Source organism: Rhodococcoides fascians A44A, assembly GCF_000760735.1.
In the GTDB taxonomy this organism is placed as follows: Bacteria; Actinomycetota; Actinomycetes; order Mycobacteriales; family Mycobacteriaceae; genus Rhodococcoides; species Rhodococcoides fascians_E.
Genome location: NZ_JMEX01000008.1, coordinates 228855 through 344197, shown reverse-complemented (window position 1 = coordinate 344197; position 115343 = coordinate 228855). Strand labels below are relative to the sequence as shown.

General features: G+C 65.0%; 101 protein-coding genes (1 of these 101 only partly in view). 62 read left to right on the top strand and 39 right to left on the bottom strand.

Annotation, left to right across the window (positions count from 1 at the left end; all coding sequences use genetic code 11):
- Positions 1–1735, bottom strand: the 5' portion of a protein-coding gene (locus tag BH95_RS13760) for a CocE/NonD family hydrolase (RefSeq protein ID WP_037144887.1). 233 nt of this gene lie to the left of the window's left edge; 1735 of the gene's 1968 nt are visible here — the first part of the coding sequence; it begins with the start codon at positions 1733–1735; the stop codon falls past the left edge of the window.
- A 413-nt stretch (positions 1736–2148) separates the two neighbouring features.
- Between BH95_RS13760 and rplJ the strand changes: the two genes are divergently transcribed.
- The 14 genes from rplJ (at position 2149) to BH95_RS13690 (ending at position 18198) form a co-directional block, all read left to right on the top strand.
- Positions 2149–2733 carry a 50S ribosomal protein L10 gene (rplJ, locus tag BH95_RS13755; protein ID WP_019666427.1) on the top strand — a complete coding sequence of 195 codons (585 nt, stop codon included), beginning with the start codon at positions 2149–2151 and terminating at the stop codon, positions 2731–2733.
- Between the two features lie 78 nt (positions 2734–2811).
- Positions 2812–3201 (top strand): 50S ribosomal protein L7/L12, encoded by a 390-nt coding sequence (rplL, locus tag BH95_RS13750; protein WP_019666426.1) that lies wholly within the window; start codon positions 2812–2814, stop codon positions 3199–3201.
- A gap of 316 nt (positions 3202–3517) precedes the next feature.
- Positions 3518–4711 (top strand): ABC transporter ATP-binding protein, encoded by a 1194-nt coding sequence (locus BH95_RS13745; RefSeq protein ID WP_230594279.1) that lies wholly within the window; start codon positions 3518–3520, stop codon positions 4709–4711.
- Positions 4712–4716: 5 nt separating this feature from the next.
- Entirely contained in the window at positions 4717–5511 is a 795-nt protein-coding gene (locus tag BH95_RS13740; RefSeq protein WP_019666424.1) for an MlaE family ABC transporter permease, read from the top strand.
- 6 nt (positions 5512–5517) lie between these two features.
- The gene (locus BH95_RS13735) at positions 5518–6378 is read left to right on the top strand and encodes an MlaE family ABC transporter permease (RefSeq protein ID WP_019666423.1); all 861 of its coding nucleotides are present in this window, start codon (positions 5518–5520) and stop codon (positions 6376–6378) included.
- Complete coding sequence (locus BH95_RS13730) at positions 6375–7724, top strand: MCE family protein (RefSeq protein ID WP_037182743.1); 1350 nt, start codon at positions 6375–6377, stop codon at positions 7722–7724. Before BH95_RS13735 ends, BH95_RS13730 begins: the two co-directional genes overlap by 4 nt.
- Positions 7721–8788: an MCE family protein gene (locus BH95_RS13725; protein ID WP_019665551.1), complete on the top strand. Its 1068-nt coding sequence runs from the start codon at positions 7721–7723 to the stop codon at positions 8786–8788. The genes BH95_RS13730 and BH95_RS13725 overlap by 4 nt, the downstream gene beginning before the upstream one ends.
- Positions 8785–9777 (top strand): MCE family protein, encoded by a 993-nt coding sequence (locus BH95_RS13720; RefSeq protein WP_019665550.1) that lies wholly within the window; start codon positions 8785–8787, stop codon positions 9775–9777. Before BH95_RS13725 ends, BH95_RS13720 begins: the two co-directional genes overlap by 4 nt.
- Positions 9777–11072, top strand: a complete 1296-nt coding sequence (locus BH95_RS13715) for an MCE family protein (RefSeq protein WP_019665549.1) — start codon at positions 9777–9779, stop codon at positions 11070–11072. Before BH95_RS13720 ends, BH95_RS13715 begins: the two co-directional genes overlap by 1 nt.
- A gap of 8 nt (positions 11073–11080) precedes the next feature.
- Positions 11081–12370 carry an MCE family protein gene (locus tag BH95_RS13710; protein ID WP_170947485.1) on the top strand — a complete coding sequence of 430 codons (1290 nt, stop codon included), beginning with the start codon at positions 11081–11083 and terminating at the stop codon, positions 12368–12370.
- Complete coding sequence (locus BH95_RS13705) at positions 12367–13614, top strand: MCE family protein (protein ID WP_019665547.1); 1248 nt, start codon at positions 12367–12369, stop codon at positions 13612–13614. The genes BH95_RS13710 and BH95_RS13705 overlap by 4 nt, the downstream gene beginning before the upstream one ends.
- 128 nt (positions 13615–13742) lie before the next feature.
- Positions 13743–14489: a hypothetical protein gene (locus BH95_RS13700; RefSeq protein WP_033188629.1), complete on the top strand. Its 747-nt coding sequence runs from the start codon at positions 13743–13745 to the stop codon at positions 14487–14489.
- Positions 14490–14541: 52 nt separating this feature from the next.
- Positions 14542–15387 (top strand): hypothetical protein, encoded by an 846-nt coding sequence (locus tag BH95_RS13695; RefSeq protein WP_037161946.1) that lies wholly within the window; start codon positions 14542–14544, stop codon positions 15385–15387.
- Positions 15388–15618: 231 nt separating this feature from the next.
- Complete coding sequence (locus tag BH95_RS13690) at positions 15619–18198, top strand: aminotransferase class III-fold pyridoxal phosphate-dependent enzyme (protein ID WP_037161943.1); 2580 nt, start codon at positions 15619–15621, stop codon at positions 18196–18198.
- Positions 18199–18298: 100 nt separating this feature from the next.
- Here BH95_RS13690 and BH95_RS13685 read toward each other — a convergent pair whose 3' ends face one another.
- Both BH95_RS13685 and BH95_RS13680 read right to left on the bottom strand, forming a co-directional pair.
- Positions 18299–18925, bottom strand: coding sequence for an N-acetyltransferase (locus tag BH95_RS13685; RefSeq protein WP_037161940.1), 627 nt, complete (start codon positions 18923–18925; stop codon positions 18299–18301).
- Entirely contained in the window at positions 18915–21017 is a 2103-nt protein-coding gene (locus BH95_RS13680) for an MMPL family transporter (protein WP_037182740.1), read from the bottom strand. Before BH95_RS13680 ends, BH95_RS13685 begins: the two co-directional genes overlap by 11 nt.
- Before the next feature lie 356 nt (positions 21018–21373).
- Between BH95_RS13680 and BH95_RS13675 the strand changes: the two genes are divergently transcribed.
- Positions 21374–22360: a 3-oxoacyl-ACP synthase III family protein gene (locus tag BH95_RS13675; protein WP_244164957.1), complete on the top strand. Its 987-nt coding sequence runs from the start codon at positions 21374–21376 to the stop codon at positions 22358–22360.
- Between the two features lie 10 nt (positions 22361–22370).
- Here the strand turns inward: BH95_RS13675 and BH95_RS13670 are convergent, their stop codons facing one another.
- A complete protein-coding gene (locus BH95_RS13670) occupies positions 22371–23726 on the bottom strand; it encodes an aminotransferase class I/II-fold pyridoxal phosphate-dependent enzyme (protein ID WP_037182735.1) in 1356 nt (451 codons plus the stop codon).
- Position 23727: 1 nt separating this feature from the next.
- On the bottom strand, positions 23728–30228 hold the full coding sequence (locus BH95_RS13665) for a type I polyketide synthase (protein WP_037182732.1): 6501 nt from the start codon (positions 30226–30228) through the stop codon (positions 23728–23730).
- A 1068-nt stretch (positions 30229–31296) separates the two neighbouring features.
- Here BH95_RS13665 and rpoB point away from each other — a divergent pair.
- Both rpoB and BH95_RS13655 read left to right on the top strand, forming a co-directional pair.
- On the top strand, positions 31297–34803 hold the full coding sequence (gene rpoB, locus BH95_RS13660) for a DNA-directed RNA polymerase subunit beta (RefSeq protein WP_019665536.1): 3507 nt from the start codon (positions 31297–31299) through the stop codon (positions 34801–34803).
- A 116-nt stretch (positions 34804–34919) separates the two neighbouring features.
- Complete coding sequence (locus BH95_RS13655) at positions 34920–38876, top strand: DNA-directed RNA polymerase subunit beta' (protein WP_019665535.1); 3957 nt, start codon at positions 34920–34922, stop codon at positions 38874–38876.
- A gap of 64 nt (positions 38877–38940) precedes the next feature.
- On the opposite strand, the gene BH95_RS13650 is transcribed toward BH95_RS13655, so the two are convergent.
- Positions 38941–39357: a VOC family protein gene (locus tag BH95_RS13650; protein WP_037159436.1), complete on the bottom strand. Its 417-nt coding sequence runs from the start codon at positions 39355–39357 to the stop codon at positions 38941–38943.
- A gap of 101 nt (positions 39358–39458) precedes the next feature.
- Here BH95_RS13650 and BH95_RS13645 point away from each other — a divergent pair, with 101 nt between their 5' ends.
- Positions 39459–41066: an alkaline phosphatase D family protein gene (locus tag BH95_RS13645; protein WP_037182730.1), complete on the top strand. Its 1608-nt coding sequence runs from the start codon at positions 39459–39461 to the stop codon at positions 41064–41066.
- 23 nt (positions 41067–41089) lie between these two features.
- Here the strand turns inward: BH95_RS13645 and BH95_RS13640 are convergent, their stop codons facing one another.
- Together BH95_RS13640 and BH95_RS13635 are read right to left on the bottom strand one after the other, a co-directional pair.
- A complete protein-coding gene (locus BH95_RS13640) occupies positions 41090–42712 on the bottom strand; it encodes a GMC oxidoreductase (RefSeq protein ID WP_037182728.1) in 1623 nt (540 codons plus the stop codon).
- Between the two features lie 130 nt (positions 42713–42842).
- Positions 42843–43208 (bottom strand): VOC family protein, encoded by a 366-nt coding sequence (locus tag BH95_RS13635; RefSeq protein WP_026347865.1) that lies wholly within the window; start codon positions 43206–43208, stop codon positions 42843–42845.
- 98 nt (positions 43209–43306) lie between these two features.
- Between BH95_RS13635 and BH95_RS13630 the strand changes: the two genes are divergently transcribed.
- Both BH95_RS13630 and BH95_RS13625 read left to right on the top strand, forming a co-directional pair.
- Positions 43307–44275 carry an MsnO8 family LLM class oxidoreductase gene (locus BH95_RS13630; protein ID WP_244165150.1) on the top strand — a complete coding sequence of 323 codons (969 nt, stop codon included), beginning with the start codon at positions 43307–43309 and terminating at the stop codon, positions 44273–44275.
- Between the two features lie 100 nt (positions 44276–44375).
- Complete coding sequence (locus tag BH95_RS13625) at positions 44376–44579, top strand: hypothetical protein (RefSeq protein ID WP_037105667.1); 204 nt, start codon at positions 44376–44378, stop codon at positions 44577–44579.
- A 6-nt stretch (positions 44580–44585) separates the two neighbouring features.
- Here the strand turns inward: BH95_RS13625 and BH95_RS13620 are convergent, their stop codons facing one another.
- Entirely contained in the window at positions 44586–45077 is a 492-nt protein-coding gene (locus BH95_RS13620) for a SixA phosphatase family protein (RefSeq protein WP_037141067.1), read from the bottom strand.
- Positions 45078–45175: 98 nt separating this feature from the next.
- Here BH95_RS13620 and BH95_RS13615 point away from each other — a divergent pair, with 98 nt between their 5' ends.
- The 7 genes from BH95_RS13615 (at position 45176) to BH95_RS13585 (ending at position 52519) form a co-directional block, all read left to right on the top strand.
- Positions 45176–46873 (top strand): hypothetical protein, encoded by a 1698-nt coding sequence (locus tag BH95_RS13615; RefSeq protein ID WP_208601172.1) that lies wholly within the window; start codon positions 45176–45178, stop codon positions 46871–46873.
- A gap of 142 nt (positions 46874–47015) precedes the next feature.
- Positions 47016–47546 (top strand): biotin transporter BioY, encoded by a 531-nt coding sequence (locus tag BH95_RS13610; protein WP_019665527.1) that lies wholly within the window; start codon positions 47016–47018, stop codon positions 47544–47546.
- Positions 47543–48691 carry an AMP-binding protein gene (locus BH95_RS13605; protein WP_037182723.1) on the top strand — a complete coding sequence of 383 codons (1149 nt, stop codon included), beginning with the start codon at positions 47543–47545 and terminating at the stop codon, positions 48689–48691. Before BH95_RS13610 ends, BH95_RS13605 begins: the two co-directional genes overlap by 4 nt.
- On the top strand, positions 48688–49821 hold the full coding sequence (locus BH95_RS13600) for a thiolase family protein (RefSeq protein WP_037182722.1): 1134 nt from the start codon (positions 48688–48690) through the stop codon (positions 49819–49821). Before BH95_RS13605 ends, BH95_RS13600 begins: the two co-directional genes overlap by 4 nt.
- Positions 49818–50498, top strand: coding sequence for an energy-coupling factor ABC transporter ATP-binding protein (locus BH95_RS13595; RefSeq protein WP_019665524.1), 681 nt, complete (start codon positions 49818–49820; stop codon positions 50496–50498). The genes BH95_RS13600 and BH95_RS13595 overlap by 4 nt, the downstream gene beginning before the upstream one ends.
- On the top strand, positions 50495–51094 hold the full coding sequence (locus BH95_RS13590; protein ID WP_037141077.1) for an energy-coupling factor transporter transmembrane component T family protein: 600 nt from the start codon (positions 50495–50497) through the stop codon (positions 51092–51094). The genes BH95_RS13595 and BH95_RS13590 overlap by 4 nt, the downstream gene beginning before the upstream one ends.
- 15 nt (positions 51095–51109) lie before the next feature.
- The gene (locus BH95_RS13585) at positions 51110–52519 is read left to right on the top strand and encodes an AMP-binding protein (RefSeq protein ID WP_037182719.1); all 1410 of its coding nucleotides are present in this window, start codon (positions 51110–51112) and stop codon (positions 52517–52519) included.
- On the opposite strand, the gene BH95_RS13580 is transcribed toward BH95_RS13585, so the two are convergent.
- Both BH95_RS13580 and BH95_RS13575 read right to left on the bottom strand, forming a co-directional pair.
- Complete coding sequence (locus BH95_RS13580; RefSeq protein WP_019665521.1) at positions 52432–53226, bottom strand: acyl-[acyl-carrier-protein] thioesterase; 795 nt, start codon at positions 53224–53226, stop codon at positions 52432–52434. The genes BH95_RS13585 and BH95_RS13580 overlap by 88 nt on opposite strands.
- 28 nt (positions 53227–53254) lie before the next feature.
- Complete coding sequence (locus tag BH95_RS13575) at positions 53255–54688, bottom strand: C40 family peptidase (protein ID WP_019665520.1); 1434 nt, start codon at positions 54686–54688, stop codon at positions 53255–53257.
- Between the two features lie 208 nt (positions 54689–54896).
- Between BH95_RS13575 and BH95_RS13570 the strand changes: the two genes are divergently transcribed.
- Positions 54897–55292, top strand: coding sequence for a RidA family protein (locus tag BH95_RS13570; protein WP_037182717.1), 396 nt, complete (start codon positions 54897–54899; stop codon positions 55290–55292).
- On the opposite strand, the gene BH95_RS13565 is transcribed toward BH95_RS13570, so the two are convergent.
- Genes BH95_RS13565 through aroQ form a run of 3 tightly spaced genes read right to left on the bottom strand, consistent with a single transcriptional unit; the run spans position 55289 to position 57092 of the window.
- A complete protein-coding gene (locus tag BH95_RS13565) occupies positions 55289–55858 on the bottom strand; it encodes a vitamin K epoxide reductase family protein (RefSeq protein WP_019665518.1) in 570 nt (189 codons plus the stop codon). The two genes, BH95_RS13570 and BH95_RS13565, sit on opposite strands and share 4 nt — an antisense overlap.
- Positions 55859–55862: 4 nt before the next feature.
- Positions 55863–56600 carry a DsbA family protein gene (locus BH95_RS13560; protein WP_037182714.1) on the bottom strand — a complete coding sequence of 246 codons (738 nt, stop codon included), beginning with the start codon at positions 56598–56600 and terminating at the stop codon, positions 55863–55865.
- A 57-nt stretch (positions 56601–56657) separates the two neighbouring features.
- Complete coding sequence (gene aroQ / locus BH95_RS13555; RefSeq protein ID WP_208601203.1) at positions 56658–57092, bottom strand: type II 3-dehydroquinate dehydratase; 435 nt, start codon at positions 57090–57092, stop codon at positions 56658–56660.
- A gap of 67 nt (positions 57093–57159) precedes the next feature.
- Between aroQ and BH95_RS13550 the strand changes: the two genes are divergently transcribed.
- Positions 57160–58446 (top strand): MFS transporter, encoded by a 1287-nt coding sequence (locus tag BH95_RS13550; RefSeq protein WP_019665515.1) that lies wholly within the window; start codon positions 57160–57162, stop codon positions 58444–58446.
- A gap of 46 nt (positions 58447–58492) precedes the next feature.
- Here BH95_RS13550 and BH95_RS13545 read toward each other — a convergent pair whose 3' ends face one another.
- Both BH95_RS13545 and BH95_RS13540 read right to left on the bottom strand, forming a co-directional pair.
- Positions 58493–60079, bottom strand: a complete 1587-nt coding sequence (locus BH95_RS13545) for an adenylate/guanylate cyclase domain-containing protein (RefSeq protein ID WP_037159413.1) — start codon at positions 60077–60079, stop codon at positions 58493–58495.
- Positions 60076–60474, bottom strand: a complete 399-nt coding sequence (locus BH95_RS13540) for a helix-turn-helix transcriptional regulator (RefSeq protein WP_230594049.1) — start codon at positions 60472–60474, stop codon at positions 60076–60078. The genes BH95_RS13545 and BH95_RS13540 overlap by 4 nt, the downstream gene beginning before the upstream one ends.
- Before the next feature lie 64 nt (positions 60475–60538).
- Between BH95_RS13540 and BH95_RS13535 the strand changes: the two genes are divergently transcribed.
- Positions 60539–60934: a hypothetical protein gene (locus BH95_RS13535; RefSeq protein ID WP_037141088.1), complete on the top strand. Its 396-nt coding sequence runs from the start codon at positions 60539–60541 to the stop codon at positions 60932–60934.
- Between the two features lie 92 nt (positions 60935–61026).
- Positions 61027–63087: an ArnT family glycosyltransferase gene (locus BH95_RS13530; protein WP_371828323.1), complete on the top strand. Its 2061-nt coding sequence runs from the start codon at positions 61027–61029 to the stop codon at positions 63085–63087.
- Positions 63088–63130: 43 nt separating this feature from the next.
- Here the strand turns inward: BH95_RS13530 and BH95_RS13525 are convergent, their stop codons facing one another.
- Positions 63131–64855 (bottom strand): HNH endonuclease signature motif containing protein, encoded by a 1725-nt coding sequence (locus BH95_RS13525; protein ID WP_037182709.1) that lies wholly within the window; start codon positions 64853–64855, stop codon positions 63131–63133.
- A gap of 291 nt (positions 64856–65146) precedes the next feature.
- Complete coding sequence (locus BH95_RS13520) at positions 65147–65800, bottom strand: MerR family transcriptional regulator (RefSeq protein WP_037182706.1); 654 nt, start codon at positions 65798–65800, stop codon at positions 65147–65149.
- Positions 65801–65884: 84 nt separating this feature from the next.
- Between BH95_RS13520 and BH95_RS13515 the strand changes: the two genes are divergently transcribed.
- Positions 65885–66364, top strand: a complete 480-nt coding sequence (locus BH95_RS13515; RefSeq protein ID WP_037182703.1) for a DUF4188 domain-containing protein — start codon at positions 65885–65887, stop codon at positions 66362–66364.
- Positions 66365–66384: 20 nt separating this feature from the next.
- On the opposite strand, the gene BH95_RS13510 is transcribed toward BH95_RS13515, so the two are convergent.
- Together BH95_RS13510 and BH95_RS13505 are read right to left on the bottom strand one after the other, a co-directional pair.
- Complete coding sequence (locus tag BH95_RS13510) at positions 66385–67062, bottom strand: haloacid dehalogenase type II (protein ID WP_037182699.1); 678 nt, start codon at positions 67060–67062, stop codon at positions 66385–66387.
- 38 nt (positions 67063–67100) lie between these two features.
- On the bottom strand, positions 67101–67505 hold the full coding sequence (locus tag BH95_RS13505) for a VOC family protein (protein WP_019665506.1): 405 nt from the start codon (positions 67503–67505) through the stop codon (positions 67101–67103).
- Between the two features lie 61 nt (positions 67506–67566).
- Between BH95_RS13505 and BH95_RS13500 the strand changes: the two genes are divergently transcribed.
- Positions 67567–68025 carry a MarR family winged helix-turn-helix transcriptional regulator gene (locus BH95_RS13500; protein WP_019665505.1) on the top strand — a complete coding sequence of 153 codons (459 nt, stop codon included), beginning with the start codon at positions 67567–67569 and terminating at the stop codon, positions 68023–68025.
- A 1-nt stretch (position 68026) separates the two neighbouring features.
- On the opposite strand, the gene BH95_RS13495 is transcribed toward BH95_RS13500, so the two are convergent.
- Positions 68027–69082 (bottom strand): endonuclease/exonuclease/phosphatase family protein, encoded by a 1056-nt coding sequence (locus BH95_RS13495; RefSeq protein ID WP_037182696.1) that lies wholly within the window; start codon positions 69080–69082, stop codon positions 68027–68029.
- A 92-nt stretch (positions 69083–69174) separates the two neighbouring features.
- Here BH95_RS13495 and BH95_RS13490 point away from each other — a divergent pair, with 92 nt between their 5' ends.
- From BH95_RS13490 to tuf, 15 genes are all read left to right on the top strand, one after another.
- Positions 69175–69972, top strand: coding sequence for a TIGR03084 family metal-binding protein (locus BH95_RS13490; protein ID WP_019665503.1), 798 nt, complete (start codon positions 69175–69177; stop codon positions 69970–69972).
- Positions 69969–71669 carry an acyclic terpene utilization AtuA family protein gene (locus BH95_RS13485; RefSeq protein WP_037182693.1) on the top strand — a complete coding sequence of 567 codons (1701 nt, stop codon included), beginning with the start codon at positions 69969–69971 and terminating at the stop codon, positions 71667–71669. The genes BH95_RS13490 and BH95_RS13485 overlap by 4 nt, the downstream gene beginning before the upstream one ends.
- Positions 71666–72814: an acyl-CoA dehydrogenase family protein gene (locus BH95_RS13480; RefSeq protein WP_019665501.1), complete on the top strand. Its 1149-nt coding sequence runs from the start codon at positions 71666–71668 to the stop codon at positions 72812–72814. The genes BH95_RS13485 and BH95_RS13480 overlap by 4 nt, the downstream gene beginning before the upstream one ends.
- Positions 72811–74409 carry an acyl-CoA carboxylase subunit beta gene (locus BH95_RS13475; RefSeq protein WP_037182691.1) on the top strand — a complete coding sequence of 533 codons (1599 nt, stop codon included), beginning with the start codon at positions 72811–72813 and terminating at the stop codon, positions 74407–74409. The genes BH95_RS13480 and BH95_RS13475 overlap by 4 nt, the downstream gene beginning before the upstream one ends.
- 7 nt (positions 74410–74416) lie before the next feature.
- Positions 74417–76408 carry an acetyl/propionyl/methylcrotonyl-CoA carboxylase subunit alpha gene (locus BH95_RS13470; protein WP_037182688.1) on the top strand — a complete coding sequence of 664 codons (1992 nt, stop codon included), beginning with the start codon at positions 74417–74419 and terminating at the stop codon, positions 76406–76408.
- A gap of 51 nt (positions 76409–76459) precedes the next feature.
- Entirely contained in the window at positions 76460–77620 is a 1161-nt protein-coding gene (locus tag BH95_RS13465; RefSeq protein ID WP_037159389.1) for an acyl-CoA dehydrogenase family protein, read from the top strand.
- Positions 77620–78387: an enoyl-CoA hydratase family protein gene (locus tag BH95_RS13460; protein ID WP_019665497.1), complete on the top strand. Its 768-nt coding sequence runs from the start codon at positions 77620–77622 to the stop codon at positions 78385–78387. Before BH95_RS13465 ends, BH95_RS13460 begins: the two co-directional genes overlap by 1 nt.
- Positions 78388–78422: 35 nt before the next feature.
- The gene (locus tag BH95_RS13455; RefSeq protein ID WP_026347861.1) at positions 78423–79046 is read left to right on the top strand and encodes a TetR/AcrR family transcriptional regulator; all 624 of its coding nucleotides are present in this window, start codon (positions 78423–78425) and stop codon (positions 79044–79046) included.
- A gap of 111 nt (positions 79047–79157) precedes the next feature.
- Positions 79158–80546, top strand: coding sequence for a guanine deaminase (locus BH95_RS13450; RefSeq protein ID WP_037159442.1), 1389 nt, complete (start codon positions 79158–79160; stop codon positions 80544–80546).
- Between the two features lie 35 nt (positions 80547–80581).
- Positions 80582–81094 (top strand): DUF3558 domain-containing protein, encoded by a 513-nt coding sequence (locus BH95_RS13445; RefSeq protein ID WP_037159383.1) that lies wholly within the window; start codon positions 80582–80584, stop codon positions 81092–81094.
- Complete coding sequence (locus BH95_RS13440; RefSeq protein ID WP_037159380.1) at positions 81091–81609, top strand: DUF3558 domain-containing protein; 519 nt, start codon at positions 81091–81093, stop codon at positions 81607–81609. Before BH95_RS13445 ends, BH95_RS13440 begins: the two co-directional genes overlap by 4 nt.
- A 301-nt stretch (positions 81610–81910) precedes the next feature.
- Positions 81911–82285 carry a 30S ribosomal protein S12 gene (rpsL, locus tag BH95_RS13435; RefSeq protein ID WP_008714048.1) on the top strand — a complete coding sequence of 125 codons (375 nt, stop codon included), beginning with the start codon at positions 81911–81913 and terminating at the stop codon, positions 82283–82285.
- Positions 82285–82755 carry a 30S ribosomal protein S7 gene (gene rpsG / locus BH95_RS13430; protein ID WP_003941856.1) on the top strand — a complete coding sequence of 157 codons (471 nt, stop codon included), beginning with the start codon at positions 82285–82287 and terminating at the stop codon, positions 82753–82755. Before rpsL ends, rpsG begins: the two co-directional genes overlap by 1 nt.
- A 135-nt stretch (positions 82756–82890) precedes the next feature.
- Positions 82891–85002: an elongation factor G gene (gene fusA, locus BH95_RS13425; protein ID WP_019665492.1), complete on the top strand. Its 2112-nt coding sequence runs from the start codon at positions 82891–82893 to the stop codon at positions 85000–85002.
- A 123-nt stretch (positions 85003–85125) separates the two neighbouring features.
- Positions 85126–86316, top strand: coding sequence for an elongation factor Tu (gene tuf / locus BH95_RS13420; protein ID WP_019665491.1), 1191 nt, complete (start codon positions 85126–85128; stop codon positions 86314–86316).
- A gap of 171 nt (positions 86317–86487) precedes the next feature.
- Here the strand turns inward: tuf and BH95_RS13415 are convergent, their stop codons facing one another.
- The 5 genes from BH95_RS13415 to BH95_RS13395 are packed head-to-tail and all read right to left on the bottom strand — an operon-like array spanning position 86488 to position 88930.
- Complete coding sequence (locus BH95_RS13415) at positions 86488–87027, bottom strand: hypothetical protein (protein WP_020112653.1); 540 nt, start codon at positions 87025–87027, stop codon at positions 86488–86490.
- A complete protein-coding gene (locus BH95_RS13410; RefSeq protein ID WP_230594047.1) occupies positions 87024–87947 on the bottom strand; it encodes a DUF6286 domain-containing Asp23/Gls24 family envelope stress response protein in 924 nt (307 codons plus the stop codon). The genes BH95_RS13415 and BH95_RS13410 overlap by 4 nt, the downstream gene beginning before the upstream one ends.
- Before the next feature lie 43 nt (positions 87948–87990).
- Positions 87991–88170, bottom strand: coding sequence for a hypothetical protein (locus BH95_RS13405; protein WP_019665488.1), 180 nt, complete (start codon positions 88168–88170; stop codon positions 87991–87993).
- On the bottom strand, positions 88167–88490 hold the full coding sequence (locus tag BH95_RS13400) for a hypothetical protein (RefSeq protein WP_037182687.1): 324 nt from the start codon (positions 88488–88490) through the stop codon (positions 88167–88169). Before BH95_RS13400 ends, BH95_RS13405 begins: the two co-directional genes overlap by 4 nt.
- Positions 88487–88930, bottom strand: a complete 444-nt coding sequence (locus BH95_RS13395; RefSeq protein ID WP_019665486.1) for an Asp23/Gls24 family envelope stress response protein — start codon at positions 88928–88930, stop codon at positions 88487–88489. The genes BH95_RS13400 and BH95_RS13395 overlap by 4 nt, the downstream gene beginning before the upstream one ends.
- A 75-nt stretch (positions 88931–89005) precedes the next feature.
- Between BH95_RS13395 and BH95_RS13390 the strand changes: the two genes are divergently transcribed.
- Both BH95_RS13390 and ilvA read left to right on the top strand, forming a co-directional pair.
- Positions 89006–90154 carry an NAD(P)/FAD-dependent oxidoreductase gene (locus tag BH95_RS13390; protein ID WP_037182684.1) on the top strand — a complete coding sequence of 383 codons (1149 nt, stop codon included), beginning with the start codon at positions 89006–89008 and terminating at the stop codon, positions 90152–90154.
- Positions 90155–90213: 59 nt separating this feature from the next.
- A complete protein-coding gene (gene ilvA / locus BH95_RS13385) occupies positions 90214–91371 on the top strand; it encodes a threonine ammonia-lyase (RefSeq protein ID WP_244165149.1) in 1158 nt (385 codons plus the stop codon).
- A 26-nt stretch (positions 91372–91397) separates the two neighbouring features.
- Here ilvA and BH95_RS13380 read toward each other — a convergent pair whose 3' ends face one another.
- Positions 91398–91772: a VOC family protein gene (locus BH95_RS13380; protein WP_019665483.1), complete on the bottom strand. Its 375-nt coding sequence runs from the start codon at positions 91770–91772 to the stop codon at positions 91398–91400.
- Between the two features lie 185 nt (positions 91773–91957).
- On the opposite strand from BH95_RS13380, the gene BH95_RS13375 reads away from it, so the two are divergent.
- Both BH95_RS13375 and BH95_RS13370 read left to right on the top strand, forming a co-directional pair.
- Entirely contained in the window at positions 91958–92926 is a 969-nt protein-coding gene (locus tag BH95_RS13375; RefSeq protein ID WP_026347857.1) for an ATP-binding cassette domain-containing protein, read from the top strand.
- Positions 92923–93714: an ABC transporter permease gene (locus BH95_RS13370; RefSeq protein ID WP_019665481.1), complete on the top strand. Its 792-nt coding sequence runs from the start codon at positions 92923–92925 to the stop codon at positions 93712–93714. The genes BH95_RS13375 and BH95_RS13370 overlap by 4 nt, the downstream gene beginning before the upstream one ends.
- 60 nt (positions 93715–93774) lie before the next feature.
- On the opposite strand, the gene greA is transcribed toward BH95_RS13370, so the two are convergent.
- Together greA and BH95_RS13360 are read right to left on the bottom strand one after the other, a co-directional pair.
- Positions 93775–94269 carry a transcription elongation factor GreA gene (gene greA, locus BH95_RS13365; protein ID WP_026347856.1) on the bottom strand — a complete coding sequence of 165 codons (495 nt, stop codon included), beginning with the start codon at positions 94267–94269 and terminating at the stop codon, positions 93775–93777.
- Positions 94270–94533: 264 nt separating this feature from the next.
- Entirely contained in the window at positions 94534–94959 is a 426-nt protein-coding gene (locus BH95_RS13360; protein ID WP_020112648.1) for a DUF4307 domain-containing protein, read from the bottom strand.
- 124 nt (positions 94960–95083) lie between these two features.
- On the opposite strand from BH95_RS13360, the gene mca reads away from it, so the two are divergent.
- The 3 genes from mca to BH95_RS13345 are packed head-to-tail and all read left to right on the top strand — an operon-like array spanning position 95084 to position 98222.
- Positions 95084–95962 (top strand): mycothiol conjugate amidase Mca, encoded by an 879-nt coding sequence (gene mca / locus BH95_RS13355; protein WP_026347855.1) that lies wholly within the window; start codon positions 95084–95086, stop codon positions 95960–95962.
- On the top strand, positions 95959–96210 hold the full coding sequence (locus BH95_RS13350) for a hypothetical protein (protein ID WP_019665477.1): 252 nt from the start codon (positions 95959–95961) through the stop codon (positions 96208–96210). Before mca ends, BH95_RS13350 begins: the two co-directional genes overlap by 4 nt.
- A gap of 2 nt (positions 96211–96212) precedes the next feature.
- Complete coding sequence (locus tag BH95_RS13345) at positions 96213–98222, top strand: thioredoxin domain-containing protein (RefSeq protein WP_037159369.1); 2010 nt, start codon at positions 96213–96215, stop codon at positions 98220–98222.
- Here the strand turns inward: BH95_RS13345 and trhA are convergent.
- Positions 98219–98884: a PAQR family membrane homeostasis protein TrhA gene (gene trhA, locus BH95_RS13340; RefSeq protein ID WP_019665475.1), complete on the bottom strand. Its 666-nt coding sequence runs from the start codon at positions 98882–98884 to the stop codon at positions 98219–98221. The genes BH95_RS13345 and trhA overlap by 4 nt on opposite strands.
- Before the next feature lie 200 nt (positions 98885–99084).
- Here trhA and BH95_RS13335 point away from each other — a divergent pair, with 200 nt between their 5' ends.
- Positions 99085–99867: an isoprenyl transferase gene (locus tag BH95_RS13335; protein WP_019665474.1), complete on the top strand. Its 783-nt coding sequence runs from the start codon at positions 99085–99087 to the stop codon at positions 99865–99867.
- Positions 99868–99936: 69 nt separating this feature from the next.
- Here the strand turns inward: BH95_RS13335 and coaA are convergent, their stop codons facing one another.
- Positions 99937–100860, bottom strand: coding sequence for a type I pantothenate kinase (coaA, locus tag BH95_RS13330; protein ID WP_026347854.1), 924 nt, complete (start codon positions 100858–100860; stop codon positions 99937–99939).
- Positions 100861–101017: 157 nt separating this feature from the next.
- Between coaA and BH95_RS13325 the strand changes: the two genes are divergently transcribed.
- The 3 genes from BH95_RS13325 (at position 101018) to BH95_RS13315 (ending at position 105334) form a co-directional block, all read left to right on the top strand.
- Complete coding sequence (locus tag BH95_RS13325; RefSeq protein WP_037159439.1) at positions 101018–102214, top strand: hypothetical protein; 1197 nt, start codon at positions 101018–101020, stop codon at positions 102212–102214.
- A 58-nt stretch (positions 102215–102272) separates the two neighbouring features.
- Complete coding sequence (glyA, locus tag BH95_RS13320) at positions 102273–103556, top strand: serine hydroxymethyltransferase (protein ID WP_019665471.1); 1284 nt, start codon at positions 102273–102275, stop codon at positions 103554–103556.
- A gap of 452 nt (positions 103557–104008) precedes the next feature.
- Positions 104009–105334, top strand: coding sequence for a PhoH family protein (locus BH95_RS13315; protein ID WP_176458398.1), 1326 nt, complete (start codon positions 104009–104011; stop codon positions 105332–105334).
- 37 nt (positions 105335–105371) lie between these two features.
- Here BH95_RS13315 and BH95_RS13310 read toward each other — a convergent pair whose 3' ends face one another.
- Positions 105372–105740 carry a limonene-1,2-epoxide hydrolase family protein gene (locus BH95_RS13310; RefSeq protein ID WP_037105791.1) on the bottom strand — a complete coding sequence of 123 codons (369 nt, stop codon included), beginning with the start codon at positions 105738–105740 and terminating at the stop codon, positions 105372–105374.
- A 135-nt stretch (positions 105741–105875) separates the two neighbouring features.
- On the opposite strand from BH95_RS13310, the gene BH95_RS13305 reads away from it, so the two are divergent.
- Positions 105876–106733, top strand: a complete 858-nt coding sequence (locus tag BH95_RS13305) for an acyl-ACP desaturase (RefSeq protein ID WP_037159366.1) — start codon at positions 105876–105878, stop codon at positions 106731–106733.
- A gap of 84 nt (positions 106734–106817) precedes the next feature.
- Here the strand turns inward: BH95_RS13305 and BH95_RS13300 are convergent, their stop codons facing one another.
- Positions 106818–108221, bottom strand: coding sequence for a class II fumarate hydratase (locus BH95_RS13300; protein ID WP_019665467.1), 1404 nt, complete (start codon positions 108219–108221; stop codon positions 106818–106820).
- A gap of 80 nt (positions 108222–108301) precedes the next feature.
- The gene (gene glpX / locus BH95_RS13295; protein WP_026347852.1) at positions 108302–109342 is read right to left on the bottom strand and encodes a class II fructose-bisphosphatase; all 1041 of its coding nucleotides are present in this window, start codon (positions 109340–109342) and stop codon (positions 108302–108304) included.
- A gap of 157 nt (positions 109343–109499) precedes the next feature.
- Here glpX and BH95_RS13290 point away from each other — a divergent pair, with 157 nt between their 5' ends.
- Complete coding sequence (locus tag BH95_RS13290; RefSeq protein ID WP_020112642.1) at positions 109500–110069, top strand: DUF4245 domain-containing protein; 570 nt, start codon at positions 109500–109502, stop codon at positions 110067–110069.
- On the opposite strand, the gene BH95_RS13285 is transcribed toward BH95_RS13290, so the two are convergent.
- Genes BH95_RS13285 through BH95_RS13275 form a run of 3 tightly spaced genes read right to left on the bottom strand, consistent with a single transcriptional unit; the run spans position 110066 to position 112096 of the window.
- Positions 110066–110287 carry an exodeoxyribonuclease VII small subunit gene (locus BH95_RS13285; RefSeq protein ID WP_019665464.1) on the bottom strand — a complete coding sequence of 74 codons (222 nt, stop codon included), beginning with the start codon at positions 110285–110287 and terminating at the stop codon, positions 110066–110068. The genes BH95_RS13290 and BH95_RS13285 overlap by 4 nt on opposite strands.
- A 10-nt stretch (positions 110288–110297) precedes the next feature.
- Positions 110298–111518: an exodeoxyribonuclease VII large subunit gene (gene xseA, locus BH95_RS13280; protein WP_037182679.1), complete on the bottom strand. Its 1221-nt coding sequence runs from the start codon at positions 111516–111518 to the stop codon at positions 110298–110300.
- On the bottom strand, positions 111515–112096 hold the full coding sequence (locus BH95_RS13275) for a lipid droplet-associated protein (RefSeq protein WP_037182677.1): 582 nt from the start codon (positions 112094–112096) through the stop codon (positions 111515–111517). The genes xseA and BH95_RS13275 overlap by 4 nt, the downstream gene beginning before the upstream one ends.
- Before the next feature lie 91 nt (positions 112097–112187).
- Here BH95_RS13275 and BH95_RS13270 point away from each other — a divergent pair, with 91 nt between their 5' ends.
- On the top strand, positions 112188–113198 hold the full coding sequence (locus tag BH95_RS13270; RefSeq protein ID WP_019665461.1) for a 4-hydroxy-3-methylbut-2-enyl diphosphate reductase: 1011 nt from the start codon (positions 112188–112190) through the stop codon (positions 113196–113198).
- A 31-nt stretch (positions 113199–113229) separates the two neighbouring features.
- On the opposite strand, the gene BH95_RS13265 is transcribed toward BH95_RS13270, so the two are convergent.
- Together BH95_RS13265 and BH95_RS13260 are read right to left on the bottom strand one after the other, a co-directional pair.
- Positions 113230–114216: a DUF6542 domain-containing protein gene (locus tag BH95_RS13265; RefSeq protein WP_176460159.1), complete on the bottom strand. Its 987-nt coding sequence runs from the start codon at positions 114214–114216 to the stop codon at positions 113230–113232.
- 20 nt (positions 114217–114236) lie between these two features.
- Positions 114237–115343, bottom strand: a 1107-nt coding sequence (locus BH95_RS13260; RefSeq protein ID WP_099052216.1) for a DNA recombination protein RmuC, incomplete at its 5' end; no start/stop codon positions are given.

Here is a 115343-nt window from a genome sequence, read left to right as displayed (position 1 = left end):
GCATCGAGGCTTCGGTCAATGGGTGGTGCGGGCGGGTGTAGTCACCGTTGGGGGCGAACAAGGACTTCTCGTCGTCGACGGCTCGGCGCGATGCGAGCAGGGCCCCGTTGGTCACGACGGTGGACGTGCCGTCGGGTGCGACGTCGCACACCATGATGGCCCAGAGTGCTTCTCGTGCACGGCATACGACGCGCAGATGCAGATTCATCGGTCCCGAGATCACCGTGTCGACCGAGGCCGGCATCGTCGTGAAACTGACCGCGGCGCCCTCGGCGAATCGATTGTCGTAGGTGAAGCCACCGCCGAGGACGGCGGTGACTCCGGCGAGCACCTGCGTCGTGTCCCGTGAGACGACGGCTCGAAGCGAGGGGCGGACGGTGAATGTTCCACTGCTGCCGTCGGATCGGCCGCCGAGTGTGCCGTCGGCTGCTGCGTGCCGCGCCGTTCCCGACGTGGCGGCGGACAGGTACAGCCGTTGCGGTACGGCGTGGGGTGCGGGGAAGCGGCCGTGGGCCGTCCACGATCCGCCCTGGCTGCGGAGCGTGACGGGCCCGAATCGCTCGATACCGTTGTCCTCGTCGCGTAGCCAGCGGTCGAACCATGCTCGTTCCAGCACGTCCAGCCGTGGCGGAAAACCCGGTCGGCCGAAGCCGATTCCGGGGTTGCCGTGGTAGCCGTCTCCGACGAGGAGTTGTTTCCGGCCGCGTTCGAGGGCCAGGCGGTTGTAGATGTCGGGTGCGGATCCACCGAAGATGTCGTGCCAGCATCCGTACACGAACGTGGGGACGTCGATCTCTTCGATGTCCGCGTCGATGTTGTCGTAGTACGGGTCGTCGTAGATCCGGGTGTCGCCACCGGTCAGGAAACCTTTGGCAAGGTCGAACATGTGGGTCGCGGGGGATGCCGCTCGGTCGCGAAGCCACGTCAGGGCGTCGACGCCGCGGAGCGTCGGAAACCATTTGAGCGCGTTCACCGCCGTCAGCCACAACGGGATGAACAGTGACGGTGCACCTCCCGTCGCGAAGATCTCCCGAACGATGTCGACGGAGCCCTCCACGGCGAACACTGCGTGCAGGCCGTCGGGCCGCTTGGATGCTGCTTGCAGTGCGTTGATGGCGGAGTAGGAGATACCGGTCATGCCGACGCGGCCGTTGCACCAGGGCTGGGAGGTGATCCAGTCGATGATCTCGACGGAATCGAGCTGCTCGCGATCCCCGAGGATGTCCCACGTGCCGTTCGACGAGCCGGTACCACGTGCGTCGACGATGACCTGGACGTAGCCGCTTCGAATCAGATGCCGGTTGACCGACAGCAGATCGGCGGCACCGCCGTCGACGATGCGCGTGATCTCGGTGATTCCGTCGAACGCGGTGTTGCTCAGGTCGAATCGACGCGACGCACCGCGAATGGCACGTCCCAGGACTGGCGCCCCGAGGAGTGTGTCGATGCCGGTGATCAACCGCTTGTTGTACGGGGTGATGTTGAGGACCGCGGGCAGTGCGGTCTCCACGGCCCGACCCGCCGCGTCGGCCGGACGCATGACATCCGCGCGTAGCACCGTCCCGTCGCTCATAGTGACCGGGACGTTCCGTGCGCGTGCGATCCGCGGGTACAACGGTGGTGATTCGACGAGGCTGCGCCAGGCGGCAGCTGCGTCGCCGCCGCTCGGGTCCCGCTCCGGGCTCGATCCGGCGGAGTCCGGTAGGAGCAGTGGGCGTGGCTGCGCTGCCGTCATGTTCTCGATTCAACAGCCCCGAGTACCGTCTTGTCCTGCGTGCGCCGATTGTTGTTCACGATGACAGCGTCGCCGGTGCGTCGTCACAGCAGCGCGTTTTGGACTTTGCGGCGCAGCGCTGTAGTCTGGTCGACGGCTCTGAATCGGATTTCGGTTCGGATCCGCCCAAACAAGTTCTACCCAAGACCGTTGGTCACCGCCTTCTCGGGGGATTTCTTTCACGAGATTGCGGTTGAAGGTCCGAGACACTCGGACGGCCCACGCAGGAGAACGAGGTAAGGGACCTGTTCGACGGTTCGGATCACTCCACGCCGCCATCATGTCTACGCCCCGTGTGCCTCCTGCACCGGGGCGTTCGTCGTTTCTGCAGGACCTCTCGCGATCGACATAACTTCCACGAGAGGAGGCGAAGTATGGCAAAGCCCGAAAAGGTCTCAGCGGTTTCCGAGATCACCGAGCAGTTCAAGGGTTCGACGGCTGCCGTCGTCACGGAATACCGTGGCCTGTCGGTATCCGGATTGACCCAGCTGCGGCGTGCGCTCGGCGACAGTGCCACCTACTCCGTCGCCAAGAACACCCTGGTCAAGCGCGCTGCTGCCGAAGCCGGCATCACCGGGCTGGACGAGTTGTTCGTCGGACCGACCGCCATTGCGTTCATCAAGGGCGAGCCGGTCGACGCTGCGAAGGCCATCAAGGCCTTCGCGAAGGACAACAAGGCCTTGGTCGTCAAGGGCGGCTACATGGACGGCGCGACGCTGTCCGTGGACGAGATCAACAAGATCGCGGACCTCGAGTCCCGCGAAATCTTGCTTGCAAAGCTCGCAGGTGCCATGAAGGGCAACCTGTCGAAGGCTGCAGGACTGTTCAATGCACCTGCTTCGCAGGTTGCACGTCTGGCTCAGGCATTGGCAGACAAGAAGGCCACCGAAGGTTCTGCAGCTCCCGCAGCTGCTGCAGCCGAGGCACCGGCAGAAGCAGAAGCTCCCGCCGAAAGCTGATCCGCACTCACAGCGACAGCTACACAACCAACCTGTGTCGCGGATCAGCGACTCGGTACTAAAGGAAGGACCGCCACCATGGCGAAGCTCAGCACCGAAGAATTGCTCGACCAGTTCAAGGAGCTCACCCTCCTCGAGCTCAGCGAGTTCGTGAAGGCATTCGAGGAGACCTTCGAGGTCACCGCAGCCGCTCCCGTCGCCGTCGCCGCTGCTGGCGCACCGGCTGCCGGTGGCGCTGACGCTGCCGAGGAGCAGGACGAGTTCGACGTCGTCCTCGAGTCGGCCGGCGACAAGAAGATCCAGGTCATCAAGGTCGTCCGTGAGGTCGTCTCCGGCCTCGGCCTGAAGGAAGCCAAGGACCTCGTCGAGAGCGCTCCGAAGGCAATCCTGGAGAAGGTCGCCAAGGATGCAGCCGAGGCTGCCAAGGAGAAGCTGGAAGCAGCCGGCGCGAAGATCTCCGTCAAGTAATTCTGGCGTAGCTCGTACACACGAAGGGCCATCCCCACTCGGGGGTGGCCCTTCGTCGTGTCGTGTTCGGGTCTGTTACCTATGTCTTCGCCTCGGTTCTGTTCGTTCTCACAACGCTGTGCCGTTGGGTTTCATCACAAATCGGGCGAGTCGCACGCGTGTCGTGGTGAGATGAGCCACACTGATGCAAGGACCGCAGCCCGACTCGGGGAAGTTATTACTGGGCAGTAAGCTCCGGTGTCGGTGTGGACACTCGTGTGCGATAGAGTGACCCAACCCACATCCGGGTCGATGTGAACGAACTGTGGAGGTCAGCGTGGGAGTCGAGGTTTCGGTCGAGGGATTGACCAAGTCTTTCGGTGTCCAGAAGATTTGGCAGGACGTCACTTTGACGTTGCCGTCGGGCGAGGTCAGTGCATTGCTGGGACCGTCGGGAACCGGTAAGTCGGTGTTCCTGAAGTCGCTGATCGGTCTCCTTCGCCCCGAGCAGGGCAAGATTTTCATCGACGGGACCGACATTCTGCAGTGCAGTTCGCGGGAGCTGTACGAGATCCGCAAGCTGTTCGGAGTGCTGTTCCAGGACGGTGCTCTGTTCGGGTCGATGAACTTGTACGACAACGTGGCGTTCCCGCTGCGTGAGCACACCAAGAAGTCCGAGTCCGACATCCGCAAGATCGTCATGGAGAAGCTCGAACTGACGGGCCTGATCGGCGCGGAGGACAAGCTGCCCGGCGAGATCTCCGGAGGTATGCGCAAGCGCGCCGGCTTGGCCCGTGCGTTGGTGTTGGACCCGGAGATCATCCTGGTCGACGAGCCGGACTCGGGGTTGGATCCGGTACGTACGACCTACATTTCGCAGACGTTGATCGACATCAACGCCGAGATCGATGCGACCATTCTGATCGTGTCGCACAACATCAACCTGGCTCGGACGGTGCCGGACAACATCGGGATGCTGTTCCGCCGTCAGTTGGTCATGTTCGGTCCGCGTGAGGTGCTGCTGACCTCCGACGAACCTGTGGTCAAGCAGTTCCTGAACGGCACGATGATCGGGCCGATCGGTATGTCGGAGGAGAAGGACGAGGCGCAGATGGCGCACGAGCAAGCTCTCGTCGACGCCGGGCATCATGCTGGTGGTGTCGACGACGTGGAAGGTATCGTGCCGCAGATGAAAGCGACTCCCGGTACGCCGGTTCGGCAGGCAGTCGGTCGCCGTCAGGAGCGGGTGCGTCAGATCATGCACACCCTTCCGCAGAGCGCTCAGGTCGCCATTCAGGAAAGCCTCGACACCACGGACCCCGGCAGCCAGACACCCGCGTACGCGGGCAGCCAGACGTACGAGAACGACGGCCACACCGGTTACGACAACGCCGGCTACGACAACGCCGCGTACGACAACTCCGGCTACGACCAATCCGGTTACGACCAATCCGGGTACGACAATTCAGGCTATGACACTTCAGGACGTAGCGATCAGGGCCACGGTCCTGCGCAGGGGCGGGGACAATAAGCACCATGGGGGGATCGAAGAAGTCCGCTCTTGCTCCGGCGGGCGCAGCACTCGCGCAAGCCGGAAACATCGTAGAACTACTGGTCGACGTCGTTCGGAACACGTTCCGGCGGCCCTTCCAGTTTCGCGAGTTCATCGAACAGGCCTGGTTCATCGCCAGCGTCACGATTCTGCCGACGGCGCTCGTCGCCATTCCGTTCGGCGCGGTCGTCTCGCTGCAGACGGGTTCTCTGATCAAGCAGCTCGGCGCCGAGTCGTTCACCGGCGCGGCGAGCGTGCTGGCGGTGATCCAGCAGGGAAGCCCGATCGTGACAGCGCTGCTGATCGCCGGTGCTGCCGGGTCGGCTGTGACCGCCGACCTCGGTTCGCGAACCATTCGTGAAGAGATCGATGCGATGCGAGTACTCGGAATCGACCCGATTCATCGTCTGGTCGTACCGCGCGTGCTCGCCATGATCCTCGTCGCGCTGCTCTTGAACGGATTGGTGTCCGTCGTCGGCATCGCGGGCGGCTACTTCTTCAACGTCGTGCTGCAGGGCGGTACCCCCGGCGCTTACCTCGCCTCGTTCTCGGCGCTCGCGCAGCTGCCGGATCTGTATGTGGCCGAACTGAAAGCAGCGATCTTCGGGCTGATCGCAGGCATCATCGCCTCCTACAAGGGACTCAATCCCAACCCCGGCCCCAAGGGCGTCGGCGAGGCAGTGAACCAGACGGTGGTCATCACCTTCCTGCTGCTGTTCTTCGCCAACCTCATTCTCACCCTGGTGTACCTCCAGGTCGTGCCGGCGAAGGGAAGCTGACGCGCAATGACCATCGCCAAAGGTCGCGGCGACCGTACTCTCATGCGCGCGAAGCGCATCGCCGGTGCTCCGCTCACCGTGTTGGACAACGCGGGCGAGCAGATGTCGTTCTACGTACGTGCCATCGGATGGATTCCGCGCACGCTCGTTCACTACAAGAAGGAAGTTCTGCGACTTCTCGCCGAGGTCACCTTCGGCTCGGGAGCCCTCGCGGTCATCGGCGGCACCATCGGCGTCATCGTCATGATGTCCGGTGCCACCGGTGTGGTCGTGGGTCTGCAGGGATACGCCGCACTCGAGCAGCTCGGAAGCTCGGTCCTCACCGGCTTCCTCTCCGCGTACGTCAATACTCGTGAAATCGCGCCTGTCGTCGCAGGTCTCGCCCTGTCCGCGACGGTCGGGGCCGGATTCACGGCACAGCTCGGCGCGATGAGAATCTCCGAGGAGATCGACGCGCTCGAAGTGATGGCGGTGCCCAGCGTTCCGTTCCTCGTCACCACACGCATGATCGCCGGATTCGTCGCCGTCATCCCGCTCTACATCGTGGGACTCCTGGCGTCGTACATCGCATCACGCGGAATCAGCACGATATTCAACGGGCAGTCGGGTGGGTCGTACGACCACTACTTCAATCTGTTCCTACCGCCCGAGGATGTTCTCTATTCGTTCCTCAAGGTGTTGATCTTCGCCTTCGTGCTGATCATGATCCACTGCTACTACGGATTCCATGCATCGGGCGGACCTGCAGGCGTCGGCGTAGCCGTGGGCCGCGCCGTGCGAACGGCCATCGTGACGGTGGCGGTACTGGACTTCTTCCTCAGCCTCGCAATCTGGGGAACCACGACGACAGTGAGGGTTGCAGGATGATCGACTCGCCGTCGCGGCTGAAGCGACTTCTGCTCGGCCTCGCGTTCTTTCTGGTGTTGATCCTCTTCCTCGGATGGTCGGTCACCTCGTACAACAAGACCTTCAAGAAAGTCGTCAGTATCGACCTGGTGACCGATTCGGTGGGTAATGCGTTGCCCAGCAACGCGGATGTGAAGGTTCGCGGTTTGATCGTCGGTGAAGTGCGGTCGGCGTCGTCGGTCGACGGTGTGGTGACGGCGAAGTTGGCGATCGATCCGGACAAGGCCGATCTGATTCCGTCGAACGCGACGGCGCGGTTGTTGCCCAAGACGTTGTTCGGTGAGCGGTACGTGGCGTTGCAGATTCCCGAGAACGACACGGCGTCGCCGATCACCGACGGGACCGTGCTCAGGCAGGACACCAGTGGCAGTGCCATCGAGGTCGGTCAGTTGTTGGACAACTTGCTGCCGTTGCTCGAAGCGATTCCGCCGCAGGATCTGGCGAGCACGTTGGGTGCGTTGGCGCAGGGTCTGAGTGGTCGTGGTCAGGAGTTGGGGTTGACGATCGATCGGTTGGACACGATCTTCAAGGGTCTGAACACCGAGTTGCCGAACATTCAGGAGGATCTGCGTGGGTTGGCGGATTTCTCGCAGACGTATGCCGATGCGGGTCCGCAGTTGATCGATGCGCTCGACAATCTGTCGGTCACGGGGAACACGTTGGTCGAGCAGCGTCCGGCGGTGGATACGTTGATCTCGTCGTTGACGGCGACGAGTGCGTCGACGGCGGATTTTCTGCAGGCCAACGCGGACAATCTGATTCGGATCTCGGCTGATTCGCGTGAGGCGCTGGAGTTGTTGGCGCAGTATTCGCCGTCGTTCGGGTGCACGTTCGCCAATTTCGTGCCGGTGGTGCAACGAGCGCAGGACGTCATCGGCGTCGGCGACGAGTACCGAGGCATCAACGTCTCGGCTGCGTTCGTCAACCCGAAGGGCCGCTACCTTCCCAACCAGGACGAGCCGCGTCTGTTCGACGATCGCGGACCGCGCTGCTACACCCCGGCGGACACTGCTGCCGGTGAGTTCTTCCCGCAGTACCCGGGCGGATCGGCGAACGACGGTTCCTACCAGGTGCCGTCGAGGAACCCCGGACCGCAGGATGTTCCGGAACTGCCTGCGCCGCAGTACTCGCCGCTGCCGGGCATCGTCGAGCAGACGCCGGTGTCCTACGCGGGCTCGGATTTCGAACGTGACACGCTCGCCGTGATCTACGGCGGGGCAACGGGAACCGCTCCGGAGGACGTTCCTTCCTGGGTGACTTCGGCGGGGGCGCCGGCATTGAGGGGTGTGGAGGTGACCATCAAATGAGGGGGCTACTCGCACCGCTCGTCAAACTGATCGTGTTCGCTGTCGTCACGATTCTGGCAACAGGCACGCTGGCGTTCTCGATCGCGAACATCTCCGGGGGCGGAGGACAGACGTTCAGCGCGATCTTCAGTGACGTCGCATCGCTCAACAAGGGCGACGAGGTACGCATCGCCGGTGTGCGCGTCGGTGACGTCAAGAACATCGAGATCGTCAACGAGCGCGAGGCCAAGGTCGAGTTCTCGGTCGACGGCCGGGATTACCTGCCTGCCTCGGCGACGGCCAACCTCCGTTACCGAAACCTCGTCGGGCAGCGGTACATCGCGATCGAACAGGGTGCGGGCGACCAGGGCGGCAAGATCAACCCCGGTGAGACCATCCCGTTGAGCCAGACCAAGCCCGCCGTCAACCTCACGACGCTCTTCGACGGCTTCCGGCCGCTGTTCCAGACCTTGAGTGCCGACGACGTGAACAAGCTGTCCTACCAGATCATCCAGGTGTTCCAGGGTGAGTCCGGAACGATCAGCGAACTCGTTCGCAGTACCGCGAGCTTGACCAACACGGTCGCGGACAAGGACGCGGTGATCGGCGCCGTCATCACCAACCTGAACACGGTGCTGCAGACGGTCAACCAGAACGACGACCAGTTGGATTCTCTGATCACCAACACGCAGGCGCTGGTGTCGGGACTGTCCTCCGACCGCGACGTCGTCGGATCCGCCGTCACGTCACTCGCCGGTCTGACAGACGCCACCGCGGATCTGCTCGAACCGACGAGGCCGTCCATCCAGGGCTCGATCGCCGCGTTGAACACTTTGGCGACCACGCTGAACAATCGTGAAGCGGAGGTCACCGCGGTCATCCAGACCCTGCCGAAGAAGCTCGACAAGCTGATCAGGACGGCCCAGCAGGGTTCGTGGTTCACGTTCTACCTGTGCGGCATCGACATTCAGGCGGGGCCTGGAACGTCACCCAACCTGAACTTGCCGACAGGGCTTCCGACGGTGAATCAACCGCTCTACACCAACGCGGCCGAGCGTTGCAAAGCTGGGGGGATCAAGGAATGAAAAAGCGTAGCCCGCTCGTGGCCGGCGCGCTCGGCATCATGATCGTGCTTCTGGCTACCGTGTCGGTGTTCTTTCTGGACAAGCTGCCGATCCTGGGAGCCGGTTCGACGTACACGGCGCAGTTCAAGGAAGCCGCCGGGCTCAAGCCCGGCAACGAAGTGAGAATCGCGGGTGTCAAAGTAGGGCAGGTCGATTCCGTCGAGCTCGACGGCGACAGAGTCAACGTCGACTTCCGTGTGCAGGACGCGTGGGTGGGCAACAACTCGTCGGCGTCCATCCAGATCAAGACCGTCCTCGGACAGAAGTACCTGGCCATCGATCCTCGCGGTGACGACGTGCTCAAGCCGAAGGACCCGATTCCGTTGGAGCGCACAACTTCTCCGTACGACGTGATCGACGCGTTCTCCGATGCTGCGTCCACGATCGAGGACATCGACACCACGCAGTTGGCGTCGAGCTTCGAAACGTTGTCGCAGGCGTTCTCCGAGACGCCGGCAGACATCCGTGCCTCGCTCGACGGTGTCAGCCGGTTGTCGCAGACCATTGCGAGCCGCGACGCCGAACTGCAGAGGCTGTTCGAGGCGACGGGGCAGACTTCGAAGGTGCTGGCGGACAGGAACGAACAGTTCACCAGGCTCATCGCCGATGCAGGGCCTTTGCTGGAAGAGCTGAACAACCGCCAGCAGGCGATCTCTCAGCTGCTCAGCGGAACCAGGCGGCTGTCGACGGAACTGACCGGCTTGGTCCGCGACAACGAAGAGCAGATCACTCCGATGCTCGAACAACTGAACGGCGTGATCGACATCCTCAACGAGAACAACGAGGCCGTCGAGCGCGGTCTGCAGCTGTACTCACCGTTCGTGCGCCTGTACGCGAACGTGGTCGGTAACGGCCGCTGGCTCGACATCACCTTGGCGAACCTCACGCCTCCTGGTCTGCCGTTGATCCCCGGCTACCGTCAGCCCGCGCGTGATCTGGGAGGCAACTGATGACCGACAGCACAGCTGACGGAACCACGGAGAACACCAAGAAGACCGGTGGCTCCCGCGCAGTCATCGCAGGCGTCGTCATCGCAGCGCTGGTGATCGCGGGCGGCCTCTGGTGGCTGTTCACCCGTGCGGGTTCGACCGACATCACGGCGTACTTCGACAAGTCCGTCGGTATCTACGAAGGTTCCGACGTTCGTGTCCTCGGTGTCGCAGTCGGCGAAGTCACCTCGGTCGTGCCGCAGGGCGACCAGGTCGAGGTGAAGATGCGCGTCGAGCGCGGCGTCGACATTCCGGCCGATGTGAGAGCGGCGCAGATCACGCCGTCCTTGGTGTCGGATCGCTACGTTCAGCTCGCACCCGCCTACTCGGGTGGGGAGAAGATGTCGGGCGACGCGGTGATTCCGCGTGACCGGACCGCAACCCCGGTCGAGGTGGACCAGATCTACGCCAGCATCGACGAGCTGTCCAACGCACTCGGACCCAACGGTGCCAACGCGAACGGGGCGCTGACCGATCTGGTCGACACCGGCGCCGCGAACCTCGACGGCAACGGCGAAGCGCTGGGCAACACCATCACTCAGCTCTCCGAGGCGTCGCGGACACTCAGCGACTCCCGCGGCGACCTGTTCGACACGGTCAAGAACCTGCAGACGTTCGTCTCGGCCCTCGCGGCCAACGACGCCCAGGTACGCGAGTTCAACGACCAGCTGTCCGATCTCACCGGATTCCTCGACGGGGAGCGAGAGAATCTTGGGGCGGCACTGAATCAGCTGTCGATCGCCCTGGGCGACGTGGCGGGATTCGTGGCGGACAACCGGGATCAGTTGGTGCGGGCGGCCGACGGACTGGTGCAGCCCACTCAGGCACTGTCGGACAATCGCGAGCAGTTGGTGGAGACATTGACGATTCTGCCGCTCGCGATCAGCAATCTCGTCAACTCCTACGATGCCGAGTCGGGCACTCTGGCCTCACGTGCCAACCTGCAGAACGAGACCCAGGACCCGCTCGGAACGGTATGCCGTCTGATCGACCTCGGCAAGTTGGTTCCGGGCGACCCGAGATTCGAACAGCTCGGTGCCCAGATACAACCGATCATCGACCGGTGTGGCGAGATCACGACGTTGATCCAGGGGCCGGTTCGCGATTCCGGGCTGGTGCTGCCGTTCGGCGTACTGACCAACGACACCCAACAGGGCGACGTCGTGCCGGGAACGGTGCCCGGTGTCGTGTCGCCGAGGCTCGGCGAGAACAACACTCTGCCAGGACTGCAGGAATCGCTTGGAGGGGGACAGTGAGCGCGTCGATGAGAACGTGGATTTCGTCGAAACGGTCGTTGACGTCCGTCGTCGGTGCAGCTGTCGTGGTCATGTCGGCCACGGCGTGCTCGCAGGGCGTCTACGGAATTCCACTGCCCGGTGGTGCGGATGTCGGCAGCAATCCGATCCGTCTGACCATTCAGTTCCAGGACGTTCTCGATCTGGTTCCCCAGTCGACCGTGAAGGTCGACGGTGTCGAGGTCGGTCGAGTCGACTCGATCAGCGTTCCGGACGGTGAGTGGACCGCGAACGTCGGCGTCATCGTCAACGATTCGACGGACCTGCCTGCCAACGCGACTGCGGCGGTGGAGCAGACGTCGATCCTCGGCGAGAAGTTCATTCAGCTGTCGGTACCCGCCGGTGACGCGGATCCGCAGAAGCTGAAGGACGGCGACACCATCCCGCTGGACCGGACCCGCGTGACGACGAACATCGAACAGGTCCTCGGTGCCCTGTCGTTGGTCCTCAACGGCGGTGGCGTCGGGCAACTCGCTCCGATCGTGAAGGAGCTCAACGCGGCCTTCTCCGGTCGCGAGGGCACCACGAAGAGTCTTCTCCAGGAAGCGAACACACTGATCGGTGGGCTCGAGGAGCAGCGCGACGACATCACCCGTGCACTCGACGGTCTCGATCTTCTGACCACGCAGGTCAGCGGTCAGACCGAGAAGATCGACCGAGTCCTGCAGGACCTGCCGATCGCGACGGAGGTCCTCGAGCAGCAGCGTCCGCAGCTGACGCAGATGCTCGGCCAGCTCGACAGGCTCGGCAGCGTCGGGACGGACGTGATCGATCAGTCCAAGGACAACTTGATCGCGGACCTGCGTGCGTTGCGTCCGACATTGCAGGCGCTCGCGGCGTCGGGTGACGACATCGTGACCACGCTGCCGCTGATCCCGACGCTGCCGTTCCCCGACGGTATCGAGGAGATCACCCAGGGCAACTCGGCCAACCTGTACCTCTCGCTCGATCTATCGATCGGCACCGCTCTGCGCAACTTCGGTGTCGGAGAGGGAGATCCGGTCTACATCCCGCCGAAGTACGGCGACACGCTCCCACTCGTGGATCCGTCGAACCCGTACTACAACGGAAACGGTCCACGACCGGGGTGGCCCACGATCTCGCTGCTGCCGTTGCCCCCGATCATTCCCAACCCGTCGCCTCCTCCCGGGGTACCGGTAGCGCCCGGGGCCGAACCGGACGAGGGTGAGACCGGCGCGCCGCTCACTCCGTTCGAGCCCTTGAACGATCTGCTCGAACAACTCGGAGGTGGGCTGTGAGATCGCGGCTGGTGAAGGTGCAGCTCATCTTCTTCGTCATCGTCGCTGTCGTGGGCGTTGTCTACGTCGGTGGAAAATACGTGCGTCTCGACAATCTGCTCGGCTTCGGTCAGTACAGCGTGACCGGTCAGTTCGCTGATTCCGGCGGTATCTTCACCAACGCCGAGGTCACGTACCGCGGCGTGCCGGTCGGCACCGTCGGCGCGCTGTCGTTGACCAACGACGGCATCGACGTGGAACTGTTGCTGGACAACGGCGGTCCGCAGATTCCGTCTTCGGCGCGCGCGGTCGTGGCCAACCGCTCGGCCATCGGTGAGCAGTACGTCGATCTACAGCCGACGAGCGACGAAGGTCCGTATCTCGAGAACGGTTCGACCATCGCGACGGCGGACACGCAGACACCGGTGCCCGTCGAGAACGTCCTCGCCAGCACGGATCAGCTCGTCAAGACCGTGCCGCTGGAGAACCTGACGACGGTCGTCCGAGAGCTCGGGGCGGCGTTCGACGGAAAGGGCGACGATCTGCAGGTGCTCGTCGACTCGCTCGGTGCGTTGTCCGAGACAGGCAACGAAGCACTGCCGCAGACACTCGCTCTGATTCGGGACAGCCGTACCGTGTTGGACACGCAGTCCGAGCAGTCGTCGGCCATCCGGCAGTTCAGCACGGATCTGGCGTCGGTGACCGCGCAGCTGCGCAGCAACGATCCGGACATCCGGAGATTGATCAACACCGGGACCGCAGCGAGCGATCAGGTCGGTGCATTGATCAACGAAGGCGGTGGGTCCTTGACGACGGATCTGACCAACCTGCGCAACGTGTTCGAGCTGGCTGCTCCTCGCACTCTGGCGCTCAAGCCTCTGCTGATCTTCCTGCCTGCACTGGCGTCCGGTGCGCAGACGCTTGTCCCGGGCGACGGCACGATTCACCAGGGTCTGCTTCTCGAGACGAACAATCCGCCTCCGTGCACGTTGGGTTACGAAGGATCGCAGGCGATTCTGGACGAGGAGAAGGCGAAGAATCCCAACTTCGACCTGACCGAGGAGAACTACCCGCTGAATCTCGACGCGAACTGCACGACACCGCAGGGCAGCGTCACCGGCGTTCGTAGTGCCAACCGGATCGTGTTCGCGGACCCCGAAACCCCGCAGCCGTGGGACAGCAAGCCCAAGGTGGATCCGGACAAGCTCAACCTGAATCCGATCGCCTCACAGCTCGCTCCCCTGATCGGAGTCACTCCGAAGTAACTGTGCACAGTCGTATCGTGGTCGTCGGCGGTGGATCTGCGGAAACCGAGCAGATTCACCGCCGTTTCGTGTTCCACGGTTTCACCGGCGTCGTCGATGCCGGTGTTACCGAAGAGTAAGGTTGAAGTGTGACGTCAAACACCGAAGCTGCACCACCGCAGCCGAAGAAGACACCGCGGCCGAAGAACAAGTCCCGGCCGGTCCTCGTAGCCCTGTCCATCGTCGCCGTGGTGGCCCTGGCGGCCTGCGTATGGTTCGGGATCGGATGGAAGAACGCGTGGGACGAGAAGGCGATCGCGGACACTCGCGATTCGGCGCTGAACGACGCACGTCAGGCCGCGATCAATCTCAGTACCGTCGACTCCGCCGACATGGACGGGTCGCTGGATCTGATGCTCACCTCGGTGACGGGCGATCAGATGACCAGCTATCTCGAGGAGACCAAGAAGGCCGTCACGGACGAGCAGCGCAATTCCGGCCGGAAGATCACTGCCGAGGTACTCGACGCGACCATCACGGAACTGAACGTCGACGACCGGACGGCTACCGCGATCGCGATCGTCGCGAACAACACGTCGGGGCCGGACGGATTCACCGAACGCACTCGCAGTGTCATGCGCATGTACCTCGAGGACGTCGACGGAACGTGGAAGGTCAACAACCTTCTGCCCGTCGGAGACCGAGTGCCGCTGAACCCCGTCGATGCACCGACCGACCCGGGCGCGCAGCAGCCCGCACCGAACGCAGGTACCCCGGACTCGGGGAGCCCGGAGGCAGGCACTCCCGCTCCCGATGCCGGAACCACAGACCCGAGCGCGACGCCTCCCTCCGGCGAGCCCGCGCCCGCTGATTCAGGCGCGTCCGAAGGTCCGTAGCCGAGGCTGCACCTTCCGCCCGCCCGCACATGTTCGAGTCAGGAGTACTTCAGTGCCCCCACAACGTCGCAAGATAGTCCCACCCGTCACCACCAGCAAGGTCCGTAAGAAGGTTGCGGGAACCAACCGCAAGCCCGCCGATTCCAGCGCACCGGACTCGAGTGCTGTCGACTCGGGTGCTGTGGATTCGAGTGCGCCCGACACTGCGCATCCCGAAGGCCCCTCGTCTGCTGAGCCCGCAACCGCGGTCTCCATCTCGAAGCCGCCGAAGCAGAAGGCTTTCGTAGCTGATACTCCTGTAGCCGAGACGCCCGAGTCATCGAAGGCGCCCGGAGCTGAGGCATCCGAGGAAGGCTCACCCCAGGAAGGCTCACCCCAGGCAGGCTCACCCGGGGGACAGCCGGCCGGTCGGACCAACTGGCTGCCGACGATCGTGGTCGGTGCTGTTGCTGCGTTGTTGGTTGCGTTCGCGGCGGTTGCCGCGCTGAAGCCCGGTACCGAGGTGGACAACGCCGCGTGGGTCGATCAGGGCGAGACATCCGAGGTGACGCGAGCGGCGTCGGACGCTCTGGTCGGGTTGTACAGGTACAACTTCGCGACGATCGACGCCGATATCGCGGCCGGGCTCGAGAAGATGACGCCAGCGTTCCGCGAGGAGTCGCAGAAGTTCATCGAGGAGATCAAGTCGACGGCGAACGAGACGCAGACGGCAACGGACGTCGACGTTCTCGACATCGGTGTCGTGCGTCTGCAGGACGACAAGGCCGAGCTCTTCGCCAACGTCAACGTGAGTGCGACGAGTGCCGGTGTCGCGTCGGGGAACGTCGTGTTCCCGCTCATCGCCAATATGGAAAAGATCGACGGGCAGTGGCTGTTGTCGGCGACGCAGGACAAGTGATCCGGTGTGATTTGGCCGACACGACGCTGAGTCGGCCACACCGATAAACCGACTGTAGATGCGGTTTTTCGTTTCGAATCAGTAGTAAGGGTATTTTCACAGGCTAACTTCGGTCCTCTCGGCAGCTACCATCGCGCTTGCGTCCCACCACGGGGCGAGCTCTGGTTGCGCGAGAACGCCTCCCGGCAGCTCGTGCCACCGGAGGCGGTTTCGCGAGAACACGGAGCTCACATGACCGACCTTTCTTTTCACCCGTCCACCACGCGTCAGTCGACCGGCCGCGACGGCTTTGCGGAGAACGTCAATCCCGAGTTGTACCGACTCCTGTCGGCGGTGGACGTGGACATCGAGTACGTGTCCGGTAACGGGACCGAGCTGCTCGACGCGTCGGGTCGTACGCACCTCGATTTCGCCGGCGCGTACGGAGCCCTCCCGTTCGGGCACAACCCCGAGAACGTCTGGCGAGCAATGGATGCCGTGCGACATTCCGGGGAAGCAGTGTTCGTCCAACCGTCGGTGTTGTATCCAGCGGGCGAACTCGCCCGCCGCCTCGTCTCCGTCGCACCCGCCGGTCTGACGCGGGTGACGTTCGTCAACAGCGGCGCCGAGGCGATGGAGGTGGTCATCAAGATCGCACGCGCCGCGACGGGACGCCTGGGTATCCTCAGCACGACGAACAGCTTCCACGGCAAGACGCTCGGCGCACTGTCCGCCACGGGAAACATCAAGTACCAGGCTGGATTCGGTGCTCCGGTCCAGGGATTCGACTCCGTTCCGTTCGGTGACGCGGACGCGCTCGAGGCCGCACTGGTCGCTGCACCAGGGCAGTTCGCGGCGTTCGTCGTCGAGCCCATTCAAGGTGAGGGCGGCGTCGTCGTGCCTCCCGACGGTTACCTGACGCGTGTGCGCGAGATCTGCACCGAGCACGGGGTTCTACTGGCACTCGACGAGGTGCAGACCGGTTTGGGCCGTACGGGCACGATGTTCGCGTGTGAGCGAGAAGGCGTCGTACCCGATGTTCTCGCTCTGGCCAAAGCGCTGGGGGGTGGAGTGCTGCCGAGCGGGGCGGTGTTGAGCAAGCCCGAGTGGATGGGGGAAAGCTTCGCACTGCGGCACACGTCGACGTTCGCGGGCAACGCGTTGACGGCGAGGGTCGGCATCGCGGTGCTCGACGAGCTCGCCGCGGACGGCGGTGCTGTGATCTCGCGAGTGCAGGAAGTGGGGGATCTGCTTGCTCGTGAACTGAGGAGGCTCGCTGCCGAGTATCCGACGGTGGTGTCGGATGTGCGTGGTCGTGGCTTGCTGTTGGGTGTCGAGCTCACCGACGACATCAACTTCGTGGGGAGGCAATCCATTCTGGGTTCGGTTGCGGACCAGGAGAACCTGGCGGTGATGATGTCCTCCTATCTGTCGCAGGTGGAGGGTATTCGGCTGGCGCCCACGATGTTCGGGGCGCGGGTGCTGCGGGTGGAACCGCCGCTGACGGTCACCGAGTCCGAATGCATGCGTCTGGTCGAGGCACTCGGTCGCGCGTGCGCGTTCGCGGCGGCAGGGGACCTCGCCGGTCTGATCGGTCATCTGGTCGGACGGAATCGGTCCGGTGGTTCTGTGGCACGGACCGAAGCAGGCCGCTCCGGAAGTACCGTGGGCGCACGGCTCCCGCACACTCCGGTGCAGTCCGGTGACAGCCGGTTCGGGTTCGTCGCTCATCCGCTGGATCTGAGCATCTTCGAGGCCTTCGATCCGTCGCTCGCCGAGTTCTCGCACCCCGAACGTGCGGAGCTGCTGGAGAGGTTCTCCTCGGCGACATCGGAACTGAAGCCTGCGTCGTACATCATCGGTAGCGGGAGGATCGTGACCGAGCACGACGGCGCAGCCCACGGCAACTTGATCGGGCTTCCCTTCACGTCGAAGGGCCTGCTGACGCTGCCGTCACACGCTGCGGTCGCAGCAGTCGGTGCTGCGGCGAATCTCGCGTTCGAGCGAGGTGCCACCGTCGTCGGGCTGGGCGGATACTCGTCGGTGGTCACGGCGAACGGGCTGGCGCTCGGCTCGATGGCGGGCGTTCTCACCACCGGAAATTCGTTCACGGCGGCAGCCAGTATCCGCGCGGTGCACCGAGTGTGCGCGGAACGCGGAATCGATCTCGGGGTGGTTCGGGTGACCGTTCTGGGGGCGGCCGGTGCCATCGGTAGGACCATCGCGCGTGCCTTGGCGCCCGACGTCGGCGCGATCGCCCTGGTCGGGCGGCCCGGTGAGCAGGGGCGCGTCGCGCCGAAACTGTGGGACGCAGCGGGGGAGATAGTCGACGCCGCTCGAGGTGGGGCAGGTGCGCTCGCCGCGGCGGCGGACGGGCGGAGTGTGGACGACCTCGTGGCCGGCGGGCACATCGAGTTCTTCGACGATCCGGCCGCCGGGGTTGCTCGCGCGCAGGTGGTCATCGCTGCGACGTCGGCGCCGCACTCGTTGATCGACGCCGCCGACCTGGGACCCGACGCCATCGTCTGCGATGTGGCGCAGCCCCCGAACATCCCGCACGACGTCGGCCTCACTCGGCCCGATGTGACGGTCTTCGACGGTGGCATCGTCTCGATGCCCGCGGGGTCGGATTTCGGTCTGACGTTCGGCCTCGCGCCGGGGCTGACCTACGCGTGCATGGCGGAGACGATGCTGCTGTCGTTGTCCGGCGAATTCGAACTGCGAAGTATCGGAACAGCGTTGAACGGTGCGAACGTTCGACGTCTGGGCGTGCTGGCGGATCGGTACGGGTTCGAACTCGCGGAGTCCACGCGGTGGCGCGAAGGGCAGTGACCGGGCACTGGCACCGGACTCGATACTGACGTCCCGGCAGGAGCCTGCGGAACCCGGTGACGGAGTTCCGCAGGCCCTGGCGGCGTCACGGCGGACGCGGCTACGGCCGTGCGCTCGGACGGCGATTCATGCGGTGGACTTCAGGCCCGCCCGGACCGATGGTGTCCGTTCCGACTTCCTCGAACCCCATCGCGGTCCAGAAGGGGATGTTGCCCTGTTTGCAGATCCCGAATGTCGTCCGGCCCTCGCGGTCGACCCGCTCGAAGAAGGATCGCGACAGTGCCGCGCCCACCCCGGATCGGTGGAGCGTCGGCTCGACCCCGAGATACACCCACAGCACCGCGTCGTCGTCGGGCGCCCCGGCGTCGAGCATCTTGTCCATGTGCATTCCTGCTCGGACACCACTGCGCATGGCCCACAACAATTGTGGACCGGCAATCAGGATTCGCCACCACTCGGGCGACGCGTCGTGCGGATGCCACAAGCTGACGCCGACTATCTTCCCGCCGAGCACTGCAAGCTCTGCACCTCCCGAGGGTAGGTAGCGGTGCCTGATCAGCGCCGACATCATCCGTCGCTGCATCTTCGGCCGCCGAGCGTCCTTCGGGAAGAAGTAACTGCTCACAGGGTCGTCGGATTGGAAGGCGCGTGCCATCAGGTCGGACATCTCGCGAATGTCGGTTCTCTGTGCGGCTCTGATCTCGACCGTGCTGACTTCAACCGGCATGTTCGATGTCCTTTTCCAGTGGTGTGTCCGGGGGAGTGTCGCGCGGACGAGGTTTCGGGTGCAGCCACCAGTTCGCCTCACCCATCAACGCAACGAGGGCGGGGACCAGGAGCATGCGAACGACCGTCGCATCGATGATCAGCCCGACGATGACGCCTATCCCGAGCAGTCGCATCATCGACAGTTCCGACAGCGAGAACGCCGCGGTGACGGTGACGAGCAGCAGGGCGGCGGCCGTGACCACTCGGCCGGTGCGTGCAGTGCCGATACGGACCGCGTCGCGGGTGGACTCGCCTCGATCGTGTGCTTCGACCATGCGGGAGAGCAGAAATATCTCGTAGTCTGTCGAGAGCCCGAAGACGACTGCGAGAACGAGAATGCTCATCGTTGCCTGCAGGGGTCCTGGTGTGACGCCGAGAAGTTCCGCGCCGTGACCGTCGTGGAAGATCCAGGTCAGGACACCGAACGTCGCGGCAAGGCTGACCATCGCCATGGCGATCGCTTTGACGGACAATACGATCGAGCGGAACGCGGCGGTGGTGACGAGGAAGGTCGACGCGATCATGATCGCGAACATCCAGGGGATCGTGTCCTCGATGGCGGCGATACCGTCCTGACTCAGCGCGGTGGGGCCGCCGAGGAATATTCGGGTACCGTCCGGCACGGGAAGGTCGCGCAGTGACTCCACCGCGGCGACTGCACCCTCCGTTCGGTCGGGGGAGGACAGGATGGCTCGCACGACTGCGTAGTCTCCGGTCGAACCCCCTGGGGCCGCGGCCGCGAATCCGTCGAGCGCGCCGATGTCGTTCGTGATCCGTTGGACCGCACGAGGGTCGGGCGCGCCGCCGTCGGTGGACCGGACCATCACGGTGACCCCGGAGTTGGCGAGCGGGAATTCCGTGAACAGAGCGTCGGTCGCGATCCGCGCCGGTGAATCCGACGGAAGCCCCCGGTGGTCGAGATCGCCCAGGGCGACACCGAAGACCGGCGCGCTGAGCAGGGCGAGCAACGCGAGGATGGTGCCGGCGACGATCACCGGCCGCTTCATGACCGAGGTCGCCACCGCGCCCCAGAACCGTTCGGCGCGTTCGTCTCCGCGTTCGACGGCACCCGTCCGCCAACTCAACGAGTCGATCCGAGGACCGAGAAGCGCAAGCGCGGCAGGAAGTGCGGTGAGCGAGACGAACGCAGCGGCGGCCACGGCTGCCATGCCTCCGAAACCGAGCGACCTGATCATCGCCTGCGGAAATATCAGCATCCCGACGAATCCACACACCAGCAGCAAACCGGAGAAGGCGACGGTCCGACCGGCGGTGGACATGGTCGCTCGGACCGCGTCCGGGGTGGTCGACCCGCGCCGCAGCTCTTCCCGGAAACGAGTGAGTACGAACAGGCTGTAGTCCACCGCCATACCCAGACTCACGAGGGTGGCGATGTTGGTGGCGAACACGCTCACCTCGGTGAAGGACGTCAGAATGCGCATCGCGGCCAGCGATGCGAGGATGCCCAGACCGCCGATGCACAGCGGAACAGCCGCCGCCGTCACCCCGCCGAAGATGATCAACAACAGCACCATCAGCACCGGGAAAGTGATGAGCTCGGCACGGATGAGGTCGGCGCGAGCCTCGGCGTTGTAGGCGTCGATGATGGTCGAGAAGCCGCCGAACTGAATCTCCACGCCGTCGATCGCGCGTTCATCCTTGATGCTCAGGTACGTCTTGACGCGGTGATCCTCGCTGCCGTTCAGCGTCAGCACGGCGATTGCCGAGTTTCGGTCGAACGACCTCAGGCCCTGCTGGAAGGCCGGCGCGATGTTCCAGTACGTCGTGGGAGGGCGTGTCAGCAGAGCCGGGTCGATGGCGGCGAGGTCGGCCGCGACGTCGTCGCCGATCTCGTCGATCGACCGCCCGTCTCGTGGGGTGTACAGAACGACGACGTCGGGAATCGTTCGTCCGAACTGCGCGTCCACGATGCCGTCGACGCGGGCCGCCTCGCTCGACGGATCCGAGTATCCACCGAGGCTGAGGTCCTCGATGACGCCGATACCCCAGACGCCGGCGGCGACGATCACGACGACACACGTGGCAACCACTGCTCTGGCGTGACCGATAACGAACTCCAGCAAAGGTTTACGAGCCGAAGGGGCGCTTCGCGGGCTCTCACGGTTCGATGAATCCTGGGTCAACGGCCGTCCTGTTCGATGCGAGAACGCGAAGCGAATGGATGAAAGACGTGTTCGATCACAGCAGAGGATCTTCTTCGATGTTGCCGTGACCCTACACCGATAGTTCTGCTCCGTCGAGACTGTCGGATCGACGCACGCGAGGTTAGGATACCGCTCGACTCTTCGGCGCATGGGAGCCGCTGAAGTCGTTCCCCCGCTTGTATTTTCGGCGCCATCTCTGGTCAAGAATTCAACTTCTGTCGAGCGAACGGACACTCGTGAACATGCACCCAGTCGTCAGCGTCACCGTCGGTCATTTCGCCGACGCAGTGCCGCCGCGCATCGTCGACAATGCCGAACTGTGCGCCACGCTCGACACCGACGCGCGGTGGATCGAAGAGCGCACTGGAATCCTGTCGAGACGATTCCTCGACTCCTCGCTCGCCGCATCCGATCTCGCCCTCGATGCTGCCCGAAAGACGCTGCGCTCCAGCGGATCGGCGGCTGCGGACATCGACGCGATCGTGCTGGCGACCGCCAACCCGGATCAACCGTTCCCGTCCACGGCCCTGACCGTCGCGCAGGCATTGGGAGCAGCTCGAGCTGTGCCGATCGACCTCACCGCAGCCGCGTGCTCCGGTGGACTGCTGGCCATCGAAGTCGCGTCGTCGATGATCGGACCCCGCTACCGCACCATCCTCGTGCTCGCCGTGGAGGTGTTCTCCCGGCAGACCGACCCGAACGACCGAACCACGCGAATATTCTTCGGCGACGCCGCCGGAGCTGCCGTGGTGACCGCGGCCCCGGCGTCGGGACGCGGTATCAGGTCGGTGGTTCTGTCGTCCGAACTCGACATGTCCGTCGGGATACGCGCGGGTGGTTCGCGCCGTCCGGCCGACGCCGGTGCAGTGATGCGCGGGGAGCAGTACATCTACATGGACGGGCCTCGGGTCTGGAAACTGGCCACGACACTGCTACCAGAAGTGGTGCGGCAGGCAGTGTCCGACGCGGGAATGTCGTTGACCGACATCGACAATTTCTGCTTTCACCAAGCGAATCGAAACATCGTGCACGACGTCATGGACACCCTCGGGATCGACCGATCACGCGCGCCGATCACGCTGGATCGGCTCGGAAACACCGGTGCCGCCAGTATTTTCACCGTGCTGGCGTTTCTCGAGCGGGAGGGGCGGACGCTACCTGGCCACACGACCGTCATCGCGACGATCGGGGCCGGGTTCATCTGGGGTGCGATGGTCGTGGTCCACTGAGCTGCTTCGGTCACATCCTATCGAGTACGGACGCCACCGTCGTCAACGCGGTGTCGATCTGCTGCTCGGTGTGCTCGCTGGAGACGAACAGACGCAGCCTCTCCTCTCCCAGTGGCACCGATGGGTACGTGATCGAGTTGACGTTGACTCCTGCCTCGAGAAGCGACACTCCGGCCAGAACTGCCTTCTGAGTGTCTCCGACGATGATCGGCAGAATCGGCGTTCCCTCGGCGAGTCCGGTGCGAAGACCCAGGCGCTGTGCGTGATCGAAGGCATACCGTGCGCGCGCATGCAGGCGAGCAATGCGTTCGGGTTCGGCATCGATGACGTCGAGGGCCGCGGACGCCGCGGCAATCGAGGCCGGGGCTGGTGCCGTGGCGAACATGCTCAGCCCGGGGGCCGAGTACTTGAAGGCGCGGATCAGTTCTCGGCTGCCGGCGAGGAACCCGCCGACGCTGCCGAGCGCCTTGGACATCGTGCCCATCCACACGTCGACGGCGTCGCCCGGCAAACCGTACAGATCCCGGATGCCGTGACCGTGCTCCCCGAGCACACCGAATGCGTGTGCCTCGTCGATCATGACCCCGCAGTCGTATTTGCGCGCGACGTCGACGAGTTGCGGAAGAAGCGCGACGTCACCGTCCATGCTGTAGTGACTTTCGAGAATCACCAGGGCACGCTCGAAGCTGTTCCTCGACATCTTCAGGATCGCTTCGAGCGCCGCTGGATCGTTGTGGCGGAACGTTATCCGTCGTGTTCCTGCCCACTCGGTGCCGGAGACGATGCTGCTGTGCACGAGGGCATCGCACACGGCCAGGTCGCCCTTCCCGAGCAGGTACCCCACCGCCGCCGCGTTCGTCAGGTATCCGCTGGTGGTGATCACCGCGTCGTCGACGTCGTAGATGTTCGCGATCCTCGACTCGAAGTCCGCGTACAGCGGGATCTGGCCGGACACGATCCGGCTGGCGGACACCGACGTGCCGTACTCGTCGATCGCGGCCTTCGCTGCCTCCGCCACTCGGTCGTCGTTTCCGAGGCCCAGGTAATTGAACGCTCCGAAGTTGATCATGTCGCGACCCTGCTGCCGAATGGTCGCGCCGCTCTTGCCGTGGTGTTCCAGGTACAGCGGATTGGTGACACCCAACGACTCGAACATAGAGTCCACTCCGTCGAACTGCGCAACCGTGGACACGATGTCCGGATGGTCGAGCAATCCGCGTCCACGAACCTTCGGTGCCGGCGTGGCAGGACGGGGCGCCGTCGGTCGCTGCGGGGGCGCGGGGTTGGAGGCGTCGTCGACCTGGACCGTCGAATACCCACTGCGAGAGAGAAGTTGACGTGCAATCTCCCGTGCTTCTTCGGTCATGTCAGACGGCTCCGGACGTGTCGGTCGTGGCCAGTACGGGTTCGGCATCGGCAGGCGCGGGGATCACGGCGGTGACCACCGTGTCCGTTCCGCGTGCGTGGTCCGGCACGCCTGCCTGGTCGACGGTGGGGTCCGGCTCGGCAGGGGTTGGTGCAGCCGGGTGTGCAGCAGTCCGGTCCTCGCCGTGGGCTCGTGCTGTCAGTCCTGCGGCGAGCTTTCCTCCGATGGCGGCGAGGCCGAGCCCACGACCGAACTCCAGTACCGACAGTTCCAGCCCGACGGTCTTGCCCACGCGGGCCGCGAACTCGACGGCCATCAGCGAATCGAGCCCGAGCTCGGGCAACGGTGTCTGCACGTCCACTGCCTCGGCGTCGATGCCCATCACCAACGCCAGTTGCTCGGCCAGGATGAACGTCAGCACGTCGGCGCGTTGGTCCTCGGGTAGCGCGAGGATTTCGGCGTGCAGCGCGGTGATGCCCGACCCGCCGGTGCTCGCTGCGGCGATGTGCGCCGCGAAACGCGGAATGGTCGCCGACGCCGGATTGGCGATTCCCCACTGCTCCCAGTCGATTCCGACGAGAGCGACGTGCGGAACGTCGAACGTCAGAGCCTCGCGTAGCAGGAGCGTCGCGTCGTCCATGTCGATGTTCTTGAAGCCGAGCATGTCCAGATACCGCACCACTTCCTGTTTGGCCTCGGCCATGCCACCGCCCGCCATCGATCCCCAGCTGACGGTGAACGCCGCCTTTCCGCGCCGGCGCCGAGTCCACGCCAACGCGTCGAGCACCGAGTTGGCGGCCGAGTACGACACCTGCGGCGCACCACCGGTGAGGCTGCTCATCGACGAGAACATGACGAACACCGACGGGTCGGCGCCTGCCTCGTCCAGTGCGCGGTCGAGGTTCATTGCGCCGGTCACCTTGGGCAGGAAGATGCTGCGCAGGGAGTCGTCGGTGATGTCGTTGACGGCGTAGTTGTCGACGAGGCCTGCCGTGTGGAAGACACCCGCGATCGCGACACCGCGTGCGTGTACTCGTTCGATCAGGCCGAGAACCGAGGCGTAGTCGGAGATGTCGAGCAGTTCTTCCCCGACTGTCACGCCCTGCGCGGCGAACTCGGCGAGCGTCTGCTTGGCGCGGTCGGTGGTGGCACCGCTGCGGCCGACGAGCACCAGATCACGTGCGCCCTCGGCGACGAGCCATCTGGCCACGGCGGTTCCGAAGGCTCCGAAGCCGCCGGTGATCACGTACGACGCCGCCGGATCGATGTCGATGGTGGGGATCTGCGGCCGTACGACGGGCGCATCGTCGTCCAGCGACAACACCACACGTCCGGTGTGCGAGGACCGGACGACCGACTCGAAGGCGTCGCCGACTCGGTCCATCGGGAACGTCGTGTACGGCAAGGGTGCGTAGTCACCGGCCGACATCTTGTCCAGAACCTCGCGGGTCACCTGCCGGGCCAGGTCGGGTTTGTGCTCGAACATCCGGTCCATGTCGACGGCGTAGAACGTCAGGTTCCGGTCGAACGGTTTCAGATCCATGACGCCACCGAAGTAGATGTCGGCCTTGCCGATCTCCACGATCCGGGCGAATTCACCTGCCACGTTCAGGTTCTGCGCCATGATCTCGCCGGGGGAGGAGTTGAAGACCACGTCGACACCCCGGCCGTCGGTGAGGGCCATGACCTCGTCCGAATAGTTCAGGGATCTCGACGCCAACACGTCGTCGGCGCCGGCATCCCGTGCGACCGCGCGGCGCTCCTCGGTGCCCGCCGTGGCGATCACGCGGGCTCCCATCAGTTTCGCGACCTGGACAGCGGCGAGCCCCATTCCGCCCGCCGCGCCGTGGACGAGCACCGTCTCACCGGGCAGAACGCGTGCAAGGTGCACCAATCCGTATTGTGCGCACAGGAACGGCAGTATCGACGAGCACCAGCCGGTTTCCCAGTCCGACGGAATGGGCATCGTCCCGCCTTCGTCGATGCCGACGGTGACGTACCGACGCATCATGTTTCGAGCGCACACACCCATGTGGTCGCCCGGGGACACCTCGGTGACTCCAGGCCCGACCCGGGTGACGATGCCTGCGCCTTCGAGCCCGAGCGTGGTCCCGAAGTACGTTCCGGCCAGTTCCTTGTCGGTGAGGACGCCCATGACCTTCAGCGGATCCTTGTAGTTCACCCCGACCGCTTCCATCCTGACCTCGATCTCACCTGGACCGGGATCGCGACGGGCGTGGGCACGGAAAGTGAGGTCGGACAGCAGTTTCGACGCAGGCACCTCGATTGCGAACGATTGCTCCGGATCGCGCACGACCGTCGGCTGATCGCGAACTGCGAGATGCTCGTCGGCGTTGCTCTTCAGAGTCACCACCCATCGTGACCCTTGCCGGAGAGCGACCTCGTCGACGACGTCGTTCTGGAACGGACCGAACGCGAACGTCTCGGTCGTGATGTCCGACAACGGTGTCGACGGCTCGGTGTCGACGAAACGCCATGCTGCCGGCGACTGTTCGTTGCGCAGCGACCTGCGTGCCCCGACGAGTCCCGCGTGCGCGAGATCGGCGCCCTCGGTGTCGCCCGGCATGCAGAACGCTCGCTCGGTGACGATGACGGCCGACACCGATCCGGGATCCGTCGCAGGACCGGTCTCGTCGCCGTAGATCGCGATGTGCACGGCGCGAGCCGCGACGAGTGCCGAGCCGACGGCGGACGCCGGATCGGTGAACGCCCCCGCGACCGCGACGACGGTGGCCCGGTCCACGCCCGGTGTGGCCAACCCTGCGCGGAGAGCGGCCACGATGTCATCCACCGGCGTCACTGCGGCGTCGAGAACGATCGACGACGGTCGGGATGCGGCGATCGCGTCGGCCCGCGTGCGGGTTGTCTCGGTGGCGTCACCGAGGGTGAGGACGAGGGCGAAATCGCGCGCCGCCTCGGCGAGGATCGCCGCCGAGTCCCGGTTGTCACGCAACTCCCACACCGGCTCGTAGAACACCTTCGACAGGCGAGCATGCAGCGACTGCGGGGGAGCGATGGGCCGGAACTCGACGTTGCCGAGCGTGACGGCCGCGCGTCCCTCGGAGTCGGTCACGGCGATGTCGGCACGCATGGGCTCCGTGCTGGTCCTCGTGACGACGACGGTCGCGTCGTCCGGAACCGGCCCGTATCGCCTGACCGTTCCCACCGAGAAGGGGACGACGGCCCCCGACGGCCCGGTGGCCAGGGTCGCGACGCACTGCAGCGCGGTGTCCAGGACGGCGGGATGCACGAGGTGGCCCGAGCCTGCGTGGCGCCCGGCGTCGATGGAGGCGACGACGGTGTCCTTGCCGATGCGCGCGGACCTGATGCCCTGGAATGCCGGCCCGTACCGCAGCCCCGCCGACGCAAGCAGCGGATACAGCACGTCGCCGGTGATCTCGGTAGCGGTCTCCTCGATCTCCGACGCAACGAACGGAGCGTCGAAGTGTCCTTCGACGAGCCGCCCGGTTGCGTTGATCGTCCACGCCGAGTCCGTCGCCGACCTGGACCGAATGACGAAGCGCCTCGTGCTGTTCTCGACGGCCACTTCGAGCACGGGCACGTCGTGCTTGTCGACGACGAGTGGCGCGACGAACTCGACGTGTTCGAGGCCGACTTCCTGACGCCCGGACCGGACTGCGGCGGCGCTCATCGCCGCGTCGAGGTAGGCGGTACCCGGGAGGAGCACGAGTCCGTCGACGACGTGGTCCTGTAGCCACGGCAGTTGCGACACGGCGAGTTCCGCGTGCCATTCCGACGACAGTGCCGAGGTTCGGTCACCGAGCATCGGATACAGAGTGTCGGTTCCCATCCGGTCCGCGACGGTCTTCTCGTCCTCGTGCCAGACGCGCGACTTCTGCCACGGGTAGGCGGGAAGCGGCACGTGCGGCGACGGTTCGGTCCTGCCGCCGACGAACGAGCCGGCCGCGTACAGGGCGGACACCGCCGTGATCAGCGACTCCGCGTCGCTCTGCTTGCGAACGAGCGTGCCGATGGACGTGCCGGGATCACCGGTGCGGATCAGGATCTCGCGGATGTTGCCGGACAGGACTGGATGCGGACCGACCTCGAGAAACACCCGGTGGCCCCGACCGATCAGCGCAGTCACGGTGTCGGCGAACCGCACCGGCTTGCGCACGTTGTCCACCCAGTACCCGGCGTCCCAGCTCGCGTCGGTGACCTCGCCGGCAGTGACGGTGGAGAACAGCGTCAGGTCGGGTTGCCGCGGGTCGATCGATGCCAGGCTGCCGGCGACGTCGTCGAGAATCGGATCCATCAGATGACTGTGGTACGGCACCTCGACCTGCAGACGTTTGGCGAAGAACCCTCCCTCGGTGAGGCTTTCGGCCAACTCGGTCAGGTGCTCGGCGTCACCGGCCAACGTCACCGCGGTAGGACTGTTGATCGCTGCGATCGACACGTGCTCCACCATGTCCTTGCCTGCTTCGGCGAGGTAGGCCAACGCGTCGGCCTCGGACAGGCCGACCGCCAACATCGACCCCGTCCCTGCGGTCGTCGCCTGCAGCCTGGCGCGATGGCAGCTGACCAGCAACGCGTCGTGCAGGCTGAGGGCACCGCTGACGTATGCCGCACTCACCTCGCCCACGCTGTGCCCGACGACCGTCTCCGGTTCGATACCCGACGCTCTCAGCTCCGCGACCAGAGACACCTGGACGAGGAAGTTGGCGGGCTGCGCTACCTCGGTGTTGGTCACCCGTGAGTGTTCCTCGTCGCGGCTCAGCTCCTCGATGATCGACCACCCCGCGATCTCGATGAACGCGTCGTCGACGATGCTCGCCGTGCGCGCGAACTCTCCGCCTGCCAGCAGTAGTTCACGAGCCATGCCCCACCACTGCGGACCCATACCGCTGAACACGAAGACCGGCGCGCGTCCGTCGGCATCCACGACGTGGGACGTCTGCCCGGTCCCGGACGCGACGTCCCGAAGCTTCGTCGTCAGATCCTGCGCGTCGGTGTAGTGCACCGAGGTGCGGACGGGATGGTGGGCACGCCTGGTCCAGGCAGCCGCGGTGAACGCCTCGAGCGCGTCGTCGGAGCCGTCGAGTCGGTCCAGAGCGTCGGCGAGGGAGGCCGCGACGGCACGGACTGCGGCATCGGTGCGCGCCGAGAGCGGGAAGATCCGGACCGGGCGAGACGCGGTCCGGGTCGATGGGGCGGCCGACGGGGCGGCGGGAGCGGCGTCCATCAGCACGTGAGCATTGGTCCCGCCGTAGCCGAAACCGTTGATCGCGACGATGCGGCGGTCGTACTCCTCGGGAAACGGCTCGGCCTCGGTGGGGATACGAATTGCCAGGTCGTCGAACGGAATTGCCGGATTCAGTGTGTCCAGCCACGCCTGAGGAACGATGGTGCCGTGGTGCAGGGACAGTGCACTCTTGATGAGACCGGCGATGCCCGCTGCGGCCTCCGTGTGCCCGATCGACGCCTTGACGGACCCGACGACCAGTGGCGTCGTCCGACCGGGAACCGACCCGTACGCACCACCGAGTGCTTCGATCTCGAGCGGATCACCGACGGACGTGCCGGTTCCGTGCGCCTCGACGTATCCGACCTGTGCTGGGTCGATGCCGGCTTCGGCGCAGACCCGCTCGGCCAGTGCCCGCTGGGACACGGGATTGGGGACGGGAATGGCGATGGTGCGACCGTCCTGGTTGACGCCCGATCCCCGAATGACCGAGTAGATTCGGTCGCTGTCGGCGATCGCGTCGGCGAGCGGGCGGAGCAGCACCATGCCCGCGCCCTCGCCGCGGCCGTAACCGTCCGCGGCGGCGTCGAACGATTTGGAACGGCCGTCGAACGCGAGGAATCTGCCCTTGCACATCGAAATGAACGTTTCCGGCCTGATCATCGTGTTGGCGCCGCCGACGAGAGCCATCGTGCATTCACCACGGTCGAGCGCGCGCACGGCCTCGTGCACCGCGACCAGCGACGACGAACACGCGGTGTCGATCGTCATCGACGGACCCACCAGGTCCAGCGCATAGGAAATACGGTTGGACAACAGCGTGTGCGACGAACTGGTCGCGCTGTGTGCATTGATGAAGGCCCTGCCCATCTGCGAACCCCGCAGTCCCGCAGAGTCGTTGGTGAAACCGCCGACGTACACACCGATCGATTCACCCGACACCCGTCCGGCATGGCCGGCGTCGTCGAGAGCCTCCCACGCGACCTCGAGCAGCAACCGTTGCTGCGGATCGGTGACCGCAGCCTCACGCGGAGAGATGCCGAAGAACTCCGAATCGAAATCCCACAGCGACTGCGTCAGAAAACCGCCCTTGCGCGTGTACATGCGGCCTGGAGCATCCGGATCGGGGTCGTAGAACCTGTCCGCATTCCACCTGTCCGCAGGAATGTCCACGATGCCGTCGCCCTTGGAGACCATGAAGTCCCAGAAACTCTGCCCATCGTGAACTCCGCCCGGGAACCTGCAACCGATACCGACAATCGCAATCTCGACCATGATTCTCCCCCGATACAGTGTCGACCAGACCATGGACGGCTCCCGAGAGCGCACGGACAACACCCGCACCCCCGAACAGACGCCCCCCGAAACGCCGTCGAGCACGGAGAACGCCGTCGATGTGCGGTCCGATCTCCGTGCTGGGTGAAATATAAGCAGACTCCACCGACAACCGCCATAGGGAAATCAATTGCGAGCGCGCGGTCTTCGCTGTCTCAATGGCCGATGACAAGGTCCAGTTTTCAACAGTGTGTCCCGAACCCTGGTCGCGAGTGTTCGATGGTCGCGAACGACGAAAACTTGTGATGGTGAGCAGTTTTCGATAACTAGGCGCGGAACCGTTTGTCGTTCAGTGGATTTCCAGCTTTCCCCTCCGCGTGCCCCGGCGCCCTGGTTTTCCGGACCGAACGTGGCGTTCGGTCACTTGGAGTGACTGAACGGCACGTTCGGTCATTCCGAGGGTGCACATGTGCCGCGTGATCGAGCGGGGAGTGTCGGTCGGATGGTGTGCATGTGTCGGCGGCAGGTGGCCGGGTCGGCATTTCCGACGAGTCCGACTCGTGCCCCTGGGGGAGCGAACGTGGCGTTCGGTCACTTGGAGTGACCGAACGTCACGTTCGGTCAGACGTCGGCGGGCGGGGCTGGGCGGGGGCGGGCGAGGGTGTGAACGGACCGATCGGGATGGTTGTGAAACGGGCAGTGGGTACGAAAGTCGACGGTTGTTCCTCTTGACGCCGGGGCGCGCAGGGGTCACTCTTGTCCTGACGAAGGCACCCCGAAGCGATCGTGGAAGACGATTGCTCGACCGCGACACGCCGTGTTCGAAGGCGACGCCGGTTCTTGGCTCGGGTGCTACTTTTGATGCCCCTGTTGCGCCCTGCGCACATTTGGGGTACCTTTGGACGTTGCGCTGGCTGCCTCCTGTCCACCTCTCGATTGCCGTGTCTGCGAAGTGTTACTTCGAAGAGATTGCAGTGGGGATTCGGTCTGGTTGTGACCAGCGAATTCGCCCCACATTGAAGCAAGCAGATACAGCGGCGGTCGCACTGCACGAGCGGCCCGCGTGAGGTGCTGGAAGGACGCATCTTGGCAGTCTCTAGCCAGACCAAGGCAGTTGTCGGAACACCGGGAGCCCCGAGGAGGGTTTCGTTCGCGAACATTCGCGAACCGTTGGAGGTACCCGGTCTCCTCGATGTACAGACGGACTCTTTCGAATGGCTGGTAGGCGCGCAGAGTTGGCGTGACCGTGCCGCCGCGCGCGGGGACAGCAATGTCTCCGGTGGTCTCGAAGACATCCTCACCGAACTTTCTCCGATCGAGGATTTCTCGGGTTCGATGTCTCTTTCCTTCTCCGACCCACGGTTCGACGAGGTCAAGGCCTCGCAGGACGAGTGCAAGGACAAGGACATGACGTACGCGGCTCCGCTGTTCGTCACTGCCGAGTTCATCAACAACAACACCGGCGAGATCAAGAGCCAGACGGTGTTCATGGGTGATTTCCCCATGATGACCGACAAGGGCACCTTCATCATCAACGGAACCGAGCGCGTCGTCGTCTCGCAGCTCGTCCGTTCGCCCGGCGTCTACTTCGATCACTCGATCGACAAGACGACGGAGAAGGACCTGCACAGCGTCAAGGTCATTCCTGGCCGCGGTGCATGGCTCGAGTTCGACGTCGACAAGCGCGACACGGTCGGTGTTCGTATCGACCGCAAGCGTCGCCAGCCCGTCACGGTGCTGCTGAAGGCTCTCGGCTGGTCCACCGAGCAGATCACGGAGCGCTTCGGCTTCTCCGAGATCCTCATGGCGACGCTCGAGAAGGACAACACCGCCGGTACCGACGAGGCTCTCCTCGACATCTACCGCAAGTTGCGTCCGGGCGAGCCGCCCACGAAGGAGTCGGCGCAGACTCTGCTGGAGAACTTGTTCTTCAAGGACAAGCGCTACGACCTCGCTCGCGTGGGCCGCTACAAGATCAACAAGAAGCTGGGCCTGAACTCGGGCCAGCCGATCGTTGCGTCGACCCTCACCGAGGAAGACATCGTCGCCACCATCGAGTACCTGGTGCGTCTGCACGCAGGTGACACCTCGATGACGGCGCCGGACGGCGTCGAGGTTCCCGTCGAGGTCGACGACATCGACCACTTCGGCAACCGTCGTCTCCGTACCGTCGGCGAGCTGATCCAGAACCAGATCCGCGTGGGCCTGTCCCGCATGGAGCGCGTCGTTCGTGAACGTATGACCACTCAGGACGTCGAGGCGATCACGCCGCAGACCCTGATCAACATTCGTCCCGTCGTCGCCGCGATCAAGGAGTTCTTCGGAACCTCCCAGCTGTCGCAGTTCATGGACCAGAACAACCCGCTGTCGGGTCTGACGCACAAGCGTCGTCTGTCGGCCCTCGGCCCCGGTGGTCTGTCGCGTGAGCGTGCAGGCCTCGAGGTTCGTGACGTTCACCCGTCGCACTACGGCCGTATGTGCCCCATCGAGACCCCTGAAGGCCCGAACATCGGCCTGATCGGTTCGCTGTCGGTGTACGCACGGGTCAACCCGTTCGGTTTCATCGAGACGCCGTACCGCAAGGTCGTCGACGGACAGGTCACCGACGAGGTCGACTACCTGACCGCGGACGAAGAGGATCGCCACACGCTCGCGCAGGCCAACTCGCCTGTCGATGCAGGCGGCCACTTCACCGAGGACAAGATTCTGGTCCGTCGTAAGGGTGGAGAGGTCGAGTTCGTCTCGTCCTCGGACATCGACTACATGGACGTGTCGCCTCGTCAGATGGTGTCGGTCGCGACCGCGATGATTCCGTTCCTCGAGCACGACGACGCCAACCGTGCCCTGATGGGCGCGAACATGCAGCGTCAGGCTGTTCCGCTGGTGCGGAGCGAGTCGCCGATCGTCGGAACGGGCATGGAACTGCGTGCTGCCGTCGACGCCGGTGACGTCGTCATCACCGAGAAGACCGGTGTCGTCGAAGAGGTCTCCGCGGACTACGTCACGGTCATGGCCGACGACGGAAGCCGCAAGACCTACCGCATGCGTAAGTTCGCGCGCTCCAACCAGGGCACGTGCGCCAACCAGCGTCCGATCGTGGACGAGGGTCAGCGCGTCGAGTCCGGTCAGGTCCTCGCCGACGGCCCGTGCACCGAGAACGGTGAGATGGCGCTCGGCAAGAACCTGCTGCTCGCGATCATGCCGTGGGAAGGCCACAACTACGAGGACGCGATCATCCTGTCGCAGCGCCTCGTGGAAGAGGACGTCCTCACCTCGATCCACATCGAGGAGCACGAGATCGATGCCCGCGACACCAAGCTCGGTGCCGAGGAGATCACTCGCGACATCCCCAACGTCTCCGACGAGGTCCTCGCCGACCTCGACGAGCGCGGCATCATCCGTATCGGTGCCGAGGTTCGTGACGGTGACGTCCTCGTCGGAAAGGTCACGCCGAAGGGCGAGACCGAGCTGACCCCGGAAGAGCGCCTGCTGCGCGCGATCTTCGGTGAGAAGGCGCGCGAGGTTCGCGACACGTCGCTCAAGGTTCCTCACGGCGAGAGCGGAAAGGTCATCGGCATTCGCGTGTTCTCACGCGAGGACGACGACGATCTGCCTCCCGGCGTCAACGAGCTCGTTCGCGTGTACGTCGCGCAGAAGCGCAAGATCCAGGACGGCGACAAGCTCGCTGGCCGCCACGGAAACAAGGGCGTCATCGGCAAGATCCTCCCGCAGGAGGACATGCCGTTCCTGCCCGACGGCACCCCGATCGACATCATCCTGAACACCCACGGTGTTCCGCGTCGTATGAACATCGGTCAGGTTCTCGAGACGCACCTGGGATGGATCGGCAAGACCGGATGGAACGTCCAGGTCGCCACCGACGGCACGAAGCCCGATTGGGCCGAGCGTCTGCCGGAGGAGATGCTGGCTGCTCCTGCCGACAGCAACATCGCCACCCCGGTGTTCGACGGCGCCAAGGAGCATCAGCTCGCTGGTCTGCTCGAGAGCACCATCCCCAACCGTGACGGCGTGCAGATGGTCGGCCCGGACGGAAAGGCCACGTTGTTCGACGGTCGTTCCGGCGAGCCGTTCCCGTACCCGGTGTCGGTGGGCTACATGTACATCATCAAGCTGCACCACTTGGTCGACGACAAGATCCACGCTCGTTCGACCGGGCCGTACTCGATGATCACGCAGCAGCCCCTCGGTGGTAAGGCTCAGTTCGGTGGTCAGCGCTTCGGTGAGATGGAGTGCTGGGCAATGCAGGCGTACGGCGCTGCCTACACGCTGCAGGAGCTCCTCACCATCAAGTCGGACGACGTCGTCGGCCGCGTGAAGGTGTACGAGGCCATCGTCAAGGGCGAGAACATCCCGGAGCCCGGTATTCCCGAGTCCTTCAAGGTGCTCCTCAAGGAGCTCCAGTCGCTGTGCCTCAACGTGGAGGTGCTGTCCTCGGACGGCGCAGCCATCACGATGGCCGACGGTGACGACGAGGACCTCGAGCGTGCCGCAGCCAACCTGGGAATCAACCTCTCCCGCAACGAAGCTGCCACCGTCGACGACCTCGCGCAGTAGATTTCTCGGTCCCGTGGGCCTCACCGCACTGCCGACACGCAGCAGGTGGGCCCACGGGGCGATCGACTTGATCTGATTCGCACAGCACAACACCCATCACGGGGAAAGGAAGTTACGTGCTCGACGTCAACTTCTTCGATGAACTCCGCATCGGTCTCGCGACCGCGGAGGACATCCGCAATTGGTCCTACGGCGAGGTCAAGAAGCCGGAGACCATCAACTACCGCACGCTCAAGCCCGAGAAGGACGGCCTCTTCTGCGAGAAGATCTTCGGCCCCACCCGGGACTGGGAGTGCTACTGCGGCAAGTACAAGCGCGTCCGCTTCAAGGGCATCATCTGTGAGCGCTGCGGCGTCGAGGTCACTCGCGCCAAGGTGCGTCGTGAGCGCATGGGCCACATCGAACTGGCCGCTCCGGTCACCCACATCTGGTACTTCAAGGGTGTTCCGTCACGCCTCGGTTACCTGCTCGACCTGGCACCGAAGGATCTCGAGAAGATCATCTACTTCGCTGCCTACGTCATCACCACGGTCGACGACGAGCTCCGCCACAACGAGCTCTCGACGCTCGAGGCCGAGATGGAGGTCGAGAAGAAGGCTGTCGCCGATCAGCGTGACGCCGACCTCGAGGCACGCGCTCAGAAGCTCGAAGCCGACATCGCCGAGCTCGAGGCGGAGGGCGCCAAGTCCGACGTCCGTCGCAAGGTCAAGGACGGCGGCGAGCGTGAGATGCGTCAGCTCCGTGACCGCGCGCAGCGTGAGCTGGATCGTCTCGAGGAGATCTGGAACACCTTCACCAAGCTGGCTCCGAAGCAGCTGATCGTCGACGAGCTCATCTACCGCGAGCTCATCGACCGGTACGGCGAGTACTTCACCGGTGCCATGGGTGCCGAGTCGATCCAGAAGCTCATGCAGAACTTCGACGTCGACGCCGAGGCCGAGAACCTGCGCGAGACCATCCGCAGCGGCAAGGGCCAGAAGAAGCTGCGCGCTCTGAAGCGTCTGAAGGTCGTCGCCGCGTTCCAGGCCGGCCGCAACTCGCCGATGGGCATGGTTCTCGACGCCGTCCCGGTCATCCCGCCGGAGCTTCGTCCGATGGTGCAGCTCGACGGTGGACGTTTCGCGACGTCCGACCTCAACGACCTGTACCGCCGTGTCATCAACCGTAACAACCGCCTCAAGCGACTGATCGACCTCGGTGCTCCCGAGATCATCGTCAACAACGAGAAGCGGATGCTGCAGGAGTCGGTCGACGCACTGTTCGACAACGGCCGTCGTGGACGTCCGGTCACCGGACCGGGTAACCGTCCGCTGAAGTCGCTGTCCGATCTGCTCAAGGGCAAGCAGGGTCGTTTCCGCCAGAACCTCCTCGGTAAGCGTGTCGACTACTCGGGCCGTTCGGTCATCGTCGTCGGCCCGCAGCTGAAGCTGCACCAGTGTGGTCTGCCGAAGCTGATGGCTCTCGAGCTGTTCAAGCCGTTCGTGATGAAGCGTCTGGTGGATCTCAACCACGCGCAGAACATCAAGTCGGCCAAGCGCATGGTCGAGCGTCAGCGTCCGCAGGTGTGGGACGTTCTCGAAGAGGTCATCGGCGAGCACCCCGTGCTGCTGAACCGTGCACCTACCCTGCACCGGTTGGGCATCCAGGCGTTCGAGCCGCAGCTCGTCGAGGGCAAGGCCATCCAGCTCCACCCGCTCGTGTGTGAGGCGTTCAACGCCGACTTCGACGGTGACCAGATGGCTGTCCACCTTCCGCTGTCGGCCGAGGCTCAGGCCGAGGCACGCATCCTGATGCTGTCCTCGAACAACATCCTCTCGCCGGCCTCGGGCCGTCCGCTCGCCATGCCGCGTCTGGACATGGTGACGGGTCTGTACCACCTCACGCGTCTCGACGCGGGTGCTGTGGGCGAGCGCGTCGATGCCAAGACCGACGAGCCGGAGTTCGGTGCGTACTCGTCGCCTGCCGAGGCTCAGATGGCAGTGGACCGTGGCGCTCTTCGGGTGCAGTCGCAGATCAAGGTTCGTCTGACGAACCAGCGTCCGCCGCTGGACCTCGAGGCCGAGCTGTTCCCGAACGGCTGGAACCGCGGCGATGCATGGACCGCGGAAACCACTCTGGGACGTGTCATCTTCAACGAGCTGCTCCCGGCGGACTACCCGTTCGTCAACGAGCAGATGCCGAAGAAGCGTCAGTCGACCATCATCAACGATCTCGCCGAGCGTTACCCGATGATCGTCGTCGCACAGACTGTCGACAAGCTGAAGGACGCAGGCTTCTACTGGGCCACGCGTTCGGGTGTCACCATCTCGATCTCCGACGTCCTCGTGCCGCCGGAGAAGCCGCAGATCATGGAGACCTTCGAGGCTCAGGCCGATCAGATCGAGAAGAAGTACCAGCGTGGCGCACTCGACAAGGTCGAGCGCAACTCTGCGTTGGTCAAGATCTGGCAGGACGCGACCGAGCAGGTCGGTAAGGCCATGGAGGCGCACTTCCCCGACGACAACCCCATCCCGATGATCGTGAAGTCCGGCGCAGCCGGAAACATGACTCAGGTGCGGTCGCTCGCCGGCATGAAGGGTCTGGTGACCAACCCGAAGGGTGAGTTCATCCCGCGTCCGATCAAGTCTTCCTTCAAGGAAGGCCTGACGGTCCTCGAGTACTTCATCAACACGCACGGTGCTCGTAAGGGTCTGGCCGACACGGCGCTTCGTACCGCCGACTCGGGTTACCTGACGCGTCGTCTCGTCGACGTGTCGCAGGACGTCATCGTTCGCGAGGTCGACTGTGGCACCGAGCGCGGAATCGTCACGACCATCGCCGAGAAGCTCGCCGACGGCACGATGATCCGCGACGCACACGTGGAGACCAGCACACGTGCTCGCACGCTGGCCACGGACGCGGTCGACGAGAACGGCAACATCATCGTCGCTCGTGGACACGACGTCGGCGATCCTGCCATCGATGCTCTGATCGAGGCCGGCATCACCGAGGTCAAGGTCCGTTCGGTGCTCACCTGCACCACCGGCACCGGCGTCTGCGCTACCTGCTACGGCCGTTCGATGGCCACCGGCAAGCTCGTCGACATCGGTGAGGCCGTCGGTATCGTCGCCGCACAGTCGATCGGTGAGCCCGGTACCCAGCTGACCATGCGTACCTTCCACCAGGGTGGTGTCGCCGGAGATGACATCACCGGTGGTCTGCCTCGTGTGACGGAGCTGTTCGAGGCACGTGTGCCGAAGGGCAAGGCTCCTATCGCGGACGTGTCGGGACGCATCCAGCTCGAGGACGGCGATCGTTTCTACAAGATCACCATCATCCCGGACGACGGCGGCGAAGAGGTTGTCTACGACAAGCTCTCCAAGCGTCAGCGTCTGCGCGTCTTCAAGCACGACGACGGCACCGAGCGCCTTCTGGCGGACGGTGACCACGTCGAGGTCGGCCAGCAGCTCATGGAAGGTGCTGCCGATCCGCACGAGGTGCTGCGCGTGATGGGTCCTCGCCAGGTCCAGATTCACTTGGTGAACGAGGTCCAGGAGGTCTACCGCAGTCAGGGTGTGTCGATCCACGACAAGCACGTCGAGACGATCGTGCGCCAGATGCTCCGTCGCGTGACGATCATCGACTCCGGCTCCACCGAATTCCTGCCCGGTTCTCTGACCGAGCGCAGCGAGTTCGAGGCGTCGAACCGTCGTGTCGTCGCCGAGGGTGGCGAGCCCGCAGCCGGACGTCCGGTCCTGATGGGTATCACCAAGGCGTCGCTGGCCACCGACTCGTGGCTGTCGGCAGCGTCCTTCCAGGAGACCACTCGTGTGCTTACCGATGCGGCTATCAACACCCGCAGCGACAAGCTCATCGGTCTCAAGGAGAACGTCATCATCGGTAAGCTCATCCCGGCTGGTACCGGCATCAACCGGTACCGGAACATCCAGGTGCAGCCCACCGAGGAGGCACGTGCTGCGGCATACGCAGTGCCGTCGTACGACGATCAGTACTACAGCCCGGACGGCTTCGGCCAGAACACCGGCGCCGCAGTGCCGCTCGACGACTACGGTTTCTCCAACGAATACCGCTAGGACTCACAGCAAGAGCCCCGCATCCGATTGGGTGCGGGGCTTTTGCGTGTTCCCAGCCGTGTTCTCAGCCGTGGTGGCAGACGGCTTCGAGATCGATGCCGTTGAGATCGCGTACGAACGAACCGTAGTAGGTCGCGTGGTACTCCGGCTGCAACCCGGGAGCCCTGAGTTCGGTGGCACCGGCCGCGAGTGCGGCCACGTGAAACGCGTCGACCGTCGCCCGGTCCGGTGCACTGAAGGCCAAGTGTGTGTGCGGACCGATCCGTGAGCCTGGTGCGTCGACGATCCAGAAGAACGGTTTCACCGCGGCCCAACCGAACGCGATCATCGCGAGCTGATCGGGTCCGACCGGCACTCGCATGATCTCGGTGATGCCCAACGGTTCGAGGGCTGCACTGTAGAACTCCGCGCTGGCCGCGAGATCGTGGACGCCGAAGTTCAAGTGGTCGATCTGGGATCCTGTGCGATCGAGTGATGTCATGAGTCCAGAATGCACGGTATTGCGGACACCGACAGTCCGCGTTCATCGAAATGTCGGACGCCCGACAAGTCCAGTTCGTGCCCACGAGAGAGCCTCGGAGGATGGGGCAACGAGACGTGAACATCGGACGGGACATCTCTCTGCGAGGAGGGGCGACGAGGCGACAGTTTCTGACGTGGAGTGCGCTGGTCGGGGCGTTGGCGTTCGCTCCGGAACTGAACCCCGCCACGGCGAGTGCGCAGTCGGGAACGCCCAGCAGCTATCCGTTCCGCCTCGGGGTCGCGTCCGGTGATCCTCTGCCGGATTCGGTGGTGCTGTGGACGAGACTCGCCACGGATCCGTTCGCGCCTGCCGGTGGTATGACGCCGGGTGTGGTGCCGGTGCAGTGGCAGATCGCGGCCGACGAACGCTTCACCCGGGTGACGGCGCAGGGCGTCGAACTCGCGACGGAGTTCGACGGGTGGTCCGTCCACGTGGATGTGCGTGGCCTCGAGCCTGCACGCGAGTACTTCTACCGGTTCCTGGTCGGCCCGCACGCCAGTGCGGTCGGTCGGACGAAGACTGCGCCGGCCGCCGGGCAGCCGCTGGCCAGGCTCGATTTCGGGTGGGCGTCGTGCCAGAAGTGGGAGGACGGGTACTTCGGTGCCTACGCGGATCTGGCGGCGTCGAACCTCGACGTCGTGTTCTTCCTCGGGGATTACATCTACGAGTACGCGGTCAAGGACGAGGGTGCCAGGGCCGGTCGACCGAGGCCGGAGTCCGCGAGCCGAGAAACCATGCAGCTCAGCGACTATCGTGACCGGTACGCGATGTACAAGGCCGACGAGAACTTGGCGGCAGCGCATGCGTCGGCGCCGTTCGTGTCGGCGTTCGACGATCACGAAGTGGACAACAACTGGGCTTCGCAGATCAGTCAGGACGACGACGATCCGGTGCTGTTCCTGAACAGGAGGGCCGATGCGTTCAAGGCATGGTGGGAGAACACTCCGGTGCGGGCCAGTCTGAAGCCGCAGGGCCCGGACATGAAGGTCTACCGCCGTCTGAGTTTCGGCGACCTCGTGGACTTCTCGGTGCTGGACACGAGGCAGTACCGCAGCGACCAGGCCAACGGAGACAAGGAACACGCGCAGAACGCGGAGACGGCCGATCCGTCGCGCACCATCACCGGCGCCGAGCAGGAGAAGTGGATTCTCGACGGTTTCGCGTCGCCGTCGAAGTGGAATTTCCTTGCGCACCAGACGGTCATCTCGGATCTAGCGCAGGGCTTGGACGGCGATCGCAAGGTCGGAATGGATCCGTGGAGCGGATACGAGGCGTCCCGTCATCGGATTCTCGACGGCGCACGGGAGCGCGGGACGACGAATGTCGCGTCGATCGTCGGCGACATCCATCGCACGATCGTGTCGGAACTCCGGCGGGACTACCAGGATCAGGCGTCTCCGGTGGTGGGTGTCGAGATCGCGACGACGTCGATCGCGTCGGGCAAGGACGGCGCCGACGTGGACACGACGGGTGCGGCGATCGCGAACGGCTCGCCCCACGTGAAGTACGGCAATGCGCGTCGCGGTTACCTGCGGTCGACGCTCACTCCGGGTGAATGGCGTTCGGAGGTACGGGTTCTCGATGCGGTGTCGACGCCCGGGGCTGCCGTCCGGACGGCGACGACGGTCACCGTTCCGGACGGTCGCCCGGAGATCCAACTGGGTTGAGCGGCACGGGCGGCGGAGCCGCTCTACCGCCCGTCGGCGATGATCCGGGCGATGTTGCGCTCGGCCAACGCCGTGATGGTCAGCGAAGGGTTGGCGGCGCCCGTGCTGCCCGGGATGAGGGCGCCGTCGACGACGTACACGCCGTCGTGTCCCTTGACGCGGCCGTAGGAGTCGGTGACGTCGCCGATGACTGCGCCGCCGAGGGGGTGGGCGGTGAAGGTGTCGTCGACATCGCGGGTGAACGGCTCGGCGGAGACGACGGTGCCGCCTGCTTCGGCCATCCGGTTCTGTACTGCGCGTAGTGCTTCCACGGTGTCTCGGCTGCCGCCCTTGGGCCAGGACAGTGACATCGAGTCGGTGGCCGAGTTGTAACTGAAGTTGGCGCGCAGCGGGTCGATCGTCATCCCGAGGGATCCGATGAACCCGAGATCCCACGGGACTCCGGGCACGTACCAGTTCTCGACGGTCAGGGGTAGGCCGGAATCGTCGACGATGCGTGACGCGCACGGCGCGGCCTGGGGGACTCCGGCCGCGGGGCCCAGAGATCGGGTCATGGAGGCGTCGCCGTTGGTCCCCCACCCGCGTCCGACGAATTCGTTGAGGTTACCCAGTGCGCCGGTGGCCTGTGCGCGCAGCAACAGTTCGGTGGTGCCGATGGATCCGGCGCCGAGTACCAGCTTGTCGCATGTCAGGGTGCGCGTTTCGAGTACGTTGCCCTCGGGATCGACTCGGCGTACCTCGACGCGGTATCGGCCACCGGATTCGGTGCCGATGGACGCGACCTCGTGGCTGTGAGCGACGAGTGCATTGCCGGTGGCTTCGGCCTGCGGGATGTAGTTCTGGGTGAGGTCGTGCTTGGCGCCGTTGGAGTTGCCGAAGGTGCTGGCGCCGACGGTTGCCGACGGGCGGGATCGGCCGGCGATCTCGTCGCGGACGACGTTCCAGTTCCAGTTGCCGTCGACGGCCTCGGGAGTGAAGCCTGCTCGTCGGGCATGGTCGTCCCATGTGCGCGAGTGCGCGAAGTTGGGACTGCCCAGGATGTCGGCAGGGATCGGCGACGGCAGCAGCATCGACCGGGCTTTCGGGTACCAGGTGCCTGCCATCTCGTCGTAGGATAGGCGTCCACCGAAGGACATGTCGAAGAATCGGCGATCCGGTGCGATGGTGACGCCGGTGTAGACGACGGAACCTCCGCCGACTGCGGCGGCGCGCCAGACCGACAGGTTCTCGAAGCGAGTGGTGTCGAGGACACCACCGAAGTGATCGACGGGCCCGACGGGTAGTCCGGTGATGTTGGTGAACGAGCTCTGACGCCACAGGCCGCGTCCGTCGGCGGTCATGTCGGAGGTGAAGATGTCCCGCCACGGGTCACGCGGCCACCGCAGGCCACGTTCGAGGACGGTGACCTCGGTGCCGGACTGGGCGAGGCGCAGCGCCGCAGCACTGGCGCCGAAGCCGGATCCGATCACGATGACGGGGGAGTGGTCCGGTGGGCGAGGGGGGTCGGCGAAGAGTTCGGGAACGAGGCCACGGATGGACCCGACCCCGATGGGAATGGCACCGGCTCGACCTGCCGAGGCGAGCGGCGGTACTGCCAATCCGGCGATTCCAGCTGCCGCCAGTTGCAGCAGTTGACGTCGCTTCACGTGTGTAGCCCCCTGCAGTTCTTAAACCCTGTCCGTCCCGACCACCGGCCATTGTTCCTCATTCGGACACCGAAAAGCGACCGGATGTCCGTGACCTTGGGATATTTCCAGATCGGCCGTGCCGGGGGCCTCAATACTGTGGCAGCTGCTGGACGGCCCACTTGTTTCCGTCGGGGTCCGCGAAGAACACGAACTTGCCCCAGCCCATGTCGACGACGGGGTCGATGTCGAGTCCGGCGTCGATGAGGTGTGCTCGAGCTTCCTCCGCGTCGGCGACGACCACCTGGAGTCCTTCGACGCTGCCGGGGGCGGCGTCGGTGATGCCGCGTCCGACGGCGATGGAGCAGGCGGATCCCGGGGGAGTCAGCTGCACGAACCTGATGTCCTCGGTGGGACTCGAGTCGTGATCGGCGTTGAATCCGATCTTCACGTAGAAGTCCTTCGCGCGGTCGACGTCGGAGACGGGAATGATGACGAGTTCGAGTTTGATGTCCATGCCGATCATTCTGAACCCGATCGCGGACAGAAACGGTCCTCTTCGGTGACTGAAATCCCGTACGAAATATGCCCGACGCGATACTGGTTGGCGTGAGTGTGCGCGTCTCCGTTCTCGATCGTTCTCGAACCCGTCTGGGGTCGCCGGACGCTGCTGCGCTGACGGCGACGATCGAACGTGCTGTCCACGCGGAGCAGCTCGGCTTCCACCGATTCTGGGTCGCTGAGCACCACGGTGTCCCCGGTATCGCGAGCGGAGCTCCTCCGGTGCTGCTCGCGGCGATCGGTGCCAGGACGTCGACCATTCGCCTCGGGTCGGGCGGGGTGATGCTGCCCAACCATCAGCCGTTCGTCGTGGCCGAGCAGTTCGCGATGCTCGAGGCGTTGTATCCAGGACGTGTCGACGCCGGGGTCGGGCGTTCGTTGGGATTCACCGGTCCCGTGCGCGATGCGCTTCGCACCGGCGCCGCGGATACGTTCGAGGACGATCTGGACGAGCTACGGCGGTATCTCGACGGGTCGGGCCCGGTGACGGTGCGGCCGGCGACGGTGGCACCCCCGCTGTTCGTACTCGCAACGGGTCAAGGTCTGGCGATCGCGGCTCGTGCCGGGTTGCCGGTGGTGGTGGGTGGACCGATCCTGAAGGGTGACGCGTCGGCGATCGAGGTGTACCGACGTCGCTTCCAGCCGACCGAGTCCAATCCCGAACCGACAGTGGTTGTTTCGCTGGACATCACCATCGCCGACAGTGCCGAGCGGGCGCGTGAACTGGTGCTGCCCGAGGCATGGGCCATGGCGCAGTCCCGGCGGACCGGAGAATTCCCACCGTTGATGTCGCCGTCGGACATCGATGTGGATTCGGCGCCGCCACGGACGCGAGAGCGCATCGAGCGGTCCATCGCGACAGGTGTCCACGGAACTCCGGACGAGGTTGCGTCCCAGCTGGACAAGCTGATCGACCGGACGGGCGCCGACGAGATCCTCGCGTCGACGTCGACGTACGACAGGGATGCACTGTGGCAGGCCGACGCGGCGCTGATCCACCTGGTGCGTTCGCTGTCCCGCTAGGTCTTTCTGTGCTGCGGCGGCGCACAGCCGATGCGCGCTACTGTGGAGAACACGGCATAACGGACTCGCCTCGGACGTCCGCGACACAGGGAGGTTCCCCATGGCTGGCAAGAAGATCGATCGCGTTCATGCGCAGACGGCACTCGAGACGGTTCGCGAGAACCCGGGCATCGCCCTGATCGCCGCAGCGCCTGCCCTCGTGGTGTTCGCCGTGGTGTGGTGGCTCGCCGGTTTCGGTACCGCGCTGCTGTTGTTGATTGCTCTCGGCGTCGTCGGTTTCGTGGCCGCCAAGCTCAAGAGCTGACGCGCGCTAGCGGGGAACGTGGTACCGGGTCAATACCCCGGTACCACGGCCGATCTCGGCCCACGACGTGTCGAATGTCAGAACGGCGATCGCCGACGTCGGGAACTTCCTGCCGATCTCGATAGCGGCTTCGGACCCGTCGGCTTCGGCCAATTCCAGTGCCGTGAACGGGATCCCGGGGGCATGCCCGACGACGAGGAGTGTGTGCACTGCGTCGTCGGTCAGAGCGATCTCGTCGATGATCTCGTCTGGTGACGCGCCGTAGATGCGCTCCTCGAAGGTCACGGGGGCCTCGATTCCCGTCGCGACGAGGGTCTCGCGGGTGCGGGTGGCCGTCGAACACAGGATTGCGTCGACCGTGCCGACGTCCGAGATTATCCACTGGCCACCGAGCGCCGCTTCACGCTCTCCTCGCTCGGCGAGCGGACGATCGTGGTCGGGAACACCGTCGGGGTAGCCGGACTTGCCGTGTCGCATCAGGACGAGGGTGCGCGTCATGGATACCACCGTATCGGCCCGCGCGAGCCGCGCTCGGTCTACATTGTCACTCGATCAGGGGTGGATCGTGTCGAGGGGGGAATCTCGTGCGTAGTTCGGTGACGACAGTTGTTGCTGCGGTTCTGCTGGTTGTCGTAGGCAGTCCGGCGGGAGCGGTGCCTGGGGTGTCGGGCGCCGAGCGCAGGAGCGAGACGCCGGTGGTGTCGAGTTCGCCCGTCACGGAGGTGGAGGCGTCGGTGGTCTCGGTGTTCGCGCCGCTGCCGCCCGACGCGTTGCCTCATCCACCGGAGTGCGACACCCTGTCCTATCTGCGGTGGAAGTCCGTCGACGGCCCCACCGAATCCGCCGACGCCGACCGCATCCTCGTCGCTCAGCCCGGCATCTTCGAGGGCGCGAGCGCGTTCGAGTCGGTCGCCGGAAACACCGTGTCGGCTGCCGCCGCGCAAGGATCGTACGTCGAGTTCTGGGCGCTCGATCGTCGGTCGAACTGCCTGGAGGATCACACCGGTACCCGGGCGGCGCTGGCAACCGGCAACCTCGAGACGGCCACCGATTACTACTACGGTGGCGCGGAGATCGACGGCCGAACCTTCGACGGTTTCGCGGACGGTGACCGCACTGCGTGGTTGTCGAATCAAGGCATCGAGCAGACAGTGCGTGACCAGTACGATCTGTTGCGCTTCGAACTGCCGGATCAGAAGCTTCGTAAAGAGAAAGTGTTGTGTGGTGGCCACTCGCTCGGCGGGTTCGTCACCGGGTACTTCGCCGAATGGGACTTCGACGGAAATCCTGAAACACTCGACGACGCCGGCTACAACCAGTGCGGCGGCTACTTCGCCCTCGACACCATCGTCAAGGCCGGCACCCCGCCACTTGTTCGCGGAATCCCGGATCTCGATCTGCCTGCGGCTGTTGCCGATCCGATTGCGGATCTCACAGGCCTCGTGGACAGTGCGCTTCCGGTTCTCGCGCTGCCCGCCGTCATCAATCCCGAGACCACCAATTTGCTCGCGATGGCCGGAGTAGCGGCGAGGCTGGACCCGGGCGGTGTGAACGATCTGGTGAACGTGTTGCCGAACAACGTCAACATCGACGCGACATTGAGGGCGCTGCTGTCGAAGGACGCACTCATGGCAACCACCGGGAATCCGTCGGTACGCACGTTGTACGCCACGAACGACGCTGTCCTGGGTGCGTTGCTCGACGACAATTCACAGCCGTTCGGCTTCCTGCAGGCCAGTGTCGGGTTCATCGGTGCACAACCTGTGGTCGACAAAGCATTTCCGACGTTGCCGGGAATGGAGAACCTGCCGGTGGTCGGGAGTGCACTCGGTGACGCGAAGAAGGCGGCCCCTGCGCTCTACGGCGACCCGAACACCGTGTACACCTGGAACGATTACGACTCGCTCGACAGCTCGCCGCAGACCGCGCGTTACACCGATTCCAGCAGCGAGGTCACGTCGATTTCACAGCTGGCGCGCAGTCTCGCCGAGCCGCCGCTCGACTTCACCGAGTGGTACTTTCCCACGAAATTGAGCACAGACCTGGCGCAGTCGAGTTCGACGGCCATTCGCGAGCATCGCCTGCACCGTGACGGAGTGCACCGCAATCCAATCCTCACTCTGCAGGGGACCGGCGGGATCGAGCTCCCTCCCTCCGGTCACCCTGGCGACCGTCCGATCGTTGTGCAGGGGTACAACCACCTCGACGTGCTGACGGCTGCACGCACCCAGAACAACGGGCTGCCGGAGGTGGTCAGCACCGAACTCGCACGGTTCGCTGCGAACCCGTCGTAGGGACGCGCGTGTCGCCACCCTCGTCGACCTGCTACCTTGAACGCCGTTCAAGTTTGCATCACGAGGAGTGGTCATGTCAGGTTCCGAAGGCGTACAGGAGTCACCGGTGGCGGGTTCGAGGTTTCACGTCTCCGCGAGAGACATGGCGCAGGTCGCCGTGTTCGCTGCGCTCATCGCAGCTCTCGGACTCGCCGGGGCCATCACGGTCGGCTTCAGTGGTGTTCCGATCACGCTGCAGACCCTCGGTGTCATCCTGGCGGGCGCCGTTCTCGGACCACGCAAAGGCGTCATCGCGGTAGCAGTGTTCATCGCGTTGACCCTGATCGGGCTGCCGCTGCTCTCGGGCGGACGCACCGGGCTCACCGCGCTGGCAGGGCCGAGCGCCGGCTACCTCGTCGGCTGGATACCTGCCGTCTTCGTGATCGGGTTGCTGACCGTACGGATCCTGCCGAAGTACCCCGTCGTGCTCGGACTGCTCGCCAACGCGATCGGCGGCATCGTCGTCGTCTACATCTTCGGGACCATCGGCTTGCTGCTGCGCACGGACCTGAGTGTGTGGGCCGCCGTCTCCACCAACTTCGCCTTCGTGCCCGGTGACCTCGTCAAGGTCGTCATCGCCACCGTCGTCGCGAAGAGTGTTCACCGGGCGTACCCGGGCATCGTCCACACGTGAAGTTGCCGCACGCCGCGGACGCTCTTGCGATCGACTGGGCAGGCACCCGGCTGACCTACGCGGAGTTCGACGCCGCGGTCGACGCCTGGCCCGCACCTCGTCTTCACGAACACTCGGCACACGACGCGTCGGAACTCGCTGTTCCCGATGCGTTGATCTGCGTGTTCGCGGCAGCCAGGCAGGGCCGAGCGGTGCACGTCGAGGACCCTGCAGCCAGGCCCGATCGACAGTCCGTGCCTGCGGACGCCTGGTTGCTGATCGGCACGTCCGGGTCGACGGGTAGGCCTCGGCCGCTTGCTCGCACCGTGCGGTCCTGGACGGACAGCTTCGACGAGTTCACCTCCATCACCGGTATCGACGGGTCCGACCGGGTGCTCGTCACCGGTCCGTTGCACGCGACAATGCACTTGTTCGCCGCCGTCCACGCCCTGTGGGTCGGTGCGTGCGTCACCGACGATCCGCGTGGCGCGACGGTCGCTCACGCAGTGCCCGCGGTCCTCCGAACTCTCGTCGAGACCGCCCCGGAACTGCGCCTCGCAGTCGTAGCAGGCACGACTTTCGATTCCGGGGCAGCCGAGGGCTGGAGTGGAGCCGGCAGGAACGACCGATTCGATCGACGACATCTCCGTGTGGTCGAGTACTACGGGGCGGCCGAACTGTCGCTCGTCGCTACCCGCGTGGTCCCGGAGCCGCTGCGGTTGCTTCCAGGTGTGGACGCGGAGATCCGCGACGGCCTGCTGTACGTCAGGTCGCCGTACCGCGTTCTCGGTGCCGACGAATGGGTCGGCGTCGGGGACCTGGCCGATCTCGGGTCGGACGGCGAACTCGTCGTTCACGGCCGAGGGGACGCCGCCGTCGACGTCGGTGGCACGACGGTCATCGCCGAGGACGTCGAAAGACTGCTCGACGCGATCGACGGAGTGCGCGCGTCGGCGGTCGTCGGGACACCACATACGGTCCTCGGGGCGACGGTGACTGCCGTCCTCGAACTGGACGACCCGGTCGTCCTCGATTCCGTCAAGGCCCGTGCTCGCGCCGCACTCCAGAAGGAAGCAGTCCCGAGGCGATGGGTCGTCGTCGACCGTCTACCTCGCACCGGCAGCGGAAAGATCGCCCGCGCCCGAGTGAGAGACTCGTTGCCATGAGTCGGTCTGCATACAAGGCTGCTGCGCCGGTCCTCGTGGCCCCACGTCGAACACCGATCGGCAACGCCGGCCACGGATTCTCCCGGCTGACCACGACGGATCTCGCGGCACCGGTCCTCACCGCAGTGCTCGAGACGCTGCGCGACGCCGGGGCACCGGACCAGGTGGACGACGTCGTCCTCGGCAACTGCCTCGGCCCCGGCGGCGACCCCGCACGAATCGCATCCCTGGCCGCCGGGCTCGGCGTCGACGTGCCCGGCGTGACCGTGGACCGGCAGTGCGGTTCCGGCCTCGACGCGGTCGCACTCGCCGCCGCCCGAATCCGCAGCGGCGAGGACGACCTGATCCTGGCCGGCGGCGTCGAATCCGCCAGCACCGCACCGTGGAGACTCTGGCCGGAGACGCGCGAGCGCTACACCCGTGCCCCGTTTGCTCCTCCCGGTTTCCCCGACCCCGACATGGGAGTCGCGGCGGACGATCTCGCCAGGATTCGAGGGATCAGCCGAGAACGTCAGGACGCCTATGCGGCACGTTCGCATGCGCTGGCCGCGCAGACGGAGTTCTCGTCCGAGATCGTTCCGATAGCAGGCGTCGACCGCGATCAACGAATTCGATCGAACATGACCGAGGCCAGGTTGAGCCGACTCCGTCCGGCATTCACGCCGGACGGCACCGCGACCGCGGGCAACTCGTGCGGAATCTCCGACGGCGCAGCCGTTCTCGCCGTGACGACGCAGGCGGGTGCACACGGCTTACCGGCGCTGCGTGTGCTCGGATCCGCGGTGGCGGGGTCGGATCCGTCGCTGCCCGGTCTCGGCCCGGTTCCCGCCATCGAGAAAGTGTTGCGCCGTAGCGGAGTTGCGCTGTCCGATGTCGGGGTCGTCGAGATCACCGAGGCGTTCGCATCCGTCGTACTCGCAGTCGCCGACGAACTGGACATCGACGAGGATCTGCTGTGCCCGCAGGGCGGTGCCATTGCGATGGGGCACCCGTGGGGTGCGTCGGGCGCAATCCTGCTCGTGCGGTTGGCGACTCGGATGTTCGCGTCGGACGGGCCGGAACTGGGATTGGCCGCGTGCGCCATCGGCGGCGGCCAGGGAGTAGCAATGATCGTGGAGCGTGTGCAATGAGCGAGATCGTGTTCGAGCAGGTCCGTCACGCCTTCGGTGAGCGAGAAGTGTTGCGGGGCGTCGATCTCACCATCACCGAGCGCCGTGTGGGCATCATCGGGTCCAACGGATCCGGCAAGTCGACGCTGGCGCGGACGATCAACGGGTTGCTCGCGCCGACGTCCGGGACAGTGACCGTCGACGGCATCGACGCAGCGAAGAAGGGCGCCCAGGTCCGTAAGAAGGTGGGGTTCGTCTTCACCGACCCGGACACGCAGATCGTCATGCCCACGGTCGCGGAGGATCTCGCGTTCTCGCTCCGCAGATCGGGACTGAGCAAGCCCGAGATCGCCGAGCGAGTCCAGGACATACTGACGAGGTTCCGCCTCGACGGACACGCCGAGCATCCCGCGCATCTACTGTCCGGCGGTCAGAAACAGCTCCTGGCAATCGGAGCCGTCCTGATCCGCAGGCCGGAGGTCGTCGTCGCCGACGAGCCGACCACTCTGCTCGATCTCCGCAACGCCCGAGTCGTCGCCGACGCGTTGGACTCCATCGACCAACAGGTCATCGTCGTCACTCACCAGCTCGCTCTTCTCGAGTCGTTCGAGCGCGTCATTGTCGTCGACGACGGTGTTGTTGCGTTCGACGGCACCCCCGACGCGGCGGTTCCGGCGTATCGGGAGTTGGTCCTGTGATCGGGCTGTACCGGCCGGGGAACTCTCTGCTGCATCGGTTGCCTGCGGGTCCCAAGCTGCTGCTCCTGCTGGCGTCGATCATCCTCGCCACGATCTTCGCGCGCACCCCCGTGCACGTCGGGGTGATCGCACTCGTCGTGGCCGGGTTGTTCGTCGTGGCACGTATTCCGCTGAAACTTGCTGCGGCGCAGCTACGTCCCGTGCTGTGGATGGTGCTGATCATCGGTGTCTTCCAGGTGATCATCACCGACTGGAAACGCGCGGTGGTGGTGTGCGGAGTGCTCGTGATCTCCGTTGCCCTCGCTGCACTCGTCACGTTGACGACCCGAGTGACGGACATGCTGGACACCGTCACTCGCGCGCTCGGACCACTTCGGCGGTTCGGTGTCGACCCCGACCGCATCGGTCTGATGCTCGCCCTCGCCATCAGGTGCATCCCGGTGCTGGCCACCATCGTGCACGAGGTGTCCGAGGCGCGCAAAGCGCGCGGATTGCAGTGGTCCATGACTGCACTCGCCACGCCCGTCCTGGTTCGCGCACTCCGCACCGCCGACGCGATGGGCGATGCCCTCGTCGCTCGTGGCGTCGACGATTAGCGGGGCGATCAGCGCGTGAGCCCGCTACTCACCGACCGCATCGCCGGTCACGCACGCGAGAATCCCGAGGCGATCGCCGTCGTCGACCGTCGGGAATCGGTGACGTACGGCGATTTCTGGGAACGGGTCCGCCGCACCGGTGCCGGGATGAACGGCATGCGACGCGTCGCGGTTCTTCCGACGTCGGACGTCGGCTCGCTCGTCGCGGTGACCGCGGCGATGGCGTCGGGAATCGGTGTGGTGTTGTTGCACAGGCACTTGCTGCCCGGTCAGTTCGGCAGGGTCGTCGAGCTCGCCGCCCCGGACGTGGTGATCGCTGCGCAGCAACAGCATCGACGGGTGGCATCGCTCGGCTGGCCCGGCCCGGTCGTCGGTCTGGACGGGCGGGGGCCGCACGGGAGTCCCACCGAGGGCGGTGAACTCCTGGTCGGGATCACGTCGGGAAGCACCGGTGAGCCCAAGCTCTTCGTACGGAACCAGCGTTCGTGGGCCAGGACGCTGGACCGCAGCGACGCCGTGTTCGACGTTCGGCGGGGAGATCGCGTGTCGACGCCGGGGGTGCTGGACCACACGCATTTCCTGTACGGCGCGCTGCACGGGCTGACACGGGGTGCGGCCGTCGACGTCCGGCCCGTGGTCGACGCACTGAACAGTGGCGCGACGCATCTCTATTCGGTGCCGACGATCGCGTGGGACGTCGTACGCGCCGATGTCGGCCCGGTAGGGAGTGTGCGTGAAGTGCTCTCCAGTGCGGCCCGCTGGCCGGAGTCGGGGCGTCGAACGCTGCAGAACGTGCTGCCGAACGCGTCGCTCGTTCACTTCTACGGCGCCTCGGAGCTGAGCTTCGTGTCCTACGATCGCGGCGTGAATCCCGGTGCGGGCACACTGTTCGACGGTGTCGAGGCGCGGATCGTCGACGGTGTCGTTCACGTGCGCAGTGACATGGTGTTCGACGGGTACCTGACCGACGGGGGACTCGCAGGCGGACCGGTCGACGGCTGGATGACGGTGGGAGACAGAGGAAGTGTGGACGGGTCGTCGCTGACTCTGTTCGGTCGTGATTCCGAGACGCTGATCCGGGGAGGGCTCAATGTCGAGCTCGCGCCGATCGAGCATGCAGCCCTGAGCATCTCCGGTGTTCTCGAAGCGGGAGTCGTTGCGATTCCCGACGCACGATTCGGTGAGGTACCCGCGCTCGCACTCGTCGTGAGCGCGGGCGCACCGCCCGTCGAGCGCATCCGTCGGTCGTTGCGTGAGGCCCTGCCCGCCCCCAGTGTGCCGACGCGGATCCTCGTGGTGCCCGCCCTGCCCCGCACACCGCGCGGCAAGCTGGACCGTCAGGCCCTCGGGGCGACCTTCGCGACGGAGCGCACCGCATCGTCGACGACGAACCACACGGTGAGCGCGCCGCCCTCGAAGCGGTGACGAATGGTCACGTGGTCGCCCGCCAGAATGGGGGAGAGATACTCGATGACGGCCCGGTGCGGGGCGTGCAACAGATCGGCGTGATCGACCAACAGTTCCTCGACGGCGTGCCAGTACGCGGCGTTGTTGACGTGGTTGAACGGGTCGATGTCGGTGGCGCGCAAGGGAAACTGCACGTCGGTGTGCGCGGGTGACGGCACCGGCTCGGTCAGCCAGGCCTTCCACCGCAACCGATGCTCGTCGGTGGTGCGTGCCAGCAGGGCCAAGGCCTCGTCGCTGATCCGGGTGGGCATACCGGTACTGGCACTGATGTTGATCCAGAATCCCTCGGTCTCGATGGACGCGCCCTTGTCGGTGGTGATGTTCACGCGCATGTTCGACCACCTCGTCGACATCGACGAGCACCACCGTCTCATGTGCACTCGGTCCGGGAACTCGACCGGGGTGTGCACGTCGATGACCGTGCGCCGCACGATCCAGAACGGGTCCGTGACGCCGAGCGAGGTGGCATCGAGATTGTCCGACCCGATGTCCTGCAGGTAGCGGGCCATACCGTCGAACCGCAGGCGGTTGTTCGGGTCGACGTCTCCGGTGCGGACGGTCCAGTTGGTCTCGAAGCCCTCGCCGTCGGCCGGCGCCGGAGCAAGAGGGTCGTCGAAGCCGACAGGTTCGGGGCTCCGCTGCGTTGCGCTGGTTCCGTCGGTCATGGTGAACGAACCTACCCGGCCGAGCGTGTCACAGGACCCGGCGCGCCTTCATTCCGTCGAACACCGGCCCGATCTTGACGACGTCGCCGAAGGTGGGCGCGTGCACCATCTGCCCGTTGCCGACGTAAATTGCGACGTGCCCGGGACCACCCGCCTGCCAGTTGCCGAACAGCAGGTCGCCGGGCTGAGCCAGCCCGAGCGGGATTTCCGTGCCGACGTTCCACTGCGTCTCCGACGTCCGCGGGAGGGTCACCTTGCCGCCGGACGCCTTGAAGATGGCGTAGGACGTCAGACCGGAGCAGTCGAACCCGCCGCCCGACGGTCCGTTGATGTTGCCGCCGCCCCACACGTACGGCAGACCGAGATAGTTCATGGCGGACCGTACGGCGTTCGCGCCTGCACCGGCGATGTCCAGGGCGGAGAACGGGTTCAGTATCGCGGAGAACTGCATTTCCGTCGCCCGGATCTTCGCGACGTACGGCTTCGTCTGGTTCTCGTAATCCGGTGTACCGGAGGGCATTCCGCCGGAACGAAGGACTGCGCCCGCACCCGCGTTGTACCCGGCGATGGTCAAGTCGAGGGTGTCACCACTGACCCTGCCCTCGGACTTCCATTGCGAGACCTGACTGTGGATGTCGCACAACATGTTTCCCGACGCCATCACCGAATCCGCGATTCCGTTGATGTCGGCCACACCGTCACCGTCGGCGTCCTTGCCGTAGGTCGCCCACGTTCCCGGCATGAACTGCCCGGGGCCACGTGCCCCACTCGAGGACACCGGGGCCGTCGGACCGTGCCGGAACCCGTTCTCCGCGGCGTACAGCGCGGCAATGACGGGTGCCCCCACGCCGTCGCAGATGGCCCCGGCCTTCATGAGCCAGGGAACGAACGCGGTGATCGCACCGATAGGCGACGCGGACACTCCGGTGAACGTGGCGGGTACCCCGGGGAACAGCGCACGCCGAAGTGCCTCGGCGGCGGGCATGAACGCAGTCTGGGACACCAGATCGCCCAGTGAATACGTCGACGTACCGAACTGCAGGGCGCCGCTCGCGCTCGGTATCAGGGCTCCGAGCGATGTGATGGGCGAGCTCGTCACCGAGGCGACGGGCACCTGCGCCAGAGGCGGTGTGGGCGGTGCGTCCGTCGCGGCGCCCCCGTCCGCCGGTTCGGTCTCCTCGGTCTTTTCGGTGTCCGGCTCGTCCGGAAGCATCGGGTCGGCCGCGGATTCGATCGCGGCCGCGGCATCGTCGAGCATGGCGGAGGCGTCGTCGCGCTGATCGTCGGGAAGGGCCCCGAGAAGGTCGTCGAGTTGCTGTTGCAGACCGGGTGCGGCGTTCTCCGCGGATTCGGCGACGCCCGCAGCTCCGTCCTGGATCGGTGGGGGAAGGTCGGTCCCTGCTGCCGCCCCTGCTGCGGACACGATGACGGCCACGATGACTGCGATCGGATCGCCTGCCATGTAACAACTCCTGGTGCTGTGCGTCTCTCCCCAAAATGCTTCCATGCCCACTCATCCCCGCGTGAGGTGGCTCACATCATCATGCCCTGCGACGGCGCTCCGTGGTTCGGAATGCGCGGACGCAACCTACGCGTCGCATCTTCCATTGCGGCATCGGTGCGTAGGTTGGCGGTGCGTAGGTTGGCGGTGCGGACGAGAGGAGAAACGAATGGACAAGCGAGTGGTGTCACCCGTGAGCGTGTGGGATCCCGGCGCTCAGTTGTTGTCTCAGTGTGTTGCGGTGGAGAACGCGTCGACGACGCTGTATCTGTCGGGCCAGACGGCGATCACGGCGGACGGTCAGTTCGCGGGAATCGGGGATGTCGAGGCGCAGATTCGTCTGGCGTTCGAGAACATTCGCCTGATCGTCGATGCAGCCGGTGGAGCCTTGGAGAACGTGGTCAAGCTGACCGTTTACTTCGTCGACATGGCACACCTCGACACCTACACCGCGGTTCTCGGTGAGTTGTTTCCCGCGACCAGGCCCGCTCAGACCGTCGTCGAAATCGTTCGGCTTGCGATGCCGGAGTTGCTGATCGAGATCGACGCCGTCGCGGCCCTTTAGACGAGCGTCGACCAGTAGTCCGAGAACCTGATGCCGACGAGGGCGATCACCACGGCGTACCACAGCGCGAGGATCGTCCAACGCCATTCGAGCAGCAGCCTCGGGACGGTGCCTGCGCGCTCGCGGTCGACGAGTTGGGACAGCGTGACGACGAATATCGGCATCGTGACTGCCCAGACGACCATGCAGTAGGGGCACAGTGCGCCGATCTCGTAGAGGCTCTGGTCGATCAACCAGTGGATGAACACCTCGCCGAGCAGGGTGCCCAGCGACAGTCCGAGCCAGTACCAGTGCGGTAGTGCGACCTTCGCGAGGGTCAGGATTCCGGTGACGAGTACCACCGTGAAGGCGACGATCCCGATGATGGGATTGGGAAACCCGAACAGTGCGGCCTGATCGGTGGTCATCACCGAACCGCACGACAACACCGGATTCAAGCTGCACGACGGCACGTAGGACGAATCCTCGAGCAGTTTGAATCGTTCGATCGTCAGGGTCAGTGCCGCGAGGAGTCCGAGTACGCCGCCGACCGTGAGGACCCAGGCGGTGACCTTGCTGGTGGGCACTGCTCTACTGTGCCGCGGTGATCGCGGCCCGCAGGTTGTCCGGCGTCGGGACGTCGACGACGGTGCCGTTGACCGAGACGGTCGGGGTCCCGGTGACGCCGGAGTCGATGACGTTCTGCGTCCGGCTGGCGACGTAATCGGTGTAGGTGCCGTCGGTGATGCAGCTGCCGACGTCGACCTGAAGTGTCCGGGCGATTCCGTTCAGGTCGTCGTCGCTGAGGCCTGCGCCGCCCTCGGCGGGCTGCTGCTCGAACATGGCCTTGTGCCATGCAGGCCACTTGGAGATGTCGGCCTGCGCGACGCACATGCCCGCATTGGCTGCGCGCGTCGAGTAGTTCGTCGACGACATTCGGTCCAGGATTGCGATCGGCTTGTAGTCGACGGCAATGGTGTTGTCGGCCACGAGCTCGGAGAGGGTGTCGCCGGAGATCGCCTCGAACTGCTTGCAGGCTGGACACTGGAAATCCTCGACGGCGGTGACGACGACGGAGGCATTCGGGTCACCGATGCGGATCGCACCGTCCTCGGTGACGACCGACGGCGTGGCAGCCGGGGTTGCGGTGGTGTCGTCGGAATTCTTCGACGCGATGTTGAAGCCGATGACGGCGATCAGCGCCACGAGAACGACGGCGACGCCGACCTGGATCAGGGTGCGGCGCTGTTTGTCCTTCTTGCCCTGCAGTGCCGCCGCAGCTGCCTGTGCCTTCTTCTTGCTGTTGTTGCTCGCCCTGTCTTTGCTCACCGATATCCCTCGTTCAGCCGAAATGCTCGACCCAGCATATGCAGGTGAACCTGAGGACTAGGTGAGAGAGACGAGCCGTTCGATGGCGAATCCGTAGCCCGCAATTCCGAGTCCGGCGATGACCCCGGATGCGATGGGGGAGACGAACGAGTGGTGACGGAACTCTTCTCGCGCGTGAACGTTGCTGATGTGGACCTCGATGATCGGTACTTCCGGGATCACCAGAGCGTCGCGGAGGGCGACGGAAGTGTGGGTGAGGCCACCGGGGTTGATGACGATTCCCGACACGCGCCCCCGTGCTTCGTGGATCCAGTCGATCAGGTGGCCCTCGTGGTTGGACTGCTCGGCTCGGACGGTTCGTCCGTGCGCGGCGGCGGTCTTCTCGCACAGTGCGACGACGTCGGCAATCGTCACGTGGCCGTACACCTCTGGCTGACGCGTTCCGAGCATGTTCAGGTTCGGTCCGTTCAACACCAGGATGGGGTCGGCCATGGGCTTGCTCACTTTCGTCTTCGTCGCGTCCTGTCGGATTCGATCCTTGCACAGGGCACCGGGCAGAATGTGGGCAGTGAGAAGCGTGTGGGTGGTCTGGGGTGTCGGTGTCTTCGCATACATCGTCGCCGTGCTGCACCGCACCGCCTTCGGTGTCGCAGGGCTCGACGCCGCCGACAGGTTCGTGATCAGTCCGTCACTGCTGTCGTCGTTCGTCGTTCTTCAGGTCGTCGTCTACGCGGCGATGCAGATACCCGCTGGTGTGGTGCTGGATCGCGTCGGGTCTCGGAAGATGATCGCACTCGGCGCGCTGCTGATGACCGTCGCGCAACTGGTACTGGCATTCACCGATTCGCTTCCCCTGGCTGTGACGGCGCGTGCGTTCGTCGGAGTCGGGGATGCTCTGACGTTCATCTCGGTGTTGCGTCTGGTCCCGCAGTGGTTCCCGCCGAGGCAGGTTCCCATCGTGTCCCAGCTGACGGGTCTGCTCGGCCAGATGGGACAGATCCTGTCCGCGGTGCCGTTCCTCGTACTGCTCAACGGTCCGGGGTGGACGGTCGCGTTCGGCAGCGCTGCGTCGCTGGGACTCGTCGCCTTGGTCCTGACGCTCGCCCTGGTTCGTGATTCACCTCCCGGCACCGAGATCACCGAGAAGGCGACGTCGATGCGTGAGACGTTCGCGACCATCGCGCAGGTGTGGAAGCGTCCCGGGACGCGGCTCGGGTTCTTCTCCCACACCGGTACGCAGTTCTCGATCACCGTGTTCGCGTTGTTGTGGGGTATCCCGTACCTGACGTCGGCGCAGGGGTTGTCGTCGTCGACGGCCGGCGCGCTGCTGTCGATCTCGGTGGTGGCAGCAGTGTTCTCCGGCGTCGGGCTCGGCATCCTCACCGGGCGGTATCCGATGCGACGGTCGTGGATGGTGCTCGCCATCATGATCAGCAATGCGGCGATGTGGGCAGTCGTGCTGGCACTTCCCGGTCCTGCTCCGCTGTGGCTGCTGGTCGTCCTGGTGGTCGTGATCTCCGTCGGCGGACCCGGTTCGGTCATCGGATTCGACTACGCACGTACCTTCAATCCGAGCGCCAACCTCGGCACCGCGCAGGGCATGGTCAACATCGGCGGATTCACCGCGTCGCTTCTGGTCATCGCATCGATCGGATGGATCCTCGACGCGTTCGGTGGCTACACGTTCGAGGGCTTCCGGGTCGCGTTCCTCGTCCAGTACCCGGTGTGGATCGTCGCGATCACCGGCGTCGTGCTGACCCGTCGCAAGACCCGCAGGCAGCTCGCCGACGAGGGGATCTACCCGCACACGATGCGCGAAATCCTCCAACGCTTCCGGGACCGCTGAGCCGCGGAGCCGCCGGGACCGCTGAGCCGCGGAGCCGCCGGGACCGCTAAGCGTCGGAGACCGCCGAGACCTCGACCGGCGTCTGATATCCGCGCAGCTCCACCGGCCCGGTGGACTGCCAGTGACGCGCTTCGTCCGCGCCTGCGTCGTCGACGAGTCGGCTGCTGACCAGCACCCTGCCCGGCGCGAGTTTGGCGAGATCGGACAACCTCGCTGCGCAGTTCACCGGCTCTCCGATGACGGTGTACTCGTATCGCTGCAGTGCTCCGATGTCCCCGGCGAACACATCACCCGCAGCAACGCCGATCCCGAAGTCCATAGGAGCGGAGCCGGCGGAGTGACCAGGGGTGGCAGGAGCGGAGCCGGCGGAGTGACCAGAAGTGGCAGGAGCGGAACCGGCTGGGTTTTCGGCGGAGTTGCGGGTGTCGAGGGATCCGAGTGCGAGGCGTAGGCGTCGGGCAGCTTTCAAGGCGGCGGCAGCCGGATTGTCGATGGGTTGGGGCGCGCCGAAGACGGCGAGTGCGGCGTCGCCTTCGAATTTGTTGATGAAGCCGAGGTTGTCGTCGACGGTGTCTACGACGATGGCGAGGAATTCGTTGAGTACTTCGGCGACGCGTTCGGGCGGATGGTCGACGGCGAAGGCCGTCGACCCGACGAGATCGATGAACAGGACAGCGGCGTACTGGACGTCGCCGCGGGGGAAGTCGGATTGTTCGAGTGCTCTCGAGGCGACCTGGGTGCCGACGTGTCGGCCGAAGAGGTCTCGTAGTCGTTCACGCTCGGTGAGTCCGCGCGACATGCTGTTGAACCCGCGTTGCAGGTTCCCGATCTCCGAGGAGTCGTAGACCGGGACGGCTACGTCGGTCCGTCCCTTCTCGATCTCCGTCATCCCTTGGCTTACTTCTCGCACCGGCTCGGACACCGATCGTGCGACGAGGATGGTTCCGCGGAGTCCGGTGCCGAGTGCGATTGCGGAGACGATGAGGATGGGCAGTTCGATCGGGGCGGGGATTGCGACGGGCTTTCCGGTCGAGTGCACGATGACGATCAGCGTGATCGCTGCCACCGGAATGGCCGTGCATACCAACCAGGTGAGGATCAGTCGTGCGAGCACGCTCAGCTCACGTCGCGCCGGGGTGCCCGTCGACGCCAGCACGGTGACGGGACGCAGTGACCTCTCGGTCAACAGGTATCCGGTTCCGGCGGTGGTGACCGCACCGAACACGGTGCCGATGACGATGAGTACCGTCACGTCGTGTTCCGCGTCGTGCGTCAACGCTGCCATGGAGAACCCGAATGCCAGCCACAGCGCGAGGTGCGACGCGGTGTGGTGCAGCGGAATCCGTGTCGCACGTTTCGATTGCTCGACCGTCGGGATGTCCTCGTGTGCGAACCACCGCAGGGTGGGCAGGATCAGCACGATGCCTGCGAGGGCTCCGACCGTGATGCCGAGCGGGACGATCCATCGGAATGCGCTGAATGCGGGGTCGGTCAGAATGCTGCCGACCGTCGCGGTCTCGGATCTCGCGAGCAACGCCACGACGAAGATCACCTGCACCGCAGCGGCGATGTTCAATGCGATCAGCGATGCCCCGTACTTGACGGCGACACGTCGGGCTTGCCGGGCGGTCACCGCAGTCCCCGAGGCTGCGACGGGGTGATTGCTGCGACGAGGGCGGTCATCGCGGACTGTGCGCTGTCGGTTTCCGTCGGCCCGAGCGCGGCGAGGGCCGCGATCAACGCGGCGATCTCCTCGAACGACAAATGCAGGGGAGCAGGCTTGTCGTGGCTGGGAAGTCGGCTGCCGCCGCCTGTTCCCGGTACCGACACGATCGGGACGCCGGATTCGACGAGACGGCGGCGGTCGCGTTCCACGGTTCTGGCGCTGACCTGTAGTTTCTCGGCCAGATCTTCCGTCGGTACGGGCAGTGGCGAGTCGGCGAGGATTTCGATGAGACGTTGCTGACGCACCACGCGTCGCAGCGTCAGGTGGTTGTCGCGTGAGTCGGAGCTCGTTTCGCGGGGCACAATCGGAGATTCTTTCCGATTACCGTCACCGGCGTGGCGGTAATCAACCGTAGGTTCTCCGTTCATGACCTCCACCAGCACCGAATCGATAGAGGACTTCTTCGACCGCTACACCGGTTACCTGTCCTCGGGCGACATCGACGCCCTCGCGGACATCTACCACTATCCAGCTCTCGCGGTGTCGCCTCGTGGCTGCCTCGCCGTCACCGATCCACAGCAGACGCGTGACTTCTTCAGCCAGGGGCAGCAGTTCTACCGATCCCGCGGAATCCAGGGCGTCCGAGCGAAGGACATCGTGACCGACATCGAGGGCAACGGGATCTGGGTGGGACATCTGCTGCTCGAGAACCTCGATGCCGACGGCAACTCCGTCGGCGTAGAGCGCAACGCGTACCAGATCGTGCTCGACGCCGATGGCGCTCGCCGTATCGCGGTCACCACCCCTCTGGACGGTGTCTGACGCGTTCACAGCATTTCTCGAGGTTGTTCCCAGCGGGGACGAACCCGGCCCGGTCACTCTGGTCCTCGACACCACCGACGGAGGACCTTTTCGTGACCACAACACTTCTGCCGCCGACACCAGCGGAACCGCAACCTCGGCATCGTAAGGCTGCGAGGTATGCGCCGAACCGCCACCACGTAGTGCTGGGCGTGCTCCTTGCGGCGACCGCCGTGCTGTACCTGTGGAACCTGACCGCCAGCGGATACGCCAACACCTTCTATGCCGCTGCGGCGCAGGCTGGTTCGAAGGACTGGACTGCGTGGTTCTTCGGTTCGCTCGACTCGGAGAACTTCATCACCGTCGACAAGCCGCCCGCATCGCTGTGGGTGATGGGATTGTCGGCTCGGATCTTCGGGTTCTCCAGCGCCAGCCTTCTGGTGCCGCAGGCATTGATGGGTGTGGGTGCGGTCGCTGTCGTCTACGCCGCAGTCAAGCGGGTCGCCGCGCCCACGGCAGGGCTCCTGGCGGGTGCGGTCTTGGCGTCGACGCCGGCGGCGGCGTTGATGTTCCAGTTCGACAATCCCGATGCACTGCTGGTGTTGCTGATGTCGATCGGCGGATACTTCGTCGTGCGCGCCCTGCAGACGTCTGTCGGTCGCCGAGCGGCGATGTGGCTCGCGTTCGCCGGCGTCGCGCTGGGTTTCGCGTTCCTGACCAAGATGCTCCAGGGTCTGCTGGTGCTCCCGGCCTTCGGGTTGACGTACCTGGTTGCAGGGCAGGCGCGTCTGGGTGCTCGGTTGCTGCATCTCGTCGGTGCGTTCGCCGCGCTCGTCGCCGGAGCCGGGTGGTGGGTTCTGACCGTTGCGCTCTGGCCCGCCGATGCGCGCCCGTACATCGGAGGTTCGACGGACAACACCGTCATGGATCTGGTGCTCGGCTACAACGGACTCGGTCGCATCTTCGGATCCGACGGCAATGCCGGTGGCGGGATGGGCGGCGGTGGAATGGGAGGGGCCGCGGGTTCCAGTTTCGGCGGCAGCACGGGACTGGACCGGCTGTTCGGTAGTGAGATGGGCATCCAGATCTCGTGGCTGATCCCCGCCGCGTTGGTGGCATTGGTGTTCGGGCTCATTGCTCGGGGACGCGCACCGCGCACCGATCTGCTGCGCGCTTCGCTCGTTCTGTGGGGTGGTTGGTTCCTGGTGACGGGTTCGATCTTCAGTTACATGTCCGGAACCATCCACCCGTACTACACGGTGGCCCTCGCGCCGGCTGTCGCAGGCATGGTCGGGACCGGCGGCTATGCGTTGTGGATCGCACGCGAATCCGTGTGGGCGCGGCTCGGTCTGGCGTCGATGATGCTCGCGGCAGGCGGATGGGCCTGGGTTCTGTTGCACCGCAACGCTGACTGGCTGCCCGCTCTGAAGTGGATCCTGTTGCTCGGAACCGTCGTCGCTGCTGTCGCGATCCTCGGTGCGGGTCGGTTCCGTGTACTCGCCGTCATCGCTGCCCTCGTCGGCTCGATCGCAGGTCTCGGCGGCGGTGCGTCGTATGCCATCGCCACCTCGTCCACCGTCCACAGCGGATCCATCCCCACCGCGGGTCCCGTCGGTGCCGTCTCGGACTCCGGCATGGGCGGCGGTACCCCGGGTGGAGGTATGCCGGGTGGCGGTATGTCTGACGGCGCGGTTCCCTCGGGTGGGATCCCAGAGGGTGGTATGCCCGGTGCTGCCGGCCAAGTCCCGGACAGTCCGGTGGCCGGAGACGAAGCAGGTGTCATGGCTGGTGGCCCCGGTATGGGTGGCGGTTCCGCTTCCAGTGATCAGGTGAACGCTCTGCTCGAGTCGGCCGACACCAGGTGGTCCGCTGCGGTGAACGGATCGCAGACAGCCGCGACCTACGAGTTGGCTACGGACACAGCGGTCATCGCTATCGGAGGGTGGAGCAGTGATCCCGCGCCGACTCTCGATCAGTTCATCTCCTACGTCTCGAATCACGAAGTCAAGTACTACATTTCCGGTGGCCGAGGCGGCGGAATGGGCGGCGGCATGCCCGGTGGTGGTGACTCGCAGTCCACATCGTCCGACATCGCGGAGTGGGTCGCAGCGAACTTCACCGCCACCACCGTCGATGGCGTCACCGTGTACGACATGAGCGGATACACAGGCTGACCGACAGTCCATGGACGCCGATTCATCCGAACCCCTGCACCGTTCAGAACGGTGCAGGGTCGTCGGTGTCATTAGTCGGTGGGGTGTGGGTGTTGTTTGCCGTGTTGTTGTTGGTGGTGGTGATGGGTCTGCGTTTGCGGGGTATGTGGGGGATGAGTGATTGTGCGGCGAGGTCGGTTGTTCCGTAGGTGTTTCCGGGGAGGGTGACTGCGGTGGTGCCGGAGTTCGATTGCCAGTGTTCGGCGGCTCCGGCGAGCATGGTGGGTGTCCAGGCGCCCATGGTCTTGAGGGAGTGGTGGTATCTGCAGAGGCAGTGGAGGTTGGTGAGGATGGTCCAGCCGCCGCGGGTGGGGTTGCGGTGGTCGAAGGCGATGACGTGGTCGATCTCGCAGCCGGCTGCGGGGACGTCGCATCCGGGGTGGCGGCAGGTGCGGTCGCGGTGTCGGACGAGGTCTGCGAGCGCGGTGCCTGGTCGGTAGGTCAGTGCGCCGGGTGGTGGGGTGGTGAGTCCGCCGTGGCCGTCGGGGTAGAGCGGGACTGCCAATGCGGGGTTGGTTTTCATGGCGGATTCGAGTGCGGCGATGAGTGTGTATCGGCCTTCGTACTGTCCGGCCGGGGTGTCGGTGTCGGTGTCGGTGGGTGTGCGGGAGGGGTGTGGGGCCGGCGGTGTGGGGAGGTCGAGTCCTCGGCGTCGTCGGCCGCGTCCGAGTGGATGAAATGTCGGGTGTGCGGTGGGGCGTGGTGTGCGTGTGGGCTCGGGATCTGTGTCTCGTGCGGCGTCGGGGTTGGGGTTGGCGATGTGGCCTAGTTCGTGGGCGAGGTCGAGGGCTTCGGTGATGAGGATCTGCAGGTCGCTGTTGTGGGCTAGTTGTCGGGCGTAGTCGGCGTCGATGGTGCCGTGGTCGGCGAGGTAGGCGGGGAGGTCGGCGAGGCGCAGGAGGGTGTCGATGTCGATGGTGACGGTGGTGAGGGGTCGGCGGCGGTCGGGGGGTTCGGGGTTGGCGGTGCAGGGGTGGTCGTCGTCGGGCTCGCAGGTGCAGGCGATGTGGGTTTCGCTGCGCATGAGGGCGGTGTAGGCGGCGGCGCGGCGTTGTCCTCGGGTGCGGGGGTCGCGGGGGCAGAGGGTGTCGGCTACTTCGTTGATGCGTTGCCAGCTGGCGGCGGCGTCTGCGGCTTCGAGGTCGGCTTCGATGGTGGCGATCATGTCTTTGTCGCGGTATTTCACTGTGGTCAGGCGGGTGAGGTCCGTGCGTAGTTGTGCGGCTTCGTCAGGCGCGCAGCGGTGCATGATGGCGTTGATTTCGGTGGCGAGTGGTCCGGGGGACAGGTGTAGTGCGGCGGTGAGGATGTCGGTTTGTGCGTGTTCGACGGCGGGGGTGCTGTAGGGGCCGGTGACGCGGTGGATGGCGCGTACTCGGGGTAGGTCGAGGTCTCCGGCGTCGAAGGCTGCTTTGATGTGTGGGAGGCGTAGGCGCAGGTCCATTCCGATGTCGGAGTAGGTGTCTGCGACTGTTTTCGAGCATCCGAGTGCGGCTGCGGTTTCGGAGGATGCGTAGTTGCCGGCGTCGGTGATGCGTTCGCCGATGTGGACGGTCTGTTCGATGCAGGTTTCCCAGATGCGTTCGGCGTGGGCGACTTTGCGTGCGCAGGCTTTGTTTTCTTCTCTGGCTGCGTCGGCGAGTTCGGTCAGGAGTGTTGGGTCGATGGTGGGTGGTGCGAGTGGGCCCAGGTAGCGGGCGTATCTGCTGGGCGTCGTGGTGTGTGGCATGTGGTGAACCCCCCGGTTCATGGGAACGTATGTTCGAATATACCGCCCGTTCCTTTCGGCCGCAAGGCCTTTCGGTTTGTGGGGCAACCGTTTTCGAAGTTCGATCTACTAGCACACGACACCGACAAAAATGCGTACAAGGCGCCGTTCGACTAGCGGGGCTGGATCAGTCGAAAGGATTCCAGAACTACTTTCGTGTCATCGTCGATGTCTTCTGGCCGTCGAGGACAGTCTCCACGAGGGAGTCGCGCAGCGGACCGGGGAAGGCGAACTCTACTGCGGGTGGCTGGGTCATGGCGTAACGGACGGAGGGTCATCGCCGGTGTTCTGAATACGAAAGCTGATGGCTTCGAGTGCAATTCGGCGTATCTCGTTCACGGCCTGTCCGATCACGACGGTTCCTATGGCCATGGCCTCCACGGCGGAGGCGCGGTCCGGTCGCGTACGGGCGTAGTTCACCTCACCCCAGGCAGTTGCCTCGGCAGCGTCGGCCACGTCGTCGAAGTAGTTCAAGTCGATCGGGAAGTCGAAGCGTCTCAACGTCGCCACGAGTTCTGCCAGCCTGAAGGGAGCGGGAGCCGCAGGATCCACGTGCCAATCACGCGCGGAAATCCATTCTCGCACTTCGTCGTAGGTTCGGGCGACGTCCGGTGCCGCGTCGTCGGGGTCGATGTCGTCCAGCCCGTGCATCACGGCTCCGAACGTGTCGTGAGCGGAGGCTGATTCGTGATCGATCGTTGCCAAAGTGGCGCGGGCGACGGAAATGGAGAGTCCGCCGACGTCGATCAAGGCGCGGATGAGGCGCAACCGTCGTACGTGCTGGTCGTTGTAGTCGGCCTGATTGGGTGCGGTCTGCTTGCCTGCGGGGAGGAGGCCCTCGCGCAGGTAGAACTTGATGGAGGCTGTCGACACGCCGGAGTGCTTGCTCAGCTCGGAGATCCTCATCCGAGCACCCTTGACTTCACGAACGGAGAGTATCACTATCTATTACAGATAGTTCCTCTATCCATAGTCTGGAGGTTCGACATCGTGAACCGCAACGCAGTGCAATCCGGCCGCTACACGGCCTCGATGGACGGCGATTTCGTCGTCTTTCTCATCGGCATGCGGATAAACAAGCTGTGGAAGGTGCACAAGTGGTTTCCGCCGTTCGTCGCCATGCCGAAAATGTTGCGCGAGTTGAGGAAGCATCCGGAGAAGGGGCTCTTGGGCGCTCGCCTGTCCTTCGGCGGACGTACGGTAACGGTGGTCCAGTACTGGCGGAGCTTCGATCGGCTCGAGGCGTTCGCCCGGAACCCGAGTGATCCACACTTGCCGTCGTGGAGGGCGTTCAACACCAGAGTCGGCAGTAGCGGTGACGTCGGCGTCTATCACGAGACCTATCGGGTGGGCCCCGGCAGTCACGAGTCGATCTACTCGAACATGCCCATCATGGGGTTGGCTGCCGCGGGAACTTCCGTCGTGGTCGGAAAACGAACCGAATCAGCAAGGGCCCGAATCTCGAAGTGACTGTGCGACGGCATCCTGCGTCAGGGCACGTCCGCAATGCTGTCGATTCTGTGGTCGAACTCGCCCCTCACATCGTCCACCGAATGATCGATTCGGCCGAATTCCAACGGGCGATGAACGAACACGGTCTTCATGCCGACGGCCCTGGCAGCCCGGAGGTCGTACGGGTGTGATGCGACCATCGCTGCACGGTCGGGTTCGACCCCGAGGTAACGACACGTTCGCTCGTACAGGAAAGAAGCCGGCTTGAAAGCGCCGAACACTTCGGCGGTCAGCACTGCGTCCCAGTCCATCCCGGCTCGCTTGAACAGATGCACCATGGTCGCCATGTCGGTGTTGGACAAGCTCGCGACGACCGAGGTCTGTCGTAGATCTCGCAGGCCGTCCACTGAATCGGGCCACGGCCGCAGGTTCTTCCATGTATCGGCCAACGCCGTCCGGGCAGGAGAAGGGATCTTGAGCCCGAGTTTTTTCGCGACCGAATCCAGGCCGTCTCGGTAGACGTTCTGCACCGGCTGCCAATGCTCGGCCGACTGCGTCAGGGTGGACGTTCGCTCGAAATAGTCCTGACGCCAGGCTCGCACTGCATCGCCGACGACTTCGTCGTCCACCCATTCGGACAAGGCGTCGGCTACCGGCCCGAAGAAGTCGAACAGTGTGCCCTGAATGTCGAAGACATACGCGTCGTAGACCCCCATGGGCATCGATGGTACCGACGAGAGCCCTGGCCGAACCGTCAGGCGCGATCGTGGAGGGTGATGTGGTAGCCGTCGGGGTCGGCGAAGGTGAAGGTGCGGCCGAAGGGGCCGTCGATGGGTTCCGACACGATGACCTGAGTGTTGCTGTCGGGGTCGCTCTGCGCACTCCGCTCCTGGTCCGCTACGAGGGTGTCGTGGATGGATTGAACGTCGTTGGCGTGCAGCCAGATTGCGGCGCCGATGCCCGGCCGGTCCGCGGAGGCGAGATCGGTTCCGGCGACGATCTCCCGCAGAGCGAAAGCGATGGGAGTGGTCTCGAAGACCACGGCGTGGGGTGGGCCGGCGGGCGAACGCACGAGGCCGAGGTACTTCTCGTAGAACGCCTGCGATGCGGCGAGGTCGCGTACTTGGAGGGAGATGAAATCGGGACCGGTGACTGCCATGGAAACTCCTTCGACTTGTGTCAGTTATCTGACACGAACGAATCTATGTCAGAATGCTGACATGAGTCAAGCCGACCGAGGAATCGACCTGAACACCTCGTTGGGGTACCTGCTGAAGGAAGCGTCCAGTGTCCTGCGGGCCGCGATGGAGGAAGTCCTTCGGCCGCTCGGGATGAGCGTGACGCACTACTCGTGCCTCGAACTGCTCGCTCAGCGGCCGGGCCTGTCCAACTCCGAACTCGCCCGCGGCGCCTTCGTCACCAGGCAATCGATGAACGTGCTGTTGCAGGCTCTCGAACGGGACGGGGTCGTCGTCAGGCCGACGGAGGCTCCCGTCGGAAAGGCCCTTCCGGCCCGGCTCACCGAACACGGCCGGCGGGAGCTCGAGAAGGCGACTGCCGCGGTCAGGTCCGTGGAGGACCGGATGCTGGCCGGTATGTCCGGCGACGAACGCGAGACGGCGTTCCGGCTCCTCGGCGGAATGATCCGATCGCTCAACGACCGCGGAGACGCATCCTGAGTCAGAGCTTCAGATCCACCCACACCATTCGGTGATCCGAGGGGTGCGAGGCATCGGTCGGCCAGAAGACCTCCGAGCCCGTGACGGTCAGGTCAGCCGACGGCAATGCGTAGTCGACGCGTAGGTCGCCGGGAGTCGGGTCGGAAAAGTCGGCGGTATCGGTGTTGCCGTCGGCTCCCGACGTCGGCGCCGGATCCTGGATGCGGGGGTTGTCGAGCAATTGCTGAATTGACCCTGCTACCGAGTCGCCGTCGACCGGATCGCTGTTCTGGTCGCCCAGAACGACGAACGATGCGTTCTGCGTCAAGCCTCCGCGAACGCCGTTGTCGTCGTACAGGTATCCAGCGCCGTCGATGTAGTCGGGGGTGAGGCGGATCTCGTCGTGATTGCGTTTTCCGTTGCGGTCCTCCGGTCCGTCGAACGACGGGGGAGTCGGGTGCGACGCCAGAATGTGCACGGTCTTGCCGTCGATGTCGACGGGCACGTCCCAGTGAGACTTGCTCGACAAGCGCAGTGCGTCCGAGTTCGCGCCGTAGTAGTCGCGAGGCAGAAGCGAATCCGGCATGTCCTTCCACAGGAAGTTCTGGAATGTCCGGACGCCGGAGGTGTCGATCGGGAACTTCGACAGCACGACCATGCCGTACTGGCCGGGAAACTGCCCGAAACCGAATGCGTCGTTCGGTCCTCCGGTAGCACCGTCGGAATCGAGGTCGAGTCCGGAGTCGACGCCGGTGTTCACGGGTGCCGTGAAGGAGTAGGGGTACGCGCCACCCAGGTAGTTCTCACGAAACAGATCCAGTGCCTCGGGCGAATAGTCGAATTCGTTGATCAACAGAACATCCGGCGAATTGTGGTCGATCACGTCGGCGACGGCTCGGGCCTGCGCGTTCTCGCCGTGCAGTTCGGTGGCCAGTTGTCCCTCGGCGGGTCGGTTGAGGCTTGCATTGAACGTCGCGACGCGTACCTGACGGGGCTCGGCGTCGCTCGCTCCCGGCGTCGAACATCCGGCGAGTAGTCCAGTGGCAAGTAGGGCTGCGGCAAGTCCGGCGGTCTTCACGATCGGAGACCGTACCGACGTTGTCTGAACAACACGTAAATTAACAAGCAGGCATGCTTGCTTTTTACGCGGTGTGGTGTGAAGCTGTTCCCATGGCCGACCTCGACTCGATCATCGATGACCTCCGCGCCGAGGGTGACGACCTCGACGCCCTGGTCAGCGACCTGACCGACCAACAATGGTCGACGCTCACGCCCGCCGAGGGCTGGACCGTCGCCCATCAGATAGGTCATCTGTCCTGGACGGACAATGTCGCCGAGCGCACGACGTCGGGTGCCGCAGGAGACGATCGCGCCAAAGCCGAGTTCGACATCGTTCTGAAGCAGGCATGGTCCGATCCGACCGGTTTCGTCGACGTCGCGGCCGAGGAGGAAGCGCGGCGGCCCGACCTCCTCGAAACCTGGCGCTCACGTCGTCACGCAATGACGGATGCCCTCGCGACGGTGCCCGCCGGAGTGAAGATTCCGTGGTTCGGACCGCCGATGAGCGCGGCCTCGATGGCGACGGCACGACTGATGGAGACGTGGGCACACGGACAGGACGTCGCCGACGCACTCGGCGTCCGCCGCGAGCCCACCGAGCGCATCAGAGGCGTCGCGCACATCGGAGTCAGAACCCGCGACTTCGCGTACGCCGTCAACCAACAGACCCCGCCGACCGAGCCGTTCCGGGTCGAGCTGACCTCCCCCTTGGGTGAGCTCTGGACCTGGGGCCCCGGTGACGCGTCTCAGCGCGTCACCGGCTCGGCGGCGGACTTCTGCCTGCTCGTCACTCAGCGCGCCCATCGCGACGACCTCGACGTCCACGCCGAGGGCGCCGACGCCCAGCACTGGCTCACCATCGCCCAAGCCTTCGCAGGCCCTCCAGGACCAGGACGATCCCAGAAATGAGTACCCCCCACGTCAGAATCGGCAACTGTTCCGGTTTCTACGGTGACCGACTCTCCGCGATGCGGGAGATGCTCGAAGGTGGTGAACTCGACTACCTCACCGGCGACTACCTCGCCGAACTCACGATGCTCATCCTCGGCCGCGATCGCATGAAGGACGCATCCCGCGGATACGCCAAAACCTTTCTCCGCCAGGCAGAGGACTGCCTCGGTCTCGCTCTCGACAGGGGCGTGAAGATCGTCGCGAACGCCGGCGGACTCAACCCGAAAGGCCTCGCCGACGCGCTGACCCAGCTCGACTCCGGTGCGAAGATCGCGTACGTCGACGGCGACGATCTCCTGTCCCGCGCGGACGAGCTCGGCCTGGGTAGCCCTCTCACCGCCAACGCGTACCTCGGCGCGTGGGGAATCGTCGAAGCGCTGAAGTCCGGCGCCGACGTCGTCGTCACCGGCCGCGTCACCGACGCCTCGGTCATCGTCGGCCCCGCGGCGTACCACTTCGGTTGGAACAGAACCGACTACGACGCTCTGGCCGGTGCCGTGGTGGCCGGTCACGTCATCGAGTGCGGCACCCAGGCGACCGGTGGCAACTACTCGTTCTTCACCGAGATCGCCGACATGGGACGTCCCGGGTTCCCGATCGCCGAGATCCATGCCGACGGATCGTCGGTCATCACCAAGCACGACGGCACCGGCGGCGCAGTCAGCGTCGGAACTGTCACCGCGCAGTTGCTCTACGAAATCACCGGCGGGCGATACGCGAACCCCGACGTCACAGCTCGTATCGACACCGCTGTACTGACTCAGGAGTCCAGCGACCGCGTCAGGATCTCCCAGGTGAAGGGCGAGGCCCCGCCGCCCACGCTGAAGGTCTCGCTCAACTCGCTCGGCGGATTCCGCAACGAGTTCACCCTCGTTCTGACCGGTCTCGACATCGACGCGAAAGCCGAACTCGCGCAGAAGCAATTCGAATCCTGGCTGCCGACCAGACCCAAGGAACTCGAATGGACGCTGGTGCGGACCGACAAGCCCGACGCGCCCACCGAGGAAACCGCAAGCGCGCTCCTGAGGTGCGTGGCCCGCGACAGTGATCCGAACATCGTCGGCCGCCAGTTCTCATCGGTAGCAGTGGAGCTCGCTCTCGCCAGCTATCCCGGCTTCTCGTTGACCGCGCCGCCCGGACACGGTGCGCCGTTCGGTGTCTTCACCGCCGGATACGTCGATGCAGGCGAGGTACCGCACACGGTCACCCTCGCCGACGGCACCCGGGTCGACATTCCACCGGCCACCGACACTGAAGTACTCGAACCGCTCCCGGAGCCCGAACTTGCACCGAAACGACCTGGCGAGTCGACGATCACAGTGCCACTCGGTACCGTCGCCGCCGCACGAAGCGGCGACAAAGGCGGCAACGCGAACGTCGGAGTGTGGGTGCGCAGCGACGACGAATTCGCCTGGCTGGCCCACGCTCTCACCGTCGAAGAACTGAAGTCGCTGCTCCCCGAAGCCGCAGACCTCACCGTCACCCGGCATGTGCTGCCGCACCTCAAGGCCCTCAACTTCGTCATCGAAGGCATCCTCGGCCAAGGCGTCGCATCGCAGGCACGATTCGATCCCCAGGCCAAGGGGTTGGGCGAATGGCTCAGGTCCCGGCACATCGCCATTCCCGAAACTCTCGTATTCCAAGGACAGATATGACCGTGTGGACCACGCCGGAGCGTGAACAGCTCCGCAAGACCGTGCGCAGTTTCGTCGAACAGGACATCCTGCCGCACTTGAACCAGTGGGAGTCGGACGGTGAACTCCCACGCGATCTCCACCGTAAAGCTGCGGCTCTCGGTCTCATCGGAGCGGGCTTTCCCGAGGAGGTCGGCGGCGACGGGGGAGACCTCGCCGACGCTGTGGTCATCTGCGAGGAAATGCACCAGGCAGGCGCGTCGGGAGGACTCTTCGCTTCGCTGTTCACCAGCGGAATTGCGTTGCCGCACTTGGTGGCCGCGGGTGATCCGGACCAGATCGAGAAGTGGGTACGCCCTACCCTCGCAGGCGAGAAGATCGGATCGCTCGCGATCACCGAACCGGGCGGCGGATCCGACGTCGGACATCTGCGGACGAGGGCCGTCAAGGACGGCGATCACTACGTCGTCAACGGTGCGAAGACGTACATCACGTCGGGGTGCCGCGCAGATTTCGTGGTGACGGCGGTCCGCACCGGCGGTGACGGCGCCGGAGGGGTCTCGCTTCTGGTCGTGGAGAAGGGCACGCCTGGATTCGAGGTGACGAGCAAGCTGGACAAGATGGGCTGGCGAGCGTCGGACACGGCCGAGCTCTCCTTCGTCGACGCCCGGGTGCCCGTGAGCAATCTGGTGGGCGCGGAGAACACGGGCTTCGCGCAGATCGCGCAGGCGTTCCTGACCGAACGCATCGCGCTCGCCGCGCAGGCCTATTCGAGCGCTCAGCGGTGCCTCGACCTGACGCTGCAGTGGGTTCGCGACCGCGAGACGTTCGGAAAGCCGCTCATCAAACGGCAATCCGTACAGAACACCGTCACCGAGATGGCGCGCAAGATCGACATCGCGCGGGTCTACACCCGCAGCATCGTCGAACGGTCCATGACCGAGAACAACGACTTCATCGCCGAAGTGTGCTTTGCCAAGAACACTGCCGTCGAATCCGGCGAATGGGTCGCGAACCAGGCCGTCCAGTTGTTCGGCGGCCTCGGCTACATGCGGGAGAGCGAAGTCGAACGTCAGTACCGCGACATGCGCATCCTCGGTATCGGCGGAGGCACCACCGAGATCCTGACCGGACTGGCTGCAAAACGATTGGGGTACCAGGCATGAGCGTGCTGAAGTCCACCCTCGACACCGCGTCGGAGCAATTCACCGGTGCCGCCGAGGCGATGAACACCAAGCTGGCGGAGATCGACGTCGAGCACGGTAAAGCGCTTCTCGGTGGCGGTGAGAAATACGTCGAGCGGCACCGCAAGCGCGGCAAACTCCTGGCGCGTGAACGAATAGAACTACTGATAGACGAGGACTCGGCGTTCCTCGAGCTGTGCCCACTTGCCGCGTGGGGCAGCGACTTTCCTGTCGGTGCGAGCACGGTCATGGGCATCGGCGTCGTCAGCGGTGTCGAATGCCTCATCGTCGCCAACGATCCGACGGTGCGCGGCGGTGCCAGCAACCCGTGGACCCTCAAGAAGGGTTTCCGGGCCAACGACATCGCGACGCAGAACCGGTTGCCGGTCATCTCCCTCGTCGAGTCCGGTGGTGCCGACCTGCCGACTCAGAAGGAGGTGTTCATTCCAGGCGGACGCATGTTCCGTGACCTGACGCAATTGTCCGCCAAAGGAATTCCGACGATTGCCCTGGTTTTCGGCAACTCCACGGCCGGCGGTGCCTACATTCCCGGCATGTCGGATCACGTCGTCATGATCAAGGAACGCTCCAAGGTTTTCCTGGCCGGACCGCCACTGGTCAAGATGGCGACCGGTGAGGACTCCGACGACGAATCCCTCGGCGGCGCCGAGATGCATGCCCGAAAGTCCGGTCTCGCGGACTACTTCGCGGTCGACGAGCAGGACGCCATCCGCATCGGTCGCAGCATCGTCAAAAGACTCAACTGGAAGAAGAAGGGCCCGGAACCGCGAGCAGAGGTCATCGAACCATTCGCCGATCCCGAGGACCTGCTCGGCATCGTGCCGACCGACTTGAAGATTCCGTTCGATCCCCGTGAGGTCATCGCGCGCATCGTCGACGGCAGCGATTTCGACGAGTTCAAGCCGATGTACGGCGGGTCGCTGGTGACCGGCTGGGCCGAACTGCACGGCTACCCCATCGGCATCCTCGCCAACGCACGTGGCGTCCTGTTCAGCGAAGAATCGCAGAAGGCAACCCAGTTCATTCAACTTGCCAATCGATCGAACACGCCGTTGTTGTTCCTGCACAACACCACCGGTTACATGGTCGGAAAGGAGTACGAGGAAGGCGGCATGATCAAACACGGCTCGATGATGATCAACGCCGTCTCGAACTCCAAGGTCCCACACATCTCGATTCTGCTCGGAGCGTCGTACGGCGCCGGCCACTACGGCATGTGTGGCCGCGCCTTCGATCCCCGGTTCCTCTTCGCGTGGCCCAGCAGCAAATCCGCTGTCATGGGCGGAGCCCAACTTGCGGGCGTCATTTCCATCGTCGGACGGGCAGCAGCGGAAGCCCGCGGCCAAGCATTCGACGAGGAAGCCGACGCAGGCCTGCGCGCGATGATCGAGAACCAGATCGAAGCCGAGTCGCTGCCGATGTTTCTCTCCGGACGCCTCTACGACGACGGCGTCATCGACCCCCGTGACACCCGAACGGTGGTGGGAATGTGCCTGTCGGCGATTGCCACCGCCCCGATCGAAGGCACCGAGAACTTCGGCGTCTTCCGGATGTGAAGCGCAGATGACAAACCAATCTGGTCACTCCGCAGGCTCCGCTCCTGCCACTTCGGTACTCGTCGCAAACCGCGGTGAAATCGCCCGCCGTGTCTTCGCTACCTGCCGCGCCGAAGGCATCGACACCGTCGCAGTCTTCTCCGACGCCGACGCGAACTCCCCGCACGTCCGGGAAGCCGACGTCGCGGTCAACCTGCCGGGGAACTCGCCCGGCGAGACGTACCTGCGCGGTGAACTCGTCATCGCAGCAGCCGTACAAGCAGGCGCCGACGCGGTTCACCCCGGCTACGGATTCCTCTCCGAGAACGCCGAATTCGCCCAGCAGGTCCAGAACGCCGGACTGACGTGGATCGGACCACCCGTCAAAGCCATCGAACTCATGGGCTCGAAGGTGGAGTCCAAAGCGATGATGGCCGACGCCGGGGTGCCGGTCCTGACCCGGCTCGATCCGTCGCAGATCACCGAGGACGAACTGCCGGTGCTCGTCAAGGCGTCGGCGGGCGGTGGTGGACGCGGCATGCGTATCGTCCGCGATCTGAAGGACCTGCAGCGGGAAATCGAGACGGCAGGGCGAGAAGCTCTTTCGGCCTTCGGCGACGGAACGGTGTTCGTCGAGCGGTACATCGAAACCGGCCGACACATCGAAGTTCAGGTCATGGCCGACCGCCACGGCACCGTGTGGACGGTCGGAGAACGCGAGTGCTCCATCCAGCGTCGGCACCAGAAGGTGGTCGAGGAGGCGCCCTCACCGCTCGTCGAACGTATCGACGGGATGCGCGAGAGGTTGTTCGACGCCGCCAGACTCGCCACCGAGGCCATCGGGTACGAGGGCGCAGGTACCGTCGAGTTCCTCGCCGACGAGAAGGGCAACTTCTTCTTCCTCGAGATGAACACCCGTCTGCAGGTGGAGCATCCCGTCACCGAATGTACGACGGGCCTCGACCTGGTTGCGTTGCAGATCAGCGTGGCGTCGGGCGAACCTCTCCCGGCCCATCAGCCGGCGACGCGGGGGCACTCCATCGAAGTTCGGCTGTACGCCGAGGATCCCAGTCAGGACTGGCAGCCCCAGAGCGGGCCGGTGCACACGTTCGACATCCCCGGCGAGCGGTTCTCCGTGCTGAACAAATCCGGAATTCGTGTGGATTCCGGCGTCGAAACAGGGTCACACGTGGGCACCTTCTACGACCCCATGCTCGCGAAGGTGATCTCGTTCGCGCCCACCCGAGAGCAGGCCGCGAATCTGCTGGCGAAGTCGCTGCAGAAAGCCACGATTCACGGGCTTGCCACCAACCGAGATCTGCTCGTCAACGTCCTGCAGCACCCGGCATTCCTCGCCGGTGACACCGATACGGCGTTCTTCGACACCCACGGTCTGGACGTCCTGGCGCAGCCGATCGCTCAGGGACGTGCAGTGCGGCTGTCGGCACTGGCAGCCGCACTGGCCGACGCCGCCCACAACCGGGCGTCGGCTCGCGTGAACAAGGGGCTCCCCAGCGGCTGGCGCAACCTCCCGTCGCAACCGCAGCGAAAGCGGTACGGGGATGAGATTGTCGAATACACCCTCGGGCGCTACGGCCTGAAGACCGATCTCGACGGCGTCGCGCTGATCGAGAACACTCCGAATCGAGTGGTGCTGGACGACAACAAGCTTCGTCGAACGTTCCACGTCGCGCGGTATGGGTCGGATGTCTTCGTCGACTCCTCGCTCGGTCCGGTGCGGCTGGTCAAGGCGCCGCGGTTCGTCGATCCCACCGAGGAGGTCGCAGCCGGATCGTTGCTCGCTCCGATGCCGGGCAGCGTCGTCAGAGTGGCTGCAGCGCAGGGTGACACCGTCACGGCCGGGCAACCGATCCTGTGGCTCGAAGCAATGAAAATGGAACACACCGTCACTGCGCCGGCCGACGGCGTGCTTACCGAACTGAACGTTTCCGAAGGCCAGCAAGTCGAGGTCGGCGCCGTCCTAGCAGTCGTAACAGCAGGAGTGGAGCCCGCGGAATGACCATTTCAACAGGAGTGGAGCCCGCGGAATGACCATTTCAAAAGGAGAATCATGAGTTTCATCGAAACCGAAGAGCAGAAGGGCCTGCGGACCTCGGTCTCCTCGCTCGGCAAGCGCTACAACTACATCGACTACGTGCTGCCGAAGGCTCGCAAGGGTGAACCCCTCAGCGAATTGTGGAACGAGGCAGGCAAACTCGGATTCCTCGGCGTGAACCTGCTCGAGGAGTACGGCGGCGGAGGCGCAGGGATCTACGAACTCGCCCTCGTGCAGGAGGAACTCGCGGCACACGGGGCGGGGTTGCTGCTGGTCGTCGTCAGCCCGGCGATCTGCGGCACCATCATCGGGAAGTACGGCACGGCGGATCAGAAGCAGACGTGGCTCACCGCTCTCGCCGACGGTTCGAAGATCATGGCCTTCGGCATCACCGAACCCGACGCCGGATCCAACTCGCACCAGATCACCACGACCGCCAGGCGAGACGGTGACGACTGGATCCTCAAGGGCAGCAAGATCTACATCTCCGGCGTCGACCAGGCCGACGCGGTGTTGATCGTCGCTCGCACCGAAGATTCCAAGACCGGCAAGCTGAAGCCGGCGCTGTTCATCGTCCCCACCGATTCCGAGGGCTTGCAGAAGACTCGGATGGAGATGGACATCATCGAGCCGGATCATCAGTTCACGTTGTTCCTCGACGACGTGCGGCTCCCGGCAGAGGCCCTCGTCGGTGAGGCCGACGCCGCGCTGATGCAGCTGTTCGCGGGTCTGAATCCCGAGCGCATTCTCGGCGCGGCGATGGCCGTCGGGATGGGCCGCTACGCACTCGACGCGGCGGTGAAATACGCCAACGAGCGCACGGTCTGGAAGACGCCGATCGGCGCGCACCAGGGCATTTCGCATCCGCTGGCGCAGGTCAAGATCGAACTCGAGCTCGCCAAGCTGATGATGCAGAAGGCCGCGGTCCTGTACGACTCCGGCGACGATTTCGGTGCTGCCGAGGCCGCCAACATGGCCAAGTACGCGGCCGCGGAAGCGAGTATCAAAGCGCTCGATCAGGCCATCCAGACCCACGGCGGGGCGGGCTTGACCGAGGAATACGGTCTCGCCGCGATGCTCGGTGCAGCGCGGATCGCGAGGGTGGCGCCGGTCAGCCGGGAGATGATCCTCAACTTCGTCTCCCAACACTCCCTCGGACTACCCAGGTCGTACTGATGGCAGTTCAGGTACATACAGCCGACGCGGTCACCACCCTCACTCTCGACACCCCGCACAACAGGAACGCCCTGTCCACGGCCCTCGTCGACGAACTGACGGCAGGGCTGCACGATGCGGGCGAGGATCCCGACGTTCGGGCAATCGTCCTCACTCACACCGGTGGAACGTTCTGCGCGGGGGCCGACCTCACCGAAGCCGGCGGAACCGTCGAAGGACGCACGGCGCAGATGCTCGGACTGCTTCGTACACTCCTCGAAACCCCGAAGCCCGTCGTCGGACAGATCGACGGCCACGTGCGCGCGGGAGGCATGGGGCTGGTCGGTGCATGCGACATCGTCGTCGCAGGACCGAACTCCACATTCGCCCTGACGGAGGCCCGCCTGGGTCTGGCCCCGTCCATCGTGTCGCTGACGCTGTTGCCTCGGATGAACTCCCGCGCGGCAGGCCGCTACTTCGTCACCGGTGAGAAGTTCGGCTCCCACGAGGCCGAGGCCATCGGCCTGATCAGCGAGGCCGCAGCCGACCCGGCATCCACCGTCGGAGACATTCTCGAGGCTCTCCGGAAAGGGTCCCCGCAGGGCCTCGCCGAGTCGAAGCGGCTCACGACGTCGGCGATTCTGGCGGACTTCGACGCTCACGGAACCGACTTGTCGGACCGTTCTGCGAGGCTGTTTGCATCCGAGGAAGCGCGAGAGGGGATGATGTCCTTCTTGGAGAAGCGACCGCCCAGGTGGGTGGCCTCGCGAGTGGCGCCCGCGGAATGAGCGGGCCGGTGCAGAAGTAGGGAGAAGCAGGACCGATGGTGACGGCGCGGGAACCCAAGCAGGATCGAAGTAGGGCGACGCGTCAGCGGCTGTTGGAGTCCACTATCGACTCGCTCGCCGAGCAGGGATGGGGCCCGACGACGGTGGGCGTCGTCGCGGCGCGAGCAGGAGTCTCCCGCGGGGCGACCCAGCACCATTTTCCCACCCGAGAAGACCTGATCACCGCGGCGTTGGACTACATGTTCGACACCCGCATGGACGACGCACGGCGTGAATCCGCGGCGCTGCCACACGGCCCGGCCCGCACCGAACGCGTCGTCGAGCGGCTCGTCGAGTACTACACCGGTTCCGTCTTCAAAGCGGCCCTGCAGGTGTGGACCGCTGCCGCCGCGGACCCGGACATGCGGGCCAGGGTGCTGCCGCTCGAGGAGAAGTTCGGTCGAGTGGCCCACCGCATGGCCGTCGACCAACTCGGCGCCGACGACAGCGACCCGCAGACACACCGGCTCGTGCAGGCGACCCTCGACCTCGCGCGCGGGCTCGGCCTCGCCGACGTCCTGAGCGACGACTCACGCCGACGCAGCGAAATCGTCAAGGCATGGGCAGGCGTCCTCGACGCAAGCCTGAAGATCGACCACGCCACCACCGCGGCCGGGTAGGCGAGCGCTCGATCTGCGGCGGTGCCCGGTTCGTGGTTCGCTCTCACCGTGAGTCGGATACGCAGTGCACCTGAAAAACACAGCGCACCTGAGAAACACAGCGCACCTGAAATACATCGGGGCCATGTTTTCCATATCGCCGGATCGCCGACGGTGACCGCTGCTGCGGACGCGTTGGTCTCCATCCCCGACGGTGCCCTGGTGGTCGACGACGACGGTGTCATCACCTATTCGGGACCGTTCGACGCGGTCACGGTCGGGGGCGGCACCGTCGTCGACCATCGTCCTGGTTTTCTTCTTCCCGGGTTCATCGACACTCACGTGCATTTCCCGCAGACGTTCGCCGGCGACGCCTACGGCGGCGGGCAGCTGCTCGAGTGGCTGAACACCTGCATCTTCCCGTCGGAATCGATGTTCGAGGACCCGGAGTTCGCGGCGGAGGCGGCGGCCGCGTTCTGCGATCGACGTATCGCGGCCGGTACGACGCAGGCCATGGTGTTCGGGTCGGCGTTCCCGCACGCGCAGGACGCATTGTTCGAGGAGACCCTTCGTAGAGGACTGCGCGTCGTCAGCGGCAGGGGAGTGCAGACGACGGGCCCCGATTCGGCGAAGGCACTCGTGACCACCGAACAGGACGCAGTACGGCTGGTGTCGGAGGAGATCGAGAAGTGGCATGCCGCCGACACCGGTGACGTCGACACCGCTCTGCTGCACGTCGCCGTCGTTCCACGGTTCTCTCTGTCGGTGACCACGGAGACGCTGAGGAACCTCGGCGAGCTGTACGACTCCGTGCGGGACCGCGGCGTCTACTTCCACACCCACCTCAACGAGAACAACAGGCCCGGTACGGGCGAGATCGCAACGACACTCGAGACCTACCAGGTCGACTCGTACCTCGATACCTACGACGGCAAGTTCCTCCCCGGCTCGGTGGTCGGTGGCAAGAGCTTCCTCGGCAAGCGGACGATTCTCGCCCACGCCGTGCACTGCCAGGACGACGAGCTCGCACGGATGGCGGAGACGGGCACGTCCATCGCGCACTGCCCGACATCGCAGCAATTCCTCGGGTCGGGCACCATGCCGTGGAACCGAACCGTGGCCGCAGGGGTGAACATCGCCCTCGGTTCCGATTACGGAGGCGGTGACGAGTTCCTTCTCTCTCGCGTGCTCGGCGACGCGTACAAGGTGCACATCTCCGAACCCGGAGACGCGGGCGTACCCCTGCATCCCGCCGAGCTGCTCTTCACCGGCACCCTGGCCGGGGCGCGGGCGCTCGACATGGAGGGCCGCATCGGCAACCTCGACGTGGGCAAGGAAGCCGATTTCATCGTCGTCGATCCAGCGAAGTGGCAGCCCCTCGACGATCTGATTCGTCGTGGCATCCGTTCCGTCGACCCGGACATGGCTCGCGACCAGACTCTGTTCGCCCTGCTCATGGCGATGCGCGAGCCTGCGATCACGGAGGTCTACGTGCGGGGTCGACGCGTCGACTCCGTCTGATCGGTGTCGGTCCGACTGGGTAGGGTCTGAAGACCATGCGGCGGACGGTGATTCTCCTGGGTGTGCTCGCTGCCGGCTTGGCCGGATGCGGATCGGGTGACGACGCCTCGCCGCAGCAGAACTCCACGCCGGCGTCGCCGGGGGAGGCCGGTCCGTTCTTCGGGCAGTGCGGTTCGGTGAACGACGACGAAGTTCTGAGTACCTTCGCCGTACCGGCATTCACGATGATCACCAGGAATTCGGTGGGATGCGAATGGGAGGTCGCGGGCAGCACCGGCCCCTCGGTGAGTTTCTCCTGGTACCGCGGCAGCCCCATCGATCGGGAGCGATCCGGGTCCGAGCTGATCGGTCGACCCGCCGACGACATCGAGATCGACGGGAACCCTGGTTTCTCCGCGGCCACGGACAACTACCTGTGCGAGGTCGGGGTCCAGTTCGGGAAGGATTTCATGCACTGGTCGGTTACGTACGGTGACCAGCCGCCGTCGTCCGATCCGTGCGACGTCGCCACTCGATTGGCAACCCTCACCGTGGAGCGCGCGCAGTGAAACGGCTGTGGATGTCCGCGCTCGTCGTGGTGCTGGCGGGATGCAGCACGACGGTTCAGGGCACCGCGACACCCGAAACGTTCGACAGCGGCGGCGACACGGAGTTCCGAGATCTCCTGACCGAATGCGACGCCGTCGCCGACGATCGAATCGCCGCGACGGTGGGTGGCGACGCCATCGCTCGCGGTTTCTTCGGGGCGATCTGCCGGTGGGACGTGGCCGGTCCCAACGGCATCGTGAAGGTGACGTTCAACTGGTTCGAGAACGGCTCGCTCGACGCCGAGCGAGAGGCCAACGAGAAGATGATGTACCTGGTCCAGGACATAACCGTGCAGGGCCGCAAGGCAATTCGAACCCAGCCGCCGAACGAGCCGACGTCCTGCGGTGTCACGGCCGGGTCTCCGGACTCCGGAGTGGTCGGATGGTGGGTGCAGTACCTGCCTGGATCGGGCGCGCCTGATCCGTGTGAGGCTGCGACGACGCTGATGGATCTGACGATCAATCTGAGTCGGTAGCACGGCGGGGCCCGTTTTGACCCGAAGGCGCGCCGCCGGGTATCGTTATGGGTCGTGTCCGGCCTGGCCGGTCCGTCTGTGTGCCTATGCGAGGTACAGCCGTGCTCATGTTCAGTTCCGAGCGTGCGATGCGGCTGCCGTGTGGGGGTATGCGACACACCCGACCGCGGGGTGCAAGAGACCCGCGGTATGCAGTACAAGAACGACAGTAGTACGGGTGAGGAGCAGTGTTCTCTTGCTCCAACTGCTAGATCCCTGGGTCTTTCGAGAAGAAGACTCGCGACACAAAGAAAGCCGGTTCATGCCAACTATCAACCAGCTGGTCCGCAAGGGTCGCACCGACAAGGTTGCGAAGCTGAAGACCGCTGCCCTCAAGGGCAGTCCCCAGCGTCGTGGTGTGTGCACTCGCGTGTACACCACCACTCCGAAGAAGCCGAACTCTGCTCTGCGTAAGGTCGCGCGTGTGCGCTTGACCAGCTCGGTAGAGGTCACCGCCTACATCCCCGGTGAGGGCCACAACCTGCAGGAGCACTCCATGGTGCTCGTTCGCGGTGGTCGTGTGAAGGACCTCCCGGGTGTGCGTTACAAGATCATCCGCGGCTCGCTCGACACCCAGGGTGTCAAGAACCGCAAGCAGGCTCGCAGCCGCTACGGCGCCAAGAAGGAGAAGAGCTAATGCCACGCAAGGGCCCAGCACCCAAGCGGCCGCTGATCAACGACCCGGTCTACGGATCCCCGTTGGTCACGCAGCTCGTCAACAAGATCCTTCTCGACGGCAAGAAGTCCACCGCCGAGCGCATCGTCTACCAGGCTCTCGAGCAGGCTCGTGAGAAGACCGGCACCGACCCCGTCGTCACGCTCAAGCGTGCACTCGACAACGTCAAGCCGGCCCTCGAGGTTCGCAGCCGTCGCGTCGGTGGCGCGACCTACCAGGTCCCCGTCGAGGTTCGCCCCGGTCGCTCGACCACGCTGGCACTGCGCTGGCTGGTCACCTTCTCGCGCGCTCGTCGTGAGAAGACCATGGTCGAGCGTCTGGCCAACGAGCTTCTCGACGCCAGCAACGGCCTCGGTGCCGCTGTGAAGCGTCGCGAGGACACGCACAAGATGGCTGAAGCCAACAAGGCGTTCGCGCACTACCGCTGGTGACTTCCGGCCGGGAGGGTGCGGTGAAACTTTCCGCACCTTTCCGGCGTTGTACCGAGTACCTGGTCCGGCCCGGCTCACCGTTCACATACTGGTGACAAGCTGGCCCAGTCCCACTTCTTCGACTTACAAGGCGGGATGAATTCCGTGGCACAGGACGTGCTGACAGACCTCAACAAGGTCCGCAACATCGGCATCATGGCCCACATCGATGCTGGTAAAACCACCACTACCGAACGCATCCTCTTCTACACCGGTATCTCGTACAAGATCGGTGAGGTCCACGACGGCGCAGCCACGATGGACTGGATGGAGCAGGAGCAGGAGCGTGGCATCACGATCACCTCTGCTGCCACGACGTGCTTCTGGAACGACAACCAGATCAACATCATCGATACGCCCGGACACGTCGACTTCACCGTCGAGGTCGAGCGTTCGCTGCGTGTTCTCGACGGCGCCGTCGCAGTGTTCGACGGCAAGGAAGGCGTCGAGCCGCAGTCGGAGCAGGTCTGGCGTCAGGCCGACAAGTACGACGTCCCGCGTATCTGCTTCGTCAACAAGATGGACAAGCTGGGCGCTGACTTCTACTTCACCGTGCAGACCATCAAGGACCGCCTCGGAGCCAAGCCGCTGGTCATCCAGCTGCCCATCGGCGCCGAGAACGACTTCGAAGGCATCGTCGACCTCGTCGAGATGAAGGCGAAGGTCTGGAGCGGTGAGACCAAGCTCGGTGAGAAGTACGAGGTTCAGGACATCCCGGCCGACCTCCAGGAGAAGGCGGAGCAGTACCGCCAGGAACTCCTCGAGATCGTCGCCGAGTCCGACGAAGCTCTGCTGGAGAAGTTCTTCGGTGGCGAAGAGCTCTCGATCGACGAGATCAAGGGCGCCATCCGCAAGATGACCGTCAACAGCGAGCTGTACCCGGTTCTCTGTGGCTCCGCGTTCAAGAACAAGGGCGTTCAGCCCATGCTCGACGCGGTCATCGACTACCTCCCGTCGCCTCTCGACGTCGAGTCGGTCCAGGGTCACGCACCCGGCAACGAAGAAGAACTCCTCCTCCGTAAGCCGTCTGCCGACGAGCCGTTCTCGGCCCTCGCGTTCAAGATCGCGACCCACCCCTTCTTCGGCAAGCTGACCTACGTCCGCGTGTACTCGGGCAAGGTCGACTCCGGCGCTCAGGTCATCAACTCGACCAAGGGCAAGAAGGAGCGTCTGGGCAAGCTGTTCCAGATGCACTCCAACAAGGAGAACGCGATCGCGACCGCTTCGGCAGGTCACATCTACGCCGTGATCGGTCTGAAGGACACGACGACGGGTGACACCCTCTGCGATCCGCAGAACCAGGTGATCCTCGAGTCGATGACCTTCCCGGACCCGGTCATCGAGGTCTCCATCGAGCCCAAGACCAAGTCCGACCAGGAGAAGCTGGGAACAGCTATCCAGAAGCTCGCCGAAGAGGATCCCACCTTCTCGGTGAAGCTGGACGAGGACACCGGCCAGACCGTCATCGGCGGCATGGGCGAGCTCCACCTCGACATCCTGGTCGACCGTATGAAGCGTGAGTTCAAGGTCGAGGCCAACGTCGGTAAGCCGCAGGTTGCGTACCGCGAGACCATTCGCAAGAAGGTCGAAAAGCTCGACTACACCCACAAGAAGCAGACCGGTGGCTCCGGCCAGTTCGCGAAGGTCATCATCAGTCTCGAGCCTTTCGAGGGCGAAGACGGTGCGACCTACGAGTTCGAGAACAAGGTCACCGGTGGTCGTGTGCCGAGGGAGTACATCCCTTCGGTGGACGCCGGAGCTCAGGACGCCATGCAGTACGGTGTCCTCGCCGGATACCCGCTCGTCAACGTCAAGGTCACACTGCTCGACGGTGCATACCACGACGTCGACTCGTCGGAAATGGCCTTCAAGGTCGCCGGCTCACAAGCGTTCAAGGAAGCCGCCAAGAAGGCCAGCCCGGTCATTCTCGAGCCCGTCATGGCCGTCGAGGTCACGACCCCCGAGGATTACATGGGTGAGGTCATCGGCGACCTGAACTCCCGCCGTGGTCAGATTCAGGCCATGGAGGAACGTAGCGGCGCTCGTGTCGTCAAGGCACAGGTTCCGCTGTCGGAGATGTTCGGCTACATCGGAGACCTTCGGTCGAAGACTCAGGGCCGCGCTAACTACTCCATGGTGTTCGATTCCTACGCCGAGGTTCCTGCGAACGTCGCGAAGGAAATCATCGCGAAGGCGACCGGAGAGTAGATCTCTCCCGAGCTGGACACGCTGGATCCGTAACACCGCACGACCATGCAGCTCAAAAGAGCTGTACGAGACAACCGCACTGCTGCATTTCAAGCAAGCACCAACAGTCCAGGAGGACACACAGTGGCGAAGGCGAAGTTCGAGCGGACGAAGCCGCACGTCAACATCGGGACCATCGGTCACGTTGACCACGGCAAGACGACGCTGACGGCAGCAATCACCAAGGTTCTGCACGACAAGTTCCCGGACCTCAACGAGGCCTCGGCCTTCGACGAGATCGACAAGGCGCCTGAGGAGAAGGCTCGTGGTATCACGATCAACATCTCCCACGTCGAGTACCAGACCGACAAGCGCCACTACGCGCACGTCGACGCTCCGGGACACGCCGACTACATCAAGAACATGATCACCGGTGCTGCCCAGATGGACGGCGCAATCCTGGTCGTGGCAGCTACGGACGGCCCGATGCCGCAGACGCGTGAGCACGTGCTCCTCGCCAAGCAGGTCGGCGTTCCGTACATCCTCGTCGCCCTCAACAAGGCCGACATGGTCGACGACGACGAGATCATCGAGCTCGTCGAGATGGAGGTCCGCGAGCTCCTCGCTGCGCAGGACTTCGACGAGGACGCACCGGTCGTCAAGGTCTCCGCACTGAAGGCACTCGAGGGTGACCCGAAGTGGGCCGAGAGCGTTGCAGAGCTCATGCAGGCTGTCGACGACTCCATCCCGGACCCCGTCCGTGAGACCGACAAGCCGTTCCTCATGCCCGTCGAGGACGTCTTCACGATCACCGGTCGTGGAACCGTCGTCACCGGTCGTATCGAGCGTGGCGCGATCAACGTCAACGAAGAGGTCGAGATCGTCGGCATCCGTCCGGGCTCGACCAAGACCACGGTCACCGGCATCGAGATGTTCCGCAAGCTGCTCGACTCGGGCCAGGCAGGCGACAACGTCGGCCTCCTCGTTCGTGGCATCAAGCGCGAAGACGTCGAGCGTGGACAGGTCATCATCAAGCCGGGCACCACGACTCCCCACACGGAGTTCGAGGGCAACGCTTACATCCTGTCCAAGGACGAAGGCGGCCGCCACACGCCGTTCTTCAACAACTACCGCCCGCAGTTCTACTTCCGTACCACGGACGTTACGGGCGTCGTCACCCTCCCCGAGGGCACCGAGATGGTCATGCCCGGTGACAACACCGAGATGTCCGTCACGCTGATCCAGCCGGTCGCCATGGACGAGGGCCTGCGTTTCGCTATCCGCGAGGGCGGTCGTACCGTCGGCGCCGGTCGCGTCACCAAGATCATCAAGTGATCTAGTTTCACCAGCAACACCGAGAGCGGCACTCACCTTCGGGTGGGTGCCGCTTTTCGTTGTGCCAAGGGGCGTTTCGCACAGGTTGCAGTCCCCCGCACAGGGTGCAACATGAGCGAGGAACTGGAAACTGTGCGAGTAGCAGCCGTCCCCTGGGGTGCAGCTGCGCACTCAGACGTGCAGCTGCACCCGTAGGGCTACGTCGCTGCCCTCGACTGCGCCGGCGAGGTATACGGCGCGCTCTTCGGCAGTACGAGTGAATGCCTCGATGTCGATGCCCGGTGAAGTCTGCACCGTGACGGCCAACGTCGGGGTGCCGCGATCGTCGATGGCTCGACCCCGGGCCGATTCAACGCCGGGGAAGTCGGCGAGGTCCGCGGCAATGCCACGGGCCAACGCGCCCAGGTCGATTCGTAGCGAATGAGATTCGCTCGTCGAGATCTCGACGGTGCCTGTTCTTCTGGGGGAGAGGTTCCCGATCAGGAGCGCGACGCCGACGAGTGTGCCGACGACGGCGGTCGCGGCCAGTGCGGCCTCCCACCACGATTGCGCAGGCAACGCCGCGAAGACGTCACGGTCGAATCTGGACAGGGACTCCACGGCGAACGGAACGTCGTAGTACCACGCGACCGCGAACGCCCCTGCGCCGACGAGTGCGACGCCGAGAAGCGTGACCAACAGGCGATCGATCAACGTTGTCGCGCGCTTCACGCCTTGCTCTCCTTCACTCGGACGCGGACGGTCCTCGTGTCGGCCAGCAATGCGATTGTGGGTTCCACTGCAGCGCGGACGGATTCGACCGCAGCGGTGGAACCGTTGGTACTGCCGGCGGCACGATGCACGTCGACGGTCACCCGCTTCGGCGTCACGGTGGTCCGCGCGGAATCCACGCCGGGCACCGAGCCTGCATGATCGCTACAGATCCGGGCGACGTCGGTGGGACGCAACCACACCATCGGATACTGCGACGCCTTCGACCCGGCGCCCGTGTGAGTTTTCGTCCGCGGCTTCAGACCGAGAACGACGAGTATCGCACCCACCACGACGCAGGCAGCCGCCGCACCGATCATCCATGGCTGCCAATGCAACTCCGCGATCCAGTTCACGGCGTTGGCGATCCACGGTGCGCCGTCGATGGTGTCGTGCGCGATCAGGAACTCTCGTCCGGCGACGAAGGCGACACCGAGCACAACGAGCGACAGGACAAGAGCGACCGGTACAGCGGCCGGGCTCGCCGTCGGGGGCCTCGGACGAAACGCAGCAGCGTCGGACGGCGCAGACGGCTCAGGCGAACCAGCGGGCGACGTACCGACCACCAGAACGTTGAGCTGATGCAGCGGCAGACCGATGATGTCGTTCAACGCGCGTCCGACCTTCTCGGCGATCGCAGCCCCGGCGTCGGCGATCCGGCAGGGCCAGGCCAGTGCCACGTACAGGTTGACCGACACCGAATGCTCGCCGACGGACACATCCGCACGCGGAAGTTCACGTCCGGTCAGCTTCGACATCCCGCCGACTTGCCGTACGACCGCAGGAACGGTCAGCGCTGCGGCGACCGCGACACGGGAGACGGCGCGCTCCTTGACGACAAGCGTGCCGGGTCCGCCGGTTCCTGGGACCTCGTCGGCCACGAAGCCCGTATCGACACTCGGGGTCGCTACGTCCTTGCCGCCGTCAGCCACGGCCGCGGCTGCGCAGCAGGGACGTCAGATCGAGGCGACCGTCGAAGTGAGCGCCGACAGCCAACCCGACCGCGCCGAGGAACAGTGCGAGCACGAATCCGCTGAACCCGCCGATGATCCCGGCGAGAGCGAGCAGCAGACCGGTGAGCAGTCCGACGACGGTGTAACTCATGAACCCTCCCCTGAATCGATGTCCCCTGAATCGATGTCCCCTGAATCGATGTCCTCGACGACGACCGCGACGGGTACCGACACCAGCTGCCCGATCGCTGCCTGGACTCCGCGGGCGACGCCGTGTACGTCGGACGGGTATTCGGCGGTGATGTGCACTTCGCACCGCTCGTCGTCGACGCGGACACCGACGACCTTTCTGCCGGGCAGATAGGTCGCGATCTCGCCGAACTCCCCGGCGTGCAGGCCTGCTACGCCGGACACGGTCGTCGCGGCGGCGGCGATGGCGTCGGCGAGCTGGTAATCCGCTTCGGCGCTCACTGGACCCGAGGTGCGATGTCCGGGTCCACGCCGGTCTCGAGCTCGTCGAACAGGATGACGTCGTAGACGGTGATGTTCACTTCGGTGACCTCGAGGCCCGTCATCCGCTCGACGGCGGTGATGACGTTGCGTCGGATGCCTGCCGCGAGTTCGTGCAATGCGACGCCGTACTCGGCGACGATGCCGATGTCGATGGCAGCCTGTTTCTCACCGACCTCGACGGCGACGCCCTGGCTGTGGTTGACGCGGGCGCCGGGGATGCGGTCCCGGAGCGCACCGACGACCCGAGCGGTTCCGCCACCGACGTCGTGGACGCCGTCGATCTCACGCGTCGCGATTCCGGCGATCTTCGCGACGACCGCGTCGGCGATGATCGTTCGACCCTGCGTGGTGGTCAGCGCGGCCGAACTGGCGGCCGCGAAGCTGGGGTCTGTGGTCATGGTCTCGATCGTAGACGCGCAACCGAGCCTCCGTTGCTCAGTGGACGGAGTTCGTTTTCTGGTAGAGATCTCCCCATGACGATCGTGATCGTAGGAGCAGGCCTCGGCGGATTACGTACGGCTCAGGAACTGCGCAAACAGGGGTACGACGGCGGTCTTGTGCTCGTCGGAGACGAACCGCACCTTCCGTACGACAGGCCGCCGCTGTCGAAGGAGGTGATCCGCGGGGAGCGGGAGGACACCACCTTCGAAAGCGAGGAGTACTTCGCCGAGAACCGCATCGAGCTGCGGTTGGGTGTGGCAGCGGTCCGAGTGGATACCGAGAACACGACGCTCGAGCTGGCCGACGGCTCGACGCTCCCGTACGACCAGCTGGTGATCGCGACGGGCCTACGGCCGAGACGGGTGCCGTCGTTGCCGGACCTGCACGGAGTGCACGTCCTTCGCAGCCGCGACGACGCCGAGTCGTTGCGCCGTGACGCCTCTGCTGCCGCACGCGCCGTCGTGGTGGGGGCCGGATTCGTCGGGTGCGAGGTCGCCGCAGGCCTACGGCACCTCGGCGTCGATGTCACGCTCGTCGAGCCGCAAGCCACCCCTCTCGCGTCGGTCCTCGGCTCCGAGGTCGGCGAGCTGGTGTCGAGGCTTCACCGCGACGAGGGCGTGACGGTGCGCACCGGAGTCGGCGTCGACACTCTGCGCGGAACGGACCGGGTCACGCACGTCGTGCTGAGCGACGGAACCGAAGTCGAGGCAGACCTGGTGGTGATCGGAATCGGGTCGACACCGGTGGTCGAGGTGCTGGAGGCGTCGGGAGTCACCGTCGACAACGGCATCGTTGCCGACGCGTACGGGCGCACCGATGTCCTGGGCGTCTGGGCGGTCGGCGACGTCGCAGCCTGGGATCACCCGCAGCACGGTCGCCGACGGGTCGAGCACTGGAGCAATGTCGGTGACCAGGTTCGCGTCATGGTTCCGGCTCTACTGGGCAAGGAACCGGCGGCCGCACCTCGGCCTGTCGTTCCGTACTTCTGGAGTGATCAGTACGACGTCAAGATCCAGGCGTTGGGCAGCCCATCCGCCGATGATTCCGTCGAGATCGTCGAGGACGACGGCAGAAAATTCCTGGCATACTACGTCCGTGACGGAATTCTTACGGCCGTGGTCGGCGCCGGTATGGCAGGAGCAGTGATGAAGATGCGTGCGAAGATCGGTCAGCCCACGTGAGCGGTGCGCTGCTGACGGCGTCGGACATCGCCGACGCCGAGGAATTGCTCGAGCCGGTCATGCGAAGAACCCCTGTCGTGGCGTCACGGATTCTGTCCGATACGACCGGGCACGAAGTGCGACTCAAATGCGAGAATCTGCAACGCACAGGCTCTTTCAAGCCCCGCGGAGCGTACAACCGCATAGCACGGCTCTCACCGGAGGAACGCGCACACGGTGTAGTGGCCGCCAGCGCGGGCAACCACGCGCAAGGTGTCGCCTGGGCTGCGACGCAGCTGGGTACGACGTCGACGGTCTTCATGCCTACCGGCGTCTCGTTGCCGAAGCTCGTCGCCACCAAGGCCTACGGCGCGGACGTCCACCTGACCGGCCGCACGGTCGACGAAGCGCTCACGCACGCGCATGAATTCGCCGCTCGCACCGGCGCCGTGCTGATCCACCCGTTCGACCACGCGGACATCGTTGCGGGACAAGCAACTCTGGGGACCGAGCTACTTCGTCAGATGCCCGACGTCGGCACCATCGTCGTTCCGACGGGCGGCGGTGGATTGCTGGCAGGCGTCGCAGCCGCGGTTCACCTGCACAAGCCGAACGTTCGCGTCGTCGGCGTGCAAGCCGAAGGCGCCGCCGCCTGGCCGGTGTCGCTGAAAGCCGGGTATCCCGTTGCCGCACAGTCGATGTCGACGATGGCCGACGGTATCGCCGTCGGCCTACCCGGTAGCGTTCCGTTCGACCACGTGGTGGACCGCGTCGACGAGATCGTGACAGTCTCAGAAGACGCGCTGTCCCGAGCGCTGCTGCTCTGCATCGAACGGGCGAAGCTGATCGTCGAGCCCGCGGGCGCCGCCGCCGTTGCCGCGCTGATGACCAGGCAGGACCTCCGGCTGGACGGACCGGTGTGTGCCATCCTGTCCGGCGGCAACATCGACCCCCTTCTGCTGACCCACGTCATTACCCACGGATTGCGAGCCGCAGGACGCTATCTCGCTGTCCGCGTCACCATTTCGGACAGGCCTGGCGGACTGATCGGGCTCCTCGACGTCGTCAAGGGAGTCGGCGCGAGCGTCGTCGACGTCGTTCACTCCCGCACCGGCGGTCAGCTGGGACTCGAGGAAGTCGATGTCATGCTCACCGTCGAAACCCGCGGCCCGGCACATCGCCAGGACGTCCTCGACGCACTCGGCACCGCGGGATTCGCCGTCGACATCTCGTCCTAGGCGCGACGCGGGTACTCCCGGTCCGGTCAGAAATAGCGCTTCGTGATGATCTCGAGGTAGTTCCCGCCCGGATCGAGGAAATACACTCCTCGTCCGCCGTGCTCGGTGTTGGTTTCACCCGGACGGGTCCGTTGCGGATCCGCCCAGTGTGGGGCGCCGCGCTCCCGGAGACGGGCGTACGCCCGGTCGAACAGTGCGTCGTCGACCAGAAATGCGTAATGCTGAGGGTGGTAATCGATCGGTGGAGTCGCGAATTGGAGCATCACCGAATCGTCGAGAGTGATGTTGACGAACGGACCCCAGGACGGGGCGTGTTTCGCTTCGAGAACGTCGACGTAGAACTCTGCGGTCGACCGTGTGTCGGTAGTGGCAATGATGGTGTGATCGAACGTGATCGACATGGTGTGCCTTCTGCTAGGCCCATCGGGGGCGCAGGTGCGAGACTAACGCGAGTCACGGCGGCGAAGCAAGAGATTGTCGGTGGCTGCACGTAGGATCTCCGTCGTCGGTTCTCGGGAGGGCCGATGAGTTCTCGTCGGGCATCGAGTCTGCAGTACGTAAGCACCAAATGAATGGGGAACAGATCATGGCGAACGCCATCGAAGTCGAGAATTTGGTACTCGAGTACGGCAAGAACACGGCGCTGAACGGAATCAGTTTCTCCGTGCCGGAGGGCACGGTTCTGGGCGTCCTCGGACCCAACGGGGCGGGGAAGACGACGGCGGTCCGCATTCTCGCGACCCTCCTGAAAGCGACGTCCGGGTCCGCGCGGGTGCATGGAATCGACGTCGGCGACAACCCGAACGAGGTCCGTAACACCATCGGGCTGACGGGACAGTTCGCGGCCGTCGACGAATACCTGACCGGGTACGAGAACCTGGAGATGGTGGGCAGGCTGTTCGGCCTGAAGAAGTCGGAAGCGAAGACACGGGCGGACCAGTTGCTCGCGCGCTTCGATCTGGAATACGCACGTGACCGCACCGCGAAGCAGTACTCCGGCGGTATGCGTCGTCGCCTCGACATCGCGGCCAGCCTCATCGGCAGGCCGAAGGTGGTGTTCCTCGACGAGCCGACGACAGGCCTCGACCCTCGAAGTCGAATGGCCATGTGGGACTTCATCTCCGACCTCGTCAAGGACGGCACGACGATTCTGCTGACGACGCAGTACCTCGAAGAAGCGGACCGCCTCGCCGATCGGATCATCGTCCTCGACAAGGGGTCCATCATCGCCGAGGGCACAGCGGATCAGCTCAAGGCGCAGGTCGGTGGTGAACGCCTCGAATTCGTCCTCACCGACGAATCGCAGAAGGACCGGGCGCTCGAGATCCTCACTCCCATCGGCCTCGACGCGCCGTCGTACGACGCGCAGACCCGGCGACTCGGCATGCCGGTCAGCGGCGGAGCCGACGATCTGACGACCGCTCTCGTCGCACTCAAGGAAGCCGACATCCACGTCGTCGACGTCGGGCTACGACGGCCGAATCTCGACGACGTTTTTCTCACCCTCACCGGCCGCGCCGCCGAGGACGAACAAGCAGTGGAGGAAGAGAAATGAGCGTGCTGCGCGATTCCCTCATCATCACCAAACGGAACCTGATCAAGCTCAAGCGAGTTCCGGATCTACTGTTCTTCGCGACGCTGTCACCGATCATGTTCGTGTTGCTGTTCGCGTACGTGTTCGGAAGCGCCATCGACATCCCCGGCGTCGACTACAAGAGCTTCCTCATGGGCGGCATCTTCGTGCAGACCATGATCTTCGGTGCATCCATCACCGGGTCCTCGCTCGCCGAGGATCTGCAGAAGGGCGTGATGGACAGGTTCCGGTCCCTGCCGATGGCACGGTCCGCCGTCGTGATCGGTAGAACCGCAGCGGATGTCGGCAACAACATCGTGACGATCACCATCATGTCCATCACCGGTTTGATCGTCGGGTGGCGCATCACGTCGTCGTTCCTCGAAGCCGTCGCCGGCTACGTCTTGCTGCTGCTGTTCGCGTACTCCATCTCGTGGGTGATGGCATTCGTCGGATTGACCGTCCGATCGCCGGAGATCTTCAACAACGCGTCGTTCATCGTGATCTTCCCGTTGACGTTCATCGCGAACACGTTCGTACCCATCGAAGGCTTCCCGACGGTCCTCAAGACCATCGCGGAGTGGAACCCGATCTCCTCGGTGGCTCTCGCCGTACGCGAGCTGTTCGGCAACACCAACCCGCTCGCCCCACCGCCGGAAGCCTGGCCACTGCAGAACCCGATTCTGTACACGCTCATCTGGGTTGTGCTGTTCCTCGTCATCTTCGTGCCGCTGTCGGTACGCAAGTACGAAAGAACTCTCACCGCCTGAGGCCGAGACACGAGAAAGCCCCCGACCACCAACGGTCGGGGGCTTTCTCGTACGTCGCTCTTAAGTGTGGTACGGCTCGGCACTGAGCAGCGTGACCTTCATGGTCTTGCCGTTCGGCAGAGCGTATTCGCGAGTGTCGCCGACCTTGGCGTCGATGAGAGCGCCACCCAGCGGCGAGCTGGGGGAGTAGACCTCGAGCTTGCCGTCGCGGGCACCCTCTTCACGGGTGGCGATGAGGAACGTCTCGGTATCGGACTCGTCACCGTCGTAGTAGACCTTGACGACGGATCCGGGCAGTGCCACGCCGGACTGAGTGGGCGCCTCGCCGACCTTCGCCGAGTTGAGCAGCTCCTGCAGCTGCCGGATACGAGCTTCCTGCTGACCCTGCTCCTCGCGTGCAGCGTGGTAGCCGCCGTTCTCCTTCAGATCGCCCTCTTCGCGTCGCTCGTTGATCTCGGCGGCGATGACCGGGCGATTGGAAATGAGTTGGTCGAGTTCGCTCTTGAGCCTGTCGTGGGATTCCTGGGTAAGCCAGGTCACCTGGGTCTCGGTCATCTCGATCACTCCCTTGTAGTCGAAGTCGCGGTGGACTCCCGGTCTGTTGCTGACGGAGGGCATGCCTCTAGGCGGGTCCCCCTGGAATTGGGCGGATCCCCCTGGTGCGGCCCACTGCCTGAGCCGGCTGCTCCAGCGGTCGCTGTCGGCGTCGTGCAGGGCCAACTCGGCAACCCCGCAGGCCTGAAGGGCCGTCAATGCAGCAATACACGGTTCCAGTGCGGAACCGTGTACAGGCCTATCTTACCACGAGACGGCGGGAGGTCAGCCTGCCCGTAAATACTCGGGAACATTCGTGCTGCATCCGTACACGTCACCGACGGCAGGAGGCTGCGATGTGCGCAGAACGGTGGTCACCTGGACCTCCTGATCCGAGGAACCCGGTACGAAGACCTCGCGGCGGCCGGTTTCCGAGCCGTCGCGAGAACGCGCTCGAACGATGCAAACAGCTTCCTGCTCCGGGTCCGCCCGGGTGACGCTGAAGCTGATGGAGATGGTCTCGTCGTCCACCAGATCGAACGTCAACGCCTTGCCCTCGACGTCCTGCACCGCGAATCGCTGGTACGCGAGGTATGCGACCACGAGCCCGACCACCACGGCCACGACGAGCAGAAGATTTCTCGTCCGGGGTGCCACTCCCCGCCGCGAGCTGGACGCCGGGTAGCGGCCTTCGGGAAGGGTGGCAGTCATGGGAACGTCGCTTTCGAGGGGGAACCGTCGATTTCCTTGCGGCAGCCGGTGCGTGCAGCGTCGGCGCCAAGTGGAACTATAGGGGGAGGATAAGTTTCCGGTGAAGCTGAGGTGAGGAAAGAACGTGTCCGGACTACGGCTCATGGCGGTGCACGCCCATCCCGACGACGAGTCGAGCAAGGGTGCCGCAACGACGGCTCGGTACGCAGCCGAAGGTAACGACGTCCTGATCGTCACCCTCACCGGCGGCGAGCGCGGCGACATTCTCAACCCCGCGATGGACATTCCGGGTGTCAAGGACCGAATCAACGAAGTTCGGCGGGAGGAGATGGCCGAGGCCGCTCGCATTCTCGGCGTCCGGCAGACGTGGCTCGGCTACGTCGACTCCGGCCTGCCCGAGGGTGATCCACTACCGCCGCTTCCCGAGGGATGCTTCGCACTGGTGCCGCTCGAGGAATCCACCGAAGCGCTTGTCAAAGTAGTTCGCGAATTCAAACCCCACGTCATCACGACCTACGACGAGAAGGGCGGCTACCCGCACCCGGACCACATCCGGTGCCACGAGGTGTCGGTCGCGGCGTACGAGGCAGCGGGTGATCCCAGCAAGTTCCCCGACGCCGGCGAACCCTGGACGCCGTTGAAGCTGTACTACTCCCACGGATTTCTGCGGAAGAAGATGCAGCTCTTCCACGATTGGTTCATCGACCGCGGTGAGGAAAGCCCCTTCGTCGACTGGCTGAAGAGGTGGACCACGGACCGCGACGAGATCATGGAACGCATCACCACGCAGGTCACCGTCGGCGACTACTTCGAGCAGCGGGACGACGCACTGCGCGCGCACGCAACACAGATCGATCCCAACGGATCGTTCTTCGCCGTGCCGATCGAGGTGCAGCGCAAGCTGTGGCCGACGGAGGAGTACGAGCTCGCTCGCACCCGCGTCAAGACGTCCATCCCGGAGACCGAGCTCTTCGCCGGGATCGATCCGGAGACCGCCACATGATCGTGTCGCTGCTGGCGCAGGGCGCCCCGGGCCCGGAGTTCGGTAAATCCTCGCCCGTCGGCCTGGTCATCATCGTCGCCCTGCTCGTGGGAACAGCGTTGCTGATCTGGTCGATGAACAAACAGATCAAGAAGCTGCCCGAGTCCTTCGAAAAGGACGATCCGGGGCCGGACCAGGCGCTCGACGAAGGCACGGACCGCGGCGCCGTACGCGAAGAGGCACGCGAGACCAAGCCCGGCGAGAGCTGATCGTGCTCGGGGCCAACGCGCTCGACAGGTCCACCAGCCCCTACCTGCGTCAGCACGCGGACAATCCGGTGCACTGGCAGGAGTGGACGACGGAGGCGTTGGAGTCCGCCCGCGAGCGCGACGTCCCGATCCTGCTGTCCATCGGGTACTCGGCGTGCCACTGGTGCCACGTCATGGCACACGAATCGTTCGAAGATGCCGAGACGGCCGCGTCGATGAACGCGAACTTCGTCTGCATCAAGGTCGATCGCGAAGAGCGTCCCGACCTGGATGCCGTGTACATGAGCGCAACCGTCGCGATGACCGGCCAGGGCGGTTGGCCGATGACATGCTTTCTCACTCCGGACGCCGAGCCGTTCTACTGCGGAACCTACTTCCCGCCCCGACCGCGAGCGGGAACCCCGTCGTTCACACAGTTGCTCGAGGCAGTCTCGGACACCTGGACGACCCGCCGCGCCGAGGTGTTCGACGCCTCCGCCGCGATCACCGAGGCCCTCCGGGACAACTCCGGCCGGCTCCCGGCGTCGGGCAAACCCGTCGACGCGGACCTGCTCGCGGATGCGGTGTCCTCGGTGCTGGCCGACGAGGACGCAGAGCGAGGCGGATTCGGTGGCGCGCCCAAATTTCCGCCCAGCTCGCTGCTGGAGGGACTGCTCCGACACTACGAGCGAACCGGGTCGACGTCGGTACGGGGCGCCGTCACGCGCACCGCGTCGGCGATGGCTCGCGGCGGGATTCACGATCAGATCGGCGGCGGATTCGCGCGATACGCCGTCGATGCGGAGTGGATCGTTCCGCATTTCGAGAAGATGCTCTACGACAATGCCCTGCTGCTCAGGTTCTACGGTCACCTCGCCCGCGTCACCGGTGACGCGCTGGCAACGCGGGTAGCCGACGCCACCGCTGCTTTCGTTCTCGGCGCGATGCGCACCGAGCAGGGGTGTTTCGCCGCTGCGCTGGACGCGGACACCGAAGGCGTCGAGGGTCTCACGTACGTGTGGACTCCCGAGCAACTCGTGGAAACCCTCGGCTTCGAGGACGGCGTCTGGGCAGCGGGGCTGTTCGCCGTCGACTCGTCGGGCACGTTCGAGGCCGGCATGTCGGTGCTCCAACTACCGGAGGATCCAGACGACACCGAACGCTTCGAGCAAGTGCGCGCAACCCTGATGGCCGCTCGTGACCTGCGCCCACAACCGGGACGTGACAACAAGGTGATCACCGCGTGGAACGGCCTGGCCATCACCGCTCTCGCCGAGGCAGGCTCCGGACTCGGACGCAGTACCTGGGTCGATGCCGCCGCCGAATGCGGCGAACAGATCTTCGCCCGGCACGAGGAGAACGGCCGGCTGCGTCGGGCATCGCTCGGACCTCACGTGGGCGAGGCGGCCGGAGTGCTCGAGGACTACGCCTGCATGGCCGTCGGATCGCTGTCGCTGCTGTCCGCGACCGGGGACACGGTCTGGTTGGAACGCGCCGTCCGACTCGTCGACGCAGCCATCGCGCACTTCGCCGACCCGGACAACCCCGGCAGCTGGTTCGACACCGCCGACGACGCCGAAGCATTGGTCACCCGGCCCAGGGACCCCCTCGACAACGCCACCCCGTCCGGCGCGTCGACCATCACCGAGGCATTGCTCGCGATCGAAGCGCTCGTGCCGTCGGAGTCCGCCGCCACGTACGGTGACCTGGCGGCAGCGGGCCTGGCTCGGGCGTCGGTCGTGATGGAACGCGCGCCTCGGTCGGCAGGGCACTGGCTGGCCGTAGCCGAGGCATCCGTACGCGGTCCGCTGCAGGTCGCGATATCGGTCGATGGTGACAGTCGACTGCTGGATGTTGCTCGCAGACACGCACCGGGCGGCACCACCATAGTTGCAGGCGCCGTCGATTCGTCTCCGCTCCTCACGGACCGGCCGACCGTCGACGGCAACGAGGCAGCCTACGTGTGCCGTGGGTTCGTCTGTGACAGACCGGTGACGACGGAGGAAGAACTGATTGCGGCGTTGCGCCGCTAGAACAGCACGAGCCACACCGCGACGAGGTGGCAGATCGCGGCGAGAACCGTAGCGGCGTGGAAGAACTCGTGGTGGCCGAATGTCGTCGGCCACGGGTTCGGCCACTTCGTGGCGTACAGAACAGCTCCCACGCTGTACAGAATGCCGCCGACCAGCAGCAGAACGAACGGTGCATAGCCGACGTGATCGATAAGCGTCGGCGCGACCGGGACAATCGCCCACCCCAGAATGAGGTAGAGCGGAACACCGACCCACCGCGGCGCCTGCGGCCACAACATCTTCAGCGCAACCCCGCCGAGAGCACCCAGCCAGACGATGATCAACAGGGTCCGGCCGGTGCTCGTCGGTAGGCCCAGTATCGCGAACGGGGTGTAACTGCCCGCGATGAACACGAAAATCATCGAATGGTCGGCGCGTTTCATCCACACACGGTGGGCCGGGTTGTCCCAGTGGACACGGTGGTAGGTAGCGCTGACGCCGAACACGCCGCAAACGGTGACCGCGTACACGGCCGTCGCGATCCCCGCGCCGACCGACACCAGTGTGAAGGCCAACGTGACCAACACGATGCCGGACACCACCGCCACTCCGAACGCATAGAGATGGATCCAACCGCGCATGCGTGGTTTGACCGGTAGCTCGTCGATCCCGAACATCGTCATAGCCCCACCTCCGACTCGAAACGCAAGATCCGCTCCCTGGAGAACCTACGCAACCGTAAGTTCGCTGCCTACTGTACCGGCGAGTAGCTCGACACGGTCGAATCAGACGGTCATCCGGCAGGCTCCACTCCTGCTTCCCGGGTCATTCCGCAGGCTCCACTCCTGCCGGGCGTAAGGTTGTGCCCCGTGGTGATGTCTCGGTGAAGATTCTCCCGACCAAGGTGCGCAGCGTCCTCTACAACGTGTACGAGCGACGCCTGTTGACACAGCTCGACGACGTGGCGCATCCCCGCCACGTCGCTGTGATGTGCGACGGCAACCGCCGCTGGGCTCGGGAGAACGGCTTCACCGACGTCGCGCACGGGCACCGGATGGGGGCCCTGAAGATCGCCGAGATGCTGGGGTGGTGTGACGCAGCAGGCATCGAGATGGCGACGATCTACCTGCTGTCCACCGAGAACCTCCGCCGCGACCCCGACGAGTTGGAATCGCTGCTCGAGATCATCACCGACGTCGTCGAGGAAATTTCCGGCCCGGAACAGAACTGGACCGTCAAGATCGTCGGAACACTCGACCTTCTCCCGGCCGCAACTGCACGTCGTCTCAAGGAAGCCGCGGAACTGACGGCCGGTCGAACCGGAACCCACGTCAACGTCGCAGTCGGGTACGGCGGCAGACAAGAGATCGCCGACGCCGTCCAAGCGCTGCTGAGCGAGAAGATCGCCGAGGGATTGACTGGCGAAGAGCTCATCGGCTCGGTCAACGTCGACGGCATCGACTCCCACCTGTACACGTCGGGCCAGCCCGATCCGGACCTGGTGATCCGGACCTCCGGCGAACAGCGGCTCTCGGGGTTTCTGCTGTGGCAGAGCGCGTACTCGGAAATCTGGTTCACCGAGGCGTACTGGCCGGAGTTCAGGCGCGTCGACTTCCTGCGCGCACTGCGCGACTACGCCGCCCGGCACCGCCGCTTCGGCATCTAGATGAGCGGAAATGTGCCTCGTGGTCACCCCGCAGGCTCTGCCCCTGCCGACCCTGGCCTGGATTTCCGCTCACAGCTTGCGTAGCCGCAGCCTGTTGATGGTGTGGTCGGCGTCCTTGCGCAACACCATCGTGGCGCGCGGACGCGTCGGAAGAATGTTCTCCACCAGATTCGGCAGGTTGATCGAGTGCCACAGGTCTTCGGCCGCGATCTTCGCGTGCTCGTCCGAAAGATTCGCGTAGTGGTGGAAGTGTGCGTCCGGATCGGCGAACGACGTCTCGCGCAGTGCAAGAAAGCGTTTGACGTACCAGTGCTCGATGTCCTCGATGCGCGCGTCGACGTAGATCGAGAAGTCGAACAGATCCGACACCATCAACCGTGAGCCGGTCTGCAGAACGTTGAGGCCCTCGACGATCAGGATGTCCGGCTGGCGAACCATGTGGAACTGACCCTTGATGATGTCGTACGACACGTGCGAGTACACCGGCGCCGACACTTCCTCCGCACCGGACTTCACCTCGGTCACGAAGCGCAGAAGCTTGCGTCGGTCGTAGCTCTCCGGAAAGCCCTTGCGGTGCAGGATTCCGCGGCGCATCAGCTCGGCCGTCGAATACAGGAAACCGTCGGTCGTCACCAGGTCGACACGAGGATGGTGATCCCACCGTGCCAGAAGCGCCTGCAGCACACGGGCCGTCGTCGATTTGCCGACGGCGACGCTTCCCGCCACACCGATGACGAACGGCACCTGTCGATCCGGGTGCTTCTCACCGAGGAATGTTGCGGTAGCCGCGAACAACCGTTGCCGCGCCGCGACCTGAAGGTGGATGAGTCTGGCCAACGGCAGATACACCTCGGCCACCTCGTCGAGGTCGATCTGCTCACCCAGTCCGCGAAGCCCGACCAGTTCCTCTTCGGTCAGAACCAGCGGGGTGGACTGACGGAGCGTTCTCCACTGCGCACGGTCGAACTCGACGTACGGGCTGGTCTCGCTCATGCGCGCCGTCCACCACGATGGGTCCGTTCCTGCAGGCGTGAACTCCGGGGGAGCGCGAGTCGCATGAATGACGATTGTGCTCGGTGCCACGAGGACTCGCACGGGCGGGGTAGTTCACTGGTTGTTCACCCGGTCGGTGACGCTAGTGTCGGACAGCATGAACGCCGATTCCTTCGTCCGCGACTACCTCACCCTCGGCCTGAAATTCGATCGCCTCGAAGAGGGGTTCGTCGACGCGTACACCGGTGACCCCGAGCTACGACGGCAGGTGGAGAACGCACCGGCGCCCGAGCCGAAGGAGCTTGCGCGTCGAGCAGGGGAGCTTCGCAAGGAACTGGGCAACACAGGCCTGCCCGAGCAGCGTGCCGAGTTCGTCGACGTTCATCTTCGGGCGCTCGAATGCTCGGCCCGCAAGTTCGCCGGCGAGGACATCGGCTTCGTCGACGAGGTCTTCGCGTACTTCGACGTCCACATCGAGCCGGGCGATCAGGACGAGTACCGCCAGGCCCACCGAAAGATGGACGACGTGTTGGCCGGCCCCGGTTCGCTCGCCGAACGTCTTGCCGCACACCGGGCGCAGGACGTCGTACCCGCGGATCGGTTGCAGGAGTGCGTCGACGCCTTCTCCAGTGCCCTGCGGGACCGCGTGCGTGCCGAATACACGCTGCCGGACACCGAACAGGTCACCTACGAGGTCGTCGGAGACAAACCGTGGTCGGGGTTCAACTACTACCTCGGTGATTACAAGTCCACCGTCGCGATCAACTCCGACCTGCAGCAGCAGATGGCGAACTTGCCTCACCTGATCGCGCACGAGGCGTACCCGGGTCATCACACCGAGCACTGCCGCAAGGAAGCCGGGCTGGTGGCGTCGGGCCAGACGGAGCAGACCCTGTTCCTGGTCAACACTCCGCAATGCCTGATGGCCGAGGGGCTCGCCGACCTCGCGTTGAAGTCGATCGTCGGGCCGGGGTGGGGTGTGTGGGCGCAGGAGATCTACGCCGACCTGGGGCTGCGCTTCGACGGTGAGAAGGCGGAACGGTTGTCCGAGGCGTCGGGGCAGCTGCTCGGTGTGCGTCAGGACGCGGCGTTGCTGCTGCACGATCAGCACAAGTCGCAGGACGACGTCGCTGCCTACCTCGAACGCTGGTCGCTGACGTCGCCGCAGCGCGCCCGGCAGAGTCTGAAGTTTCTGTCCTCGCCGTTGTGGCGCGCGTACATCAGTACCTACGTCGAGGGCTACAAGCTTCTCGGTGGGTGGCTCGACAGGGGCAAAACGGTCAGCGAGCGATCCGCGCTGTTCGGACGCCTGCTCGACGAACCGCTCATCCCCAGCGCGCTGCGTGAGCACTGAGGTGCATCTCGTAAACTGAATGCGCCAATCCCGCAGCTCACCCTTGGAGACACCTGTAATGACCGACGTCAACACCCAGTCGCTCGCCGAACTCGACCCCGAGGTAGCCGAAGCCATGGCTGGCGAACTCGGTCGTCAGCGCGACACGCTCGAGATGATCGCGTCGGAGAACTTCGTTCCACGCGCAGTCCTCCAGGCACAGGGCAGCGTGTTGACGAACAAGTACGCCGAGGGCTACCCGGGACGTCGCTACTACGGCGGGTGCGAGCACGTCGACGTCGTCGAGGATCTGGCGCGCAATCGTGCCAAGGAACTGTTCGGTGCCGAATTCGCCAACGTGCAACCCCACGCGGGCGCGCAGGCCAACGCCGCGGTCCTGATGGCACTGATCAACCCGGGTGACAAGATCATGGGCCTCGACCTGGCGCACGGCGGTCACCTGACGCACGGTATGAAGCTGAACTTCTCCGGCAAGCTATACGAGGTCGAGTCCTATGGAGTCAGCAAGGAAGACCACCGCATCGACATGGACGAGGTGCGCAAGCAGGCACTGACGTCCAAGCCGCAGGTTCTCATCGCCGGCTGGTCCGCCTACCCGCGCCACCAGGACTTCGAGGCGTTCCGTTCCATCGCCGACGAGGTCGGTGCCCTCCTGTGGGTCGACATGGCCCACTTCGCCGGTCTGGTCGCCGCGGGTGTCCACCCGTCCCCCGTGCCGTACGCCGACGTCGTGTCCTCGACGGTGCACAAGACGCTCGGTGGCCCCCGCTCCGGCCTGATCCTCGCCAAGAAGGAATGGGCCAAGAAGATCAACTCCGCCGTCTTCCCCGGTCAGCAGGGTGGGCCGCTCATGCATGCCGTCGCAGCGAAGGCCGTTGCCTTCAAGATCGCGGCGACGCCGGAGTTCAAGGAACGTCAGGAGCGCACCCTGCTCGGTGCATCCCTCCTCGCCGATCGGTTGAACGCCAAGGACGTCGCGGACAAGGGCATCTCCGTCCTCACCGGTGGCACCGACGTCCACCTCGCGCTCGTCGACCTGCGTAGCTCGGACCTCGACGGCCAGCAGGCAGAGGATCTGTTGCACGAGGTCGGAATCACCGTGAACCGCAATGCCGTTCCGTTCGATCCTCGCCCGCCGATGATCACCTCGGGTCTGCGCATCGGAACCGCGGCACTCGCTACCCGCGGATTCGGCGAAGCCGAGTTCACCGAGGTCGCGGACATCATCGCCACTGCTCTCGCCACCGGCGAGGCAAGCGACTCGCTCAAGGAGCGCGTCGTCAAGGTCGCTCAGTCCAAGCCGCTCTACGACGGTCTCGAGGACTGGGGACTGCTGGGATAGGCACCCGTCGTCGCACGAAAGGCCCACTCGTTCGAGTGGGCCTTTCGTGCGTTCTGGTCCGTTTTTCTCCGTTCGGTCCCACCCGGACAGTACTGAGGTGGTACATGTAGAAGAAGGAGCAGTCGAACGTCGATTGTTCATCGCCCGGGCGCCGCAGAACGTACGCGGACACGCCTGGTTCTCTTGCGCATCAGCCATTCTCGAACGCCTGATCCGGTTAACGTGTTGTTCACCGACACGCCCCGAACTCGCCGAGCCAATTGCCGGTTTCGGCTGTACCGTCGGCAGTAACAGGCAGCGGGGAAGCTACCTGTGCGGGAGGTTCTGATACGTGACTGAGCTAGTGAGCGCGAGAGGGCCGGCACCCGGCCCTCGTGTCATCTGACACGCCAGGACCGACCGGCCGAGCGACAAATGTCCGCGCGGTGCCGCGCCGGACGTAGGAGCCCCACGTGACCACTTCACGCTCCGTTTCCGCCCCCCTTCGGACATTCGTGCTGGACACCTCGGTTCTGCTGTCGGATCCCTGGGCTGTCATCCGGTTCGCCGAGCACAATGTGGTTCTTCCGCTGATCGTGATCAGCGAACTGGAGGGTAAACGCCACCACCACGAATTGGGATGGTTCGCGCGGGAATCCTTGCGTATGCTCGACGATCTCCGCGTCGAGCACGGCCGCCTCGACCAGCCGGTTCCCATCGGAACCGACGGGGGCACACTGCAAGTCGAGCTCAACCACACCGATCCGTCCGTGCTTCCCGTCGGGTTCCGCACCGACTCCAACGACTCTCGCATCCTCGCCTGCGCCCTCAACCTCGCCGCCGAAGGCAAGGACGTCGTCCTGGTCAGCAAGGACATCCCGCTTCGCGTCAAAGCAGGCGCCGTGGGCCTTCCCGCCGACGAGTACCACGCACACGACGTCGTCCCGTCGGGCTGGACCGGAATGGCCGAACTCGACGTGCAGGCAGCCGACATCGACCGACTGTTCGCCGAAGGCGTCATCGACCTCGACGGCGCACGGGACATGCCGTGCCACACCGGTGTTCGACTGCTCGGTGGACGCTCCAGCGCACTCGGACGCGTCACGGCCGACAAACAGATCCAGCTCGTCCGCGGTGAGCGTGAAGCATTCGGGCTGCACGGGCGTTCAGCGGAACAGCGAGTCGCACTCGACCTTCTGCTCGACGAGAGCATCGGCATCGTCTCTCTCGGCGGCAAGGCCGGAACCGGCAAGTCCGCACTGGCGTTGACTGCAGGTCTCGAAGCGGTCCTCGAACGGCGCACGCACCGGAAAGTCGTCGTGTTCCGGCCGCTCTATGCCGTCGGTGGTCAGGAACTGGGTTACCTGCCGGGCAGCGAAAGCGAGAAGATGGGTCCGTGGGCTCAGGCCGTCTTCGACACCCTCGACGGCCTCGCCAGCCCCGAGGTGATGGAAGAGGTCATCGCTCGCGGAATGCTGGAGGTGCTGCCGTTGACCCACATTCGCGGTCGATCGCTGCACGACTCCTTCGTGATCGTCGACGAGGCACAGTCACTCGAACGCAATGTGCTGCTGACCGTGCTCTCCAGGCTCGGGAGCGGCTCACGCGTCGTGCTGACCCACGACGTCGCGCAGCGCGACAACCTGCGCGTCGGGCGGCACGACGGCGTCGCGGCCGTCATCGAAAAGCTCAAGGGTCATCCGCTTTTCGCGCACATCACCCTCACCCGAAGCGAGCGGTCCCCGATCGCTGCACTGGTGACCGAAATGCTCGAAGAGTTCGGCCCCGCCGGCGCCTGACGTGAATGGAAATGTAGGCAGTGGCCTACATTTCCATTCACAGCGCGCGGAGGGCGCCTTTGATCAGGCCCTCGAGGAAGTCGAGATTGTCGAAGTAATCACGCCAGACGAGGATTTTGCCGTCGCGTAGTTCGAAGGTGCCGCACACCCAGAACTCGATGCGCAGCCGCCGCCAGATCAGCACGTCGGTTCGTTCGGTGAGCACGGTGTCGCCGTCGGACGCGATGTTGTGGATGGTGACGTCGAAGCCGTACTGGGGTTTCGCGAGAAGTCGCATGAACTTGCCGACTCGTCTCACGCCACGAACTCGGGGCAACCCCACGTTGTGCCACACCACCGCGTCGTCGAGGCGGTCGACGACCTTCTCGACGTCGCGGTTCCTCAGGGCGTCGAACATGCCCTCCACTACCTCGTTCGCCTTCGTCGTTTCGATCACTCGGTCCGCTCCTTCACCTAGGACGTGAGCCCGCAGTCTATGAAAGTTCACAGACGTCCGGGGCGCTACTCCGCGTTCACCGGGCCAGACGCTACGGTTGCTGGTATGTCTACGAATCTGACGGACGGTGACCTGCTGCTTCGACTCGAGCCAGCCGTCGAAGAGAACCTCAGCCGCCACATCGAGGAGGCGGAGGACTGGCATCCGCACGACTTCGCACCGTGGGACGACGGCCGCAACTTCGCGTTCCTCGGGGGCGAGGACTGGGCTCCCGAGCAGTCGCACCTCTCCGACGTGGAGATTCTGTCCGCGACGGTCGGCGTACTAGTCGCAGACAATCTGCCTGCGTACCACCGCGAACTCGCTCGCGCGCTCACCGGCCTCGGCGCGTGGTGGAAGTGGACGGGTCGATGGACGTCGGAAGAAAACCGTCAAGCCATCGTGCTGCGCGACTACCTGGTACTGACGCGCGCAGTGGACCCCGTCGCGCTCGAACGGGTGCGCATGGAGGAAATGACGAGGGGCTACAGCGCCCCGAGCCTGCACGTGCTGGACATCATCTCGCACTTCGCCATCGACGAGACCGCGGCAGCGTTGCGCAACACCAACACCGTTGCCCTCGGCGGCGACGAGGTGCTGGGCAAGATCCTGACCAAGATCGCGGCCGACGACACCCGTCAGGCAACGTTCTACGTCAACGTCGTCAACGAGGCGTTCGGCGTCGCACCGGACCAGATGGCTCGTGCTATCGCGGATCGAGTGAGCGGCTTCGCGATCCCCGTCGTCGACCTGCCGAGCAAGAAGAACAGCACCGAGGCTCTCGCGGAAGCCGGCATCTACGACGAGGACCAGCAGCGAGACAAGGTGTTCAAGCCGCTTCTGGAGCGCTGGAACTTCTTCGGCCGCGACGACCTCGGCGACGACGGCAAGAAAGCTCGTGAGGAGCTAGCTCACCTCGCCTGAGCTCGACCCCCCGAACATGACTGTGCCACCGCAACTGTATGACCGTTGCGGTGGCACATTCATGCCGGAAGGGAGCGGACGAAACTAGTCCTTGACCTTTGCCATGGCGAGGACGTCGAGACGCTTGTCCAGTTCTTCCTCGCTGAGCTTGTCGCCGATGAGCCCGCGGTCGATGACGGTCTGACGGATGGTCTTCTTCTCCTTCAGAGCCTGCTTGGCGACGGCGGCTGCTTCCTCGTAGCCGATTGCGGAGTTCAGCGGCGTCACGATGGACGGCGAGGACTCGGCGAGGGTCTTGAGGTGGTCGACGTTGGCTTCGAGGCCGACGATGCACTTGTCCGCGAAGAGGACCGAGACGTTGGCGAGGAGCTTGAACGACTCGAGGACGTTGCGCGCCATCATCGGGATGTAGACGTTGAGCTCGAAGGCACCCGATGCACCGCCGAATGCGACGGCGGCGTCGTTGCCGATGACCTGTGCGGCGACCTGCGTGACTGCCTCGGGCAGAACCGGGTTGACCTTGCCGGGCATGATGGAGCTACCGGGCTGCAGGTCGGGGAGGGCGATTTCGCCGAGGCCCGTGAGTGGTCCCGAGCCCATCCAGCGGACGTCGTTGGCGATCTTGGTCAGCGACACGGCGATGGTGCGCAGCGCGCCCGATGCCTCGACGAGGCCGTCGCGTGCTGCCTGTGCCTCGAAGGAGTCCTTCGCGGCGGTCAGGGCGTCGATTCCGGTCGACTTCACCAGTTCGGCAACAACTTTGGGGCCGAAGCCGTCGGGGGCGTTGAGGCCGGTGCCGACGGCGGTGCCGCCGATGGGCAGCTCGCCCAGGCGGGGAAGGGTGGCCTCGACGCGCTCGATGCCTGCTTCGATCTGACGGGCGTAGCCGCCGAATTCCTGACCGAGCGTGACCGGCACGGCGTCCATGAGGTGCGTGCGGCCGGACTTCACGACGGTCTTCCACTCGGTCGCCTTGGCGGCCAGTGCCTCGTGCAGGTGCTTCAGCGCAGGCACCAGTGAGGTGACGGCTGCCTCGGTGGCGGCGACGTGCGTGGCCGTCGGGAAGGTGTCGTTGGAGCTCTGCGACATGTTGACGTGGTCGTTGGGGTGAACCTCGACACCGTTGGCCTTGGCGATGGACGCGATGACCTCGTTGGCGTTCATGTTGGAGCTGGTGCCGGAACCGGTCTGGAAGACGTCGATGGGGAACTGATCGTCGTGCTTGCCGTCGGCGATCTCGGTTGCCGCGGAGATGATGGCGTCGGCGAGGGTGCCGTCGAGCAGCCCGAGGTCCTTGTTGACCTGTGCGCAAGCAGCCTTCAGCAAGCCCATTGCGCGGATCTGGGTGCGCTCGAGGGGGCGGAAGGAGATGGGGAAGTTCTCCACCGCGCGCTGCGTCTGTGCACGCCACAGCGCGTCGACGGGGACGCGAACCTCTCCCATGGTGTCGTGCTCGATCCGGTACTGCTGTTCGTCTGTCTGCGTCATGAGCCTTACTTTGCCAGTTGAAGTTGCGGAGGGGTGAGCGCGCCCTGGGCCGGGAGTGGAGCCTGCGGGAACGACCCGGATCAGAACGACGGAGCTTGCCCTGATTCGTCGCCGTCGAAGTCGACGGAACTGTATTCGCGTAGCTTTTCGAGGCGGTGGTAGGCGTCGATCATGCGCACGGTGCCGGACTTGGAGCGCATCACGATGGACTGGGTGTGTGCACCACCGCCTGCGTAGCGGACGCCGCGCAGAAGGTCGCCGTCGGTGACGCCGGTGGCAGTGAAGAAGACGTTCTCGCCGGAGACCAGGTCGCGGGTGTTCAGGACGCGATCGAGGTCGTGACCTGCGTCGATGGCCTTCTGTCGCTCGGCGTCGTCGGTCGGGGCGAGGCGTCCCTGCAGGGCGCCGTCCATGCACCGCATCGCGGCGGCCGCGATGATGCCCTCGGGAGTTCCGCCGATACCGATGAGCAGATCGGTGCCGGAATCGGGGCGTGCTGCGGCGATGGCGCCCGCGACGTCACCGTCGGAGATGAGGCGGATGCGGGAGCCGGCGTCGCGGACCTGCTGGATCAGTTCGGCGTGGCGCGGACGGTCCAGGATGCACACCGTGACGTCGGATGCGGAGCCCTTCTTGACCTTCGCGATCCGAGCGATGTTCTCCTTGACCGGTGCAGTGATATCGACGACATCGGCGTACTCGGGGCCGACGGCGATCTTCTCCATGTAGAACACCGCCGACGGATCGAACATCGCGCCGCGCTCGGCGACAGCCAGCACCGAGATCGCGTTGGGCATGCCCTTGGCCATCAACGTGGTTCCGTCGACGGGATCGACGGCGAAGTCGACGTCGGGACCGTTGCCGTTACCGACCTGCTCGCCGTTGTAGAGCATCGGCGCTTCGTCCTTCTCGCCTTCGCCGATGACGACGACGCCGCGCATCGAGACGGAACTGACCAGCTGACGCATGGCGTCGACAGCGGCCCCGTCGCCACCTTCCTTGTCGCCACGTCCCACCCAGCGACCCGACGCGAGCGCACCGGCCTCGGTGACACGAACGAGCTCGAGGGCGAGGTTGCGATCTGGCGCCATGGCGCGAGTGGACTCGGTGCTGGCCGTCATCGGTTTGTAGCCTCCTGGTAGATGGGGGTCTTACCCAGGCGCGATTATCTCATTCGTGAGCCGCGTCATGCGAGCTAGGGCATGCGCCGACCGAGCGCTGACATGCAGCGGACACCCTGGGTCGTTCCGCAGGCTGCTCTCGCGGGATACTGGAGGCGTGGCGAACAGCAAACCTCGGATCCTCAACAACAACCGCGACATGGTGTGGTCCCTCATTCCGCTTGTCATCGCCTGTCTGCTGATCGCCGGTATCGCCTCCCAGTGCTCTCTCAGCCCCGGCGGACCGACGCAGGGCCCCATCCCGAACTTCGACGTCGACGCTGCCCTGCAGTACGACGCCTCCGAGCTGAACTTCCCGGTCCGCAACCCTCGGGTGCCTGAAGGGTGGACTCCGAACTCCGGCAGCCGCCAGTCCATCGCGGGGGATCAGGGCGGCGACGTCAGCAACGTCGGTTTCATCTCCGACGCTGGTCGCTACATCAAGTTGACGCAGTCCAGCGCGAGCGAGGAGGTCCTCGTTCCGTTCGCCGTCGGCGAGGCGCGCTACGCGTCGGGCACCGAATCGATCGACGGTGCGGAGTGGATCGTCTACGACCAGGAGGGAAGCGAGGCGGTATGGGTCACCGATCTGGGTGACGTCCGATTGTTGGTGACCGGTAGCGGCAGCACCGAGGAATTCACGACGCTTGCCGCCGCAACGACGAGCGCCGAGCCGCTCACTCCCTAGTTCTCTTCTTCCTCGATGTGCGCGAGTGCGTTCTCGACGCGCTTGCGTGCACCGGCAAGGTGTTCCTCGCACCGGGTGGCCAACTGTTCGCCGCGCTCCCACAGCGCAAGCGAGGCGTCGAGATCCAGTCCGCCCTGCTCCAGGACCTTCACCACGTCGACCAGTTCGTCGCGGGCTGCTTCGTAGCCGAGTTCGGTGACCGGTGTTTCCTCGCTCATGGTGTTCCTCTCATTTGACTTTGCCCATGACCGCGGCGGTGACTGCGCCGTCGGCCACTCGTACTCGGATCTGGGTACCCGGCGGGGCGTCGTCCACCGACCTCAACACCTCTGGATCGGTGCCCGCCACCACGCGCTGGACGACGGCATAACCCCTCGCCAGCGTCGCTGCGGGCCCGAGCGTCTGCAGACGTGCCCGCAGATGTTCGACGAGAGTCTCCTGCTTCGCCAACTCGCGCAGGACGTCGCGCCTCCCTGCGTCGACGAGTCTGGTGATCTCTTCGCTGCGCCGGTCGATGCCCGCGACGGGGTAGGCCAGTGCGGGCCGGTGTCGGATCATCTCGAGCGCACGTGCTTCGCGTTGGACCCAGTTGCGCAGTGCAGCAGCTGTTCTGGAGCGCAGCTCGGCGATCAGATTCTGTTCGGCGACGGCGTCGGGAACCACCAGCTTGGCCGCGTCGGTCGGTGTTGCGGCGCGGAGATCGGCGACGTGGTCGCTGAGCGGGCTGTCGGGTTCGTGTCCGATGGCGCTGACGATCGGGGTCGTGGCCTTCGAGATGGCACGGCACAGGGCCTCGTCCGAGAACGGCAGGAGGTCTTCGACGCTGCCGCCGCCGCGAGCGAGGATGATGACGTCGACATTGCCGTCGAGGTCGGAGAGTGCGTCGAGGATCGCCGGTACTGCGGTCGGTCCTTGGACCGGGGTGTGGCGAACCTCGAAGTGCACTGCGGGCCAACGCCGTCGGGCGACAGTGAGAACGTCCTTCTCGGCTGCCGACGCGCGGGCCGTGACCAGTCCGATGGTGCGGGGGAGGAACGGCAACGGGCGCTTGAGGCGAGGATCGAACAGTCCCTCGGCGGCGAGAAGGGCCCGCAGGCGTTCGATGCGTGCCAGCAGTTCGCCGACGCCGACGGCGCGAATGTCGGTGGCGCGCAACGAGATAGTTCCACGGCCCGTGTAGAACGACAACTTGCCGTACAGGATTACCCGCGCGCCCTCGGTGAGCGGGACGGGGGAGCGGTCGAGCAACTGAGGCGAACACGTCACCGACAGCGACATGTCCGCGGACGGATCACGAAGAACGAGAAATGCAGTGCGTGTACCCGGCCGAGCGTTGATCTGCGTCAGCTGACCTTCGACCCATACGCTGCCGAGCTTGTCGATCCATCCCGCCACCTTCATGGCGACGGTTCGGACAGGCCACGGCTCCTCTGCAGTACTTGCGGTCACTTGGCCTTCGCGGTGGTGATTCGATTGTCGAGCATGGTCAGAAACGGAGCGCGGCGCAGCGACGCATCCTCGTACTCACGCAGGGCCTCGAGGTCCGCGAGAGACAGCGACCGCAGCCGGGCACGCAGCTGAGCGAGGGCGAGGGTGTCGTAATCCACCATCTCGACGATTTCCGGACGGTCGGCTGCGACCGTCGGCACGTCGTCTTTCTGGATCTCCTCCGGAGGCGTCGAGTACAGCGCGAAGCGCCCTGACACAGCGACCGGCTCGCCGGCGACATCGTCGTGATCGGGGATGTCGACGTCACCGTCGGTGGCCCCGGGAACGTCGTCCTCGAACACCGCCCAGGACGGCTGCTCCTGATCCGGTGTCCCGATGAGCGGAAGCGACGAGATCGCCTGATCGCCCTTGATGGCCAGCGCCGTCACTTGCTGCTGAAAGCGCATCGTGCTCGCCAGAACTTCGCTGACGACGGTCATCGGAAGCGTGATCGCAGTACTGGGGAGTTTGCGAGCTTCTTCGACGACCGTCACGGCCACACCGGCAGCTACGCGTGCGGCGAACGGAACACGAGTCATGCGCACCAGAGTGCCTGAATTCCGAGTGTTTGGGTAGCCGACATGCTGTGCTCGGCCGGTGAAGCCGAGCCGGGCACGTATCCTTGGGGACATGTCTTCGGCTGTTCCCTTGAATCTCGGTATCGCACGTCCGTCCGGCGACGGCGCACCTGCGTACTCCGGTGCCAAACGAGTCCTCCTCGCAGAGCCACGCGGCTACTGCGCTGGGGTGGACCGCGCCGTCGAGACGGTGGAGAAAGCGCTGGAGAAGCACGGTGCGCCCGTCTACGTCCGCAAGGAGATAGTGCACAACAGGCACGTCGTGGAGACGTTGGCGGACCGCGGCGCCGTCTTCGTCGAGGAGACCGACGAAGTTCCCGAGGGCTCTCTGCTCGTCTTCTCCGCGCACGGGGTGTCCCCGGCTGTGCACGCATCGGCGGCCGAGCGCCAGCTCCGCACCATCGACGCCACCTGCCCGCTGGTGACGAAGGTGCATCAGGAAGCCAAGCGCTTCGCCCGTGACGACTACGACATTCTGCTGATCGGTCACGAAGGACACGAAGAGGTCGAGGGCACAGCAGGCGAGGCTCCGGACCACGTTCAGCTCGTCGACGGCCCCGACTCGGTCGACAACGTCACCGTGCGCGACGAGAACAAGGTGATCTGGCTGTCCCAGACGACGCTCAGTGTCGACGAAACGATGATGACGGTTGCTCGCCTGCGCGAGAAGTTCCCGACGCTGCAGGATCCGCCGAGCGACGACATCTGCTACGCGACGCAGAACCGTCAGGTCGCCGTCAAGGCGATGGCACCCGAGTGCGACCTCGTCATCGTGGTGGGATCGAAGAACTCGTCCAACTCGGTGCGCCTCGTCGAGGTCGCACTGACGGCAGGCGCTCGCGCCAGCTACCTCGTCGACTACGCCAAGGAGGTGGACACCGCCTGGTTGGACGGCATCACCACCGTGGGCATCACCTCGGGCGCGTCGGTGCCGGAGATCCTGGTGCAGGGCGTCATCGAATTGCTCGCCGAGCACGGCTTCGGGGATGTTCAACCGGTCACCACGGCCAACGAAACCTTGGTGTTCTCCCTTCCCCGCGAGCTGCGCCCGGCGAAGGCCTGAGCCGGTTCCGGTCAGCCCCGATCGCGACGCCTCAGGCGTCTCCGCGATCGCGGTAGCGGACCTGCGGTACGGGATGCGGCGGGATGTGCGCGCCGCCTTGCGAAGCGGGTCGGGGTGTCGGAGTCGGTCTGGGTGTAGCTGCCGGCCTCGGTGTGGCAGCGCGAGGGGCCGAGTACGGGTCCACCTCGGGTGGCCGAGGAACCCGCGGGGGCTGTGACCTGGGGACGGGTCGGCGCGCGGGATCTGCAGCAGGCTGTTCGGTCCGCGCAGGCCGGTACGGATCAGCGGCCGGCCGATCGAGCAGAGGGTCGACGCGTTCGCGACGGCTCCTGCGACCCTCGCCTGCATCGGCACGTGTCGCGGTCACGGCTTCGCCGCGGCCGTGGGCAGCGCGAGTGTCGGCGCCCCGGCGCTCGGCAGCTCTGGTCTGCGTCCGCTGGCCGCCGTCTCGGGACGTCCGACGACTGTCCTGGGCCGCCCGGCGGTTGTCTTGTGCCGTCTGACGGTTGTCACGGGCGCGCTGGCGGGTTTCCTGCGCTCGGTCACGGATGGTTCGTTTGGCAGCGCCTGCCGGTGCGTGGCTCGCCTGCTTCTTCAGGAAGATGCGTGCCCCGCCGACGGCAAGGGCAAGTACCGTGCCGAGCAGCATCAGCGGGAACCGGTTGACCAGCGGAATCGCGACGTTCAGCAGAATGTCGCGCAGGCTCGTCCCTGCGTTCTCGATCATGAACTGATACGAGAGCGGCACAGCGACGAACAGAATCAGCGGTGCTTGCACCATCGCGGTGAACAACCCGCGGTAGCGCACCAGCACGACGGCAGCGACGGTGCCAACGATGTAGAAGGACGCGAAAGCCGACGTCAGTTCCGATCCGCGTGCAGCATCGATGGCGACACCGAGAAACGTCGCGCCGACGGCGATGGCCACTGCCCCCCAAGCAGGGACGCCGGGCACGGAAGCGAGAGCTGAACGTTGATCCAGCGGTACCCCGGAACGGGCACGTTGGGAGGTAGACACCCCTCGAGGTTAGCGGCTGTTCACCCCACCGCGTCGCTGACATGACCGAACTGCCCCCGAGAGTGCGACGAATCGGACGTTCTCGGGCGTTGATCGATCCGCTTCACGTCCACGACGTCCGCGTCGAACAGTTCCAGTTCGTGAAGCTTGCGGGCGGTGACGCCTACACGTGCGTCCACCGAGGACACCGTCGAGTTGAAGGAGTCGACGGCCTTGCCGAGATGCGATCCGAGCTTGTCGAGGTGCGAGGACACGACGCCGAGCCGGGTGTACAGCTCGCGTCCGAGCTGCTGGATACGAGCAGCGTCCTCGGCGAGTGATTCCTGCTTCCACGTGTACGCCACCGTCCGCAGCAGCGCGACCAAAGTGGTCGGGGTGGCAAGTATCACGTTCCGGGTGAAGGCGTACTCCAGAAGCGACGAATCGGATGTCAACGCTGCGTCGAGGAACGGGTCTCCGGGAACGAACAGAACGACGAACTCCGGCGTCGGCTCGAACGAACGCCAGTATTCCTTGGCCGCCAACTGATCGACGTGGGTCCTGAGGTGGCGTGCATGACGCGTCATCGCTTTGCCGCGCCGCTCCGGGTCCTCCTCCTGCGCTGCGTCGAGGTAGGCGGCGAACGGAACCTTGGCGTCCACGACGATCTGCCGACCACCGGCGAGCCTGACGATCATGTCCGGACGAATCCCGTCCTTGGAGACCTGCGTGTCGAAGTCGCAGTGTTTGACCATGCCTGCCAGCTCGACCACACGCTCCAGCTGCATCTCACCCCACCGGCCGCGGATCTGCGGAGCCCGCAGCGCAGTGACCAACTGCGAAGTCTGGGTCGACAGCTGCACCGACGCACGGTGCATACCCGTCACCTGCTCGCTGAGCCCCGCGTAGGCGCGGATGCGATTGTGCTCGACCTGGCGAACGTGCTCGGTCAACGCGTCGACAGCGTCGTGCAACGGCTCGACGAGGTGCGAGACCTGCTGGCCGATGGCTCCCGAGTGTCTGCGTGCCGAGTCCTCGTTCACCGCAGCGAGAGACCGACGAAGAAGCGCCTCGTTGTCCCGCAACGCGGCCAACTGCGCTTCGGCTCGAACCGCGCGATCCCCGGTGCGGGACGCGTGCAGCAGCCA

What these genes read in the sequence shown, in the direction of transcription:
- BH95_RS13455 (WP_026347861.1), top strand. Translation starts at nt 78,423, where the DNA reads ATGGTGACGGCGCGGGAACCCAAGCAGGATCGAAGTAGGGCGACGCGT.
- rpsG (WP_003941856.1), top strand. Translation starts at nt 82,285, where the DNA reads ATGCCACGCAAGGGCCCAGCACCCAAGCGGCCGCTGATCAACGACCCG.
- BH95_RS13690 (WP_037161943.1), top strand. Translation starts at nt 15,619, where the DNA reads ATGACCGACCTTTCTTTTCACCCGTCCACCACGCGTCAGTCGACCGGC.
- BH95_RS13650 (WP_037159436.1), bottom strand. Translation starts at nt 39,357, where the DNA reads ATGACATCACTCGATCGCACAGGATCCCAGATCGACCACTTGAACTTC.
- BH95_RS13580 (WP_019665521.1), bottom strand. Translation starts at nt 53,226, where the DNA reads ATGACCGACGGAACCAGCGCAACGCAGCGGAGCCCCGAACCTGTCGGC.
- BH95_RS13275 (WP_037182677.1), bottom strand. Translation starts at nt 112,096, where the DNA reads ATGACTCGTGTTCCGTTCGCCGCACGCGTAGCTGCCGGTGTGGCCGTG.
- BH95_RS13730 (WP_037182743.1), top strand. Translation starts at nt 6,375, where the DNA reads ATGATCGACTCGCCGTCGCGGCTGAAGCGACTTCTGCTCGGCCTCGCG.
- BH95_RS13360 (WP_020112648.1), bottom strand. Translation starts at nt 94,959, where the DNA reads ATGACTGCCACCCTTCCCGAAGGCCGCTACCCGGCGTCCAGCTCGCGG.
- BH95_RS13620 (WP_037141067.1), bottom strand. Translation starts at nt 45,077, where the DNA reads ATGACGCGCACCCTCGTCCTGATGCGACACGGCAAGTCCGGCTACCCC.
- BH95_RS13740 (WP_019666424.1), top strand. Translation starts at nt 4,717, where the DNA reads ATGGGGGGATCGAAGAAGTCCGCTCTTGCTCCGGCGGGCGCAGCACTC.
- BH95_RS13475 (WP_037182691.1), top strand. Translation starts at nt 72,811, where the DNA reads ATGAGCGTGCTGAAGTCCACCCTCGACACCGCGTCGGAGCAATTCACC.
- BH95_RS13370 (WP_019665481.1), top strand. Translation starts at nt 92,923, where the DNA reads ATGAGCGTGCTGCGCGATTCCCTCATCATCACCAAACGGAACCTGATC.
- BH95_RS13635 (WP_026347865.1), bottom strand. Translation starts at nt 43,208, where the DNA reads ATGGACATCAAACTCGAACTCGTCATCATTCCCGTCTCCGACGTCGAC.
- BH95_RS13325 (WP_037159439.1), top strand. Translation starts at nt 101,018, where the DNA reads ATGAACGCCGATTCCTTCGTCCGCGACTACCTCACCCTCGGCCTGAAA.
- BH95_RS13550 (WP_019665515.1), top strand. Translation starts at nt 57,160, where the DNA reads ATGTGGGCAGTGAGAAGCGTGTGGGTGGTCTGGGGTGTCGGTGTCTTC.
- BH95_RS13350 (WP_019665477.1), top strand. Translation starts at nt 95,959, where the DNA reads ATGATCGTGTCGCTGCTGGCGCAGGGCGCCCCGGGCCCGGAGTTCGGT.
- BH95_RS13570 (WP_037182717.1), top strand. Translation starts at nt 54,897, where the DNA reads ATGGACAAGCGAGTGGTGTCACCCGTGAGCGTGTGGGATCCCGGCGCT.
- BH95_RS13405 (WP_019665488.1), bottom strand. Translation starts at nt 88,170, where the DNA reads ATGAGTTACACCGTCGTCGGACTGCTCACCGGTCTGCTGCTCGCTCTC.
- BH95_RS13470 (WP_037182688.1), top strand. Translation starts at nt 74,417, where the DNA reads ATGACAAACCAATCTGGTCACTCCGCAGGCTCCGCTCCTGCCACTTCG.
- BH95_RS13600 (WP_037182722.1), top strand. Translation starts at nt 48,688, where the DNA reads ATGAGTCGGTCTGCATACAAGGCTGCTGCGCCGGTCCTCGTGGCCCCA.
- BH95_RS13305 (WP_037159366.1), top strand. Translation starts at nt 105,876, where the DNA reads ATGTCTACGAATCTGACGGACGGTGACCTGCTGCTTCGACTCGAGCCA.
- BH95_RS13465 (WP_037159389.1), top strand. Translation starts at nt 76,460, where the DNA reads ATGAGTTTCATCGAAACCGAAGAGCAGAAGGGCCTGCGGACCTCGGTC.
- BH95_RS13480 (WP_019665501.1), top strand. Translation starts at nt 71,666, where the DNA reads ATGACCGTGTGGACCACGCCGGAGCGTGAACAGCTCCGCAAGACCGTG.
- BH95_RS13685 (WP_037161940.1), bottom strand. Translation starts at nt 18,925, where the DNA reads ATGCCGGTTGAAGTCAGCACGGTCGAGATCAGAGCCGCACAGAGAACC.
- BH95_RS13485 (WP_037182693.1), top strand. Translation starts at nt 69,969, where the DNA reads ATGAGTACCCCCCACGTCAGAATCGGCAACTGTTCCGGTTTCTACGGT.
- BH95_RS13595 (WP_019665524.1), top strand. Translation starts at nt 49,818, where the DNA reads ATGAGCGAGATCGTGTTCGAGCAGGTCCGTCACGCCTTCGGTGAGCGA.
- BH95_RS13670 (WP_037182735.1), bottom strand. Translation starts at nt 23,726, where the DNA reads ATGACCGAAGAAGCACGGGAGATTGCACGTCAACTTCTCTCTCGCAGT.
- BH95_RS13375 (WP_026347857.1), top strand. Translation starts at nt 91,958, where the DNA reads ATGGCGAACGCCATCGAAGTCGAGAATTTGGTACTCGAGTACGGCAAG.
- BH95_RS13715 (WP_019665549.1), top strand. Translation starts at nt 9,777, where the DNA reads ATGACCGACAGCACAGCTGACGGAACCACGGAGAACACCAAGAAGACC.
- BH95_RS13665 (WP_037182732.1), bottom strand. Translation starts at nt 30,228, where the DNA reads ATGGTCGAGATTGCGATTGTCGGTATCGGTTGCAGGTTCCCGGGCGGA.
- glpX (WP_026347852.1), bottom strand. Translation starts at nt 109,342, where the DNA reads ATGACGGCCAGCACCGAGTCCACTCGCGCCATGGCGCCAGATCGCAAC.
- BH95_RS13575 (WP_019665520.1), bottom strand. Translation starts at nt 54,688, where the DNA reads ATGGCAGGCGATCCGATCGCAGTCATCGTGGCCGTCATCGTGTCCGCA.
- BH95_RS13645 (WP_037182730.1), top strand. Translation starts at nt 39,459, where the DNA reads ATGGGGCAACGAGACGTGAACATCGGACGGGACATCTCTCTGCGAGGA.
- BH95_RS13710 (WP_170947485.1), top strand. Translation starts at nt 11,081, where the DNA reads ATGAGAACGTGGATTTCGTCGAAACGGTCGTTGACGTCCGTCGTCGGT.
- fusA (WP_019665492.1), top strand. Translation starts at nt 82,891, where the DNA reads ATGAATTCCGTGGCACAGGACGTGCTGACAGACCTCAACAAGGTCCGC.
- BH95_RS13725 (WP_019665551.1), top strand. Translation starts at nt 7,721, where the DNA reads ATGAGGGGGCTACTCGCACCGCTCGTCAAACTGATCGTGTTCGCTGTC.
- BH95_RS13520 (WP_037182706.1), bottom strand. Translation starts at nt 65,800, where the DNA reads ATGAGGATCTCCGAGCTGAGCAAGCACTCCGGCGTGTCGACAGCCTCC.
- BH95_RS13270 (WP_019665461.1), top strand. Translation starts at nt 112,188, where the DNA reads ATGTCTTCGGCTGTTCCCTTGAATCTCGGTATCGCACGTCCGTCCGGC.
- BH95_RS13525 (WP_037182709.1), bottom strand. Translation starts at nt 64,855, where the DNA reads ATGCCACACACCACGACGCCCAGCAGATACGCCCGCTACCTGGGCCCA.
- BH95_RS13720 (WP_019665550.1), top strand. Translation starts at nt 8,785, where the DNA reads ATGAAAAAGCGTAGCCCGCTCGTGGCCGGCGCGCTCGGCATCATGATC.
- BH95_RS13735 (WP_019666423.1), top strand. Translation starts at nt 5,518, where the DNA reads ATGACCATCGCCAAAGGTCGCGGCGACCGTACTCTCATGCGCGCGAAG.
- BH95_RS13625 (WP_037105667.1), top strand. Translation starts at nt 44,376, where the DNA reads ATGGCTGGCAAGAAGATCGATCGCGTTCATGCGCAGACGGCACTCGAG.
- BH95_RS13500 (WP_019665505.1), top strand. Translation starts at nt 67,567, where the DNA reads ATGAGTCAAGCCGACCGAGGAATCGACCTGAACACCTCGTTGGGGTAC.
- rplJ (WP_019666427.1), top strand. Translation starts at nt 2,149, where the DNA reads ATGGCAAAGCCCGAAAAGGTCTCAGCGGTTTCCGAGATCACCGAGCAG.
- greA (WP_026347856.1), bottom strand. Translation starts at nt 94,269, where the DNA reads ATGACCGAGACCCAGGTGACCTGGCTTACCCAGGAATCCCACGACAGG.
- coaA (WP_026347854.1), bottom strand. Translation starts at nt 100,860, where the DNA reads ATGAGCGAGACCAGCCCGTACGTCGAGTTCGACCGTGCGCAGTGGAGA.
- BH95_RS13610 (WP_019665527.1), top strand. Translation starts at nt 47,016, where the DNA reads ATGGCGCAGGTCGCCGTGTTCGCTGCGCTCATCGCAGCTCTCGGACTC.
- BH95_RS13490 (WP_019665503.1), top strand. Translation starts at nt 69,175, where the DNA reads ATGGCCGACCTCGACTCGATCATCGATGACCTCCGCGCCGAGGGTGAC.
- glyA (WP_019665471.1), top strand. Translation starts at nt 102,273, where the DNA reads ATGACCGACGTCAACACCCAGTCGCTCGCCGAACTCGACCCCGAGGTA.
- BH95_RS13285 (WP_019665464.1), bottom strand. Translation starts at nt 110,287, where the DNA reads ATGAGCGAGGAAACACCGGTCACCGAACTCGGCTACGAAGCAGCCCGC.
- rpsL (WP_008714048.1), top strand. Translation starts at nt 81,911, where the DNA reads ATGCCAACTATCAACCAGCTGGTCCGCAAGGGTCGCACCGACAAGGTT.
- BH95_RS13460 (WP_019665497.1), top strand. Translation starts at nt 77,620, where the DNA reads ATGGCAGTTCAGGTACATACAGCCGACGCGGTCACCACCCTCACTCTC.
- BH95_RS13535 (WP_037141088.1), top strand. Translation starts at nt 60,539, where the DNA reads ATGACCTCCACCAGCACCGAATCGATAGAGGACTTCTTCGACCGCTAC.
- BH95_RS13395 (WP_019665486.1), bottom strand. Translation starts at nt 88,930, where the DNA reads ATGACCACAGACCCCAGCTTCGCGGCCGCCAGTTCGGCCGCGCTGACC.
- BH95_RS13510 (WP_037182699.1), bottom strand. Translation starts at nt 67,062, where the DNA reads ATGGGGGTCTACGACGCGTATGTCTTCGACATTCAGGGCACACTGTTC.
- BH95_RS13380 (WP_019665483.1), bottom strand. Translation starts at nt 91,772, where the DNA reads ATGTCGATCACGTTCGATCACACCATCATTGCCACTACCGACACACGG.
- rplL (WP_019666426.1), top strand. Translation starts at nt 2,812, where the DNA reads ATGGCGAAGCTCAGCACCGAAGAATTGCTCGACCAGTTCAAGGAGCTC.
- BH95_RS13675 (WP_244164957.1), top strand. Translation starts at nt 21,374, where the DNA reads ATGCACCCAGTCGTCAGCGTCACCGTCGGTCATTTCGCCGACGCAGTG.
- aroQ (WP_208601203.1), bottom strand. Translation starts at nt 57,092, where the DNA reads ATGGCCGACCCCATCCTGGTGTTGAACGGACCGAACCTGAACATGCTC.
- BH95_RS13445 (WP_037159383.1), top strand. Translation starts at nt 80,582, where the DNA reads ATGCGGCGGACGGTGATTCTCCTGGGTGTGCTCGCTGCCGGCTTGGCC.
- trhA (WP_019665475.1), bottom strand. Translation starts at nt 98,884, where the DNA reads ATGACGATGTTCGGGATCGACGAGCTACCGGTCAAACCACGCATGCGC.
- BH95_RS13505 (WP_019665506.1), bottom strand. Translation starts at nt 67,505, where the DNA reads ATGGCAGTCACCGGTCCCGATTTCATCTCCCTCCAAGTACGCGACCTC.
- BH95_RS13300 (WP_019665467.1), bottom strand. Translation starts at nt 108,221, where the DNA reads ATGACGCAGACAGACGAACAGCAGTACCGGATCGAGCACGACACCATG.
- ilvA (WP_244165149.1), top strand. Translation starts at nt 90,214, where the DNA reads ATGCGAAGAACCCCTGTCGTGGCGTCACGGATTCTGTCCGATACGACC.
- BH95_RS13390 (WP_037182684.1), top strand. Translation starts at nt 89,006, where the DNA reads ATGACGATCGTGATCGTAGGAGCAGGCCTCGGCGGATTACGTACGGCT.